We start from the raw sequence: 110533 nt of genomic DNA on the forward strand, positions 1-110533 counted from the left end.
TACGGGCTGTGGTTCTCCAAACCGGGCAACGGGGTCTCGCACCCGACCCACATGCAGCGGTTCGGCGTGCCCGGCAAGACCCTGGCCGGTTCGGACTCGCACACCTGCGCCGCCGGATGCCTCGGCATGCTCGCCATCGGCGTCGGTGGGCTGGAAGTGGCCATGGCCATCGCCGGCGAGCCGCTCCACCTGCGGATGCCCGAGATCTGGGGGATCCGGCTGACCGGCGCGCTTCCGGCATGGGTCTCGGCGAAGGACGTGATCCTGGAGATGCTGCGCCGGCACGGGGTGTCGGGCGCGGTGAACCGGGTGCTGGAGTACCACGGTCCAGGGGTGGCGGCGCTCTCGGCGATGGACCGGCACGTGATCGCCAACATGGGCGCCGAGCTCGGGGCGACCACCACCGTGTTCCCCGCCGACGACGCCGTGCGGGAGTTCCTGCGCGCCGAGGGCCGCGAGCACGACCTCGCGGAGTGGGCGCCAGAACCGGACGCCAGCTACCACCACACCGACGAGATCGACCTGTCGACGCTCGAGCCGTTGATCGCCAGGCCGTCCTCTCCGGACAACGTCGTGCCGGTGCGGGAGGTCGCGGGTGAGCCGGTCGGCCAGGTGGTGATCGGCTCCTCGGCCAACCCGGGGCTGCGTGACTTCGCGGTGGTCGCGGCGATGCTCGAGGGACGCCAGACGAAGGACTCGGTCAGCGTCGATGTCAACCCGTCGTCTCGGGAGATCTTCGAGGACCTCACGCGGATGGGGGCGACCTTCACGCTCCTGGCCGCCGGAGCCCGCCTCCACCAGACGGGATGCCTGGGGTGCATCGGGATGGGACAGGCCCCCGCGGTGGGCCACAACTCGCTGCGCACGGTTCCCCGCAACTTCCCCGGCCGGTCGGGAACCCGCGAGGACCGGGTGTGGCTGTGCTCGCCGGAGACGGCGGCGGCGGCCGCGTTGACCGGTGAGATCGCCGATCCGCGTGACCTCGCCGCCGAGCTGGGGCTCGACCCGCCGATCCTCGACCTGCCGGCGCAGGCCGCCGTGAACACCTCGATGCTCGTCCCACCGCTTCCGCCGGAGGAGGCCGCGCGCGAGCCGTTGGTCCGCGGGCCCAACATCTCCCGGCTCCCCGACAGCGAGCCGTTGCCGGACTCGCTCGAGCTGCCCGTGCTGTTGCGCATGGGCGACAACGTCTCGACCGACGAGATCTCGCCCGCCGGTGCGCGCGCGTTGCCGTACCGCTCCAACATCCCGAAGCTGGCCGAGTTCACCTTCAACGGAGTGGACGAGAGCTACCCGCAGCGGGCCCGGGACACCGGACGGCACGCCGTGGTCGCCGGCGACAACTACGGTCAGGGGTCCTCCCGGGAGCACGCGGCTATCACGCCCCGCTTCCTCGGTCTCGCGGTCGTCATCGCGCGCTCCTACGCCCGGATCCATTGGCAGAACCTGGCGAACTTCGGCGTGCTGGCGCTGGAGTTCACCGATCCGGCCGATCTGGACCGGATCGAACCGGGGCACGTGGTCCGCCTCGACGGCCTGCGCGACGCACTACCGGTCGCCTCCGAACTCACCGTCACCAACACCAGCCGCGGCGAGAAGTACGTCGTGCGCCACCGGCTCTCCCCCCGGCAGGTGGAGGCGGTGCTCGCCGGAGGGCGCATCCCGGCCGCCTCGCGTGCGCGGCATCAGCCGAGCCGCTGATCCAGAAGTGACGGAGCCGTCGATGACGAACGATGTCGCCTCGCACCACAACCAGCCCTCGGTCGACCAGACCGACCGACTCGTGCCGATCAACCTGCGGCAGACCGGGCCCACCCCCGTCGAGTTGCTGATCTCCACGAGAATCCGCAAGTCGCCGTACTGGCACCTGTCGATGGCCGCCGGGTGCTGGCGGGCCGAGGTGTACAACCGGGTGTACCACCCCCGGGGGTACGTCCGGCCCGCTGACGGCGGCGCGATGGCCGAGTACGAGGCGCTCGTCAACGACGTCACCCTGTGGAATGTCGCGGTCGAACGGCAGATACGGGTGAACGGCCCGGACGCCGCGGCGTTCGTGAACTTCGTGATCACCCGGGACGCCATGAAGATCCCGGTGATGCGCGCCCGGTACGTGATCCTGTGCAACGAGAAGGGCGGGATCCTGAACGACCCCGTGCTGTTGCGGATCGCCGATGACGAGTTCTGGTTCAGCATCTCCGACTCGGACCTGGCCCTGTGGCTGCAGGGGGTCAAGGTCGGGCAGCCGTTCGACGTCGACATCGCCGAGATCGACGTCGCGCCGGTGCAGATCCAGGGCCCGCGGTCGGTGGACCTCATGGTCGACCTCATCGGCCCCGAGCTCGCCGACCTGCCCTCGTACGGGTTGCTGGAGGCCACCGTCGCCGGGCTGCCGGTGGTCGTCTCGCAGACCGGGTTCACCGGCGAGAAGGGCTACGAGATCTACCTCCGCGATGCCACGCTGCACGCCGAGGAGCTGTGGCACGCGGTGCTGGAGGCGGGGCGCCCGCACCACCTCGCGGTCATCGCGCCCGCCCACCACAGGCGGGTGGCTGCCGGGATCCTGTCGTGGGGCCAGGACATGGACGCCGAGACGCTGCCGTTCCAGGTGAACCTCGGATACCAGGTGCCACGCACGAAGGAGGCCGGCTACATCGGGAAGGCCGCCCTCGAACGCGCCCGTGCGCTGGTCGAGGCCGGCACGCCGCCGTTCAGCACGATCATGGTCGGGATGCAGGTCGGGGGCCGGCCCATCGACGACTACGCACCCGACTTCTGGCTCGTCCGGCAGCGCGCGGACGGCGACCCGATCGGGTATCTCACCTCGCCGTGGTGGTCGCCCGAGCTCGGTACGAACATCGCGCTCGGGTACGTGCCGGTGGAGCTGTCGGCGGTGGGCACCGTGCTTGCGGTCGACCTACCCGACCGGTTCGCCGACGTGCCGGGGCGGCCGGTCGGGGCGGAGGTGGTCGAGGTCCCGTTCCGGCCGTCGGTGAACCCGAACACCCGCGAGCGGCTGAAGCAGCGGGGGCTCGACAGCGCCGTCTGACCACACGCTCAGGCGATGGAACGTTCGAGCGCGTCGACGAGCCAGGCCTGAGCGCCTCCGACCGTCACGGGCTCGCCGGTGACCTCTCCGACGAGGCGCCAGTAGCGGAGCAGCCGGGGGTCGCGGTCGACGGTGGCGGTGGTGAGCAGGTAACGCCGGAACCGCGTGGTGTCCCGGCTCCGCTGCACCGTGGCGTACGCCGCCACGTACCGGTCGAGCGCCGGCCCGGGCGCGGGCGCTCGGCCGGCGAGCAGCAGCGGCCGGGCCAGCTCGCACGCTTCGCCGATGCCCATGAGCAGTTCGGCCTCGTCGGATATCCGCACGAGGTTGACCCGCGCCCGTGCCTGCATTCGGCGCACCAGCGTCCGGTCGCGGGTCAGCGCGACCATCTCGGCGTACGCCACCACCTGGCGCGGTGTCGGGTCGACGGGCGGGGCCGGGACGCTGACCTCGAGGAACATGCCGACCAGGTCGGCCGGTAGCGGGGCGATGAAGAGGTGGTGCCAGAAGTCGACGAGGACGGACCGGGCCGTCCCGTGGTCCTGCACGGCGCCGAGCAGCTCCAGACAGGCCGCCCGCTCGAGCGGGCCCACCTCCTCCACGGCACGCAGCGACGCCCGTCGCCACGCCAGCGCCGCGAGCTCGACGTCGAGCGCGGCGCGCTCTGCCGCGACGACCTCGCCGATCGAGCGCTCTCCGGTGAGGACGGCCGCGATCGCGGGCAGGCCCAGCCCGAGCCCGCGCAGCCGCCGCACGAGGTCCAGCCGCTCCACCGCCGACGGCGCGAACCGGCGGTGCCCTCCCGCGCTCCGGCGGGAGTCGAGCAGGCCCTCGTCGCAGTAGAAGCGGATGGTGCGCACGGGGACCCGGGTCAGGGCCGCGAGATCGCCGATGCCCAGCTCGGCCGTGTTCTGCGTCACAATCGGTCGAACCTCCAGCTGGGTGGAGTTCCTACGGTACGTCCCGTGGATCAGATGCAGAGCCTCGAGTTGGACCTCGACCGCCTGGTCAGCGGCTTGCAGGAGGTGGCATCGGGGTTCGCGGGCACGGTCGCGGACCTCGACCCGCAGGCCACGGTGCCGACGTGCCCGGACTGGCGCGTGCGGGATCTCGTCGGGCACATCGGGCAGGCCTACCGCTGGAGTGCCGGGCTGGTGCGCAGCCGGGCCGCCGCTCCCCCACCGGATCCCCGGGACGCGGAGCCCGGCGGCCCGCAGGAGTGGCCCACGTGGCTGCGCGACAGCGCCGCCGACCTCGTCGGCGCGATCACCGACACCGGCCCGGAGACCGATGTCTGGACGTTCGTCGGCGAGCAGCCGGCGAGGTTCTGGCTGCGCCGCATGCTGGCCGACTCGGCGGTGCATCTCGCGGATGCGGCGATCGCCGCGGGACGGCCGTTCACGATCTCCCCTGACCTCGCCGCCGACACGCTCAGCGAGGGGCTCGGCCTGATCTCCGCCGCCGGGGCGGCCGGCCTGAAGCCCGAGCTGGGCGAGCTGCGCGGCGACGGCCAGACGCTCCAGCTCCGGCCCACCGACGTCGAGCCCGGCTGGTTGATCACGCGCGAACCGGGCGGCGTGACGTGGGAGCGCCGGACGGCCGACGCCGACGTGGTGGTCGACGCGCCGGTGCGCGACCTGCTGCTGGTGTTCTCCCGGCGGATCACGCCCGACGACACCCGGCTCACGATCACGGGTGATCGGGCGCTCGTCGACCACTGGTGGGCCCACACAGCGTTCTGACGGCGCGCCTAGGTGCGACCCAGGTCACATCCGCGGCCGTCACACCGGCCCCTCGCCCCGGGTCAGGACAGTGAACCCGATCGCGAAGGAGAACGAATCATGGAAGCCCGCATCGACTACTACGCCAACCCCGTCGCCGCGAAGTTCGCCCGCTACATCAACTCGGCCGGGAAGGTCGTCTCCGACTCCACACTGCCGCCCGCCGTGCAGGAGCTGGTGAAGATCCGTGCCAGCCAGATCAACGGCTGCGCCCTCTGCCTCGACATGCACACCAAGGACGCCGCCCACGCCGGGGAGACGCCGGTGCGGCTCGGCCTGATCGCCGCATGGCGCGAGGCGACCGTGTTCACCGACGCCGAGCGGGCAGCGCTCGCCCTCACCGAGGAGGGCACCCGGGTCGCCGACGGTGCGGGCGGGGTGAGCGACGAGACATGGGAGCTGGCTCGCGGGCACTTCGACGAGGACCAGCTCGCCGCCCTCGTCTCCCTCGTCGCGCTCATCAACGCCTACAACCGCATGAACGCGATCGCGCGGATCCCCGCGGGGGACTACGAGCCCGGCAAGTGGGGCTGAGGCCGCGCTGATGCCGGTGGTGTCAGCGGCGGGGTAGGCCCCAGCGGCGGCGGGTCGCCTCCAGCAGTTCGGCCGCCCGCGCCTCCACCTCGGCGTCCAGCTCGTCGATGGCCGCCGGGTCGGCGCGCCTGTCGGGGCGGGGGCGGGGGCGCAGCTTCATCCACGACTCCACCCAGAGGGCCTCGAGCGCGGCCTCCCAGTGCAGCTCGACGCCGAGGCGGGTGAGGCCGGCCCGCTCCTCCGCGTGTGCCATGGCCTCGCCGAGCCCCACCAGCTCGCGGTTCAGCGCCGCGGCCCGCTCCCGGTCGCGCTCACGCAGGGCTTCGGCCGCCGCCACGATCCCGGCGACGACCTCCTTGTACTCCCGCGCCGCGCTCATCGCTCCTCCAGCGACGGCACGATGACGACCTCCGGCTGGGTGTGCTGCGCCCGGTCGAACAGCAGCCCTCGCCCCGGACGCGGCGACCACGTGACGAACATGCCGGGCACGAGCGGCTGCACCTCGGAGCCCTGTACGTCGAGGGCCACCCACGCCCCCAGGTCGTCGGGCGAGGCACCCATCATGAGCAGCGCCTTCAACCGCGCCGGGCTGCGCCACCAGCCGAGCACGTGCACCCCGGTCTCCGGGCCGAAGTGCAGGATCTTGCGCAGCGCCTCGGTGCCGGCCCGGTCCAGCGCCGTCTCGGCGGCGTCGGCGGCGTAGAGCACGAGCGCAACGGGATGGCGCGACGCGGTGCCGGCCAGGCGCTCGGACACCTCCTGCGCCAGCGCCTCGACGCGGGCCCGGAAGCCGTCCAGCCGGACCGTCTCGACGCGCTGCCCCGCGCCGGCCACCCGCATGGCGAGCCGCTCCGCGGGTGCCAACGCCTCCGCGATCAGCGGAGCGAGCACAACGTCGATCGTGTCCCGCGCGTGCTGCCCGGCCAGCGACGCGGCGGCCGCGCCCAGCACCTGGACCGCCTCCCGCACACCGGAGGCGAGCACGCCCAGGTTGCGCCCCGGCGCGTCCGGCAGCCCGATCGCCGCCGCGCTGCCGGCGACGTCGATGCACTGCCCCACCAGAGCGCGCGGTTCGTCGCCCGCCGACAGCACGGCGAGCAGCTCGGCAAGGCGCGGTGAGCGGGTCCCGTCGAACAGGCGCGGCTCGGGGCGCCCCTGCGCATACGTCTCGTGCAGCACGTGCTGCACCTCGTCGACCGAACCCTTGCCGGTGGCGTCCGGGATGCGCACCACCTCGTTGCCGTGCGTGATACCCGACTCGTGGTTGATCACCGCGTGCCACCGCGGCAGGCCGAGCGTGGCATCGTTCAGCTCGGCGAGCACCCGCCGCGCGCGGGGCAGCGCGATCCGCAGCACGAACTGCTCGAAGATCGCCGGCCGCCCCCAGAACGCCTCGATACCGGACACGTCCTGGCTAGCCAGCACCAGGTGGATGCCCTGGGATCGGCCGCGCCGCGCAACGTCCTCGAGCAGGAGGGTGGCCTGGCGCGTGACGGCGTCGCGTTCGGCGAACAGGTACTGGAACTCGTCGATCACGGCAACGATCCGCGGCCACCGGCCCTTCGGGTCCTCGCGGCGCAGCTCCTCGAGCTTCGTCACCTCGTACGCCTTGGCCGCCTCGGCGCGGCGGCGCATCTCGTCGGAGAGGAACTGCAGGAGCGCGAGCCCGAACTCGCGGTCGGTGTTGATGTTGACGCCGATCAGCCGCGCGTGCGGCAGCCACGTCCGGTCCCGCCTGCCGGGCGCGAACTGGGCGAACGAGACGCCCTCCTTGAAGTCGAGGAGGTAGAACTCGAGCTCGTCAGGGCCGTAGCGGGCGGCCATCGAGCTGATCATGGTGAGCAGCAGGTTCGTCTTGCCGGAGCCGCTCGGGCCACCGATCAGCGCGTGCGGGGACGCGTCGGCGAGCGCGACCTCCGCCGGCAGCCCGTCGGTGAACCCGACCGGCGCGTGCAGCCCGCTGATCGACCGGGCCTCGCCCCACTTCTCCCGCGAGGGGAGCAGGTCGGCGAACGTGCCGATCCGGCTGCGCCAGCGCTCGTGCTCGTCGGCGATGGCGTGGGCGGCGCGGGTGACCTCGGCCGGCGGCAGCGGAGGGTCCGGTTCCACCGTCACGTGCGGCCCGGTCATCGACGAGGTGCCGAAGCCGCTGTCGCCGAGCCGGACAGTCTCGATCGGCGCGTTGACCGTCATCGGCACGTCCAGCAGCACCAGCTGCACACCGCAGGCGGGCCCGTCGCGCGCCACCCGCTGCAGCTGGCGGTGCTCGGCGTCCTTCAGCGCCGACCTGTTGCCCAGCAGCACCGCGACGATCCACGGCTCGGTGCGCCCGCCGCTCGTCTCGGCCATCGCGCGCAACGACGGGTGCCCGTCGACGAGGACGCGGGTGTGGACGCGCCGGATCCGGTCCGACAGCTCTTCGAGCAGCTCGTCGAGCATCGCGGGGTCGTGCACCGTGAGCAGCCCGGTGCGGGTGAGCGGGTAGAGGCCGGGCAGCGAGCCGGTGAACCGGCCGACGTCCCAGACGTGCAGCTGCACCACGCCGGGTCGGAAGCTGCTCATCACCCGCAGCAGCAGGTTCTCCACCAGAGACTCGGCCCGGCCGCGGCTGTCGTGGGTGGAGCTGATCTGCAGGTGCGACTCGTCGAGCAGGGGCACCGCGACCGGGAACCGCGGCTCCGCGCCGCCGATCCGACCGGTGCCGATCGTCCACAGTGACGGCACGGGGCCCATCCCGTCGATCTTGCCGACCTGGCCGAGCCACTCGTCGGGATCGCCGCCTGCTGCGTCCGGCGCCGCCTCCGCGAGGATCTGCGTGAGCCGCCGCGGACCGGTGGCGAGCCACTCCCGGAACGCGGTCTTGCGATCGAAATCCACCCGCTTGACCGGCCGGGCGAGCTCGGGGTTCGCAACGATCCGGCGAAGGCCCGGGTCGATCTCGGCCGCGTCGAGGCCCTCCTCGCGCAGCCACATCTCGACCATCGCCTCTGCGTGGGCGCGCACCGCGGACTCGCGCGCCCCCTCGGCGGCGCCGAGCGCCCGCGCGATCGCGGCGCACAGCGCGTCGAACGCCATCGCGATGCGCTGCTGCCGCTTGCTGGGCCCGCGTGCCATGTGCGACCTACAACCGCGCGTCGATGTCGGCCACGACGGACGCGCCGCCATTGATCAGCCCCAGGCCGCGCTCCAGCTCCTCGGCGGCCTGCAGCAGCTCCGGGGGCACCAGCGGCTCGGAGTGTTGCTCACCCAGCCCGTCGAGCACGGCGACGGCGTCGTCGATCCGGGCACGCGCGATCCCCGCCTGCTGGTAGGCGCTGCCGAGTTGCTCGGTCACCGCTGCCAGCACGGCGCGAACCTCCCCCAGGTCACTCACCCGACCTCCTCGCTGCGCTCGTCGGACGCGTTCGCGCTCGCTGGGTCGGATGGTGTGAGCTCGCTGTTCCCGCCCACCCCACCGGCTCCGCAAGCTCCGCAGGCCGCCGTCCCCCGGGCTCGCTCACAGCCTGTTGGCGACGCCTTCTGACGCCTGGATCGCGGCCTGGACCTGGTTCTGCACCTCGCCGATGCTGCCGACGGCCTGGGCGAGCAGCCCGTTCGCCTCGGAGACGTCGGCCTGCGTGCTGCCTTCCGTCACGCGCTGCAACGCCCCCTGCGCCTGTTCGAGGGAGGAATGCGCCTGTTGCAGCGCCCCGAGGCTCTCCGAGGCCTTGTCGTTGGCCAGCGCGATGCCGGCTCTGACCTCTTCGATGCTCGCCATCGTCCGCAACTCCCCGTCGTACCCGACCCAGCCGTACGGTGCGAATCTAGCCGCGATACGGCTACCCCACGCATGCGGCTCGCTACTCCCTTTCCCCTTTTTTCACACAGTCGTACGCTCGGCCCTCGTGTCGAACGGGGGGACGGCCGGGGCGAGCACGCGCGGTAGCCGAGGCGGACCGGTCCTGATCGGCGCCCTTGCCGTCGACTCGCTCGGCAACGGGCTCTTCCTCCCCCTGTCCCTCGTCTACTTCGTCGAGCTCACCGACGTGCCGTTGGCGCTGGTCGGGGTGCTGCTCACCGTCGCCAACGCGGTGACGCTCCCGATCCCGATCTGGGTGGGCACGCTCGCCGACCGGTTCGGGGCGCTTCCGCTCGTGGTCGGCGCGCAACTACTGCAGGCCGTCGGCTTCCTGGCATACGCGTGGGTGAGTGGGCCGGTCGGCATCCTCGTCTCGTCCGCGCTCGTCGCGATCGGGGTGCGGTTCTTCTGGTCGGCCGTGTTCACCGCGATCGCCGACTTCGTCGACGGCAGCACGTCGACGCTCTCCCGCGATACCTGGTACGCGCTCGCCAACGGCGCCCGCACGGCAGGGCTCGCCGCGGGTGGGCTGGTCACCGGGATCGTCGTCTCGGACGGGCGCGACGCCACCTACCGCGCGGTGGCGTACGCCGCCGCCGCGTGCTTCACCGTCGCGGCCGCGCTCATCACGGCCTTCGTCCGCACCGGGCCCGGCCACGCGCACGAGCCGCTCGAACGCTCCGGCTACGCCACGCTGCTGCGCGACCGGCCGTTCCTCGGCCTGATCGCGCTCAACGCCGTGTACGCGCTGTCCAGCATGATGCTGGGCGTCGCGCTCCCCACGGTGATCCTGATCGGCATCGAGGGGCCTGCGTGGCTCACCTCCGCGCTGCTCGCGGGCAACGCGGTGCTGATCGCGGTGCTGTCCGCGCCGGTCGTCGCGCGGCTCACCGGGTTCCGCCGCACGCGCAGCATCATCGTGGCCGCCGCGCTGTGGGCGGCCTGGTGCGTCTCGCTCGCGGTGCTGGTGCCGGGGCAGCAGGGCTGGGTGCTGCCGGTGCTCATCGCCGGCACGTTGCTCTTCACCGCGGCCGAGCTCGTGCACGCCCCGGTGTCGATGGGGCTGGCCGCCGCGGCTGCGCCACCCGCGGCGCGGGGCCGCTACCTCGCCACGTTCCAGTACTCGTTCACGATCTCCTCGATCATCGCGCCCGCGTTCTTCGCCACGCTGTTCGAGCTGGCCACGGCCGCACCGTGGATCGCGCTGGCTCTCCTGAACATCGCGAGCATCGGAGGCATGCTCCTCCTGGAGCGGAAGCTCCCGGCGACGGCCCTGCGCGACCCGGCCCTCGACTGACCGACGTTGCAGCGCCCGTCAGACCATCCCGAGCAGCATGACCGCCATCGCCGCGGCCGTCACCAGCTGCGCGGCCGCCACGACGTGAGGGGCCTCCAGCGTGCGGGTACGCACGACGACCGCTCCGGCGGCGGGCTCTGGGCGGCGGCATCCGTCGGCGCACCGCAGGGCATGCCAGCCGAAGTAGCCGGTGAGCCCGAGCGCCACCACGGACGCGATGCCGAGCGTGCCCGCCGCCCCGTGGCCGTTGGCGCTGTGGCCCGCGGCCAGCATCAGCAGCATGGCGCCGCTGCCGACGACGTGGTGGCCCGCGTCGCCGCCGAACGTCCCGCTGCGCACCACCGCACCGCCGAACCAGACGATGCCGACCGCGAACACGACCGTCCACACCGCGCCGGACACCGGGTTGCCGAGCGGCGAGAACATGGCGGCCATGCCGAGGGCCATCGCGGCGTGCGAGAGCTCGCCTGCGACGTCCTGGCGCAGAACGACCATGCGGACCATGTGCAGCAGGCCGATCGCGAGGCAGAGGAGCGCGAGGCCTCCCGATACCCACCCCATGAGCGACATCCCGCCCCCGATCCGTGCAGCTCGGGCCCGACCCTAGTGAGATAAAGACAGGTCATCCGTGTCCGCTGTGACACGACTGCGTGACGGGCTGCTCACCGCCCCGAATTGGGTCTTGCGAGCGAGCCCGTCGGCGTTCGAAGGTGTCCCCTTCTGAGCGAGAACGTCGGAGGTCTGACGATGGCGGGAGAGTCCCGGGTGGTACGCGCGGCACTCGTGCAGGCGAAGTGGACGGGCGACACCGAGTCGATGATCAAGGTCCACGAGTCCTACGCCCGGTCGGCCGCCGAACAGGGCGCGCAGGTCATGGGCTTCCAGGAGGTCTTCAACGCGCCGTACTTCTGCCAGGTGCAGGAGGCCGAGCACTACCGGTGGGCCGAGCCGGTGCCGGACGGGCCGACCGTCCAGCGGATGCAGGCGCTGGCCAAGGAGACCGGCATGGTGCTCGTCGTGCCGGTGTTCGAGATCGAGAGCTCCGGCAACTACTACAACACCGCCGCCGTGATCGACGCCGACGGCAGCTACCTCGGCAAGTACCGCAAGCACCACATCCCGCAGGTCAAGGGATTCTGGGAGAAGTTCTACTTCCGCCCCGGCAACCTCGGGTGGCCGGTCTTCGACACGGCGGTGGGCCGCGTCGGCGTCTACATCTGCTACGACCGCCACTTCCCGGAGGGCTGGCGCGCGCTGGGCCTTGCGGGGGCGCAGATCGTCTACAACCCGAGCGCCACCAGCCGCAGCCTGTCGTCGTACCTGTGGAAGCTGGAGCAGCCGGCCGCCGCAGTGGCCAACGAGTACTTCATCGCCGCGATCAACCGGGTGGGCGTGGAGGAGTACGGCGACAACGACTTCTACGGCACCAGCTACTTCGTCGACCCGCGAGGACAGTTCGTCGGCGAGCCGGCCTCCGACCGCGACGAGGAACTCGTGGTGCGCGACCTGGACCTCGCGTTGATCGACGAGGTACGCCAGAACTGGGCGTTCTACCGCGACCGCCGTCCCGACGCCTACGGACCGCTGGTGGAGTCGTGACCGACAATCTGCTGGCCAGAACGCGGGCCGTACTCCCTTCCTGGCTGGCGATCTACTACGAGCAGCCGATCGAGATCGAGCGCGGCGAGGGCCGCTACGTCTGGGACGCCGACGGCAACCGCTACCTGGACTTCTTCGGCGGCATCCTCACGACGATGACCGCGCACGCGCTGCCGGAGGTGACGAAGGCCGTCAGCGACCAGGCCGGACGGATCATCCACAGCTCCACGCTCTACCTGAACCGGCCGATGGTGGAGCTGGCCGAGCAGATCGCGGCCGTCTCCGACATCCCCGACGCCAAGGTCTTCCTCACGACGTCGGGTACCGAGGCGAACGACACCGCCCTGCTGATCGCCAGCTCGCTGCGCAGGTCCAACCAGATCCTGGCGATGCGCAACAGCTACCACGGACGGTCGTTCTCGACGGTGGCGATCACGGGCAACCGGACGTGGTCTCCCACCTCGCTCTCGCCGTTCCAGGTCTACTACGTACACGGGAGCCAGCGGTACCGCTCGCCGTTCGCCGGTCTGTCGGACGGGGAGTTCATCGCCGCGTGCGTCGCCGACCTCAAGGAGGTGCTCGACCAGGCGGGCGGCGACGTCGCCGCGCTGATCGCCGAGCCGATCCAGGGCGTCGGCGGTTTCACCTCAGGCCCGGACGGGCTGCTCGGCGCGTTCGCCGAGGTGCTGCGCGAGCGGGGGATCCTGTGGATCTCCGACGAGGTGCAGACCGGCTGGGGCCGCACCGGCGAGCACTTCTGGGGATGGCAGTCGCATGGCGCCACCCCGGACATCGTCACGTTCGCCAAGGGCGTCGGGAACGGCCTTTCGATGGGCGGGGTGATCGCTCGGGCCGAGGTGATGGACTGCCTCACCGCGAACTCCATCTCGACGTTCGGCGGCTCGCCGCTGACGTCCGCCGGTGCGCTTGCCAACCTGCGCTACGTGCTCGACCACGACCTGCAAGCCAACGCCGCGCGGCACGGCCCGACGCTCCTGGAGGGCCTGCGCGCGCTCGGCTCGCCGATCGTCGGCGACGTCCGAGGGAAGGGCCTGATGATCGGGGTCGAACTGGTCCGTCCGGGTACGGGTTCCCCCGGCGAGCCGGCCCCGGAGCTCGCGACCGCGGTGCTCGAGTCGTGCAAGCGGCGCGGGATGCTCATCGGCAAGGGCGGGCTCCACGGCAACGCGCTGCGCATCGCCCCGCTGCTCACCCTCACCGCCGAGGAGGCGGCAGAAGGCCTTTCCATCCTGGTGGCCGCGATCGAGGAGGTCACACCATGACCCGCACGCTGATCCGGAACGGCCTCGTGATCACCGCGTCCGACGAGAGCTCGGTGGACGTCCTGATCGAGGACGAGAAGGTGGTGGCGCTTGCCGACCCGGCGTTCGCGCAGAGCTGGACGGCCGACACCATCATCGACGCCACCGGCAAGTACGTGATCCCGGGCGGCGTCGACGCGCACACGCACATGGAGTTGCCGTTCGGCGGCACTTTCGCCTCCGACACGTTCGAGACCGGCACCCGGGCCGCGGCGTGGGGTGGCACCACCACGATCGTCGACTTCGCGGTGCAGTCGATGGGCAAGTCGCTGCGCGACGGCCTGGACGCGTGGCACGCGAAAGCCGAGGGCAACTGCGCGATCGACTACGCGTTCCACATGATCATGGCGGACGTCAACGAGGGCTCCCTCAAGGAGATGGAGGGCCTCGTCGGCGAGGGCATCACCAGCTTCAAGCTGTTCATGGCCTACCCCGGCGTCTTCTACTCCGACGACGGCAAGGTCCTGCGCGCGTTCCAGAAGGGCGCCGAGACCGGCGGCCTGATCATGATGCACGCCGAGAACGGCATCGCGATCGACGTGCTCGTGGCGCAGGCGCTCGAACGCGGCAACACCGACCCGAAGTACCACGGCGTGGTGCGGCATGCGCTGCTGGAGGCCGAGGCGACGCACCGCGCGATCCGGCTGGCGCAGGTGGCGGGCGCGCCCGTCTACATCGTCCACCTGTCGGCCACCGAGGCCCTCGCCGAGGTGAGCCGGGCCCGCGACGAGGGCTACAACGCGTTCGCCGAGACCTGCCCGCAGTACCTGTTCCTCGACGTCGACGACCTCGCACGGCCGGGCTTCGAGGGCGCGAAGTACGTCTGCTCCACGCCGCTGCGGCCCGCCGAGCACCAGGCGGCGCTGTGGCGAGGGCTGCGCACCGACGACCTGTCGGTGGTCTCCACCGACCACTGCCCGTTCTGCTTCAAGGACCAGAAGGAGCTCGGCGTCGGGGACTTCTCGAAGATCCCGAACGGGCTACCCGGCGTCGAGACCCGGATGGACCTGCTGCACCAGGCCGTCCTGGACGGGCACATCGGCAGGCGGCGCTGGATCGAGATCGCCTGCGCCACCCCGGCGAAGATGTTCGGGCTCTACCCGCGCAAGGGCACGATCGCCCCCGGCGCGGACGCCGACATCGTCGTCTACGACCCCAACGCGCAGCAGGTGCTGTCGGCCGAGACGCACCACATGAACGTCGACTACTCCTGCTACGAGGGCCGCGCTATCACCGGGAAGGCCGAGACGGTGCTGTCGCGGGGCCGTGTGGTCGTCGACAAGGGTGAGTACCTGGGCAGCGCAGGCCACGGGCGGTTCCTGCGCCGCGACACCTGCCAGTACCTCCGATGACCGGCATGGACGTCGGGTTGGTCCTACAGACCGACCCGCCTGCGCAGACCGTCGTCGACCTCATGGTGCGGGCCGAGGAGCTCGGGTTCAGCCACGGCTGGACGTTCGACTCGCACGTGCTCTGGCAGGAGCCCTACGTCATCTATCCGCGGATCCTGGAGCGGACCTCCCGGATGATGGTCGGGCCGATGGTGACCAACCCGGCCACCCGTGACTGGACGGTCATCGCGTCGCTGCACGCCACGCTGAACGAGCAGTTCGGCAACCGCACGATCTGCGGCATCGGCCGCGGCGACTCCGCGGTGCGCGTGCAGGGCCGCCCGCCCACCACCCTGGCGCGGCTGGAGGAGTCGATCCACGTCATCCGCGAGCTCGCGGAGGGCCGGTCCGTCGAGCTGCACGGCACGACGGTGCAGATCCCATGGGTGGCCGACGGCACGAAACTGCCGGTCTGGATGGCCGGGTACGGGCCGAAGGCGCTCGACCTCGTCGGCCGCGCGGCCGACGGGTTCATCCTGCAGCTCGCCGACCCCTACCTCGTGGAGTGGACGGTCAAGACCGTGCGCGCCGCCGCCGAGGCGGCCGGGCGGGACCCGGCGACGATCACGATCTGCGTGGCCGCCCCGGCGTACGTCGGCGACGACCTCGGGCATGCGCGCGACCAGTGCCGCTGGTTCGGCGGGATGGTCGGCAACCACGTCGCCGACCTCGTCACGCGCTACGGCGAGACGTCGGCCGCCGTGCCCGCTGCGCTCACCGGCTACATCAAGGGCCGCGACGGCTACGACTACAGCCACCACGGCCGCGCCGACAACCGGTCCACCGACTTCGTGCCCGACGAGGTGGTCGAGCGGTTCTGCCTGCTCGGCCCGCCGTCCGCGCAGCTGGAACGGCTCGCCGAGCTGAGGGAGCTGGGTGTGGACCAGTTCGCGATCTACGCCATGCACGACGCCCGCGAAGCGACGATCGAGGCATACGGAGCGGCGGTCATCCCCGCCCTCCCCTGACAGCTGGAGGTTTTCTTGCCCGGCTACCTCATCCTGCACGGCGAGGTGACGGACCCCGAAGGCTACGAGGAGTACAAGGCGAAGGCCCAGGTCATCCTCGCCGAGCACGGCGCGCGCTACCTCGCGCGGGGCGGCGAGGCCACGCGGGTCGAGGGCGAGTGGCTGCCCCGGTTCGTCGTGGTGGAGTTCCCGAGCTACGAGGCCGCGCTCGCCTTCTACCACTCGCCGGAGTACCAGGAGGTGGCCGAGATCCGGAAACGGTGCAGCAAGTCGGCCGTGGCGATCGTGGAGGGCCTCCCCAGCCCGACTCCGTGAGCCCAGTTGCCGGCCGGTGAACCGGTACAGCAACCACACGCAAAACCGGTCCATGTCGATGGGCCGGTTCGCATTTACCGTCGCTCTCGTGCAGTCCTCGAACTCCATCTTCACCTCCCTCGCGCACCAGCCCCTGCCCGCGATCCCCGACGACGCCCAGGTCATGACGGCCACCGTGGAGGTACCGCCCGGCGACCCTGGCACTCCGCCCCACCGCCACTCCGGCCCCGTGTACGGCTACGTCACCGAGGGCGCGATCGTCTGGGAGCTGGAAGGCGAGCCGGAGCGTGTGATCCGGGCCGGCGAGGCGTTCTGGGAGCCCGGTGGCGACGTGATCCACTACCAGGCCGGCAACGCGCTGGCCGATGCGTGGAGCCGCTTCGTGGTGGTGATGGTCCACGCGCCGGGCGCGCCCATGCTCACCCTCGTCGACGAGGGTGAGCTCGCCGAGCGCCGCCACCTGCGGGCCCCGCGCCCGGTCACGGCATGACGCGCATCCTGCTGGCCGGATCCACCGGGGTCGTCGGTACGCGGCTCGTCCCGCTGCTGGTGGCGGAGGGCCACCACATCACCGCGCTCACCCGCAGCCCCGAACGCGTTCCCGCGCTGCGTGCGGCCGGGGCGCACCCCGCCGTCGTCGACGTGCGGGACACCGCCGCGCTCGCGGCGACGGTCCGGGACACCGCGCCCGACGTGGTGGTGCACCAGCTCACCGACCTCGGCGCGGCCGACCTCACTGCCAACGCGGAGCTGCGGGTGACCGGCACCCGCCACCTCGTCGACGCCGCGCTCTCCTCGGGTGCCCGCCGGATCATCGCGCAGAGCATCTCCTGGGCCTACGCAGGCGGGGACGGTCCGGCCGACGAGGACACCCCGCTGGACCTCGACGCCCCCGAGCCGCGTGCCACGTCAGTGCGCGGGGTCGCCGCGCTCGAGGCGGCGGTGCGCGAGGCGCCGGAGTGGGTGCTGCTGCGCTACGGGATGTTCTACGGCCCGGACACCTGGTTCGCGCCGGCCGGTCTGCGCGCCGCCGACGCGAAGGCAGGCAAGCTCGTGGCCGACGGCGACATCACGAGCTTCCTGCACGTGGACGACGCGGCCGCGGCGGCGACGGCCGCGCTGGAGTGGCCGTCCGGCGCCGTGAACGTCTGCGATGACGACCCGGCGGCGGCCCGCGACTGGGTACCGGCCTTCTGCGCATCCGTCGGAGCACCGCCGCCGCCGGTCTCGGACGCCCCGCGGCGGGCGTGGGCCCGCGGCGCGGACAACCGGCGCGCCCGCGACCAGCTCGGCTGGAGGCCGCGGCACCCGTCGTGGCGTCACGGCTTCGAACTCAGCGCAGCAGCTCGGTGAGCGCGTCGAGCGCACCGCGCCACGCGTGCCCGGCCGGCGTGGCGTAGCCGATCACCAACGCCCCTGGCCGGTCCGGGGCAGGCCGGTGCCAGTAGTGGCCGGTGTGCAGGCCGTGCAGGCGCACACCGGCCCGCTGCGCGGCCTTCACGGTCTGCCGTTCCTCCTCCGCCGAGGTGAGCGGGAGCAGCGCGTGCAGGCCCGCCGCCACTCCCGCGGGCGGCGGCGCGCCGATCGCCGCGAGCCGGGCACCGAGCTCCTGCCGCCGCGCCCGGTAGACCAGGCGCATCCGCCGCACGTGCCGGTCGTACTCGCCTCGGGAGAGCAGGTCGGCGAGGGCGAGCTGGTCGACGGCCGGGACCCCGGCGCCGAACGCCGTCATCTCGGCTTCCAGCGGCGCGCGCAGCGCCCGCGGGACCACCAGCCAGCCCAGCCGCATGCCGGGGGCGAGGGTCTTGCTCACACTGCCGGCGAACACGATGCGCTCGGGATCCAGCGGCTGCATCGCCCCGACGGGCTGGCGGTCGTAGCGGAACTCGCCGTCGTAGTCGTCCTCCACGACGAAGCCGTCGCAGCGACGGGCCCATTCGACCGTCGCGGCCCGCCGTGCCGGTGCCAGCACCACGCCGTACGGATGCTGGTGAGCCGGCGTGAGCAGCGTGAGCGCCGGCTCGTCCGGCAGCGCGCCCGGGTCGGCACCCGCATCGTCCACGGGCAGGGGAACCGGGTTCAGCCCGCCGGCACCGAGCACCTCGCGGTGGCGGGCGAAGCCCGGATCCTCGACCCCGGCTTGCCGCATCCCGAGCCGCTGCGCGACCCGGGCCAGCAGCGCAAGCGCCTGCGTGAACCCGGCCGTCACGACCACGGCGTCCGGGCTCGCCCGAACCCCGCGCGTGCGCCCGACGTGCTCGGCGACAGCGGCACGCAGCACCGGAAGGCCGGCGGGCTCGACGTAGTCCAGCGAGGCGGCGCTCCCCGCGAGCGCCCTCCGGACGGCACGGGCCCACGGTGTGCGGGGGAACGCGCTGAGATCGGGCCGTCCCGGGCGGAGGTCGATCCCGGGACCGCTGACGGTCGGGGCCGGCCGGCCCTCCGGCTCGGGCAGCGGGGAACCGGCCGAGACCGGGCCAACCACCGTGCCCGAGCCCGCCACCCCGACGAGCCAGCCCTCCGCCACGAGCTGGCCGAACACCTGCACGACCGTCCCGCGAGACAGGCCGAGATCGACGGCGAGGCTGCGTGAGCCCGGCAACCGGGCGCCAGGGGCGAGGCGGCCCGATCGCACCGCCTCGCGCAGCGCGGCCTCCAGCGCGCGCCCGCGCCCCCGGCCCTCGCCGACGTCCAGGTGCAGGTCGAGCCCGCGGACGAATCCCGCGGTCACCGGGCGCGGGCCGGTGGGATCCGGGCCTCGATCCCGGCCAGGAAGTTCGGGCATTCGATGAAGTCGGGCGCCGGGCATCTCAGCCCGTGGGCGATCAGCTCTCGCGCGGCGGTCGCCGACGCGATGCGGCGCTCCAGCTCGGCGTCGTGCCGGGCGAGCACCTCCTTGCGCGCGGCTGGGTCGGTGGTGTCGAGCATCGCTCGCACCTGCTCCAACCCGAACCCGAGCTCCTTGCACTGCTGGATGAACGCCACCCGCGCCAGCGCGTCCCGGCCGTACCGGCGTCGCCTGCTCACGCGGCGCGAGGGCGTGAGAAGGCCGACCGCCTCCCAGTGCCGCAGGACGTGGGTGGCGAGACCGAACCGGTCCGCCAACTCGCCGATCGTCATCTCGACCTGCTCGGAGCTTGACTTCACGTCAACATGAAAAGGCAGGGTCGGGTCCATGGACAAGGCCTTTCTCGAAGCCCTGATCGCCTTCGACCGCCGACCGGAGTCCGTGCGGCTACGACGCCGGACCTACGAGCTGCTGCAGGTCGAGCCGGGCAGCCGGGTGGTGGATGTCGGCTGCGGCGGCGGCACGGCCGTGGCGGAGCTGGCCGACCTCGGAGCCGACGCCGTCGGTATCGACGCCGCCGCGGAGGCCGTCGCCTTCGCCCGCGGGCAGCACCCGCGCTGCCGGTTCGAGGTGGGCGACGCGCAGCGGCTGCCGTTCGCCGACGGGAGCCTCGACGGCTACCGGGCCGAGAAGCTCTACCACGCCCTCGCCGACCCGGACAAAGCCTGCGCCGAGGCCCATCGGGTGCTCGCTCCGGGCGGGCGGATCGTCCTCGTCGGTCAGGACTGGGACGTCTTCGCGATCGATTCCGACGACCCCGTGGTCACCAGGACGATCGTGACGAGCAGCGCCGACGAGATCGCCAACGGCCGGGTGGCCCGCCGCTACCGGAACCTACTGCTGGACACCGGCCTCGACGACGTCTCCTGCGAGGTGCACACGACCGTCCTCACCGATCCGGAACTGGCACTCTTCACCATCACCCGCCTGGCCGATGGCGCGGTGCGGGCCGGCGCGGTGAGCGAGGCGCAGGCCGAAACGTGGCTCGACGAGCAGCGCAGTCGGGCCGACCGCGATCGGCTGTTCGTCGCGATGCCACAGTTCCTCGTGGCCGGGCGCCGGCCGGTCACACCGTCCTGATCGTCGCCATCATCGCCATGTCCTCGTGCTCGAGGTTGTGGCAGTGGAAGACGAACCGGCCGGCGTGGTCGGAGAACCGCACCGCCACGTCGACGACCTCGGCCGGGCGCACGTCCACGGTGTCCTTCCAGCCGATGTCGTAGCGCCCCGGCCCTTCGCTGCCGCGGCGCAGCACCTGGAAGGGGTCCAGGTGCAGGTGGACCGGGTGGTGCACGTCCGTGACGAAGCGCCACACCTCTGTCTCGCCCAATGGGACGTCGGCGAGCGAGGTGTTCGGGTCGAAGGACGTGCCGTTGATCGTCCAGCCCTTGTGGTCGCCGACGGCGCCGCGGCTGAACCGGAAGGTGCGCTGTGGCGCCCCGTCGGGCGGGACGAGGGGCTCGACCTCGGCGAGGCGGTCCGGCACCCGGCTGTCGTCCCGGGCGGCGCGCACCACCCGGAACCGCATCACCTGGCCCGCTGGACCACTGTCCAAGCCGTTCACGACCGTCACCTCGGTGCCGACCGGCAGCACCGAGAAGTCCACGACCACGTCGTACCGCTCCCCCGAGGCGATGTCGATCGCCACGTGCTCCACCGGCTCCGCGAGCAGCCCACCGTCCGATCCGATCTGGACGAACGGCAGGTCGGGCCCGCCGGGCACGGTGAGCGCGAGCCGGTAGCGGCGGGCATTGGAGACGTTCAGCAGCCGCAGCCGGTAGCGCGCCGCGTCGACCTCGTGCACCGGCCACGGCGCCCCGTTCACCAGCACGACGTCGCCGAGCACGCCCTCCATCCAGTCGTCCTCCACCCCCGGCAGCGACCGCATCCCCTGGTCCAGCCCCGGGTAGGCGAACGACCCGTCGGCCGCGAACGCCCTGTCGCAGATCATGAGCGGCAGCTCCCGCTCGCCGCGGGGCAGCGGCAGCGCGTCCTCGACGTCGTCACGCACGATGTGGAACCCGGACAGCCCGCGGTAGACCGCCGGGCCGGTGAAGTCCATCCGGTGGTCGTGGTACCAGAGCGTGGCGGCGCGCTGGTCGTTCGGATACCGGTGCTCGCGCTCACCCACGGCGACGTCGCCGACCATGCCGTGGTGCCCGCTCCAGTCGCCGGTGCCGCCCACCGGCAGCACGAGATCGAGGGGCCACCCGTCGTGCGCCGCGGGGGTGTGCCCACCGTGCAGGTGGACCACCGTCGGCACCGGCAGTTCGTTGCGATAGCGCACCACCACCGGCTGCCCGCGGCGGGTCTCGAACGTCGGGCCGGGGAAGATCCCGTCGTAGCCGAGGATCGACGTCCGGACACCGGGCAGGATCTCCGCATCGGCCACCCGCTGCGTCACCCGGTACACCTGCGCACCCGCATCGTCGACGCCGATGGGCCGGGCGACCGGCGGCACCGGCAACGGCACCCGGAACGGCTCCGGCAACGGCACCGCGGTCGTGAGCACCTCCCCGGTGGAACCGGCGGTCGCGCCCGACCCGCAGGCCGGGAGCGCGGCGAGTGCGGCCGCCCCTCCCAGTAGCCCGAGGAACCCGCGCCGCGACAGGTTCATCGCCGGCCCCGTGGGCGAGCGGCCGCCGGCGTCCAGACCCATGCGGCGAGCAGCACCGCGGCGACCGCGATCGCGACGCCGAGCGGGATGTGCAGCTCCAGCTGCCGGGAGTAGCCCATCCCGATCTGGAAGCCCTCGGCGAGGAACACCAGCGCGGTGGCCGGCAGCACCCACAACGGCCCGCGGCCACCGACCACGTACGCGAGGGCGCCGACCATCAGCGCCATGGCCACCAGCGCCAGCAGCGATCCGATGAGGCCGTGCGCCGTGATCGCGTCGACGTCGCCGGTGAGGTAACGGCCGGCGAGCACCGGCTGGGCGAGCACGGCGATCAGGTGCCCGGTGAGCAGGAACCGCAGCGTCCAGAGCGAGAACCGTGGCCCCGTCGGGGCGGCCGCCGGGCGTGCAAGGGTGTCCACGCCGAGGGACTCTATAGGTAGACAGCCTACTTATGTATCAGGGATTTCCCTGATCAGCACCTGATGTGCCCGCACGCGGGATAGGTAGCATCCCTGTACATGAAGCCCGACGCCGTCCGCGGCCACCTCGACGGGCTGATCCTCGCGGTGCTCGAGGACGGCCCCCGGCACGGCTACGCGATCATCGAGGCGCTGCAGGCCCGCAGCGGCGGCCGGCTCGACCTGCCCACCGGCACCGTCTATCCCGCGCTGCGCCGCCTGGAGCGGGCGGGGCTGCTGTCGGGCACGTGGAGCACGGTGGGCGGCCGCGAGCGGCGCACGTACACCCTCACCAGGGCCGGCCGGCACGCACTCGCCGGCCAGCGTGCCGACTGGAGCGAGTTCAGCGCCGTGGTCAACGCCGTCCTCCGGCCCGTGGCAGGCACGTCATGACCGCCGCGGCCGATCCGATCAGCGCCCACGTCGCCGAGCTCGACCGCATGCTCCGCGGGCCCGCCGCCGCGAAGCGGAGCATGATCGCCGAAGTGCGCGACGGGCTCACCGACGCGGTCGCGGGCCATTGTGATCGTGGGCTCGACCCCCGCCGGGCCGCCGTCGCGGCCGTCCGCGAGTTCGGCACCGTGCGCGACGTGGCCCCGCTGCTTCAGGAGGAGCTCACCGCCCGGCAGGGGCGGCGCACGGCCCAGCTGCTCGTCGTGACGTTTCCCGCCACGCTCATCGCATGGGATGCGCTGTGGATGCTGGGAGACGGGTGGTCGACCCCGCCGACCGTCTTGGTCGCGGGCCTGGCCCGCGCCATTGACGTCATCACCATCCTGATCACCATGACCGCCGCCGTCCTTCTGCTGGCCACGTTCCGCGACGGCCCACTGCCCCGGCGGGTCACGCGACTGACCGGCATCGTGGCCGCCCTCGGCGTCGTCGGCACCACCGGTACATCCCTCGCCATGAACCTGATGACACCCCACCTGGCCGGCCAGATGTATGCCACCAATCCGGCGACCGCCGTCGTCCTCACGGGCACGGCGGTGAGCGCGGCGCTGATCTTGCGTTCCGCTGCCCGTTCGCTGCGGTTCGCGCGGGCGTCCCGCCCGTCAGACGAGGGAGCGGACTCGCAGGTCGGGTAGCGCCGCGGCGAGCACGTCGAAGTCGCGGTCGCGGTGCACGAGCGTGGCACCGGTGCGCACGGCGACCGCGGCAATCAGACAGTCCATCGTCTTGCGGACGGTCTTCCCACCGTTGCGAACGGCGCGGTACGCCATCGCGGCGTCGCGGTAGTCGACCGCTGCATCGACGGGCAACAGTTGAAGCGCGCCCGTGAGCTTCTCGATCTGCCGGAACGCCCGGCCACCTGGCGCGCCGGCCAGCAATTCCAGCATCACCGGCTCGGTGATGGCGACGTCACCGGGCCGCTTCTGCATCATCTCGCGGACGGCGACATTGGCGCGAGAGCCGGTGCGCCGGAAGAACTCGATCCAGGCCGACGAGTCGATCAGCTCCACTCGCGGACCTCGGCCTGAGCCCAGTCCTGGATCTTCGAGCGACGCATCTCGTCGAGATCGCCCTCCCAGCCGATCCCTTCGAGGCTCTCGATGAACTCCGGAGACAGTCGTGGACCGACGAGCCGCCGCAGGGCGAGATCGACGGCTTCCTTTTTGGTCTTCAGGCCGTACTTTCGCATTGCCTCGGCGACCAGCTCGTCGTCAATGTCGATGTTGGTGCGACCCATACACCAATCATACACCTCCGCTACACCGACATTGCCTGTCAGGGTTGGGGTCGACGATCACCTCATGACTGGAACGGAACGGCCGCTCGCGGGGCGGGTGGCGTTGGTCGCGGGTGCGACGCGGGGTGCCGGCCGCGGAATCGCGGTGGAGTTGGGCGCCGCGGGCGCCACGGTGTACGTCACGGGCCGCACCACGCGGGACCGGCGCAGCGAGTACGACCGGCCGGAGACCATCGAGGACACCGCCGACCTGGTGACGGCGGCGGGCGGGACCGGGATCGCAGTGCCCACCGATCACCTCGTCCCGGAGCAGGTCGAGCGGCTGGTCGCACGCATGGACGCCGAGCAGGGCCACCTGGACGTGCTGGTCAACGACATCTGGGGCGGCGAGTACCTCACCGAGTGGGACAAGCCGGTGTGGGAGTACTCCCTCACCGACGGGCTGCGGATGCTGCGCCTCGCGATCGACACCCACCTCGTGACGGCCCACTACGCGTTCCCGCTGCTGATCAAGCGGCCGGGCGGGCTCGTCGTCGAGGTCACCGACGGCACCGCCGAGTACAACGCCGACCACTACCGGCTCAACGCCTACTACGACCTCGCCAAGATCTCGCCCATCCGGCTCGCGCGCAGCTGGGCCCACGAACTCGGCCCGCACGGCGCCACCGCCGTCGCGATCACCCCCGGCTGGCTGCGCTCGGAGATCATGCTGCACGAGTACGGCGTGACCGAGGAGAACTGGCGCGACGCGTGCGTGAAGGAACCGCACTTCGCGATCTCGGAGACCCCCCGTTTCGTCGGCCGCGCCGTGGCCGCGCTCGCCGCCGACGAGCAACGCGACCGCTGGCAGGGCCAGAGCCTCTCCAGCGGCGGCCTCGCGAAGGAGTACGGCTTCACCGATCTCGACGGCTCCCGCCCCGACGCCTGGCGCTACGTGGTGGAGGTCCAGGACGCAGGCAAGCCTGCGGACGTGACGGGCTACCGCTGACGATGGGACGAGGGGCGCTGTCGTCCGGCTCTATTGGACGAGAGTGCCGCTCGCCCAGTACGCGAGGAAGAACTCTTCCTTCATCGATGGGGACCTTGGCTGCGACCGTCCTGCCCTGACCACGAATTTCACGTCCACCAGGGGAACAGCATGATCAGAAGCCGCCTCGCACGGGGCGCAGCCGCGGTCGCCAGCGCTGTCATCACGCTCTTCACGAGCACCGGCATCGCCGCCGCGCAATCACCCGACCCGTGCGCACCGAGCAATGAAGCTTTGCCGAGCTACGAAGTGACGAACGTGCGGCACTCCGGCACGTATGACAACTTCGACCATGGCCCGGACTGGACCGTGGAAGGTCGTGGTCCAGCGAAGTTGTCTTTGTCGAGGACTGTCGAAGCATCCAATAGCTTCTCGGTCTCGATGCAGGTCCCAACGGGCCCGCTCTCCGCCGCCGTGGGGTTCGACGTCACCGAAGGGGTCTCGTACACAGCCAGCTACGAGTACGAGATCCCCGCGGAACCTCGCAATCATCGATGGTTCATCGAGGCGGGCACCCGAGACGCCGTATACACGTACGACGTGCAGAGATACTGCCTCGGCTTTCCCGACGGACCGGCCGTGAGGGGGCGGGCCGAAAGATCGGGGCACCTGATCTACCAGGTGTTCAGCAGGGCTCCCGGCACTCCTCGCAGTTGACCCCGATCGGCGATCGGTGATGGCTGGCCGCTGTCAACCGAGGTTGTTCGCGGTCAGCCAATTCTTCGCCACATCCGGCATCGTGTTCTCCGCAGCATTGGCAACCTCTCGGTTGAGCTGCAGGAGCGCGTCGGTCGTGAGCGCGGCCGAGATCGCGTTCAGCGTCTGGCGCACCTGGTCGTTCACCTTCGACTCGTTCACCAGCGGCACGACGTTCTGGGCCGCGAAGTTGTTCTGCGGGTCCTCCAGCGCCACCCAGCCGCGGTCGGCGATCGTGGGGTCGGTGGTGAACAGGTCGGCTGCCTGGATGGTGCCGTCTGTGAGCGCGGCGACGGTGAGGGGCCCACCCGCGTCGAGGGAGCGGAAGTCGGCGAACGTGCAGTTGTAGAGCCGCTCGATCCCGGGCAGGCCGTACGGCCGCTCGGCGAACTCCGGCGGGCCGCCGAACACGATCTCGCCGCAGTGTGGGGCGAGATCAGCGATCGAGCGGGCGTTGTACCGCTGAGCCGTCTCCTGTGTGATGACCACCGCGTCCTTGTCCTCCGCCGCGGACTGGTCGAGCACGATGAGCGGATCGGGGAGCTTCGCGGTGAGCTCCTGGTACACCTGGTCGGACGCGGTGACCGTGGCCTGCGGGTCGATCTCCTGCAGGAGGTTGCCCGTGTACTCCGGGATCAGGTCGATCGAGCCGTCCTGCAGCGCCGGGAAGTAGACCTCCCGGCTGCCGATCCCGAACGAGCGCTCGACCTTGACGCCCTTCGCCTCGAGGGCCTGCGAGTAGATCTCCGCCAGCAGCCGGCTCTCGGTGAAGTTCGCCGACCCGACCTTGATGACGTCGGCGGCCGCGGGGGGCCCGGCCGCAGGTGCGCCGGACTGGCCGCCGGCGAGCGGGTCGCCACCGCCTCCACAGGCGGTGAGACCGAGGGCGAGCAGGCCGGTCAGCGCGACGAGCGTGCGTTTCATGATGCGATTCCTCCGGCGACGACGGGGGCCTGTCGGGGTGCCCTTCGGCGGGCCTGCGCTGTGCGCAGACCCGGTGAGACGATCAATCGCTGCAGTGCGCCGAGCAGCCCCTCGACGACCAGTGCGAGGACTGCCACCAGTACGGCGCCCGCGGCCATCTCCGTGTAGTCGTTGCGGGCGAGGCCGTCGATCAGGAAGCGCCCCAGGCCGCTGAGGCCGATGTAGGCGCCGATCGTGGCGGTGGCGATCACCTGCAAGGTGGCGGTGCGCAGACCGCCGAGGATCAGTGGAACGGCGATCGGCAGCTCGACCTTGGCGAGCACCTCATGCTCCCGCATGCCCATGCCGCGCGCGGCGTCGATCACGGCGGGGTCGGTGTTGCGCACCCCGGCGTAGGTGCCCGCGAGCAGCGGCGGAACGGCCAGGATGACCAGCGCGATGGTGAGCGGCAGCACTCCGATCCCGACGACCATCACCAGCAGCGTGAGCAGGCCGAGCTCGGGGAGCGCACGCAGCCCGTTGGCCGTGCCGACGACGAAGAAGCCGCCCCGCCCGGTGTGCCCGATCACGGCGCCGATCGGGACGGCGATCACCGCGGCGATGAGGAGGGCCTGCACCGTGTAGGCGAGGTGGTCGGCCAGCCGGGAGGGCACGCCCCTCGTGCCCGACCAGTTGGACGCGTCGCCGAACCACTGCACGACCTCGACGAAGAGGTTCACGTCGCGCCTCCTGCCGCGTGCCGGTTCCAGGGCGTGAGGATCCGGCCGATCACGAGCAGCACCGCATCGCCCGCCAGCGCGAGGAGCACGGTGAGCGCGACGCCGACGATGATCTCGGTTGGGAACTGCAGCTGGAAACCCTCGGTGAAGAACTCGCCCAGCCCTCCGACTCCGATGAGCGCGCCGACGCTGACCAGGCTGATGCTCGACACCGTCGCGACGCGCAGGCCGGCGATGAGCACCGGGATGGCAAGGGGTAGCTCGATGTCGAGGAACCGGCGCGCCTGCCGGTAGCCCATCGCGGTGGCCGCGGCGATCACGAGACCGGGCACGGCGGCGAGCGCGTCGGCGATGGTGCGCACGAGCAGCGCGACGGTGTAGATGGTGAGCGCGACGATGATGTTGATCTCGGACAGGATCCTGGTGCCCAGGATGCCGGGCAGCACGACGAACAGCGTGAGCGACGGGATCGTGTAGAGCACACCCGCGGCCGGCACGAGCACGGCCCGGGCGAGCGGGTACCGGTTGGCCAGCCAGCCGAGCGGAACGGACAGCACCAGCCCCACCAGCACCGGGATGAGCGCCAACCGCAGGTGCTCGACCGTGAGCGAGAGGATCCGGTCGGCGTTGCCTGGGATCCAGCTCCAGATCACGCGGCCGCCTCGTGCTCCCGGGCCGCGTCCACGACCGCGAGTACGTCGTTCGCGGTGACGGAGCCCACCACCGCGCCGTTGCCGTCGATGGCGACCCCGACCCCCGACGGCGAGGACAACGCCGCGTCCAGCGCGCTGCGCAGCGACCCGCTCCCGATGTCGTAGAGCGACCCACCGGGCACCAGGTGCTCGGCCTCGACGACGGTGGCCCCGTTGCGCTCCGCGCCGTTGAGCCATCCCTGGGGGTGCTGCTCGGCGTCGACGACGAGCACCCAGGAGTCCTCGTCGGGCACCGGTGCCCCGATGGCGACGGTGGGCAGCTCGCCGAGCGGGATGGCGTCGGACGACAGGAAGCCGAGACCGCGGTAGCCGCGGTCGCGGCCGACGAAGTTGTCGACGAAGTCGTCGACCGGGCGGGCGAGGATCTGGCCCGGCGCGTCGTACTGGGCCAGGACGCCGCCGACGCGCAGCACGGCGACCTTGTCGCCCAGCTTGATGGCCTCGTCGATGTCGTGGGTGACGAACACGATGGTCTTGCCCAGCTCGGACTGCAGGCGCAGGAGCTCGTCCTGCAGGCTCTCGCGCACCACCGGGTCGACGGCGCTGAAAGGCTCGTCCATCAGCAGGATCGGCGGGTCGGCGGCCAGCGCGCGGGCCACGCCGACACGCTGCTGCTGCCCGCCCGACAGCTGCGCCGGGTAGCGCCCGGCCATCTCCGACGCGAGCCCGACGATCTCCATCAGCTCCGCGGCGCGCGAGCGGGCCTTCGCCTTGCTCCAGCCGAGCAGCAGCGGGACCGTGGCGATGTTGTCGAGGATGGTGCGGTGCGGGAAGAGCCCTGCCTGCTGGATGACGTAGCCGATGCCGCGGCGCAGCTCGGCGGCGTCGGTGGCGGCAATGTCGCGCCCGTCGACGAGGATCGTGCCCCCCGTGGGCTCGATCATGCGGTTGATCATGCGCAGGGACGTGGTCTTGCCACAGCCGGACGGCCCGACGAAGACCGTGATCCCACCGGCCTCGACGACGAGGTCGAGGTTGTCGACCGCAACGGTGCCGTCGGGGAAGCGCTTGGTCACGCCCCGGAACTCGATCATCCGAGGGACCTCCGTGTTCGCCGACGACCCCTTGCCGGTCGCCGCATCGCAGGGAGGCTATCCCGAGCGACCGACAACCGCGAACCGTTCGTGAGCTCGCCGTGATCAAGCCTGGATCAAGCGCCCCGCGGATGCGGGCGTGGCGAGCCTCCCGCGGGCGAGGATGTCCCGCACCCCGGCGGACCGCAGCGGCCGCGAGAAGAGCCAGCCCTGGTACGCGTCCACGCCGATGCCACGCAGCACGTGGAACTGCTCCGCGGTCTCCACGCCCTCGGCCACCGTGGTGCGGCCCATGGCCCGCGCCATGTCCACGACGGCGCGCGCGACGGCGAAGTCGGCCGGGTCGTCTGCGATGCCCGTGACGAAGGCGCGGTCGACCTTCACGGTCTGCGCGGGGAGCTCCTTGAGCCGGGCGAGCGAGGAGTAGCCGGTGCCGAAGTCGTCCACCGCGAACCGGACGCCGCGCTCGGTGAGCTCGGCCATGGCGGCCAGCGCGTGCGGCGGGAGGGCGACGAGGCTGGTCTCGACGAGCTCGAGCACGAGCCGGTCCCACTCGAGCCCCGCCTCCGAGACGGCGTCGGTCACCGCGGAGAGGAACCCGGCGTCGCCTGGCAGCAGCCCGGCCAGGTTCACCGCGACCGCGCTGCGGCGGCCGCGGTGAGCGGGCCATGCGGCCGCCTCCCGGGTGGCGGCGCGCAGCACCCAGAGGTCCAGCTCGCGCAGGAGCCCGCTGCGCTGCGCGACCGGCAGGAAGTCGTTGGGCGGGATCAACCCGCGTTCCGGGTGCGGCCAGCGGACGAGCGCCTCTGCCGACACCACGGTGCCGTCCGGGCCCACCACCGGCTGGTAGTCGAGCACGAGGCCGTCGGTGGCGATCGCCGCGCGCAGCTCCGCCTCCAGCTCCAGCGCCTTGGTGGCGGAGCTGACCACCCCGTCGGTGGCGATCCCGATGCCGCCCCGCGCCTGCCGGCGCTTGGCGTCGTGCATGGCGGCCTCCGCGAAACGCAGCAGGTCAGCAGCGCGCACCTCGCCGGTCGGCACCGGCGTGGCGAGCCCGACCGTCGCCGTCATCTGCACCGGGCGGCCGCACACGGTGATCGTGGTGCGCAGCAGGTCCGCGACGGTCCGCGCGAGCAGGTCGGGGCCGCCGACCTCGGCGTGGTCGGCGCAGATCACGACGAACTCGTCGGCGCCCAGCCGCGCCGCCGTGCAGCCGAACGGCAGCTCGCGCTGCAGGCGGGCGGCGAGCGACACGAGCAGGTCGTCGCCCGCGTCGTGGCCGAGCGAGGAGTTGACGCGCGCGAAGTCGTCGAGGTCGCCGCACACGACGGCGACGCGGTCGCGGCCGGGCCCGGCCAGCAGGCGATCGACGAGCTCGAGCCCAGCGGCCCGGTTGGGAAGGCGGGTGAGCTCGTCCACCGTGCCCGCGCTGCGCAGCAGCTCGGCGGCCAGCCGGCGGTCGGAGACGTCGGCGCAGGTCACCAGCCACAGGAAGCCGCCGTCGTCGGCCGCGGTCGCGGAGACTGCCAGCTCGCACCACACCGTCGTGCCGTCCGCGCGGCGCAGCGGGGCGCTGTCGACGCGGTAGCCGTGACGCGCGCCAGTGGGCACCGCGCGCAGCCACTCCGGGAGCGTCGCGCCGTCGAGCGACGCATCGTCGGCGGACAGTGCGGTGGCCGCCGTGCCCCGCAACCGTTCGAGCGGGACGCCCAGCAGCGTGCACATGCCCTCGTTGGCGTCCACGACGCGGCCCGCCGGGTCGAGCAGCGCGACCCCGCCGGGCACGAGTGCCATGAGGTCGGCGAACCGGCGGCCGGAGCGCTCCACCCGGAACCGGGCGACCCGCTCCGCGCTCAGGTCGTGCACGACGCCGATCAGCCGCAGCGGTGTGCCGTCATGGCCGCGCTCCACCTGGGCCCGGCAGCTCAGCATCCGGTCGCCCGGCAGCTGGAGCTCGACGTGGTGATCGGCGGCGGGGTTGCCGGCGCGCAGCTCCTCGCACAATGCGGCCACCTGCTCCCCCTCGATGGGCTGGCAGCCGCCACCGTCCGGATCCACCCCGACCGACCGGTACAGCTCGTCCAGGGTGCCGCTGCGTTCCAGGGCTGACGTCGCCAGGTCGAAGGACCACGTCCCGATGCGGGCCAGCCGCTCCAGCTCGACGGCCCAGACCGGATCGACCACCACCTCGGGACGCTCGACGATCACGACGGCGGTCAGGTCGATGCCGGGCAGCGGCCAGCGCACCACGCGGACGGGCAGCCTGCTCCCGTCCGCGCGCACCAGCTGCGCGTCCGGCTCGGCGCCGACGAGCAGCCGGTGCATGCGGGCACCGACGAGGGCCCTCGGATCCGCGGCCCCTGCCATGGCCGCGAGCGCGTCGTTGGCACGGACGACCCTGCCGTCGCCGTCGTGGAGGAGCGCAGGCTCCGCGGGGAGCGGGACCGAGCCCGCCACACCCGACACCCGGTCCCGATCGGGAGCCTCCGCGACCGCACGCGCCAGCCGGGAGGCGAACAGCGCCGCCTCCGGATGCACCTCGGCACCGAGCACGGCACGCTGCTCGCGGTGCAGATCCGCCCGTAGGACGGCCTCGGACGCACCGTGCGGCTCGGTCGGCGGCTCGACCACCGGGCCGTCGCCGAGGCGGTGTCCGAGCTCTCTCACGTGCGTCTCCCAGCGTCGCTGCGTCGATACCCTTCGCTACAACGACGCCGGCGGCCACACGATTTGGCCGAACTGCTCGATCCGGCTACACCACCCCGAGTGAGTGAACGGCCCGGCCTGCACGCAGAGTGACGGCCATGATCACCAACGGAGCAAACGTGCAGGCCGAAGGGCGATCAGGGCGTAACGGCCGAGTCGGACGAAGCGGCGGCGACAGCTGACGAAACGGCTAGGGCGACACGCGGGTCGAACGGGCTCGGCACGATCGCATCGGCCGAGAGCTCGTCGCTCGCAACCGAGAAGATGGCCTCCGCAGCCGCGAGCTTCATCTCCTCCGTGATACGCCGTGCCCCCGCGTCGAGCGCCCCGCGGAACACGCCGGGGAACGCGAGCACGTTGTTGATCTGGTTCGGGAAGTCGCTGCGACCGGTGGCCACGATGGCCGCGTGGCGCCTCGCGACGTCCGGGTGGATCTCGGGGTCGGGGTTGGAGAGCGCGAAGACGATCGCCTCGTGTGCCATCCGGGCCAGCATCTCCTCGGGCAGCTTCGCGCTCGACAGACCCACGAACACGTCGGCGCCCTCGAGCGCCGCAGCGAGGCCACCGGTCACACCGCGCGGGTTGGTGACGGCCGCCAGTGCGGCCTTCTCCCCGCCGCGCGCTGCGTCGAGCACGCCGCGCGAGTCGAGGACGACGACGTCACGCACCCCCGCGGCGAGCAGGATCCGGGCGCAGGCGACGCCCGCCGCCCCCGCTCCCGAGATGACGACGCGCAGCCCGTCGAGCGGGCGGCCCTGCACCGCGCAGGCGCCGCGCAGCGCGGCGAGCAGCACGATCGCGGTGCCGTGCTGGTCGTCGTGCATGACGGGGCAGTCGAGCGCCTCGACGAGCCGCCGCTCCAGCTCGAAGCACCGCGGCGCCGCGACGTCCTCGAGGTTCACCGCGCCGAAGCTCGGACGCAACCGCACGAGCGTCTCGACGATCTCCTCGACGTCGGTGGTGTCGAGCACGAGCGGGATCGAGTCGAGGTCCGCGAACGCCTTGAACAGCGCGGACTTGCCCTCCATGACGGGCAGCGCGGCGCGCGGGCCGATGTCGCCGAGCCCGAGGACGGCCGTGCCGTCGCTCACGACGGCGACGAGGCGGTTGGTCCAGGTGTAGCGGGCGGCGAGGCCCGGGTCGGCTGCGATGGCGCGGCTGACCTCGGCGACGCCGGGCGTGTAGGCGACGGCGAGGTCGCGCGCGTTCTCCAGCGGGGCGGTGAGCGCGGTGCCGAGTTTGCCGCCACCGTGCGCGGCGAAGATCTCCTCGCGGGTGGGCATGGTCCGTTCGGGAACGATCGTCACAGGTCTACTTCCTCGTGGTGCTCAGGGGGCGCCGACAGGGGCGCGCTCTCGCCGTGCACCGGGGGTCGCGGGTCCGCGACCGCTGCCGGACGGCCGAGCGCCGAGCAGCCGCGGGATGTCGCGGCGAGCCCGGCGAATGGGCAGTCGGGTATTGCCGCGATCTTACGGGAGGCGCTCACCCTCCGGGCGGCGCACGTCTCACGCCCTTTTTCCGACGAACGGCGCGTTCGTCGGATAGGTACCGACGAACGCGCCGCTCGTCGGAAAGGCGTGGGTCAGGTGCGGCCGCGGAACCGCCGGGGGCGGGGCCACAGCCGGCACAGCACGACGGCCAGCACCATGGCGGGACCAAGCGTGCGGGAGTCGGTCGAGCCGTGGTCGTTGTCGCCGAGCACCCACCAGCCGTCCTCCGCTGGCCGCGCGGCCCGCTTCACCGAGAGCTGCTCCGGCCGCGCCGCCCAGCGCACCAGCACGACGTCCCCCGCCCGCACCCGCGCCCCGAACCGCACGAGCACCACGTCCCCGTCCCGCACCGTCGGCGACATCGACGGCCCCCTCACGGCCACCCTTCGCCAGCGCACGACCACCCCCTCATCACGCTGCTGTGCCCCGACGCCGGGAGTAGTGTCGGACACGCCAGAACGATCACCATCCAGGGAGGACCCATGCGGCTGCTCGCCCGCATTCTCCGCCCGCGGCTGGAGGCCACCGCGCACTGCGACCTCCCCTGCGGCGTGTACGACCCGGCGCAGGCCCGGATCGAGGCCGAGTCGGTGAAGGCGATCCAGGAGAAGTACCAGGCCAACGAGGACCCGGAGTTCCGCTCGCGGGCGCTCGAGATCAAGGAGCAGCGCGCGGACCTGGTCAAGCATCACCTCTGGGTGCTGTGGACCGACTACTTCAAGCCGCCGCACTTCGAGAAGTACCCGGAGCTGCACGAGCTGTTCAACAAGGCAACCAAGAAGGCAGGTGGCGGCCCCGGCGGCGCCAAGGCGTCCACGGACCCGGCCACCGGCCAGGAGCTGCTCGACTACATCTCCCAGATCGACAAGATCTTCTGGGAGACCAAGGCTGCGGCCTGATCCAGGCCTCGAAAGCGGCGCTGACCAGCGGGAACGACCTCCCGTTGGTCAGCGCCGTTTCTCGTTGCCGACCCGGGACATGATCACCACTCGGGTGCACGGGCGGTCGCATACGGCCGGCGATGCACCGGCACGACGATCATGCGCGGGGACACTGACTAGGGTCGTTGCCATGACCGGCCGCGTGTTCCTGCTGCGCCACGGCGAGACCGAGTGGTCGCTCTCCGGCAAACACACCGGCCGCACCGATGTCCCGCTCACGGAGCGGGGCCGGGAGCTCGCGGCCGCGGCGGGGCGGCTCGTCGCGGGCCTGCAGGCCGAGCCACCCGCGCTCGTGCTCACCAGCCCGCGCGGCCGCGCCCGCGACACCGCGCGGCTCGCCGGGTTCCGCGTCGACGACGTCGACGAGCGGCTCGCCGAGTGGGACTACGGCGAGTACGAGGGCCGCACCACCGCCGAGATCCGCGAGACCGTGCCCGGCTGGACGGTCTGGACGCATCCGTGCCCGGGCGGGGAGACCGCCGACGAGGTCGCAAGGCGGGCCGACGGCGTGATCGCGCGCACCGCGGAGGCCCTCGAGCGCGGCGACGTCGTGCTCGTCGGGCACGGCCACTTCAGCCGCGTCCTCGTGGCCCGCTGGATCGGGCTGGCTGCCACCGAGGGCGTCCGGTTCGCCATGGAGGCGCCCTCGTGGGCGGTGCTCGGTCACGAGCGCGGTGTGCCACGCCTCGACCACGTCAACCTGACCCCGAAGGGACGGCAGTGACGATCCGGGAAGCACGCGCGGACGACGTTCCGGCCGTCGTCGGCCTCGTCCACGAACTCGCCGAGTACGAGCGCAGCCCCGAGCTGTGCACGCTCACCGAGGACCAGCTGCACGCCGCCCTGTTCGGACCGGAAGCCGTGGCGCGCTGTCACGTCGCCGAGGTTGCGGGCGAGGTCGTCGGCTGCGCGATCTGGTTCCGGAACTTCTCGACATGGCGCGGCGTGCCCGGGATCTACCTCGAGGACCTGTTCGTCCGGCCGTCCCACCGCGGCAGCGGGCTGGGCAGGGCGCTGCTGGCCGAGCTCGCCGCCGTCTGCGCCGAGCGGGGCTACGCCCGCCTCGAGTGGCAGGTACTGGACTGGAACGAGCCGTCGATCGGCTTCTACCGGGCGCTGGGCGCCGTGCCGATGGACGAGTGGACGACCTTCCGGCTCGACGGCGAAGCGCTCACGGCGTTCGCGAAGACCGCGGAAGGCTGAGGCGGGGCGCCTCGACGCAGTCGACCGCGACGCCCTGCTCTATCCCTGAGGCCGGAGCTCGTCGAGCCCCATCGACCAGTTGCGCGATGCCTCGCTGATCAGCAGCAGGAAGGTGGCAACGACGTACACCCCTGCCACGATGCCGAGCAGCAGCTGCTGGGACGGCCCGATCAGCGTGTAGACGACGGGAAGAAGCAGCAACTGCGTGACGATGGCCGGGGTACGGGCCCAGCGACGACCGGCCACCAACCCGAGCCCGACGGCGGCGAGCGCGGCCCCGATGACGACGAAGTAGCCGGCCTCGCCGACGATGTCGCGTACCAGGAGACCCGCGCCATCGACGGTCGACGCGCGCACGACGAGCGCGACCGCGAAGCCCAGCGCCAGCAGGCCCTGTATCCCGACGAGCACGCCGGCCAGCCGCACCTGGCGGGGCGCTTGCTCCGAGCTCACGGTCCCGAGGATAGGCCGGGAATGCCCGGGACCTCCGCGCGGTTGGGTAACGCGGCGTCTGCGAATTGCGACTCCTGGCCGTGTCCGGCGCGCTACGCGTCGTCGTGCGAGGAACGCAGCTCGCCGCAGCGAAGCCCGCCGATCACCCGCTCGAGTGACGATCGAGGGCCACTCACCGATGCTCGCGGACCGTCGAGCCGATAAGGGCTCGCACCTGGGGAAACGTTGGCCCATGGTAGTCACGGACAAGCGAGTGATCGCGAGTGGGACTTCTCGCATGGTCTGGCCGAGCTCGGGTAACCGGGCCCGGTGGGCGGTTCGAGGTTGATCGCTCAGCGCGGCAACACAGGGCAGGCAGTACAGGCGCAGTAACCGTCAGTGCCGGTGCTCGTTGCGTTGAGTGGGTGAGAGTGCTCACCCGGGTGGACCTTGACCCTTGAAGATCGAGCGCGCTCGTGAAATCCTTCACAAGCGCGTCCACAAGACCGTGACAGACGATCGGCGCGACCCCGATCGCGCAAGCACAAGGAGCCGAAGACCAATGGATTGGCGTCACCGCGCAATCTGCCGCGACGAGGACCCCGAGCTGTTCTTCCCCGTGGGGACCAGCGGTCCTGCGCTGCTGCAGATTGCCGAGGCCAAGACCGTCTGCCGGCGCTGCCCCGTGGTCACCGAGTGCCTCACCTGGGCCCTCGAGAGCGGCCAGGATGCAGGCGTCTGGGGCGGCATGAGCGAGGACGAGCGGCGGGCGCTGAAGCGGCGCAACGCGCGCACGCGGGCACGTACTGCCTGAAACCCTCCTTCCCCACCGCGGGCCCGAAGCCGGACTGCACCCGGCTCCGGGCCCGCGGTCGTTACCACCGGGCGCACGCGGGGGCTGCTCCGGAGGGGGCCGACGGTCCGGGCGGCGCGACCACGCCCGCAGGACCAGCGACCTCCCGCAGAAGGCTAGCGCCCCCTCAACGAGAGCTTGATGACGGCCTCCGTTCCGCCTCCCGGGCGGGGCCGCACCTCCAGCGCAGAACCGAGTTCCGAGTCGACGAGGGTGCGCACGATCTGCAGGCCCAGGCCGGTGGATCGCTCCAGATCCATTCCCTCGGGGAGCCCGCGCCCGTCGTCGCCGACCACGACCTCCAGCTCGCCGCCCTCCCGGTTCGCCGACACCACGACCTCGCCCGTCCGGCCGGGGGCGAAGGCGTGGGCGAGTGCGTTGTGCACCAGCTCGGTGAGCACCAGCACCAGCGGGGTGGCCAGCGCGGCCGGGAGCGTGCCGAAGCTGCCCTCCCGGCGCACCTTGGCCCGTGACTCAGCCGTGGCGCCGTCGCCGATCGCCGGGAGCACCTTGTCGACGAGCTCGTCGAGATCCACCCGCTCGGCGACCGATACCGACAGCGCCTCGTGCACCAGCGCGATCGAGTTCACCCGCCGCACGCTCTCGGCGAGCGCGATACGGGCCTCGGGGATTGCCGTGCGGCGGGCCTGCAGGCGCAGCAGCGCCGCCACCGTCTGCAGGTTGTTCTTGACCCGGTGGTGGATCTCCCGGATCGTCGCGTCCTTCGACAGCAGAGCCATGTCCCGGCGGCGCAGGTCGGTGACGTCGCGCACCAGCACCAGCGCGCCCGCGGCGTCGCCACGCGGCCGCAGCGGCATCGCGCGCACCAACATGACCGCTCCCCGCGCGCGGACCTCCATCCGCAAGGAGTGCTTGCCGTCGAGCGCGCCGTCGATCCGGGCGGCCACCTCGGCCGCGTCGAACGGGTCGTGCACCAGCTCCCGCATGGTGTCCGCGAGCACGACGCCGACGAGGTCGCTCGCGTGGCCCATGCGGTGGTACGCCGAGAGCGCGTTGGGGCTGACGTACGCCACGAGCCCGTGCGCGTCCAGCCGGATCAGGCCGTCGCCCGCCCGCGGGCTGCTGACGGCACCCACGACCTCCGCGGTGGGAGGGAAGGTGCCGTCGGCCACCATCTGGCAGAGGTCGGACGCGCTGCCGAGGTAGGCGATCTCCAGGGGGCTGGGCACCCGCGGCATGGCGAGGTTGGTGTCGCGGGAGAGCACGGCGATCACCGAGCGGCCGTACCGCACCGGGATCGTCTCGCGCCGCACCGGCACCTCCAGGTGCCAGCGGGGATTCTCCTCGCGGCAGATGCGCCCCTCGACGACCGCGCGCCGCAGCTGCGGGCTGTCGGCGGCCGGGATCCGGGCCGCCACGATGTCCTCGGGGTGCGCGGTGGGCGCCGTGGTGGGCCTGGCCTGCGCCACGCAGAGGAACTCGGCGGTGCCTGCGAGGGGGATCCACAGCAGGAAGTCGGCGAACGACATGTCCGCCAGCAGCTGCCACTCGGCGACGACGCGTTGGAGGTGCTCGACCGCGTCGCCGCGCATCTCGGTGTGCTCGGCGAGCAGCTCAGAAAGGGTCGACACCCGACGCAGCCTCCCGGTCAGTACTCGGCTCCATGAAACCACGTGGGAGGATCGAGGCATTCCCCGGACGAAGCTGAGGAGGGTCGACCATGTCCAAGCGTGCACGCAAGCGCCGCGACCGCAACAAGAAGGGCGCGAACCACGGCAAGAAGCCGAACACCTGACACCTCGGCCGCGGGGGCGGCGCGCCGCGCGTCGTCCCCGCGGGCTAGCGGTCCGACCGCTAGCCGCGCTGCTCGACGCGCGTGCTGCGCACCTCGACGGTGGTCGTCCTGGTGCCTTCGGGGCCCTCTTCCACCGTGACCTCGGCCTGCTCCAGCACCGCCACCCGGATCTGCTGCCGGAGCCGGTCCTTCAGCTCCGGCGGAGCGTGCTCGCCACCACACTTCGCGGCCAGCAGCCGCTTCAACTTCTCGTCGATGCCGTACTCCGACAGGCACGGCTCGCACTCGTCCAGGTGCTGCGCGAGCAACCTGCGCCGGCCGTCGTCGCACTCGTGGTCGAGGAAGAGCCACACCTCCGCGAGCACCTCGGAGCAGTCGGTGTCGTGATGGTTACCGCAACTCATGAGGAGACCCCCTCCTCCTGCCGTCCCCGCAGGAACCCACGTTCACGGGCGGTGCCGGTGAGCATGTCCCGCAGCTGCCGCCTGCCCCGGTGCAGCCGGGACATCACGGTGCCGATGGGGGTGCCCATGATGTCAGCGATCTCCTTGTAGGCGAAGCCCTCGACGTCGGCGAGGTACACCGCCATCCGGAAGTCGTCGGGAAGCTGCTGCAACGCGGCCTTCACGTCGTTGTCCGGGAGCCGGTCGAGCGCCTCCATCTCGGCCGACGGGAGACCCTGGGAGGTGTGCTCCCCCGCCTGGGCGATCTGCCAGTCGGTGATCTCCTCGGTGGGAGACTGCACCGGCTGGCGCTGCCGCTTCCGGTAGCCGTTGATGTAGGTGTTGGTGAGGATCCGGTACAGCCAGGCCTTCAGGTTGGTGCCCGCTCGGAAGGTCCGGAACGCGGAGTACGCCTTGAGGTACGTCTCCTGTACCAGATCCTCGGCGTCGGACGGGTTTCGCGTCATCCGCAGCGCAGCGCCGTACAGCTGGTCGATCAGCGGCATGGCGTCGCGCTCGAAGCGAGCCGCGCGCTCCTCGGCGGTCTCGTCGAACCCGCCCGCCTGCTGACCATCGCCTGCGTTCTCATCGGCCGTGCTGTCGTCGAGCTGGGTCTCGACGGCATCGGCCGTTTGCTCGGTGCCGGGCACCGCGCTCCTCTCGCGCCGGGTCGCCCACACGGCGACCTCGGGAACGGTCACCCCCGTGGCGACCGCGTGACGCTTCGAGGGTACGCCGCCTGGCCGAGCCGAGCCCGCCCGACGCACGCGGCCGGTGCGCGGACCGTCCATCACTGCCTGTGTCACGGCTGCGTCAACACCCGGCAGTGGCCGGTGATTCCCGGTGCAACCACTGTTCTAAGGTCGGCGCGTGGCAGGCAAGGGCACCCCGGCGACGGCACTGCTGGCGAAGCAGCAGATCACCCACCAGGTGCACACCTACGACCACGGCGCGGGGCAGGCGTACGGCCCCGAGGCCGCCGAGCGGCTGGGGCTCGACCCGGAGCGGGTGTTCAAGACGCTCGTCGCCGAGGTCGACGGCGCGCTCACCGTCAGCGTCGTGCCGGTCTCCGCCACGCTCGATCTGAAGGCACTCGCCGGAGCCGTGGGCGGGAAGCGGGCCCGCATGGCCGACGTGGCGGCGGCCGAGCGCGCCACCGGCTACGTGGCAGGCGGTATCTCTCCCTTGGGCCAGCGCAAGCGCCTCACCACCGTCGTCGACGCCTCGGCGCAGCGCTGGGAGACGGTGTTCTGCAGCGGCGGCCGTCGCGGGCTGGAGATCGAGCTGGCACCCACCGACCTGGTCCGCCTGTGCGGAGCGACAGTGGCCCCGATCGCCACATGAGCGTCGGCGGGGTGGCACCGAGGACCCGGCAGGCGGTGCACACCGTGCCGTGACCGTGCACACGGCCGAACGCGTGCACCGTGACACGGCGGTCTGCACGGCGGCCAGCCTCTAGGGCCGCGGCAGCAGCTCCCCCAGCCAGGACGTCACCGCCTGCCGTAGGCCGGGCGCGTCGGATTTCAGGCTGTGGTCGCCTTTCAGCAGCACCACGTCGCGGCCCGGCGCAGGCTCGGGCCGGCCGAACGGGTCGGTCAGCCCCTGCACCACGAGGATCGGCACGGTCGGTTGGGCCAGCTCGGGCAGCCGGTCCTTCTCCGGCTTGCCAGGCGGGTGCACCGGGAACGCGAGGCACAGCACGCCAGCGGCGTCCGCCGCCGTGGCCGTGCGACAGGCCACCCGTGCGCCGGAGCTGCGCCCACCGACCACGAGCGGCAGGCCGTCGTTGACGTGCTCCACCACCGCGAGCCAGGCCGCGTCGAGCTGTGCTGCGGGCGCAGGGGCTCGCCTGCCCGCCACCCGGTACGGCTGCTCGACGAGCACGACGTGCACGCCGAGCGCGAGAGCGGCCCCAGCGGCGACGAGCAGGTCGGGTGCGCCCACCCCGCCTCCGGCGCCGTGGCCGAGCAGCAGCCGACCCCGCGCGGCCGCCTCGGCGTCGCGGCGGGTGATGCGGGCCGGGCCGTGCGGGGTGGGGACCTCGGTGATGGCGCCCTCGTTCACTTCGGGTTCGGCCCCGACAGCAGGTCCAGCTGGATCGGCTCCCGCACCTCCTCGGGCGGAAGGGCCTCGAGCAGCTGCGGGCCGTTGTTGCGGACGCTGTTGACGAGCGCCGACACCGGCCGCAGCTCCAACCGCTCGACGAGCTCGAGCGAGGGCGGCGTGACCAGCGACGCGACCGCGTCGTCGTCGGCGCGCCGGTCCGGATCGAGCCATGCGTCCCATGCCTCGCGAGGCAGCACCAGCGGCATGCGGTCGTGGATCTGCGCGAGCGGACCGACGGCGTCCGTGGTGAGCACGGTGGCCGTGACCAGCCCGTCCGGGTACTCGTTGTCCGGGTCGTCCTTGGGCTTCCAGTACTCCCACAGCCCCGCCATGGCGAGCGAGCCGCCGTCGGCGTAGTGCGTGTAGTAGGGCTGCTTGTGCTCGGGGCCCCGCTGCCACTCGAACCATCCGTCGGCCGGGATCAGGCAGCGGCGGGCGTTGAACGCGCGGCGGAACGCGGGCTTCGTGGCCACCGACTCCGACCGCGCGTTGATCATGCGGCCACCACCTTTCGGGTCCTTCGCCCAGTACGGAACCAGGCCCCAGCGCACCATCCGCAGCGTGCGCTCGGTGCGATCCGGGTCGGGGGTGCCCTCCTCGTCGCGCGGGTGCCGCTCGACCACCGTGATGATCTGTTTGGTGGGCGCGACGTTGTAGTCCGCCTGCGCCGCGCCGTCGGTTGCGTCGACGGCGCGGAACTCGTCGGCGAGGTCCGCGGGAGCCTTGATCGAGGCGTATCGGCCGCACATGCCTCCATCGTGCCCCCGTTGCCACGATCCGGCGTCCGCTGGTCTCCGGATCCGTCGCGGTCATCGCGAAATGGGCCCGCGAGCCGGGGTCCGCCGGATACCCTCGACGCATGCCCGATCCGGCCAACGGCGATCTCGAAGCCCGCGTCAGAGATCTCGAGCACGAGGTCCTGCGGCTGAAGGACGGCGTGGAGATCTCCCGCGCCGACGCCGCTGCCGCCCGCGTGCTCGCCGGTGGGGCCGACCGCGACGTGTCGGATGTGAAGACGCTGCTGCGCGCACACACCCAGACCCTGAACGCGCTCCGCGAGACCCAGCTGGAGCAGCAGGACGAGATCAGGGCACTCCGGTCGGAACAGCAGGACGAGATCGGGGCGCTCCGCTCCGAGATGCAGCGGGGCTTCGGAATGCTGCGCACCGGAATGGCGCAGCTCCTCGCCGTGCTCCCGGACCAGAACAACAAGGACGACCAGGGCTGACCCCCACTCAGCGCGCCAGCCGCGCGTGCCGCTCCAGGAACCGGGCGATGTCGTCGGGATCCTCGAGCGGGAGCGGGTAGACCAGCAGCCGGTCCGCGCCGAGTTCGGCGAACCGGTCGGCGATCGCCTCGTCGACGGGCTGCAGCTGCATCGCCGTGATCTCCAGGCGCCCGAGCCGGGCGGGCCGCTCGACGTCGCCTGCCACCCGCTCGAGGCGGGCGAGGTTCGCCGCCAGCTCGTCGGGCGTGCCGACGCCGAACCAGCCGTGTGCACGGGTGAGCGCGCGGCGGAACGCGGCATCGCTGTGCCCGCCGACGACGATCCGCGGCCCGCCGTCGCGCACCGGCCGGGGATGGGCGTCGACGTCGACGAACCGCACGTACCGGCCGTCCATGTGCGGCCGCTCCGCGGTCCACAGCTGGACCATCGCGTCGATGTGCTCGTCGGTGCGCCTGCCTCGGTCCGCGAACGGCACACCGACCGCGGTCATCTCCGGCTCGAGATAGCCCGCTCCGACGCCGAGTAGCAGCCGACCGCCGCTCAGCACGTCCAGGCTCGCGGCCTGCTTGGCGAGGACGAGCGGGTTGCGCTGCGGCAGGATCACGATCCCGGTGCCCAGTTCGACGCGGCGGGTCAACGCGGCGACGTAGGTCAGGTGCACGAGCGGGTCGAGGATCGGGTCCCGCGGGTCCATCGGGGTGTCCGGCGTGCGCGGGCTGGGCAGCACGACGTGGTCGCCCGCCCACCACGACGTGTACCCGAGGTCCTCGACGAGCGCGGCGAGCCGCGCGGTCACCGCCGGCGCGAGCGCCGCCTTCGCGCCCAATCCGTTCACACCCAGCTGCATGATCCCCACCCTGCGACGGCGTACCGGGCGGCGTCCAAGACCCGCTTCCATAACCTGTGGGCATGAACGTGCGCGTGCAGGACGTGCGCTACTTCCTCGCCGTCGCCGAGGAGCTCAGCTTCACGCGAGCCGCGGAGCGGTTGTTCGTCTCCCAGCCCGCGCTCTCCAAGCAGGTCCGGCAGCTGGAGGCGCAGCTGCGCGCCGAGCTGTTCACCCGCGGCCACCGCATGGTGGGACTCACCGCGGCGGGCGCCGCGTTCCTGCCGAGGGCACGCGCCATCGTCGCGGAGTGGGAGGCCGCCGCCGAGGACGTCCGGCTGGCGGGCCGCACGCTCACGGTGGGCTTCCACTCCCGGATCGGGCGCGGGCTGGTCCCCACGATCACGGCGACGATGCAGCAGCGGCTGCCGGGATGGCGGCTGCAGTTCCGGCAGATCCCGTGGGGCGACCCGGCGGTCGGGCTGACCGCGGGCACCGTCGACGCCGCGCTCGCATGGCTCCCGGTGCCGTCCGGCCTCTCGACAAGGCCGATCGCCACCGAGGACCGCGGCGTTGCCCTCCCGGCAGGCCATCGGCTTGCCGGGCGGTCGAGCCTGCGGTTCGCCGACATCGCCGACGAGCCCTTCGTCGCGCTGCCGGCGTCGGCAGGGCCGATGCGCGACTTCTGGCTCGCACTGGACCACCGCACGTCCTCGCCGTCGATCGCGGCCGAGGCCACCACGTCCGACGAGGCGTACGAGATCGTCGCCGCCGGGGAGGGCGTGCTCCTGCAGCCAGCCGGCAGCTGCTCGATCCATCAGCGCGAGGACGTGGTGCACCGCCCGGTCATCGACCTGCCGCCCGCACGGCTCGCCGTCGTGTGGCGGTCCGGCGACCACAGAGCCGCCGTGCGGGTCGTCACCGACGCGTGTTTCCACTGCGCGAGCCCGCCACTGGCGCCATGCGGAATCATGGCGGGGTGACCACGACCCCGGCCTGGCCCGCCCCGCACGCCGCCGCGCCCGTTCGCGGCCGGGTGAGCGTGCCGGGCTCCAAGTCCGTGACCAACCGCGCGCTGCTGCTCGCCGCGCTCTCCGGGGGACGGGCCACCGTCTCAGGGGCCCCCGCGTCCCGCGACACCGCACTGATGGTGGGGGCGCTGCGGGCCCTCGGCGTGCCGATCGATGTCGACGGCGAGCGCGTCGAGTTCGCGGGCCACGAGGGCCCGCTTGGCGGCGGCAGCGTCGACTGCGGCCTCGCCGGCACCGTGATGCGGTTCGTGCCGCCCGCGGCTGCGCTCGCCGACGGCCCGGTCACGTTCGACGGCGACCCGCGAGCCCGCGAGCGCCCGATGGACACCGTGCTGGACGCGCTGCGCGCGCTCGGCGCCCGGATCGACGGCTCGCAGTTGCCGTTCGTGCTGCACGGCACCGGTGGGCTGACCGGTGGCGACGTCGTGATCGACGCGTCGGCGTCGTCGCAGTTCGTGTCCGGGCTGCTGCTCTCCGGTGCCCGCTACGAGAAGGGCGTCACCGTCCATCACGACGGCAAGCCGGTGCCGTCGCTGCCGCACATCGAGATGACGGTGGCGATGCTCAGGGAGGCCGGGGTCGACATCGACGACGCGGAGCCGAACACGTGGCGCGTGTCTCCCGGCCCGATCGCGGCCCGCGACTGGGTGGTGGAGCCGGACCTGTCCAACGCCGCGGTGTTCCTCGCCGCCGCGGCCATGACCGCTGGCGAGGTCACGGTCGCCGGCTGGCCAACCGGTTCCACACAGCCGGGTACCGAGATCCTCTCCGTGCTCGAGCAGGCGGGCTGCACGGTCACGCCCGGCCCCGACGGGATGACCGTGCGCGGGCCCGCGCAGCTCACGGGCGTTGACATCGACCTGCACGACGCCAGCGAGCTCACACCCACGGTCGCCGCGGTGGCCGCAGTCGCGGCCGGGCCGTCGCGGATCCGCGGCGTCGCCCACATCCGTGGCCACGAGACCGACCGGCTGGCCGCCCTCGCCACCGAGCTGGCCGCGCTCGGCGGTGACATCACCGAGACCCCGGACGGCCTGGAGATCCGGCCCGCCCCGCTCACGGCGGGCGACCGCCCGTGGGGCGCCTACGCCGACCACCGCATGGCCACGGCCGGCGCGCTGGTCGGACTCGTCGTGCCGGGCGTCGCGATCGACGACATCGGCTGCACGGACAAGACCATCCCCGACTTCCCGGCCCGGTGGGCGGCACTGCTGGCGTGAAGGCCCGCGAGTACGACGAGTCCGACGTCCGGGTCCGGCCGGGGCGCCGGGGCTCGCGGCCGCGCAGCAAGCGCCGCCCCGAGCACGCCGACGCGATGGAGGCGATGGTCACCACCGTCGACCGCGGGCGCTGGACCTGCGCGCTCGACGGCGACGCGGCGCGGCCCCCCGTCGTCGCGATGCGGGCCCGCGAGCTCGGCCGCACTCCCATCGTCGTCGGCGACCGCGTGGGCCTGGTCGGCGACGTCTCCGGGGCCGTCGACAGGATCGCCCGGATCGTGCGTGTCGAGGAGCGGCGCACGGTGCTGCGACGCACCGCCGACGACACCGACCCGTACGAGCGGATGGTCGTGGCCAACGCCGAGCAGCTGGTGATCGTCACGTCGATCGCGGACCCGCCGCCGCGCACCGGCTTCGTCGACCGCTGCCTCGTGGCCGCGTACGCGGGCGGGCTCGCACCCGTGCTCTGCCTGACCAAGGCCGACCTCGCCGATCCGGAGCCGTTCGCCGCGCAGTACCGGGAACTGGACCTCCCGGTCGTCGTCACCCGTCGCGACCACGAGCCCACCGCGCTCGCGGAGGTGCTCGGCGGCCGCGTCTCGGCGCTCGTCGGCCATTCGGGGGTCGGCAAGTCGACGCTGGTCAACGTGCTCGTCCCGGACGCCGCACGGGCCGTAGGAGCGGTGTCGGCCGTGGGCAAGGGCCGGCACACCACCACAGCAGCGCTCGCGCTCCCCTTGCCCGCTGAGCTCGGCGCCGGCTGGGTGGTCGACACCCCGGGAGTGCGCTCGTTCGGGCTCGCCCACGTCACCCCGGACGACGTACCGGCCGCGTTCGACGACCTAGCGGAGGCGATCGAGGACTGCCCCCGCGGGTGCGGCCACTTCGGCCCGCCCGCCGACCCGGAGTGCGCCCTCGACACGCTCGTCGAGGAGGGCAAGCTGCGCCCCGGACGGCTCGCCGCGCTGCGCAGGGTCCTCGTGGCCCTCCGCTGACCTTCCCGGTCTCAGGCCTGGCCCTCCACGAGGAACGCGACCTCAGAGGGGTCGTACCAGGCCAGGTCGTGGTCCTCCGCCTCGCCGACGAGGAACTCGGCGTCGAGATCACCGAGGTCGGCGGCGTCGACCGCACCCGAGGCCTCGCGTACCGCGTACTCTGCCTCCTCGGTGTCGACGTGGACGGCCGCGATCGCCTCGAACGGCACGGCGCCCGAGATCCGCACGGCGCCGTCGTCGAGGTCGGGGCGCAGCGTCACGTCGACGTCGGCGGACACCACCACCCGCCGGGCGGGTGTGGCGTCCTCGCCGAGCCCGAACTCGATCGAGAGCAGCCGCAGCGAGGCCCGAGCCGCATGGCTCATGGCCGCGTACTCGAGCTCCTCGTCGTCGCCGCTCGTGTAGGCCTCACGCAGGGCGGGTGTGAGGGCGAACGCGGTGCCACCGATCGGGTCGAGCACCCCGGTCTTCACCAGTGTCCGCAGCATCGGCCACGTGGCCGGGACGTATACCCTCATGATCAGGCCACCGTCGTCAGGAGCTCGTCGAGCGACTCGTGCACCAGGCCTGCGAGCACGTCGAGATCGTGCATGGCGTCGCGGTCGCCGTTGAACCCGTAGTAGACCCCGCCGTCGTACGACGTGAGCCCGATCGCGAGGGCCTGGCCCTTCGCGAGCGGGACGACGGGGAACATCTCGAGCATCCGGGCGCCGGCGGCGTAGAGCGGGAACTGCGGTCCCGGCACGTTCGTCACCACCAAGTTGAAGATCCGCTTCGAGAACCCGCTGGCTGCGCGCGCCCCCAGAGCGTGCAGAGTAGGCGGCGCGAACCCGCCGATCCGGACCAGGGTGTCGGCACCGACCGACTGGCCGTTCGACGTGTGCTCGCGCATCGCGTGCGTGACGTGGTGCAACCGCACCACCGGGCTCGGCTCGCCGACCGGCAGCTCCACCAGGAACGACGAGACCCGGTTGCCGAGCGACCCCGCCGTGGCGGAGCTGGGCACGTCGGCCTCGCCGCGGACCGACAGCGGCACCATCGCCCGCACCGTGGACGATGGCGTGACCGGCTCGCCGCGGGAGAGCAGCCAGTTGCGCAGCGCGCCCGAGATCACGCTGAGCACGACGTCGTTCACCGTGCACCCGTGTGCCGCGCGCACCCGGCGGTAGTCGTCCAGCTCGGCGCGGGCGACCGCGAACCGGCGCTGGGTGGAGATGTCCACGTTGAGCGGGGTGCCCGGGGCTGGTCTGCTCGCCGTCCACGCCATCGAGAACAGCTTGCCGGCCGCCCCCGCGACCTTGCTGACGGTGGCCATCGCATCGCCCGCGGCCACCCGCACGTTGTCGACGATCTCGCCGGGCCGGGCGACGGCCTCCGCGACGGCGCCGAGCACCAGCTCGGCGCTGGACGGCTCGGGGCGGGGCATCCACAGCTCCTCGGGCACCACCCGCGGCTCCGGCGAGACGTCGAGGATCACCTGTCCGATGTCGATCGCGCTGATGCCGTCGACCATCGCCTGGTGCGTCTTGGTGACCACCGCGATGCGGCCCTGCGCCAGCCCTTCCACCAGGTACATCTCCCAGAGTGGGCGCGTGTGGTCCAGCGGGCGCGACATCAGGCGCGCGACGAGCTCGGTGAGCTGATCCTCCGAACCCGGCTTGGGCAGCGCGGAGCGGCGGACGTGGTAGGCCACGTCGAACTCGGGATCGTCGATCCACACCGGCCGCGCGAGGTTGCCCGGCACGTACCGGACCTTCTGCCGGTACCGCGGAACGAGCGCGATCCGCTGCTCGACGAGATCCACGAGCCGGTCGTAGTCGAATCCGCCCCGCGGACGCCGGAATACCGATACGGCGCCGACGTGCATCGGAGTAGTGGGCTGCTCCAGATACAGGAATGAGGCGTCGAGGGGCGAGAGCCGGGGCGGCATTCTCTGATCGTAGGCCGCGCCCTGCGGATCCCGGTCGATGAGATTCGTGATCCAGACGGCTCCTGGCAAGGCGGAGGCACGAGCCGTCGTATCCGGCATACCCGGTCGTGCCTCCAACGCAGCCAGGGGCCGTCTGGGCGCGGAGCTCGCGATCGGGGTTCGCAGGGCGCGGCCTACGCTCGCTCCATGGCTGGCGAGCGGTCTCCGAAGGACACCTTCATCACGGTGTACGGACGCAAGCCCGTGCTCGAGGCGCTCGGCGACCCCGCGCTGCGGGTCGACAAGGTGGTGCTCGCCGAGGAGGCACGCGGCGAGCCGGTGCGGGCCATCCTCGACGCCGCCCGCGGTCGCGGCGTTCCGGTGCAGCGGGCATCGGCGCACCGGGTCAAGGTGCTGGCCGGCAACGGGCGGCACGACCAGGGCGTCCTCGCCGACGTCATCGCCCCGCGGATGGCGCCCGTCGCCGAGTTCACGGCCACGCTGCGGCCCGGCGCACCCGCCGCCGTGCTGGTGCTCGACCGGCTCACCAACCCCGCCAACGTCGGGATGATCCTGCGCAGCGCCACCGCAGCGGGCCTGGACGGCGTGCTGCTGGCGCGGCGCGGGCTGCCCGCCATCGACCCGCTGGTCGTCAAGGCGTCGGCGGGGATCGCGTTCCGGTCGCCGGTGCTGCGCTCCGGCACCGTCGAGGAGGGGTGCGCGGCGCTGGCCGAGGCCGGGTTCGGGCTGTTCGGCCTGGACGCCCGCGGTGACTCGCTGCTCGGCGCCGCCCTGCCCGATCGGGTCGCGCTGGTGCTGGGCAACGAGACCGACGGCCTATCGGCCTCGGTCCGCCCCCTGCTCGACGGGTTGCTCGCCATCCCCATGCACGGCGGTGTCGAGTCGCTCGGCGTCGCCAGCGCGGGGGCCGTCGCGGCGTTCGAGCTCTCCCGTCGCCGTTTCGCGTCGCCCTGACACTCACTGCACGACGACCACGGCCTTGCCCCGGGCGTGGCCCTGCTCCACGTGGCGCACGCCCTCGGCCGCGTCGGAAAGGGTGTAGGTCCGGTCGACGACCGGGGCGAGCTTGCCGGCCTCGATCAGCGCGGTGACCGCCACCAGGTCGTCGTGGGTCGGCCCCGCAGGTGCGGCCGGGAGGATCACCCGGAGCTGCTGGCGGACGAACGCGTTGACCACCAGCACCGCCAGCAAGGCGCCCATCGCGCCGAACACCTTGCCGGGCGAGCCACCGCCGTTGGCCACCAACGTCCCTTCCGGCGTGAGCACCCGGCGCAGCCGCCCGAGCGGCCGGTTGCCCACGTTGTCCAGAACCAGGTCGTAGCGCCCGCGCCGGTCCGGCTCGGTGAAGTCCTCCCGCGTGTAGTCGACGGCCCGCGCGGCGCCCAGTGATCGCACCAGCTCCACATTGCGGGTGCTGCACACCCCGGTGACCTCCGCGCCCAGCGCGGCAGCGATCTGCACGGCGAACGTGCCCACCCCGCCGCCTGCGCCGTTGACCAGCACCCGCTGCCCCGACCGGACGCGCCCGACCGTCCTGATGCCGCGCAGGGCGGTGACAGCAGCCATCGGCACGGCCGCGGCCTGCTCGAAGGTCAGGTCGGCCGGCTTGGGTACCAGCAGGTCCGGGGTGGTGCGCGCGTACTCGGCGCAGGAGCCATGGCAGAAGCCAAGTACCTCGTCGCCGGGGCGCAGACCACGTACGTCCGCGCCGACGGCCTCGACCACGCCGGCTGCGTCGATGCCGAGCACCGGGCACTTCGGCCGGGTCAGCCCGACGTCGACGGTCAGGCGCGCGGCGAGCGGGTCGCCGCGCAACATGTGCCAGTCGTAGGGGTTCAACGCGGCAGCGTGCATCCGGACCATGACGTCGCCGGGGCCGATCCGGGGCGGGTCGACGTCGGCAAGCCGCAGGACGTCCGGCGGACCGAACCGCTCTTGGACGATCGCCTTCATCCGGTCTCCCCACCCTCGGCGGTGTACGGCGTACACCAGCGAGAAGCAGGCTACGGTGTACGCCGTACACCAGTCAAGGCGGATCGTCAGGCGGTGTCGTGCAGCCGCTGGAGACCGTCCAACGTCAGGTCGAGGGCGAACTCGAACTCGAACTGGTCGTCGCAGCCGGAGCCGACGACGGACTCCTCGTCGTGGGCGACCGCCATGGCCAGCTCGGCGATGTACGGGAAGCGCTCGGCGATCTCCTCGGGCGGCGGCATGTCCGGCTCCGGGGCGCGGTCCGAGCTGTCCTCGAACAGCTCCTGGGAGAAGCCCAGCAGGCGGCTGCCCATGACGTGCATCGCGTGGTGGGTCAGGTCGATCGAGAACCCGCCTGCCCGGAAGATCCCGATCATCGAGTCCAGGTACTCCAGCACCACGAGGGTCGGGGTGGCCCGCTCCTTCATCCGCGACTCGATCACCCCCGGCGCCCACGGGTGCCGCAGCAGCATGCGGCGGGCCGACAACACCCGCTCACGGATGGCCGACTTCCAGTCGGCCCCGGCGGCGGGCGGGTCGATCTCGCCGACGACGACGTCGATCATGCCGTCCAGCAGCTCGTTCTTGTTGGCCACGTGCTTGTACAGGGCCATGGGAACGACGCCGAGCGCCTGCGCGATCTTGCGCATGCTGAGCGCGTCGACGCCGCCTTCGTCGGCCAGGGCGACGGCGGTCTCCAGGACCCGCGTCTTGCTCAAGGGCGTGCGGGGCTGCGCGGCCGCGCCGGCCTGGGTGGTGATCTCGACCATCCCCTCTCGCGTGTTCTCCGGCCCAGCGTACGAGCGCCGACCTCGACGACCTCGCGCTCAGCGGTGCGCGACATAGGGTGGCGGCATGGTCCAGCGCCGGCTGCCCCGCCCGTCCGAACTGCGCCCGCTGCTTCGGCCCGCCCCGTTCGTACGGGACGCGGACGCGCGGCGGTTGCGGCGTGCGGCCAGCATCGCGGACCTGCGGACGATCGCGCGCAGGCGCACGCCCCGCGCAGTGTTCGACTACGTCGACGGCGCAGCCGACGGGGAGCTGTCGCTGCACCGCGCGCGGCGCGCCTTCGCCCGCGTCGAGTTCACCCCGAGCGTCCTGCGCGACGTCTCCGAGGTGGACACCGGACGGGAGATCCTCGGGCGCAGGGCGAGCCTGCCGTTCGCGTTCGCCCCCACCGGCTTCACCCGGATGATGCACCACACCGGTGAGCCCGCCGTGGCGTCCGTTGCCCAGCGGTTCGACATCCCGTACACGCTCTCCACGATGGGCACCACCACCATCGAGGACGTCGCGGTGGCGGCACCCCAGGCGCGCAGGTGGTTCCAGCTCTACCTGTGGCGCGACCGCGCCCCCGCCAAGGACCTCGTGCAACGCGCGGCAGCGGCCGGTTACGACACCCTGATGCTCACCGTCGACACCCCGGTCGGCGGGGCCCGGCTGCGCGACGTCCGGAACGGGCTCACGATCCCGCCCGCGCTGTCGCTGCGCACGTTCCTGGACGGCGCCCGCCACCCCCACTGGTGGTTCAACCTGCTCACCACCGAGCCGCTGAACTTCGCCAGCCTCGACGCCACCTACGGCTCCGTCGAGGAGATGATCAACCGGGTCTTCGACCCCGCGCTCACCATGGACGACGTCGCGTGGCTACGCGACACGTGGCCGGGCAAGCTCGTGATCAAGGGCATCCAGAGCGTCGACGACGCCGTGCGCGTCGTCGACGCCGGGGCCGACGCCGTGCTGCTGTCCAACCACGGCGGCCGCCAGCTCGACCGCGCCCCCGTACCCCTGGATCTGGTCGAACCCACCGTCCAGGCCGTCGGCGACCGCGCCGAGATCCTCATCGACACCGGCGTCACACACGGCGCCGACATCCTCGCGGCCGTCGCGCTCGGGGCCCGTGCCGCCCTGATCGGACGTGCGTACCTCTACGGGCTGATGGCGGGCGGACGGCTCGGCGTCGAGAAGGCCGTCACGATCCTGGCGGCCGAGATCGTGCGCACCCTGCAGCTGATCGGGGTCAACAGCGTCGACGAGCTGCGCCCGTCACACGTACGGCTACGCCCTAACGAGTGAGACATGCTGCAGGGGCGCCGTAGCAGGGCCATGGTGCAGGAATGGGTTTCATGGACAAGGCCAAGGAACTGCTGAACCAGCACGACGACAAGGTCGACCAGGGCCTGGACAAAGCAGGCGAAGCGGCGAAGGAGCGTTTCGCGGGCCACGACGAGCAGATCGACCAGGGCGTCGACAAGCTGCAGGAGATGACGGGCGCGGGTGACACCGCCGAGGCCCCCCGCGAGGAGCCTCCGCCCCCGCCGCAGTGACCCACCGCTGATCAGGCCGTTTGGGGCCGGGCCACTCCGGTGACCCCTCTCGCATGGGAGACGAGCGCGAGGAACGGTCCGGCCCCGGACAGGAAGGCCTCCTCGAGAACATCCTGCGCGACGCCACGACCACGGGCGCCGAGGGCGAATCGCGCCCACCGGACCAGCCGCAGGCGGCGGCCGCCATGCCCCGCAGTACCGCCGAACCGGACGAGGACGAGGACTCACGCCGGTAGGTCGAACAGGGCCTCCACCTCGGCGATCGTGACCGCTTCGTCGTGATGGTGCACCACCACCGCGCCCGCAGCGCGGGCGCCCCGCACGTTGCCCACGTGGTCGTCGACCACGACGCAGCCGTCGACCGCCACACCGAGCCGCGCGGCCACCCTCCGGTACAGCTCCGGATCCGGCTTGCGGACCCCCAGCGCGGCCCCCAGCACCACCATGTCGAACGCATCGGCACAGGTGTCGGGCACGGCGTCCGCGTCGGTCACGAGCGCGGACGACACCCCCGCTGAACGCACGCGGTGGACCAGCTCCAGCAACCGCGGCCCGTCGGTGAGCACCCCCGCGTAGTCCATCACCAGCGCCTGCAGTGCCATGTTCGCAAGCTAGTGCTGTGACCACATTCGTTCGTGGGCCTGGTCGGGCGGGGTGGTTTTGGGGCCTTCGGTGGCGCCGCGCCCTCTTCAGGCCGAGGCCACAGGGCCTCCGGTGGCGCCGCGCAGTGTGCGGGGTCGCCCCTCACGACTCAAGGGCGCTGCGCGTCGCTTCGCGATCGCTGCGCGACCCTTGATTCGCGAGCCTCTGCGACCCCTGGGGCATGCAGCGCGGGCAGGCCAGGGGCCTGCCCCTCAGGGCGCGCGGCGCCACCGGAGGCGGTTCTGGCGCGCATGATCGAGGCTTCGGCGCGGAAACGGGCGCAAACAACCCGGGAACGCGCCGAACTGCTGATCAAGCCGGCATTCCGGAGTCAAATGCGGCGATCAAGGTGAAATGGTCGCTAGATGATCTCCGACCGCCACCATCAGCCCTTGATCGCTGCGCTGACCTGCCGGTATCCGATGCAGACGGTCGTTGTCGCTACGGCGCTTCGCGCTCGATCGCGTCCAGCAGGTCGAGCAGGTGCACGCGGATCAGTTCGGCCTGGTCGGAGGGCGGGGCGGGCAGCCCGGCGACGGCGGCCGCGACGCCCGTCGCGGCCGCGGCGTACCGCTCCCGTCCCCGTGGAGTGATCGAGATCCGGACGACCCTGCGGTCGGTCTCGTCTCGCACGCGGGTGAGTGCTCCCGCTCCTTCGAGCGCGTCGATGACCGGGGTGAGCGTGGCCGGCGCGAGCCGTAGGTGGCCGGCAAGGTCGCGGTGGGACACCTCGTCGAGCGCAACGAGCGCGCCGAGCACGTCCAGCGCCGTGGCGCTCAGCCCGTAGGAGTCGGCGACCCTGCGGGTGAACCGCTGCAAGGCGAGGCCGGCGCGTACGAGCAGCCGGTCGAGCGGCTCGGTCGCGGGGCCGGGATCCACGCGCCGACGGTACGACGGCAACGCTGCGCGCGCGTACGGTACGGCTGCGAAGCAACTCGTTCGGCCCCCGGGGACAGCGGTGGGTCGCGACGATCGCGCCGTGACGATCGCCCCGCCCGACCCGGCCGCCGATCCGGCCCGGCCCCGCCTACGCACCGTCCACTACGAGCCGGGGCCGCGGGAGGCCCCGGCACGAGTGGCGCCGTCCCCTCCACCGCGACACGAGCACCCGTCGAGCGCGGCGCGCGAGTTCGTGGATGCGCACCACGGCGCCACCCGGATCCTGCGCCTCGCGCTCGAGGTGCTCGCCGGCAGGCGCTCGCACATCCAGCTCGCGCCGCACTTCGCCCCCGAGCCGCTGCGCTACTGGCGGGCGCTCCTCGGGCAGCGCCTCTCCAGGACGCCGGTCCGGCGGGGCCGGATGCACCTGTGCATGCCCCGTTCGGGGGTCGCCGAGATCGCCGTGCCGTGCGAGATCGACGGTGCGGTGCGCGCACTCGCCGCCCGCTTCGAGCGCACCGACGGCCACTGGCAATGCACCGCGGTGCGGCTGCTCCGCGGTGGCACCCTGCCACGCCCGTCCTGATCGAGACTGACGGTCGACGGTCAGGGACGGGCCGCGGTGGGCGAGCCGTGGCACTGCTTGTACTTGCGTCCCGAACCACACGGGCACGGCCGATTGCGCGACGGCTGGCCGCTGCCGGACACCGTGGCCTCGCCGCGGCTGCCGTCGCGCCCGCCACCACCTGCGCCCGAGCGGCTGCGGGTGGTGGTGCCGCCGTCCTCGGCCGGGCCGCTGTAGCGCAGGTCCGTGGGCCGGGAACCGCGGAACGCCGCCGGGAGCACGCTGCCCGCGCCGGTCGGGTCGGCGCCACCGGGCGTCGCGTGCCGAGCGGCCGGAGGCTGCGCGGGCGCCCGCCGCACGGGCGGTGCCTCCTGGACAGGTGCGGCACCCGCCGGCTGGGCGGCCGGCGGCTGGGCCGCGGCCGGAGCGGGCTGCGCCGGCTGTACCGGCTGCACGGTGGCGTTGAACAGGTAGCCGACCGTCTCCTCCTTGATGCCCTCCGACATCGCCTGGAACATGTCGTAGCCCTCGCGCTGGTACTCGATCAGCGGGTCGCGCTGGGCCATCGCGCGCAGGCCGATGCCGTCCTTGAGGTAGTCCATCTCGTAGAGGTGCTCACGCCACTTGCGGTCGATCACGGTGAGCAGGACCTGACGCTCCAGCTCGCGCATCCCGCCCAGCGGGGCGATGAGCTCGTCGACCTCGGCCTCGCGCGCGGCGTACGCATCACGGGCGTCGGCCAGGATCGCCTCGTAGAGGGTCTCCTTGCTGAGGTCCTCGACGGAGTCCGCGTCCTCGCCCGCGAGGTCCTGCCAGCGGATGCCGACGGGGTAGATGGTGCGCAGGGCGGTCCAGAGCTTCTCGAAGTCCCAGTCCTCGGCGTACCCCTCAGCGGTGGCGCCGTCGACGTACGCCCGGATGACGTCCTCGATCATGTGCTCGATCTGGGACTGGATGTTCTCGCCGGCCAGGACGCGGCGGCGCTCCTCGTAGATGACGGTGCGCTGCTTGTTGAGCACCTCGTCGTACTTGAGGACGTTCTTGCGGATCTCGAAGTTCTGCTGCTCGACCTGCGTCTGCGCGCTGCGGATGGCCTTCGTGACCATGCCCGCCTCGATCGGGACGTCGTCGGGGAGGTTGAACCGGTTCATGATCGACTCGACCAGCTGGCCGTTGAAGCGGCGCATCAGCTCGTCGCCAAGCGAGAGGTAGAACCGCGACTCACCCGGGTCGCCCTGGCGGCCCGACCGGCCGCGCAGCTGGTTGTCGATGCGCCGCGACTCGTGGCGCTCGGTGCCGAGCACGTAGAGCCCGCCTGCCGCCTTGACCTCCTCGGCCTCCTCGGCGACCTGCTCCTGCATCTTCGCGACGGTCTCGTCCCAGGCCGCCTCGTACTCCTCGCGGGTCTCCACCGGGTCGAGCCCGCGGCGGCGCAGCTCGAGGTCGGCGAGGAACTCCGGGTTGCCGCCGAGCATGATGTCGGTGCCGCGACCGGCCATGTTGGTGGCCACCGTGACCGCGCCCGCGTGCCCGGCCTGGGCGACGATCTGCGCTTCCTTCTCGTGGTGCTTGGCATTCAGCACGTTGTGCGGTACCTGCAGCCGCCGGAGCAACTGCGACAGGTACTCCGACTTCTCCACGCTCGTGGTGCCGACCAGCACCGGCTGGCCTGCGCGGTACTTCTCCGCGATGTCGGCGGCGACGGCGGCGAACTTCGACTCCTCCGTCTTGTAGATCAGGTCCGGCTGGTCCTTGCGGACCATCGGCCGGTTGGTGGGGATCGACACCACGCCCAGCTTGTAGATCTGGTGCAGCTCGGCCGCCTCGGTCTGGGCGGTACCGGTCATCCCGGAGAGCTTCGTGTAGAGCCGGAAGTAGTTCTGCAGCGTGATGGTGGCGAGCGTCTGGTTCTCGTTCTGGACCTGCACCTGCTCCTTGGCCTCGATGGCCTGGTGCATGCCCTCGTTGTAGCGCCGGCCGGCCAGCACGCGGCCGGTGAACTCGTCGACGATGAGGACCTGGCCGTCGCGGACGATGTAGTCCTTATCCTTCTTGAACAGTTCCTTGGCCTTGAGGGCGTTGTTCAGGTACCCGACGAGCGGGGTGTTCGCGGCCTCGTAGAGGTTGTCGATCCCGAGCTGGTCCTCGACGTGCCGCACACCCTTGTCGGTGACGCCGATCGTGCGCTTCTTCAGGTCGTACTCGTAGTCGCAGCCCTGGATCTCGGCGCTCCGCCGAAGCAGCTCCTGCGGGGAGAGCCCGGTGACGTCGTAGCCGCGCATGGCCACCCGCGCCGTGCCACGGCCGTTGGCCATGTCGGCGAAGGCCTGGTACCAGCGCGAGCTGGCCTCCGCGGGGCCGGAGATGATCAGCGGCGTACGGGCCTCGTCGATCAGGATCGAGTCGGCCTCGTCGACGATGGCGAAGTTGTGCCCGCGCTGCACCATGTCGGCCTTCTTCCAGGCCATGTTGTCGCGCAGGTAGTCGAAGCCGAACTCGTTGTTGGTGCCGTAGGTGATGTCGGCCGCGTACTGCTCGCGCCGGACCGCGGGCGGCATCTCCGAGAGGATCACCCCGACGGTGAGCCCGAGGAAGCGGTGGATGCGCCCCATCTTCTCGGAGTCGCGCTTGGCCAGGTAGTCGTTGGTGGTGACGACGTGGACGCCGTCGCCGGAGAGCGCGTTCAGATAGACCGGGAACACCGACGTGAGGGTCTTGCCCTCACCGGTCTTCATCTCGGCGATGTTGCCCAGGTGCAGCGCCCCGCCGCCCATGAGCTGAACGAGGTACGCCCGCTGCCCGAGGGTGCGTACCGCCGCCTCGCGTACCACGGCGAACGCCTCGTACATCATGTCGTTGAGCGACTCGCCGTCGCGGTACCGCTCGCGGAACTCGTCGGTCTTCGCCCGCAGCTCCGCGTCGGTGAGGTCCTGCATCTCCGGCTCGAGGTCATCGATCTCCTGGGCGTACTTGGCGAGCCGCTTCACCAGCTTGGTCTCGCCGGCGCGGAGCAGACGGTTCAACAGCGGCACGGATCGACCTCATTCGACTTCGCGGTTCATGTGGCAGCCCCGACCAGGGTAGCGAAGCGGCGGGCCGCCACCGGAACAACGCCGGAGGGGCGGCTCGCGTTCCTCCCGGATGCGAGCCGCCCCTCTCGAGCGAGCAGGTGACCCTCTGCTACTGCTCCAGGCGGATCATGCCGTAGTCGTAGCCCTTGCGCCGGTAGACGACGCACGGCTGGCCGCTGTCGGCATCGGAGAACAGGTAGAAGTCGTGCCCGACGAGCTCCATCCGCGACAGCGCGTCGTCGACGCTCATCGGCTTGGCCGGGTGCACCTTCTCCCGGACGATGCGGCCCGGGACGGCGTCGGCCATGTCCTCGTCGTGGACGCGCGGACCGGGTATGTCGATGGTGTCGTCGGCGCGGATGTCGGCCTCGTCGTCCATGCCGTCGTCGCCTGCGACGCTCACGTCGTCGAGCACGGCGGTGGCCGAGCCGCGGCCGGCCATCACGCGCGTGCGCTTGCCCGTGACCCGGCGACGGTCGTGCGATCGACGCAGTCGTGCCTCGAGCTTGGCGATGGCGCCGTCCAGTGCGGCGTAGAAGTCCTGCGCGCAGGCCTCCGCTCTTGCGGCGGGCCCGCACCCCCTGCCGGTGATCTCGACGCGCTGGCAGTTCTTGAGCTGGCGGCGGTTGCGCTCGTGGAAGAGCTCGACCTCCATGCCCACGATCTTGTGGTCATACCGCTCAAGTCGACCGATCTTCTCGGCCACGTGGACCCGAAAATGGTCTGGGACCTCGACATTTCGGCCGGTGACAACGATCTCCACGCAGACTTCCCTCGCTCTCAGCATCGCTTGGGCGTCGGGTTGACGTTTGCTGGGTCGCCGGGGGGAGTGCCCACCCCCGGCGCTCGATCGGATCCTCCTGATGGGTGCCTCGGTGGGATGCCGAGCACGGTAACGCGCATCACGGTTCGACAACAGCCCCCTGAACATTCTGTGCCCGAGCCGAGTGGATCCACGGCTCGAGAGGTTCCGTGACCTGGGTCGCAGCGGTACGATTGGCCACCTTCATGATCAAGTTCTTCGCCCAGCGCCGGTGGCGTCGCAGAGCACGATCGCCGCCTGCACCTCCGCGCCGGCTCCGGCGAGCGCGGCGGCGCAGGTCTGCAGCGTGGCCCCCGTCGTCACGACGTCGTCGACCAGCAGCACCGTGCCGCGCGAGGGCATCGCGGTGAGCCGTACGCGTACGCGGCCCGCCAGGTTGGCGGCGCGCTGCTCGGCGTCGAGCCCCACCGAGTCGCGCACGTGGCGGGCCAGCCGCAGCGCCCGTGCGATCCGCACCTCGGGCCGCCGGGCCGCAACCGCACGGCACAGGCGCGCGACGTGGTCGCCGCCACGCGCCCGCGCGGCCGCCGGGCGCGATGGAGCGGGCACGAGCCACACGGGCGCCGGCCCGACCGCGTCGTCGAGCGCCGCCGCGAGCACCGCGCCGAGCGGCGCAGCGAGGTCCCGCCTCCCGCGTTCCTTGTAGCGCAGCAGCGCCGAACGCAGCGGCCCCGTGTACCGCCCGACGGCGAGCACGTCCGGCCCGCCCGGCAGGTGCGGCCGCGTGGGCGGGCCGACCTCCGCGCGGCACCGCGGGCACCACGGGTGCTCGGGCGCCCCGCACCCCGCGCAGTCGCCGGGCAGCACGAGATCGATGAGTGCCGCCCCGATCCCCCGCACGCCCACGGGACCAGCTTCCCCCGCACCCCCGCCACCCGGCCCCGCCCGCACCCGAGTTGTCCACAACCGCGGGCGGGGCGAAGCCCTATCTCCGCAAGTCGCGGTCTGGATGTGCGCGAGTCGCGGTCAGCCGGGGTAGAGCGGGACGGCGTCGGGGGCACCGGCGAGCACCTGGCGCCATGCGACCTGGTCGCCACCGCCGAAGCTCCAGACGCCGGTCTGGTCGGTGACCCACAGGGGGCGGTTGGCCGCGGCCGCGATCGCGGTGAGGGGGGCCGTGAGGTTGTTGCTCACGATCTGCTGGACGACGAGGCCGTCGACGGTGACCTGCCCGACCAACATCTCGGAGTTGCGGGTGATCGCGACGATCGACTCCGTGGAACGCCAGTCCGCCGCCACGACGGCGCCGAGGTCGTCCGGCCGCAGCCTGCGGACGTTGCGGATCGCGACCTCTCCGTCGATGGTGCGGGCGACCGCGCCGGTGTAGAGGCCACCACCGACGACCGCGACGACGCGCATGCCGTCCCGGGACAGGCGCAGGTCCTGAATCGGCCCGCGGGCGGCGAGCTCGTCGGCGTTGACCCGGCCGGTGCGGGGTGGCGCCGTGTTGTCGACGAGCACGCGGGCGACCACAGCGGAGTCCAGCACGGTCCACGCCTCGCCGCCGGTCGGCGACCAGGACGGCCTGGTCATGGTGCCGGCCGTGAGCGGAACGGGCACGACGCCGCCCGCGGCCCCGTTCCCGACGAGCAGCGTGCGCTGCGCGCCGAGCTGGGCCACGGCGGCGAGTCGCCTGCCGTCCACGGTGGATGCCGCGGACTCCACGTCGTAGCTGCCGTCGCCCAACGAGCCGGGCAGCGGGGCGCTCGGTTCGGGACCGCTCAGCTGGCGCACCCGCCCACCGGCCACGACGAGCCCCGGCACGTCGGCGCCCGGCTCGACCTCCGCCGACAGCGCGGCGACGTCCTCGCGGGTGAGGTCCTCCCGGTCGGGCAGGAGCGGCTCGCCGTCGGCCAGCAGCCGGACGCGCCCGACGTTCACCTCGGACAGCGACAGCACCACCTGGGCGGCGAGCAGCATCCGGGAGGACTCGTCGAGGTCGCCGAGGCGGGTGAGGTCGACGACAACGGCGCCGTCGTCGCTCGTCGTCAGGTTCGAACGCAGCTGTGCCCCCGGCGGGAACAGCGAGACGGCCGCACCGGTCAGCGCCCCGGACGGCCCGGCGAGCAGCAGCTCCATCACGCGCGCGGCCTGGGCCCGTGCCGGCACGCTCGGAACGTGACGCACGTCGGCGACGGCGAGCCGCCGAACCGGGTCGACGAACCAGGTGCGGACCGGCTTGTAGTTGTCCCGGAAGACCGACAGCGGCACGACGACCCCCGGCGGGAGGTCGGAGATCCGCCACTGGCCGTCGCGACGAACGACGGTGACGTCCTGCTGGAACATGCTCTGCCCCGGCTCGAACGATCCCGACGACGTGAGGCGGCCGATCGCCGTGCCGCGGATCCGGATCGTGGTGGTGTCGGTGCTCGGGCCGGCCGCGCCGGGCGCCGGGACCGTGTCGAACTGCCCGTCGAGCACGGTGAGGCCCGCGGAGTCGTCCCAGCCCTCAGCGTCGGCGGAGAGGAAGCGGCGGGCGGCCCCGTGCCGCTCGGTGCTGCTGCCGGAGGCGAACACGAAGTCGCGCACGAGGTCGAGCGGGTTGCTGCCGGCGACCGGGCCGGGCGGGACGAGCGCGTCCTCGCTGCCACCGACCTGGCGCAGCACCTGGACCGGGGAACTCTCGGGCACGCTCGCGCACCCGGCCAGCGCGGCGAGTGCGAGCAGCAGAGCCGGCACCAGCCCGGCCCTGCGGCTCACGACCCCTCCTGCAGGAACGCGTCGGACCGCGTGCTGGTGCGGGCCGGGGTGGGCACCGAGGCCGGTTCGGCGGTCGGGGCAGGGGGTTCCTCGGGTCCGAGCGGCAGCGGGCTCGACTCGACGACGTCGCCGACGGTGCGCGGCAGCGTCAGCCGGAACGCGGCGCCCTTCCCGATCTCGCCCCACGCCTGCAGCCACCCGCCGTGCAGGCGGGCGTCCTCGATGGCGATCGACAGCCCGAGGCCGCTGCCGCCGCTGCGCCGCGCCCTGGACTCCTCGGCGCGCCAGAACCGGTTGAACACCAGGCCCGCCTCACCGGGGCGCAGGCCGACGCCGTGGTCCCGCACCAGCACGGCGACGGCCCGTTCGTCGGCACGGAGCACGACGCGGACGGGCTTGCCCTCACTGTGGTCGATCGCGTTGGCGACGAGGTTACGGACGATGCGCTCGACGCGGCGTGGGTCGACCTCGGCGGGAACGCCGACCGGGAGCTGCAGCTCGAGCGGGGTGCCGGTCTCGTCGGCGATGCCGCGGACCGCCTCGACGGCCCTGGTGACGACGACGTGCATGTCGACGCGCTCGGCCCCCAGCTCCGCGACGCCCGCGTCCAGCCTGCTGATCTCGAGCAGGTCGGCGAGCAGCGCCTCGAACCGGTCGAGCTCCGCGACGAGCAGCTCCGAGCTGCGCCGCAGCGCCGGGAGCAGCTCCTCACGTGACGCGTAGAGCACGTCGGCTGCCATGCGCACGGTCGTGAGCGGGGTCCGCAGCTCGTGGCTGACGTCGGAGGTGAACCGCCGCTGCAGCGCGCCGAACTCCTCCAGCTGCCGGATCTGGCTCTGGATGCTGCTCGCCATCTCGTTGTAGGACTCCCCGAGGCGCGCCACCTCGTCCTCGCCCTGCACGGGCATCCGCTCGTCGAGGTGGCCGTCGGCGAACCGTTCCGCGATCTCGGCGGCCTGCCGCACCGGCCGCACGACCTGCCGCGTGACGATGCCGGCGATCCCGGCGAGCAGCAGCAGGAGCACGAGGCCACCGACGATCAGCGTGCTCTGCACCGTGCCGAGCGTGCGTTGCTCGGCGGTGAGCGGGAACAGCAGGTAGAACTCCAGCTCGCCGACCGCCGTGCGCACCGGCTGCCCGACGATGAGCGTCGGGACCTCGACGCTCTGCTCGGTGCGGGTGGTCGTGTACTGGTTGGAGAGCGTGCCCGCGGCCACTGCCTCACGCAGCATGGGCGGGACGTCCTCGACGGGGCCCGCGGAGACCTGGGCACCCGCGTCCCCGACGCTCGTGGTGAGCACCGCCCGGAACTCGCCCGCGGTGGCGGGCTGGTTCTCGGCGGAGCTCGCGTTGGTCAGCCGGTCGAGGGCGTTGTTGAGCTCGCCCTGCGCGCCCTCGCGGTCCGGGTCGACGCCCGCGAGGTCGCGTTCCAGGAGCACGGCGCCGGTCTCCGTGCGGACCCGGGCGTCGGCCTCCTTGGCCTGCAACAGCCGCTGCGCGATCTGCGTCTGCAGCACGAGGCCGAGCACCAGCACGACGGCGGCCGACAGCGCGAGGGTGCTGATCACCACCCGCAGCTGCAGCGAGCGGCGCCACGCCAGGTTCCACGCCTCGTTCAGCTCCGCGATCAGCTGGCGGGCCGGCACCATGGCCCGACGCACCCGCTCACTGATCATGGCCGGATGGTCACGGTGGTCCCGCCTTGTAACCCACACCGCGCACGGTCAGCACGACCTCGGGGTGCTCCGGATCGCGCTCGACCTTCGAACGCAGGCGCTGCACGTGGACGTTCACCAACCGCGTGTCGGCCGCGTGCCGGTAGCCCCACACCTGTTCGAGCAGGACCTCGCGGGTGAACACCTGCCGCGGCTTGCGGGCGAGTGCGACGAGCAGGTCGAACTCCAGCGGGGTGAGCGCGATCTGCTCGCCGTCGCGCACGACCTGATGGGCAGGCACGTCGATCGTGACGTCACCGATCGAGAGCTGCTCGGCGGGTTCGGCCTCGGTGCGCCGGACCCGGGCCCGGATTCGCGCCACGAGCTCCTTGGGCTTGAACGGCTTCACCACGTAGTCGTCCGCGCCCGACTCGAGGCCGAGGACGATGTCGACGGTGTCGCTCTTGGCGGTCAGCATCACGATCGGCACGCCGGACTCGGACCGGATGGCGCGGCACACGTCGATGCCGTTCATGCCGGGGAGCATCAGATCGAGCAGCACGACGTCGGGCCGCAGCTCGCGGACGGCTGGGAGGGCCCGCGTGCCGTCGGCGACGACGGCGGTGTCGAACCCCTCGCCCCGCAGCACGATCGTCAACATCTCGGCAAGCGCCGGATCGTCGTCGACCACCAGAACGCGCGACTTCATGAGCGCAGCATCCCATCTCACGCCGCGAGCCCGCCTCGGACCCGCGGGTTCACAGCCCCGAGGCACACCTTGGAGCCATCCGGCGGGACTCAGGGGCGACGAACAGCGGCTACTGCAGGAGCACGGCTGCCAGCGCATCGGCGTCGATAGGGGCGCTGCCGTCGAGCACCGTCCACGCCGACAGCCATGACGCGGCCGCGAGCTGCGCGTACGCATCGGCCGTGCGCTCCTGCAGGTCAGCGTCGAACTCGTATGCGTCCCGCTCCCGGCCGGCCTCGGTGCGCTCCCGGTACGCTGCCCGCTCCGCCGCGATGGTGCGCGGCACGGCGAGCAGCAGCTGGTGATCCGGCACGGGCACGCCGAACCGCTCGACCTCGAGCTCCCGCAGCCATGCGGCGAGCTCGCCGTCGGCGCGCTGGTGCGCTCGCGCCGCGTGGTAGGCCACGTTCGACGCGATGTACCGGTCCACGAGCACGACGTCGTGCGACTCACGAGCGGCCCGCAGCTCAGGAGCGGCCGCGCGGCGGTCCAGCGCGAACAACAGCGCCATCCCGTGGACGGACGCCGCCAGGTCACCGTGCCGCCCATAGAGGGCCTCGCGGGCGAGCTCGGCGTGCACGTCCGCGTCGTAGCGGGGGAACGCGAAGCGGGCGACGCGCGCCCCCTTGGCGGCGAGCGCCGTGCACAGCGCGTCGGACAGGGTGCGCTTACCCGCCCCGTCCAGCCCTTCCACGACGATCAGCCGCCCCATGCGCGCATCATGCCGGGCGCAGGTCCACGGTCCACGGGCGCGGTACGCTCCGCGCCGCACCTTGGGGGGACCTGTGATCCAACGCGCCATCGTCCCGGTCGTTCTCGCGGCCCTCGCCGCTCTCGTCGGGACGCCTGCCGCGGCGGCGCCCGCGTGCGACGACGAGTGCCGGATCGACGCGGCGCGCGCCTACGTCGAGGCTCTCGCGACCCACGACGCCTCGGCCGTGCCATTGCACCCGGAGGCGACCCGCGTCGAGGCCGGGATCCAGACCGGATTCTCCGGCGAGCAGATCCGACGCGACCTCGAGCACGGTCCCCAGTACCGGGTGATCGAGGCGGTGCGGGACGCGCGCTTCGTCGCCGACGGGGAGACCGTTGTCGCCGAATTCGCCCTCGACCTCGTCGTGCCGGTCGTCGGCTCGCGCGTCCACGAGGTGTTCACGTTCGAGGACGGCCGGATCCGCACGATCGTCGCCGACATCGCGCTCACGGCTCGGTTGTCGCCAGCAGCGTGAGACCGATCGCCGCGGCGTACGCGGCGATGGTCACCGCCATCGGGACGACGAGCGACATCCCTGAGCCGACCACCAGCAGGCTGCCGAGTACCGCGGCGCCCAGCGCGCCACCTGCCTGCCGCGCGGTGTTGAGCACGCCGCTACCCAGACCGGCGCGGGCGGCGCCGATCCCCGACATGACGACCGATGTCATCGCCGGCATGGCGAAGGAGCAGAAGCCGAGCACCGAGGCGCCGGTGACGATCAGCGGCAGCGGCGCCGACGGGCCCGTGGCCAGCAGCAGGGACGCGCCGGCCGCGCCGGCACCGAGCCCGACGAGCATCGGGACGCGAGGGCCGAAGCGTCCGGTGAGCCGGCCGCTCAGCGCGGCGCCGATGCAAATCGCGACCGTGAGCGGGAAGATCTGCATCCCGGCCGCGAACGCGGACTGCCCGAGCGGGCCCTGCAGGTAGACGGACAGGCACAGCAGGTTGCCGTAGAGGCAGAAGTTGAACAGGAACCCCACCCCGGTGCCCGCTGAGAACGGCCGGGACGTGAAGAGCGACAAGGGCAGCATCGGCTCGCGGGCGTGGCGCTCGCCCCGGACGAAGATCGGGACGAGGAGCAGACCGCCCAGCATCAGCGTCAACGGGAGTGGGTGCGTCCAGCCACGGTGCCCGGCTTCGATGAGACCACCGGCGATGCCCGCGAGCGCCGTCGTTCCCACAACGAGCCCGGGGAGGTCGAGGGGGCCGGCCTGCCGCGGGGGCGACTCGGCGGCGAAGCGGCGGATCAGCACGAGAGCGGCCACGCAGACCGGCACGTTCACCAGGAAGATCGCGGGCCAGCCGGCAACGGCGACCAGCAGACCGCCGAGAACGGGACCCGACGCCATGCCGACGCCGGAGACCCCGCCCCAGACGCCGAGGGCGTGGGCCCGATCGCGTGGGTCCGGGAACTGCTGGACGATCAGGGCAAGCGAGCACGGCAGCAGCGCGGCGGCGCCGATGCCCTGCAGCGTGCGCGCCGCGATCAGCGCAGGCACGTCGGGCGCGGCCGCGCATGCCACGGACGCGAGCGCGAACACCGCCAGCCCCAGCAGGCAGACGCGTCGCGAGCCGAACCGGTCGCCCATCGAACCCGCCGTGAGCATGCCGGCGGCGAGCGCCACCGTGTAGCTCGCGACGATCCACTGCTGGTCGGCGAGCTCACCACCGAGGTCGGCGCGGATCGCATCGAGCGCGACGTTCACAACGGTTGCGTCGAGCTGGATGACGAAGAAGCCGAGGCACGCCGCGACCAGCGCCAGCCGCGGCGCAGCGGAGGTACTGCGGATCATGTTCCGAGGGTGGCTCGGAAACGGTTCGACGTGCATCGAATCGTCAGCGGCCTACCGTCAGTGGCGTGGTCGCAGGAGACGTGGAGATCAGCGAGGTCGCGGCCCTGCTCGCCGACCCCGCACGCTGCCGGGTGCTCCTCGCGCTGAACGACGGGCGCGCGCTGCCGGCGAGCGTGCTCGCCGACGAGGCGGGCGTCACGAAGGCCACGGCCAGCAGCCACCTGAGCAAGCTGACCGACGCGGGGCTGCTGCGGGTGGAGCCGCAGGGCCGGCACCGCTACTACCGGCTGGCCGGTCCCCAGGTCGGGGAGCTGCTGGAGAAACTGATGGAGATCGCTCCGGCGCGGCCGGTCCGGTCGCTGCGCGAGAGCACGAGGGCGGGGCAGTTGCGCGCCGCACGCACGTGCTACGACCACCTGGCCGGGCGGCTCGGTGTCGAGATCATGGCCTCGATGATCGACCGGGGCTACCTGGACGGCGGGGACGGCCGGCACCACCCGGAGCTCAGCCGCCACGACCGGGTCAGTGGCTACGGGCGCGACGTCGACTACGCCCTGACCCCGGCGGGCCGGCGCTGGCTGGCCGACATGGACGTCGTCGTCCCGGAGCGGAGGCGCACGCTCGTCCGCTACTGCATCGACTGGAGCGAGCAGCGCCACCACCTGGCCGGCCTGCTCGGACGCTCGATCCTCGACCGCTTCCTGTCCGCGGGCTGGGTCATGCGGCGGGATCGCGGGCGCAGCGTGCGGGTCACTCCGGCTGGCGCGGCGGTGCTCGCCGAGAGCCTTGGCATCGAGGAGTGACCGACGAGGCCTGGGCTATGGTCCGTTTCCGTGACCGACCCGCAACCCCCCGAGATCCGCTTCGACGTACCGCACGGTGCGCGGATCTGGAACTACTGGCTCGGCGGCAAGGACAACTACCCGGCCGACCGCGCCGTCGGCGACGCCGTGCAGGCGGCATGGCCCGACATCGCCGACGCCGCCAAGAAGTCGCGGCAGTTCCTGATCCGCGCGGTGCGCTACCTCGCGGGTGAAGCCGGGATCCGCCAGTTCCTCGACATCGGCACCGGCCTGCCGACGATGCAGAACACCCACGAGGTCGCCCAGTCGGTCACCCCCGATGCCCGGATCGTCTACGTGGACAACGACCCACTCGTGCTGACCCACGCCCGGTCACTGCTGGTCAACACCACCGCAGAGGGCGTCACCACGTACGTCGACGCCGACTACCGCGACACCGAGCGGATCATCCGGCGCGCCGGTGAGGTGCTCGACTTCGAGCGACCGGTCGGCGTGATGTTCATGGGCGTGCTCGGCTACGTCCGCGACCCGGACGAAGCCGGCGCGATCATCGCGCGGGTGCTCGACTCCGTCCCGTCGGGCAGCTATCTGGCGCTGTGGGACGGCACCGACACCAGCGAGCGCGCCCGGGCGGGCGCGAGAGCCCAGGCCGAGGCAGGCTCGCCCTAGTACCAGCGCAGCGTCCCCCAGATCGAGCGGTGGTTCGACGCGCTGGAGCTGGTCGAGCCCGGCGTCGTATCGATCACCCAGTGGCGGCCGGACCCGATGGAGGTCGGCCGGATCGAGCCGATCGACGGATACGGCGGGGTGGCGCGCAAACCGTAGGGCGCACGGGCCTGCTACGCGATCGCGCGCACCGTCTCCCATGTCGCCGCGAAGCCGGGGTGCAGGGGCAGGTCGTGGACCGATGCGGCACGCACCCAGCGCACTTCGAGGGTCTCGGCCGTAAGGCCCGTGGGCAGGACCGCCGACCGAGCCTGCGCCACCACGGTGGTGTACGACCAGCCGCCGTGGTCGTCGACGTAGGTGCCGGTGATCTCGTAGCCGTCCGCGGCGAGCCCCGCCTCCTCGGCGGCCTCCCGCCGGGCGGCCTGCTCCGCCGACTCTGCGCGGTTGCGGGCCCCGCCGAGCAGGCCCCACGTGCCGCCGTAGTGGCTCCAGAGAGCGCGGTGCTGCAGCAGGACGCACTCGCGGTGCCACAGCAGGAGCCCGGCCGCGCCGAAGATCCCCCAGTGCTTGTGGCCGAGGGCGCAGCGCGTCCAGCCGTCACCGTCGCCACGGGGGAGCACCACAGGTCCACGATATGTCGTGGCGCTCCCCCGGGCGAGGTGCCCAGAAACGAGTGCGCTCAGTACCGGTAGTGCTCCGGCTTGAACGGGCCCTCGACGTCCACGCCGATGTACTCGGCCTGGTCCTTCGTGAGCTTGGTCAGCTCACCGCCCAGCGCCTCCACGTGGATCTTGGCGACCTTCTCGTCCAGGACCTTCGGCAGCCGGTAGACGTCCTTGTTGTACTCCTCGTACTTGGTGAACAGCTCGACCTGCGCGATCACCTGGTTGGAGAAGCTGTTGGACATCACGAACGACGGGTGCCCGGTGGCGTTGCCCAGGTTCAGCAGCCTGCCCTCGGACAGCACGATGATCGAGTGCCCGTCCGGGAAGACCCACTCGTCGACCTGCGGCTTGATGTTGATCCGCTGGATCCCCTGGTAGCGGGCCAGCCCGGCCATGTCGATCTCGTTGTCGAAGTGGCCGACGTTGCCGATGATCGCCTGGTGCTTCGTGCGAGCCATCAGGTCCGCCGAGACGATGTCCTTGTTGCCGGTGGTGGTGATGACGAGGTCGGCCTGGCCGATCACGTCCTCCAGCCGCGCCACCTGGAAGCCCTCCAGCAGCGCCTGCAGCGCGCAGATCGGGTCGACCTCGGTGACGATCACGCGGGCGCCCTGCCCGGCCAGTGCCTCGGCCGAGCCCTTGCCCACGTCGCCGAAGCCGCAGACGACGGCGACCTTGCCGCCGATCAGCACGTCGGTGGCCCGGTTGATGCCATCGACCAGCGAGTGGCGGATGCCGTACTTGTTGTCGAACTTGCTCTTGGTGACCGAGTCGTTCACGTTGATCGCCGGGAACAGCAGCAGACCCTGCTCGGCCAGCTGGTAGAGCCGGTGCACCCCGGTGGTGGTCTCCTCGGTGACACCGCGGATGTCCGAGGCCACCGTGGTCCAGCGCTTCGGGTCCTCGGCCAGCGAGCGGCGCAGCGTGTCCAGGATGATCCGGTACTCGTCGGAGACGGTCAGGTCCTCGTCGTGCACGGTCGGGACGACGCCGGTCTTCTCGAACTCGACGCCCTTGTGCACCAGCAGGGTGGCGTCACCGCCGTCGTCGAGGATCATGTTCGGGCCGACCACGTTCCCGGCGTCGTCGGTGAACTTGAACAGCTGCTCGGTGCACCACCAGTACTCGTCGAGCGTCTCGCCCTTCCAGGCGAACACCGGAACGCCCTTCGGCTCCTCCTCGGTGCCGTGCGGGCCCACGACGATCGCGGCGGCCGCGTGGTCCTGGGTGGAGAAGATGTTGCAGGACACCCAGCGCACATCGGCCCCGAGCGAGACGAGCGTCTCGATCAGCACCGCGGTCTGCACCGTCATGTGCAGCGAACCCGCGACCCTGGCGCCGTGCAGCGGGCGCGCCTCGGCGTACTCGCGCCGCAGCGCCATCAGGCCGGGCATCTCGTGCTCCGCGAGCCGGATCTCCTTGCGGCCGAACTCCGCAAGTCCCAGATCGGCCACGGCGAAGTCGATGCCGTTGCGGTTCTGCAGCCTGCTGCTGATGTCGGCAGTGGCGGTCATGGGGTACTAACGCCTCCTCGTAGGGCTGGTGCGGCCGGCCACGTTACTGGTGGCCGACCGTGTGGAACGTCGAGGACGGCGAAACGACGAATCATGCGCCCGCCCTCCTCGTGTGAGTGCAGGCGCCCTTGTTCCGTGTGCAATGGCCAGGTGGTCGAGCGTGGCGGGCTCTGGCCCGTCGCAGCGCCTCTCGACACCGACTTCGCGATTGCGCCTCCAGCATCCGAGCTCCCGCCGGTGCTGTCAACTGCGCAGGTCATAGGGTGATGGCGTGAGGATCGCGCTGTTCCTGACGTGTCTGGGGGACGCGCTGTACCCCGAGGTCGGCCGGGCCACCGTCGCGCTGCTGGAGCGGCTGGGACACGAGGTCGTGTTCCCCGCCGACCAGACATGCTGCGGCCAGATGCACGTCAACACGGGGTACCAGCGCGAGGCGGTGCCGCTGGTGCGCCACCACGTGGCGACGTTCGAGCCGTACGACGTGATCGTGGCGCCGTCCGGGTCGTGCGTGGGCTGCGTGCGCCACCAGCACGCGATGGTCGCGCGCGGCGCGCAGGACGACCGGCTCGCCGAGCGCGCCGAGGCCGTGGCCGCCCGCACCTACGAGCTGTCCGAGCTGCTGGTGGACGTCCTCGGCGTCGAGGACGTCGGCGCCTACTACCCGCACCGGGTCACCTACCACCCCACGTGCCACTCGCTGCGGATGCTGCGGGTGGCCGACAAGCCGCTGCGGCTGCTGCGCCACGTGCGCGGCATGACGCTGCTCGAGCTGCCAGAGGCCGACCAGTGCTGCGGCTTCGGCGGCACGTTCGCGCTGAAGAACGCCGACACGTCCACCGCGATGCTGGCCGACAAGATGCGCAACGTCCTGTCCACCGGCGCGGAGGTCGCCACGGCGGGCGACGCGTCGTGCCTCATGCACATCGGCGGCGGCCTGTCCCGGCTGCGCAGCGGCACCCGAACCATCCACCTGGCCGAGATACTGGCGAGCACCTCATGACGACCTTCCTCGGGATCCCCGCCCCACGCGGCGTCGGGCACTTGCGCGGCGAGCAGTCCTTCCCCGACGCCGCCCGCGGTGCCCTCGCCGACTCCCAGCTGCGACGCAACCTCGGCCACGCCACCCGCACCATCCGCAACAAACGCCTGAGCGTCGTCGGCGAGCTGGACGACTGGGAGCAGCTGCGGCTGGCCGGCGAGGCGCTCAAGACCGCCGCGATGGCGCGGCTGGACGAGCACCTGGAGCGCCTCGAACGCGAGGTCACCGCACGCGGCGGCACGGTGCACTGGGCCCGCGACGCGAACGAGGCGAACGCGATCGTCACCGGACTGGTCCGCGACACCGGGACGTCCGAGGTCGTCAAGGTCAAGTCGATGGCCACCCAGGAGATCGGCCTCAACGAGGCGCTCGAGGCCGCCGGGATCGAGGCGCACGAGACCGACCTCGCGGAGCTGATCGTCCAGCTGGGCGGTGACCTGCCCAGCCACATCCTGGTGCCGGCCATCCACCGCAACCGCGCCGAGATCCGCGAGATCTTCCTGCGTGAGATGCGAGGAGTCGACCCGGAGCTGACGGCCGAGCCACGCAGGCTCGCCATGGCCGCCCGCGCCCACCTGCGGGAACGCTTCCTGCGGGCGAAGGTCGCGATCTCCGGGGCCAACTTCGGTGTGGCCGACACCGGCACCCTGCTGGTCGTCGAGTCCGAGGGCAACGGGCGGATGTGCCTGACGCTGCCGGAGACGCTGATCACCGTCATGGGGATCGAGAAGGTCGTGCCGACCTGGCAGGACCTGGAGGTCTTCCTGCAGCTGCTGCCCCGCTCGTCGACGGGTGAACGGATGAACCCGTACACGTCCGCGTGGACCGGCGTGACGGACGGCGACGGGCCGCAGGCGTTCCACCTCGTGCTGCTCGACAACGGGCGCACCGCGGCGCTCGGCGACGAGCTGGGCCGCACCGCCTTGCACTGCATCAAGTGCTCGGCGTGCCTCAACGTCTGCCCGGTCTACGAGCGCACCGGCGGGCACGCGTACGGATCGGTCTACCCCGGGCCGATCGGCGCGGTGCTCTCGCCGCAGCTCACGGGAGTGGAGGACAACGCGTCGCTGCCGTACGCCTCCAGCCTGTGCGGGGCCTGCTTCGACGCGTGCCCCGTCCGGATCGATATCCCGTCGTTGCTGGTGAAGCTGCGGGCCCGGCACGTCGACGAGCAGCGGAAGCGCCCGGTGCCGAGCGCGGAGGCAATCGCGATGGCGGCGGCGTCCTGGGTGATGTCATCGCCGCGCCGCTTCGCGGCCGCCGAGAAGGGGTCGCGGGCGGGCCGGCTGCTGGGCAGGCGCGCAGGCCGGATCCGCACGCTGCCGCCGCCGCTGTCGGCCTGGACGGCCAGCCGCGACGCCCCGCGCCCGCCTGCCGAGACGTTCCGCGAGTGGTGGGCGCGCGAGCGCGGAGCACAGCAGTGACCGCCCGGGAGGAGGTGCTCGGCCGCATCCGCGCCGCCAACGCCGCGGCCGGGCACCCGGCGCCGCCGACCGTGCCGCGCGACTACCACCGCACCGGCGCCCACCCGGCTGGTGCCATCGAGCTGCTCGAGCTGTTCCGCGACCGGCTGGTCGACTACAAGGCGACGGTGCTGGACACCCCGGCGGACGGCGTCGCGGAGGCGGTCCGGATCGCGCTGGCCGACACCACGGGGCGGGTGGTCGTGCCGCCCGGCCTGCCGGACGGCTGGTGGCCCGACGGGCTCGCGGCGACCCGTGTCACGGACGATGGGCTCTCCCCCGCCGACCTGGACACCACTGCCGCCGTGCTCACCGGTTGCGCCGCCGCCTGCGCCACCACCGGGACGATCGCCCTCGACGGCTCTCCCGACCAGGGCAGGCGCGCGATCACGCTGGTGCCCGACGTGCACGTCTGCGTCGTGCGCGCCGAGCAGGTCGTGCATACCGTGCCCGAGATGCTCGCCGCCCTCGAGCCGACCCGGCCGATCACGTTCGTCAGCGGCCCGTCGGCAACGAGCGACATCGAGCTGGAGCGCGTGGAGGGCGTTCACGGCCCCCGCACGCTGATCGTGGTGCTGGCGGGCTGACGCACGAAGCGCCGTGCGCCGGAACGTGTCGAGAACCCCTACCGACGTCGCCTCCGGGCCCTCAATTCGGGGCCGCGGCCTTGTCGCCGTCCGGAGCGATGGCGAACCACTTCCCCTCCGCGCCGTGCCCGTGTGTGGCTCCGGGGGTATCGCCTTCGTGGCGGTAGACGGGCCAGCCGCCGATCGTCAGCTGCGCCTGACCGTCCGGGCGCTGGACGGCACCGATCGCCTTCTCGGCGAGGCCCTCGATCGTGATCGGGTCGGCGGCGAGCACGGGATCCCAGGTCGCGGTGCAGGGACCGGCGCACGTGGCCGCGGGCGGCTGGGCGCTGTCCCCGTCGAACCTGTACAGGGTGAACCCGAATCCGTCGACGACCACCGTGCCGAGCGTGGCCGTGCTGTTCGCGCTCACGATCGTCCCGGGCGGGCGCTCGAGCTCGGTGACCGGCGCTGCCGGGACCTGTGGGGCGATGACGGGGATCTCGGTGCCGCTGCTGCAGGCGGAGAGGGCGACCGCGGCGATCGCGACGAGGGCAGCCAGCGCAGGGGTGCGGGACATGCGAAACCTCCGAGTCGGGGTGACCGGCCTTCGACCGACACACGGCTGCGTGGCGGCGGCCGTCTCGGCACCCGAGCCCGGCGCGCGACGACATGGCCGGTGCCGTCGACGAGCGGCGGCGCGTCCCGCTCAGCCGAGCAGGTGGTCGCGCAGCAACGACTCCGCGGCCTCCGTGCGGCCGCGGGCGGCGAGCAGCCCCGCGGGCACCACCGCGAAGTCGGAGTCGACGACGACCGGCGCGGCCGCGAGCACAGGGGCGAGCACGGGGTCGGTACGCAGGGTGGCCACCACGGCCGCGAGGCCGCCCGCCAGGTTCCGCTGGCGGAACACGCCACCCGCGAGCACGACGAGCCCGACGTCGCGCCCCGCGTCGGAGTGCACGCGCAGGTGTCTGCGGACCGCCACCACGGCGGCCAGCGCGGCGATCCGGCGATCCTCGGCGGCGCTTCCCCGGTCGCGCGGGACGTAGCCGGTCTCGCTGGCCATCCGGGCAACCGTGGGGCCGAGCAGGTCGGCCTCCACCGGGTCGACGATGCCCTCGCTCTGGCTCTCCACGAGCACCCCGCCCGCGGCCGCGCGCACGCCGAGGTCACCCTCGACGGTGCGGACCGGCTCGGCCCGGTCGGCGGAGTGGACATCGGTCGTCGCGCAGCCGACGTCGACGACGAGCACCCGGGCGTCGCAGATCGCGGCGAGCCGGGTGGCCGCATGGCCGACGGCCTCCGGCGTGACCACCCGCACGAGCCTGCGGAACCGGGGCGCGACGGCCGGACCGCGGCCGCCGATCGCGTGGCGCCGGTACAGGTCCGCTAGCGCGGCACGCGCGGGACCGGGCACCACCTCGCCGCGGCGGGGAAGCACGTTGTCGCACGCCACCACGCTGCGGCCGGTGGCACGCAGAAGGGCGAGCGCGTCGTCGCGCGCCACGGAGTTGCCGGCGAGCACGATCGGATGGCGGATCCTGGCCCTGGCCAAACGGCTGGCATTGTGCAGCAGGCCGGCCGGGTCGTCGCCGTCGGCACCGCCCACGAGCAGCACGACGCCGGGCCGGGCACTGCGCAGCAGCCGGACGTCCGGCGGTTCCAGCGGCCCGGCGTGCACGTGGACGACGTGCGCCCCCGCCGACACGGCGACCCGGTGCCCCGCCTCCACCGCCGACAGCCGGTCGGACCCCACCACGGCCATGCGCAGCCCGCCACCCGCCGACGAACAGGCCAGCAGCTCGGGCTCCGCACCGCGGCCTGCCGCCGACACCGCCCGCACCGCGGCGTCCATGCCCGCGAGGACGTCGCCCGTGGTGGTCGGGTGCTCCGCGAAACCGGCGAGGGATCCGTCGGCGTGCACCAGCACCGCCTTGGTCCACGTCGACCCCACGTCGAGGCAGACCGATGCGGCCTGGTCGGGGGGCGTCACGGCGCACGAGCCTAACCGCTGGTGAGCCGGATGGCGCTGGATGACGCCAATGGTGAAGCCACTCGTCGGGAGGTAACTTTCGGTGACGCACACCACAGCCGTCCCAGGAGGCCCCCGATGCTCGGTCTTATGCAGGATCGGCCGCTCGCCCTGCCGCACGTCTTCCACCGGGCCGAGGAGTACTTCGGGCACAAGACGATCGTCACCGCCGACGCCACCGGCGAGACCCGCACCACCGTGGCCGAGTGGGCGCGGCGCGTGCGGCGGCTGGCCACCGTGCTCGACACGCTCGACCTCAGCGCCGACGGGCGGGTCGGCACGTTCTGCTGGAACACGGCCCGCCACCTGGAGCTGTACCTGGCCGTCCCGTGCACCGGGCGGGTGCTGCACACGCTGAACCTCCGGCTCTTCCCCGAGCAGCTCGTCTACGTCGCGAACCACGCAGAGGACGAGGTGGTGTTCGTCGACCGCTCGTTGCTGCCGCTGTTCTGGCCGCTGGTCGACAAGCTCGAGAGCGTGCGGCACGTCGTCGTGCTCGACGACGGCGCCGACGTCGAGATCCCCGTCGACCCGCGGGTGCACGACTACGAGGAGCTGCTCGCCGCGGCCGCCCCGTTCGAGGGCCGGTTCGAGATCGCGGACGAGAACACCGCCGCAGCAATGTGCTACACGTCCGGCACCACCGGCAACCCCAAGGGCGTGGTCTACAGCCACCGCTCCAGCGTGCTGCACTCCTTGATCACGCTGATCGCCGACGGCGCGGCACTCTCCGAGCGCGACGTGCTGCTCCCGGTGGTCCCGATGTTCCACGCCAACGCGTGGGGCCTGCCCTACGGAGCGCTGCTGGCCGGCTCGGACCTGGTGCTCCCCGGCCCGAACATGACTCCGCAGGCGATCGCCGGCCTGCTGGAGAGGCACCGGGTCACCGTCACCGGCGGAGTGCCGACCATCTGGATGGGGATGCAGCCGCTGCTCGCCCAGCACGACCTGAGCGCGCTCCGGACGATCCTGTGCGGCGGGTCGGCCGTGCCCAAGGCACTCTCGGAGGCCTACCGGGAGGCGCTCGGCGTGCCGATCCTGCATGCGTGGGGCATGACCGAGACCAGCCCGGTCGCCACCATGTGCACGCTGCGCACCCAGCACGCGTCGCTCACCGAGGACGAGCGCGCCGACGTCCGCGCGCGGCAGGGCCAGGCCGTACCGTTCGTCGACATCCGGTTGGTCGACCCGGCCACGGGCGAGCCGCAGCCGTGGGACGACGTCGCCACCGGCGAGATCCAGGCCGCCGGGCCGTGGATCGCCGCCGAGTACTACCGCGGCGAGGGCGGAGGGGCCCAGTTCACCGACGACGGCTGGTTGCGCACCGGCGACGTCGCGGCAGTCGACCGGTACGGTTTCCTCCGGATCGTGGACCGCACCAAGGACCTCATCAAGTCCGGCGGGGAGTGGATCGGCTCCGTCGAACTGGAGAACGAGATCATGGCGCATCCGAAGGTCGCCGAGGCCGCCGTGATCGCCATCCCACACCCGAAATGGGTCGAGCGGCCGCTCGCGTGCGTCGTCGTCAAGCCCGGGGAGACGCTCACCGCGGAGGAGGTCATCGCCCACCTCGAACCCCGCGTGGCGAAGTGGTGGCTCCCCGATGCGGTGGAGTTCATCGATGAGGTGCCCAAGACCAGCGTGGGGAAGTTCTCCAAGAAGACGCTTCGTGAGAAGTTCGGTGGCTACCAGGTAGCCGCGCCCGCAGCGCCCAGCACGACCGACGACGGCAGGACATGACGACCGCACGACTCGTTCCAACCCGCACGCCGACCACCCACTCGAACGGGGGCCTGCCACCGACACTGAGCGGAGCTCCGCGGAGCGATCAGACGACGCTGAGCAGTGTTTCGCGCAGCGATCCGGCGCGAACGAAACCGATACCGAGCCCGGAGCTCACCGCGCTGCGGATCGCCTATTCCGACATCTCGACGATCGCCTCGTCGCTGGAGGAGGAGGATTCCTGGCTGCCCACCCGCTGCCTGGGGTGGACCGTGCGCGACCTGCTCGTGCACCTGCTCAGCGACGTCCAGCGGGCGCTGGTGGCGCTGGCCACCCCGGCCGCGGGGCCGGCCGACCGCGACGCCGTGACGTGGTGGACGGCGGACGAGCCGACCGACGACCCCGGATTCCGCGAGCTGCGCAACCTGCGCACGATCGCCGGGGCGTGGGAGCTCGAGGACCTCGTGCGGACCCTCATGGAGACCACGCGCGCCGTCATCGCGCTCGCCGGGCGCACGCCGCCCGAGGCGCTGGTCGCGACGCGCGGGCACGTCCTGCAGGCCGTGGACCTCGTCACGACGCTCGCGGTGAAGACGGCGGTCCACCACCTCGATCTCGTGATGGAGCTGCGCCGCCCGGGGCCCCGCCCAGAGCCGCTCGCGCTGGTTCGCTGCACGCTGGACGCACTGATGGGCCACCCGGCGCCCGCCGACTGGCCCGACGAGCGCTGGGCGTTGCTCGGGACCGGCCGCGTCCCACCAGGCGGCGGCGAAAGGCGGGCGCTGGGCGCAGCTGCGGCACGCCTCCCCCTGCTCTGTTGAGCACGTGCCGTGGAAGTGCCGTGGAGGACTGCCCCCGTAGCCTGCCCGTGTGGGGGACGTCGTGGAGATCGCCGCGCTTGCCGAGCGGGTACGCGCGGCGCCACCACGGTGCGGCACGACCAGGCTGGTCTGCATCGACGGCCCGTCCGGCTCCGGCAAGACCACGCTGGCCGCCCGGCTCGCCACGGCACTGGGCGAGCCGCCGGTGCTGCACATGGACGACATCTACCCCGGCTGGGACGGCCTGGCCGCCTCCGTCCCGCTGCTGTACGAGCAGGTCGTGGCGCCGCTGGCGGAGGGCAGGCCGGCCTGCTACCGCCGTTACGACTGGCACCGCGGCGAGTTCGCCGAGGCGCACGACCTCGGGTTACCGGAGCTGCTCGTCGTCGAGGGCGCGGGGTGCGGGGCGCGGGTCATCGCGGAGCGGACCGTGCTCATGGTCTGGATAGAGGCGCCGCGCGACGAGCGGTTCCGCCGCGGGATCGCGCGCGACGGCGAGACCTACCGCCCGCACTGGGAACGCTGGGCCCGCCAGGAGGCGGTCCACTTCGCGGCCGAGGGGACGGCGCGCCGGGCCGACATCCGGGTGGACGGCGCGCCGTCCGCGCGCCACGACCCGGCCCGGGAGCTGGTCCTGTTGCCCGGGCAGCCGGCACTGCGCGCCTGACCCCGGCGAGTGCGGCATCCCGCCCAGCGGGTTGGGGATCCGTGCACGGTGCGCGTTCGCACGACTCGCCGGTGCGGGGTTCAGCGGCCCGTCGGGACCGCTTCCAGACGGTCCAGCAGCCGCGCGATCCGTTCCCGGTCGGCCGCGAGCGCGGCCCGCGGGTCGCCCCCGGTGCCGGTGTGGGTGAGCACCAGCCGGGCGCCGTGCCCGGTGCCGGCCACGAGCTCCCAGCGAACCCGGCCGCCCTCGTCCGCGTCGTGTTCCAGGGTGTGCTCGTGCGCAGGGGCTCCCGGCGGGGCGAGCTCGGTGAGCGCGCCCCACACCCCGTCGGCCGGGCGGGTGAGCTGGCGCTCGTACCGGACCCGCCAGCCGTCGGCGCCCGTCTCGACGGTGCCGGCGTCCAGCCCGAACTGCTCGACGAACCGCTCGTGCAGCGCGATGTCGTCCACACCGGGATCGGTGCCGGGCCGGCCGTCGAGCGCGAGGTCGAGGGCGGCGATGCAGGTGTGCCAGCCGGCTCCGTAGCTCGCCGCGCCGGCACGGTCGTCGAACGTGTGCAGCAGGACGAGCCGGGTGCCCTCACCGTCCGGGTACAGCTCCCAGCGCAGGTGGTCCGCACCCCAGGTGTAGGCGATCAGCCGCGGCGGGTCGAGGTCGGTGATGGTTCCCGTCTCGCCCTCACCGTCGAGCTCGAAGGTGAGGGCACCGCCCGCCCGCAGGTCGAGCGCGACGCTCCCGGGAAACCAGTCGGCGAGCCGCTCCGGCTCGGTCATCGCCTTCCACACCTTCTCCTGCGGGTGCTTCAGCCTCCGCTCCATCCGCAGCACCGAACGGCCGTCCCGCGCCTGCAGGCTTTCGGTCATGTCTCCTCCGTGTCGGCATCGAGGTGCCGCTCGAGGGCGTCGAACCGGTCGGCCCACATCCAGCGGTAGGGCGCGAGCCACTCGTCGACCTCGGCTAGGGGCGCCGGGTCGAGCTCGTACCACCGCCGCTGCGCGTCGGCCCGCACCTTCACCAGCCCGGCCTCGCGCAGCACCCGCAGGTGCTTGGACGTGCCCGGCTGGCTGAGGCCGAGCTCCGCGGTGAGCTCCCCGACCAACCGCGGGCGTTCCCGCAGCAGGTCGAGGATCCGGCGGCGGACCGGCTCGGCGAGCACCTCGAACGTCACGAGCCGAACATACCAAGTAAGGTATATAGCCGCAAGAGAATGCTCAGCTCCGGGCGCGCCGACCGACCATGGAGTGCGACCGGCCGTAGGCGAAGTAGATGACGATGCCGAGCACCATCCAGATGACGAAGCGCAGCCAGGTCTCGACCGACAGGTTGATCATCAGCCACAGGCACGCCAGCACGGCGAGGATCGGCACGAGCGGCACCAGCGGCGTGCGGAATCCCCGCGGCAGGTCCGGTCGCGCGCGCCGCAGGATGACGACACCGATCGACACCAGCACGAACGCGAACAGCGTGCCGATGTTGACCATCTCCTCCAGCGCCCCGATCGGGAAGAACACCGCGACGAACGCCACGATCGCACCGATGATCACGCTGACCCGGTACGGCGTGCCGTGCACGCCGGTGTGCGCGAGCCACCGCGGCAGCAGCCCGTCGCGCGCCATCGCGAAGGCCACCCGGATCTGCCCGAGCAACAGCACCATGACCACGGTGGTGAGGCCGGCGAGCGCGCCGATCGCGATGATGGTGGCCGCCCAGTCCACCCCGACCGTCGCGAACGCGGTGGAGAGCGTGGCGCGGGTGCCGTCCGGCTGGGTCGCGAGGTCGGTGTAGGGCACCATGCCGGTGAGCACCAGCGCGACGGCCACGTACAGCACCGTGACGATGGCCAGCGACCCCAGGATGCCGCGGGGCAGGGACCGCTGCGGGTTCTTGGTCTCCTCGGCCGTCGTCGCGACGACGTCGAAGCCGATGAACGCGAAGAACACCAGTGACGCCGCGGCGAGCAGTCCGTACACCCCGAAGGTGCTGTTGGCCTCGCCGCCGAACAGCGAGAGCAGCGACTGCGTCATCATGCCGCCCGTCTCCGACTCGGCCGGTGCGGGCGGCGGGATGAACGGGGTGTAGTTCGCGGCGTTGATGTAGAAGAACCCGAGGATGATCACGAAGAGCACGATCCCGACCTTGATCGACGTGATCACCAAGCTGACCCGGCTGGAGAGCTTCGTCCCGAGCACGAGCAGGGTCGTGAGCACCGCGATGAGCAGCAGCACGCCCCAGTCGACGTCGATCCCCCCGATCGTCACGGTGGTCGGCACGTCGAGCCCGAACTGGCTGAAGACCGTCTCCAGGTACACCGACCAACCCTTGCCCACGACGGCGGCCGCCACGGAGAACTCGAGCACGAGGTCCCAGCCGATGATCCAGGCGATGAACTCGCCGAAGGTCGCGTAGGAGAACGTGTATGCGCTGCCTGCCACCGGCACCGTGGAAGCGAACTCGGCGTAGCAGAGCGCGGCGAGGGCACACGCGATCGCGGCGAGCACGAACGCGAGCGAGACCGACGGCCCCGCCACATCGCCCGCGGTGCTCGCCGCCAGGGTGAAGATGCCGGCTCCGATCACCACCGCGACGCCGAAGACGATCAGGTCCCAGGTCGTGAGGTCCTTCCGGAGCTTGCTGTCCGGTTCATCGGTATCCGCGATGGACTGCTCGACCGACTTGGTTCGCATGATCCCGTTGCGGGTTTCGCCGAGGGCCATCCGCGAAACCTAACCTTCACACGGCGCACCGGCCACCCGGCGGAGGGGCGGTCAGCCCGTGAGAGCTGCCCGGTCGAGATCGGGTTCCAGGTAGATGATCCGCGCGTCCGGAACCCGCTCGCGGACCCTCGCCTCGGCCGCGTCGATCTCCGAGGCGACGCCTTCGAGCGGCAGGCCGGGCGCGAGCGCGATCTTCGCGGCCACCAGCATCTCCTCCGGCCCGAGGTACTGGGTCTTGATGTGGATGACGCGCTGCACGTCGCCCGACTCGAGAGCCGAGACGATGTCGGAGAGCACCTGCGGCGCGGCGCCCTCGCCGATGAGCAGGCTCTTCATCTCGATGATCAGGATGATCGCGATGACGCCCAGCAGCACGCCGATGCAGATGGTGCCGATCGCGTCCCACACCGCGTCGCCGGTGAGCACCGTGAGCCCCACGCCGAACAGGGCGAGGATCAGCCCGACGAGCGCGCCGAGATCCTCGAGCAGCACGACCGGAAGCTCCGGGACCTTCGCCTGCCGGATGAACTGCCACCAGGTGCCGTCGCCCTTCAGCGGGCGGGACTCGACGATGGCAGTGCGGAAGGAGAACGTCTCCAGCCCGATCGCGACGACGAGGATCACCACGGCGACGATCGGCGATGTGAGCGGCTCGTGGGACTCCAGCTTGTGGATTCCCTCGTACAGCGCGAACACCGAGCCCAGCGTGAACAGCAGGAGCGCCACGACGAACGAGTAGAAGTAGCGGTCCCGGCCGTAGCCGAACGGATGCACCGCGGTGGCCGCTCGCCGGGCGGTGCGGCCACCGAGCAACAGCAGGCCCTGGTTGGACGTGTCGGCGACCGAGTGCACGGCCTCGGCCAGCATCGACGACGACCCCGTGATCAGCCACCCGATGAACTTCGCGATCGCGATCCCAGCGTTGGCGAGCAGCGCCGCCACGATCGCCCGCGTTCCCCCACTCGCAGCCATAGCCGCAGAGCCTAGCCGGGGCGGATTCCCACCGCGGGCAGGATGGCCTGGTCGACGATCTCCGCCAGCCGCTCCGTCGACGGCTCCTCACCCGTGTCGAACGCGATCTTGAACACCAGCGCCTCGCCGATGTCCTCGACCACGGGCGTGACCAGGGCGGGATCGAGGTGACCCAGCCGGGCGTAGTGCTGGAGGACGGTGGCGGTGAACCGCCTGCCGGCGCGATCGAACACGCGGTACAGCCTCGTGACGAGCTCGGGATGGCGGTGCCGTTCGATCATGATCGACCGCACGGCGCGGGCGGTGGGGTGCCGTGACCACTCGAGCATCAGGCGCAGCGCGGCGATGAGATCACCGCGCAGGTCGTCTGCCGCCGGCGACGGCTGCTCGACGGGATAGGCCGCCGCGATCGCGTCGAGCAGCACCTCCTCGGGCGCGGACCAGCGCCGGTACAGCGTGGTCTTCGGCGTGCCTGCCCGACGGGCGATGCCCTCCATCGTCAACCGCCCGAGGCCCACCTCGTCGAGCTCGGCGAGCACCGCTTCGTGCAGAGCGGCCATGAGCTCCTCGCCCCGGCGCCGCGATCGCCCTGCCATCGTCCTCCTTGCTGAGATACGCCGACGTATCTTAACCTAACCTAGCTACGTTCCCGTATCTTACGAGAGGCCTGGTGTGTCCTCGCTCCGCTCCGAACCCCCGGTCGCGCCAAGGGTGCGCGCCCTCGCCCCCGACCTGGCGAGGGGCACGATGCTCGCCGTCATCGCGCTGGCCCACTCCCAGGTGCTCGCGCGCCCGTTCATGGGCCCGATCCCCGGGCCGGGGCCCGCCGTGGACACCGCGGTGCAGACCCTGCTGACGCTGTTCGTCGACAGCCGCGGCTACCCGATGTTCGCCGCCCTCTTCGGCTACGGGATGGTGCAGATCCTGCGGAGCCGCGAGCCCGCGCTCGGCTGGGACGGCGTACGCCGGGTGCTCCGCCGCCGCGGCGGCTGGCTCGTCGTGTTCGGGTTCGTCCACGTCCTGCTGCTCTTCCCCGGCGACATCCTCGCCTCCTACGGCGTACTCGCCCTCCTGTTCGTCGGCGCGCTGCGCTGGCCGGCCGCTCGCCTGTTGGCCGTCGCGTGCGGGCTCGCCGTCATCGGCGCGCTCGGGTACGGCTCCGTGCTCGCCCTTCCCGCGCCGGGCGGCCTTGCGGATGTGGTGGACCCGCTGATCTCGGCTCTCTACCGGGTCGCGACGGTCCCCCTGACCATGCCGATGAACGCCGTGATGGCCGCGGCGCCGCTCCTCGTCGGGATCTGGGCCGGGCGCCGCAGGCTGCTCGAGGAGCCCGAGCGGCACCGCCGCCTGCTCCGCCGGGTCGCCGGAGCCGGGATCACGATCGCCGCGGTGGGCGCCGTCCCCTACGCGTTCGTCACGACCGGGCTGTGGCACCCCGGCACCGGCGGCATGGTCGCCACGGGGACGCTGCACACCATCACGGGGTACGCGGGCGGTCTCGGCTACGCGGCTCTGGTCGGGCTCGTCGCGGTGCGGCTGTCCGGCCGGGCGGCGCCGGGTCCGGTCACGAACGCCCTCGCCGCCTGCGGCCGGCGCTCCATGAGTTGCTACCTGGCCCAGTCGGTGGCGTGGCTGCTGCTGCTCGAGCCGTACCTGGCCGACCTCGCAGGCGCCATGGGGGTGGCCGCCGCGGCCGCGGTGGGGCTCGGGGTCTGGCTGGTCACCGTGGCGGCCGCCGACCTGCTGCGCCGCGCCGGCCGCCAGGGCCCAACCGAGGCACTCCTGCGCCGGCTGGCCTACCGCACCTGAGGTCGTGAGTGGATACGCGTGCTATAGCTCTCGTATCCACTCACGAGTCAGACCACGAGGCCGTCGCTCGCCAGGAACAGCTGGGTGCCCTCGGCGCGCGGCTCGATCGTGACGTCGACGTCGGTGGCACTCAGCCACAGGGAGGCCCCGCGCCCGACCTCCAGCTCGCCGCGGAGGGCGCGGACGCACGCTGCGCCTGCCGTGCACAGCAGGATGCGCGGCCCGCCGTCGGGCACGGCCACCGATGTGCCCGGCGCGCCGTCGAAGCGGCGGAGCAGGAACTCCTCGGCAGGCGTGTCGTAGCGCATCCAGTCGCCGTCCGGCTTGCCGGCGACGATCGGGGGCGGGGTCGAGTGGAAGTCGAGCACGCGCAGCAGCTCCGGCACGTCCACGTGCTTGGGGGTGAGCCCACCGCGCAACACGTTGTCGGAGTTGGCCATGATCTCGATGCCGGCCCCGGACAGGTATGCGTGCAGGTTGCCGGCCGGCAGGTACAGCGCCTCGCCCGGCTCGATCGTGACCCGGTTGAGCAGCAGCGCGGCCAGCACGCCCGCGTCGCCCGGGTAGCGCTCCGACAGCTCGAGCGTCGTGCGCGCCTCGGTGGAGAACTCCCCGTCGTCGCCCGCAAGCTTCACACAGCCGTCCTGCAACGCGGGCACGAGCGTGTCGAGCACCGCCTGCGGCAGCGTGATCCACGTGGTGAACAGGGCGCGCAGCCCGTCGGCGTCCGGCTGGGCGGCCAGCAGCTCACCGTGGCTCGCCAGCTCGGGCACCTCGAGGGCGCGCAGCAGCCGCACCGTGGCCGCCGGGTCGCGGAAGCCGACCAGCGCGTGGAACTCGGTCAGCGCGCAGATCAGCTCGGGCTTGTGGTTGGCGTCCTTGTAGTTGCGGTTCGAGGCGTCGCGGGCGAGCGCGGCCGCCTCCTCGCGGGCGAACCCCACTTTCGCCTGTTCGAGGCTCGGGTGCGCCTGCAGCGACAGCGGCTCGTCGGCGGCCAGCACCTTGAGCAGGTACGGCAGCGTCGACGCCCAGCGCTCGCTGCGCTCCGGCCCGAGCAGCTGCTTCGGGTCGGCGCCCAGCGCGTCGAGCAGCGAGGTCCTGCCCCCGTCCGCGTGGACGAGGTGCGACGAGTCGGCCGGGTGGGCCCCGAGCCACATCTCCGCCTGCGGGTGCGGCGAGGGCACCTCACGGCCCAGCAAGTCGGGAATCACCGTGCGCGAGCCCCACGCGTAGGCACGCACGGGGTTGTCCAGCAGCTCCACGTCCGGTCAGCTCTCCTCAGGCAGGCTCGATCGTGCGGGTGGCCAATCCCAGGTACACCGAGGCCACGTCCAGCCGGGACGCGAGCAGCGCGGCCCGCAGCAGGGCTGCATGGCGGGTGCCGCGTGCCACCTCGTCCACCGGGTGCTGCACGTCGGCCGACGGCCACCCACGCCCGGCACGCCGCAGCGTCACCTGGCCGGGGTCATCCTCCCCGGTGGCCAGTAGGACGAGACGCACGGGGGGTGCCGCGGCGGTTTCGTCCGGGTCGGCGAACGGGTCGCGGAAGATGTCGGCGCCGGACGCCCCGCGGTCGAGCGCCCGCACAAGGGCGGTGGCCCCGGCCCCGTCGATGACCTCTCCCGCGTGGGCGACGACACCGGCATGCGTCGCGAGCGCGGTGGCACCGTGCGCCGCCACGGCGGCCGCGAGCCGGTCGGTGCCCCACAGCAGCGGGGTGTGGTCGGCGAGGCGCAGCGCGAGGGACTTCGCCGGATTCATGAACGGCTCGTGGCCGGGCTGGTTGCGTTCGGCCTCGGCGTCGAGGGCGTCGGCCAGCGCGTCCATCGCCGGATCGAGCGGGGCGTCGAGCAGGCCGAGCGCGCGCAAGGCGGCGAGACCGACGGCCAGCGCCCGCGGCAGGTCCAGCCCTGGCGGCACCGGGATGCGCGGTTCGACCAGCCGGGCCCGGCCTGCGCCCGCCGAGGCGACCGGCCCCTCCCCTGGCGCGGACAGCACCACCTCGGCACCGCGGCGCACCGCGAGCACGACGCTGTCGGCGAGCTCGGCGTCGGTGGCCTCCGCGGTGTGGGCCACCATCACGTCGAGCGGTCCGATCCACGACGGCGTGGCATCCGCGACCACAACCGGCACCGGCGCCGACGGGCCCAGCAGCGCCGCGAGGATGCCAACCGCCGTGGCGGACGCCCCCGGCCTGCGCAGCAGCACGAGCGCCCGGGGGCGGTGCCCGGCCAGATCGGGGACGTCGGCCTCGGCCGCGCCCTGCGCGGCCGACCGCACCTGGGCGCCCGCCGTGGCGGCGGAACGCAGTACGCCGCCGGTGTCGAGCGCGGCGAGGGCCCGCGGGTCGGCGAGCAGGGTGTCGTCGAGCACGGTCAGTCGCCGGCTGGGGCGGAGGTGGGTGGGGTCGCCTCGTCGAGCAGCAGCACCGGGATCCCGTCGACGATCGGGAACCCGCGCCCGCACGCCGTGCAGGTGAGCACGTCGGCGTCGGGATCGGCCGGCGTGCCCGCCCGCAGCGGGGCGTGGTCGTCGGACGGGCAGGCCAGGATTTCCATCAGTTGAGGGTCGAGCTGTACGGCCACGAGCCTCCTCCTTCGCAAGGGCACGCGGAACTGACCGCGATGTTGCCAGTGCGCGGCGCGGTCCGCCCGGTCCGGTTGCCGGGCAATCCGGGCACGGCTATGCGCGGACCACCGCGAGCACCTCGTCGCGCAGGGCCGCCATCGCGGCGGCGTCGGCTGCCTCGACGTTCAGCCGCAGCAGCGGCTCGGTGTTGGACGGGCGCAGGTTGAACCACGATCCGTCCGGCAGGTTCACCGTGAGCCCGTCGAGCTCGTCGAACTCGACGCCCTCGCGCGCGCCGTACGTCTCCTTGACCGCTGCGATCCGATCGGCCTGGTCGGCCACCGTCGAGTTGATCTCGCCGGAGGCGGAGTAGCGCTCGTAGACGGCCATCAGCTGCGACAGCGGCGCGTTCTGCTCGGCGAGCGCCGCGAGCGCGTGCAACGCGGCGAGCATGCCGGAGTCGGCCTTCCAGAAGTCGCGGAAGTAGTAGTGCGCCGAGTGCTCGCCGCCGAACACCGCGCCGGTCTCGGCCATCGTCTGCTTGATGAAGGAGTGGCCGACGCGCGTGCGCACCGGCGTGCCGCCGTGCTCGACGACGATCTCGGGCACCGCCTTCGACGTGATCAGGTTGTGGATCACGCTGGCGCCCGGGTCCTTGGCCAGCTCGCGGACGGCGACGAGGGCCGTGATCGCGCTCGGGCTCACCGGCTCGCCGCGCTCGTCGACGACGAAGCAGCGGTCCGCGTCGCCGTCGAACGCGAGGCCGAGGTCGGCGCCCTCGGCGACGACCCGCTTCTGCAGGTCGACGAGGTTGGCCGGGTCGAGCGGGTTGGCCTCGTGGTTGGGGAACGAGCCGTCGAGCTCGAAGTACATGGGAACGACCTCGAACGGCAGCGGCTCGAACACCGCGGGGACCGTGTGCCCGCCCATACCGTTGCCGGCGTCCACCACAACGCGCAGCCGCCGCGACGAGCTGAGGTCGACGAGCTTGCGCAGGTAGGCCGCGTACTCCGAGAGCAGCTCGCGGTGGCTGACGGTGCCGCCACCCGGCCCGGCGGGCACGCCCGCCTCGACGGCCGCCCTGATGGCGGCGAGCCCGGTGTCCTGGCCGATGGGCGTGGCGCCCGCGCGGCAGAGCTTGATGCCGTTGTACTTGGCCGGGTTGTGGCTCGCGGTGAACATCGCGCCGGGCAGGCCGAGCGTGCCGGAGGCGAAGTACAGCATGTCGGTGCTCGCCAGCCCGATCGAGACGACGTCGAGGCCCTGCCCGTTGACGCCCTCCGCGAACGCCGCGGAGAGCGCCGGCGAGCTGTCGCGCATGTCGTGGCCGATCACGACACCCGTCGCGCCCTCGCCCCGCACGAGCGCGGCCATCGCCGCACCGATGTCACGGACGGTGGGTACGTCGAGCTGCTCGCCGACAACACCACGGATGTCATAGGCCTTCACGATCGCGCCGAGATCTGCCACAGGACAGACACTAGCGAGGCGTCTTGTCAGTCCTCCGCGGACCCGGGGAGGACGCGCAGATGCCCGCGCCGTCCGGTGCCCGTGGCCGGCACGGGATCGACGGGACGGTCGGCCCGACCTGCCTCCCGCACGGCCTCGGCGAGCGCGGTGAGGTCGTCGCTGTTGTGCTGCGGCGGGGCGAACTCGCCCTCGAACCGCACGACCTCCCAGCCCCGCGGCGCTGTGAGGCGGTGGGCGTGCCGGGTGCACAAGTCGTAGGAATGGGGCTCGGCCTGGGTGGCCAGCGGGCCGACGACCGCCGTGGAATCGGCGTAGACGTAGGTGAGCGTGGCCACCGCGGGCTCGGTGCACCCGGTCCGTGAACACCGCCGCACACTCAGCACGTCCCGGACGATACCTCGTCCCACCGCCACTACCGCGCCGCGACGCGCGGCCATCCGTCGAACGTCGCATCTCGGCACGTGAGGGTGGCGAGCGGGACACCGGAGGAGGAAAGCGCGTCGCCGGTGCGGGTGGTGTCGGGGAGTCGACCCGGTGTCGGGGAGTGGGGCGGGGGCCCGCGGGGCCGTAGCATTCACGGTGTGACGACCGCGCGCCGCACGCTGCGCCGCTCTCCCCGGAGGCGGGACCGCCGGGGCCGTGGCCTGCGCGGGCTGATGTACCCCGCCAGCACGCCCGCATCTCGCACCCGCGCCGAGAAGTTCGACGCGATGGTCCTGGAAGCGCTCGAGCCCATCGAGCTGCGCTGGGGATCCGAGCTCTCCGACCTCGATCTCGCCGTCGACGAGGTCCCGGAGGTCGAAGAGACCTCCCCCGACGACGTCGCGTGGGGCCAGGGTGTGCTCGCCGACGTCGGCGTGCCGCTCGCCCAGCTCGTGCCCGCCGGCGTCGACCCGGAAGGCCTGCCGTCGCGGGCCCGCATCGTGATCTACCGCAGGCCGCTCGAAGCGCGCGCCCGCGACGGTGCCGACCTCGCCGACCTGCTGCACGAGGTGCTCGTCGAGCAGGTGGCGGAGTACCTCAACATCGAGCCCGACGCCGTGGACGGCGGCGAGAGCTAGCTAGCCCGGCCCCTCAGGAGGCGGCGCGGCGCAGCCTGCGCCGCTCACGCTCGGACAGCCCGCCCCAGATGCCGAAGCGCTCGTCGTGCGCCAGCGCGTACTCGAGGCACTCCGCGCGCACCTCGCAGCCCTGGCAGATGCGCTTGGCCTCCCGCGTGGAGCCGCCCTTCTCCGGGAAGAACGCCTCCGGGTCGGTCTGCGCACACAGTGCGCGCTCCTGCCAGTCCTGCTCCTCGCCGTCCTCCTCGGCGATGGCAACGATGGCTTCGCCGAACGGGTCCGCGGTCGGATACGGAACTCCCGCAGAGGTTTCGACCAGCCCCATCGTGGCTGTGATCACGTTCACATTGCCCACCTCCCCGCGCGCCCCCGGCGTGGCTGCCACCAACCCTACGGGCTGGGAATGACAGCAATGTAAGTACAGCGCTGTCAGTTCTCGGTTGGCAAGCTGAAGCTGCCGACTGGGTGATGCAGTCCACCCGGTCGGTCGCCCGATCAGCACAATGATCCGGTGAGTATCGAGTCTCATCGGGTCAGCCCGTGGTTCCTCCTCCTCGTGGCGATCACCGTCGCCGGGGCCCTACTCACGGTGACAGGGACGCCCACCGCGATCGCCGAGGGCTCTTCCGTGCAGCTCACGGCGGGGGTCGTGCTGCTCGTCCTCGGCGGGTGGGCGGTGTCGCTGTGCCTGCACGAGTTCGGGCACGCCGCCGTGGCGTACCGCGGGGGCGACCGGGAGGTGCGCGACAAGGGCTACCTCACGCTCGACATCCGCCGCTACGCCGATCTCGGACTGTCGATCGTGCTTCCGATCGTGATCCTCCTCGTGGGCGGGATCCCGCTCCCCGGTGGCGCGGTGTGGATCAACCACGCCGCGATCCGGTCCCGAGGCATGCGGAGCCTGGTGTCGCTCGCCGGTCCCGCCACGAATCTGGTGATCGGTGGACTGCTCACGGCGGCCGTCGTGCTGGTGCCGGACATGCCGATCGGGCTCGCTGTCGGGCTGTCGTGCCTCGCGTTCATCCAGGTGCTCGCGTTCGTCCTCAACATCATCCCGATCCCCGGCCTCGACGGGTTCGGCGTGATCGAACCGTTCCTGTCCCTCAACACCCGCCGGATGGCGGCGCGGGTGCGGCCGTGGGCGCCGCTCGTGCTGCTCGGGCTGCTCATCGCCGTTCCCGGCGTCAGCTCCGCCTTCTTCCAGGTGGGCGCCACGGTGTTCGCCGCGGTCGGGGGCGACGCCAGCCTCGCGTTCGCGGGCTACTCGGAACTCCTCTTCTGGCGCTGAGTGCGCTAGGGAGCACTAAGCACCAGCCGGGGTCAGGAGAGGCGGCGGCGGGCGGCGGCGACCATCGCCGGCACGGTGTCGGTGTCGTAGGGGAGGGCGTCGAGCGGCCACCAGCGCAGGTCGTCGGACTCCTCGCTGATCCGCGGCACGGCGCCCGCGGGCGCCCGCACGAGGAACCGGACGTCGAGGTGGCGGGTCGGCAGGCCGAGGGAGCAGGTGATCGGGTGGACGTCGACGTGCAGCGGTTCCGGGTCGATCACCAGCCCGTCCATGCCCGACTCCTCGGCGGCCTCCCGCAGGGCGGCGTCGGCGAGCGACCGGTCACCGGGCTCGCAGTGCCCCCCGAGCTGGAGCCAGCGCCCCACACGCGGGTGCAGGGTGAGCAGCGTGCGCTCCGCCGCCGCGTCGACCACGAGCGCGGACGCGGTGAGGTGGCCGGGCACGCACGAGCGCGAGCACGCGTCCTCGGGCCGGGCATCGAGGAAGGCGAGCAGCGCGTGCCGCAGGCCCTGCTGCCAATGGTCCGGCGGGTCCCACGCACGCAGCTCGGCGGCCGCCGTGGCCGGCGCTACCACTCGACGAGCCCGATGGCCGGGTCGCCGGGCGCACGCGGCTGCGGCGGTTCGGCCGGAACCCCGATCCCGACGGCGCCGCGCAGCCGCCACCCGGGCGGGACGTCGACGAAGCCGCGGACGACGTCCGGCGCGATCGACGCCGTCCAGTGCGAGCCGAGCCCCTCCGCCGCAAGCGCCACGAGGAACGACTGCACGGCCGCGCCTGCGGCCACCGGGTCGTCCGCATCCGCGTCGGCGCTGAAGGCGAGCACGAGCTCGGGAGCGCGCCGCAGCCGCTCGTCGAGCTGCGCGGACCGGCGGTCGCGGTCGCGCAGCCATGCGAACCTCATCGTCGGCGCGGCGGCGAGCGCGACGCCCACCGCACGCCGCACCGCGGACTCGTCCACCGGCTCGTCGGTGAAGTCGGCGGTGTCGCGCCGCAGCAGACCGGCCTCGCGCCTGCCGCGGGCGATGGCCTCGTCGGTGCCGAGCCAGAACATGTCCTCGTCGACGGGGCGGACGAGGTCGCGGGCCGTGGACCCGTCGTCGACGGGGTTCAGCCCGCGTACCACCGCAACCGGCAGCCCGCCGAGCTTCCCCTTGACCAGGTCGGCGGCCGCCGCCAGCTCGTCGGCCAGCGCGACCTCGGTGACCAGCAGCTCGTTGCCCTCCGCGTCGTGCATGCCCTCGTAGCGGTGCAGCACCGGCAGCCCCGCCGAGCCGATCGCCACGTCGGTCTGCCCCACCCGCCAGGTGCGCCCCATGGTGTCGGTGACGACCACGGCCACCTCGACACCCCGCAGCCGCCGCAGGTCGGCGCGCAGCCGCGCGGCGCTCGCGTCCGGGTCGGCGGGGAGCAGCGCGAGCTCGTCGCGCCGCACGTTGGAGCCGTCGACCCCGGCGGCGGCCTGCACGATGCCGAGCTTCCCCGCGACGATCAGCGTGCGCCCGCGGCGGGCGAGCACGCGCTCGGTCTCGGCGTCGACGAGCTCGCGGCGCAGCGCGTCGCGTTCGTCGGGATCGGTCGGCGCGGGGACGAGCCGGCCCTCCACCTTGGAGAACACCTTGGACGTGACGACCACTACGTCGCCGTCCTCCAACCACGGGGCCGACGCGGCCAGTGCACCGGCGAGGTCGTCGCCGGGGCGGAACTCGGGCAGCCCGCGGACGGGCAGGACGGTGAGGCCATCGGGCGCGGCGTGGTCAGGCAACGGTGGCCCCGGCCAGCTCGAGCGCGCGGCGGGCCATCTCCGCGGTGGCCTCGACGTCGGTCATCAGCAGCGGCACCGACCGCACGTCGACCCCCGGCACGTCGGCGGTGTCGCCGCTGTGCACGAGCCAGCCGTCGAGCACGCCCCCGTCCGTGCGCGCCCCGAGATGCCGCCCGACGGCCTCGGCAGTGGTCTCCACGCCGATCGCGGTGAGGCAGGCGTCGGCCATCCCACGCACCGGCTTGCCGCCGACGATCGGTGAGAGCCCCACGACCCTCGCCTTCGTCTCCCGCAGCGCGTCGCGCACGCCGGGGACGGCGAGGATCGTGCCGATGCTCACCACCGGGTTGGACGGCGCGAGCAGCACGGCGTCGGCGTTCGCGATCGCGTCACGCGCGGCCGGCAGCACGCTCGCCTGCTCCGCACCGACGGAGACGATCTCGTGGGCGGTGGGCTCCGCGTGGTAGCGCACCCACCACTCCTGGAAGTGGATCGCCTTGCGCGCCTGCGGACCGGTTTCCGGGTCGTCCACGACCACGTGCGTCTCCACCCGGTCGTCGGTGGCCGGCAGCAGCCGGACGCCGGGGCGCCAGCGGTCGCACAGCGCCGTGATGACATCGGAGAGGGAGTAACCCGCCCGCAGCATCCGGCTGCGGACGAGGTGGGTGGCGAGGTCGCGGTCGCCGAGGCCGAACCAGCTCGGTTCCGCGCCGTAGGCGGCGAGCTCGTCGCGCACGGTCCACGTCTCGCCGACCCGGCCCCAGCCGCGTTCGGTGTCGATGCCGCCGCCGAGCGTGTACATGCAGGTGTCGAGGTCCGGGCAGATCCGCACACCGTGCATCCACACGTCGTCCCCGACGTTCACGACGGCGGTGATCTCGTGCTCCGAATCGCCTTCACCGGTGGCCGGCAGCCCGAGTGCCGCCTTCACCCCGAGCAGGAACCGGGCCCCACCGACACCGCCGACCAGCACCGTGACTCTCACGCGCGCGAGCCTACGCGCGCGTGATCGTCCATTCCCCGCTCCGGTTCCGAGGCGCAGGACACGAAGCCGTCTAGATGGCCCGGTAGTCCTTCGCGGAGAAGCGCGGGCCGAAGCGGGGGCGGCGGTACCCGGAGGCCTCGATGTAGCGCACCGCGCGGTGGCGCTGGGGTGTGTACGGCGCGAGCTCGGCGAGCATCCCCGCGTCGTCGAGGGGTCGGCCGAGCAGCGCCCAGCCGACGACCGACGGGATGTGGAAGTCGCCGACGCTCACCGCGTCCGGATCACCCCACGCGCGCTGCGCGATCTCGGCGGCGGTCCACACCCCGATCCCGGGCACCTTCCGCAGGAGCTCCCGCCCGCTGCTCCCGCCCAGCTCGCAGGCCGCCTCCAGGCGGTGCGCCACCACGGCCGAGGCGAGGATGGCGCGCCTGCGGGCCAGGTCGACGCCTGCCCGGTGCCACTCCCAGTCCGGGATCGCGCGGATCTGCGCGGGTGACGGGGGCATCCGCATGCCGTCCGGGGCGGGACCCGGTGCCGGGTCGCCGAAGCGGCGGCACAGCTCCCGCCACGAGCGGCGGGCCTCGGTGCCGGTGACCTTCTGCTCCAGCACCGAGGGCACCAGCACGTCCCACACCCGCATCGACGCGCCGAGTCGCAGGCCCGGCATGCGCTTCGCGGTGTCCGCGATGAGGGGGTGGTGCGCGACGAACTCCTCGGGGCGATCGTTGGCGCCGAGCAGCGCCGGGATCCCGTGGAGTGTCCATGCGGTGCCGGGCCCCCACGCCTGCGCGACCACGGTGCCGTCTGAGCGGCGGCGCAGCGCCACGGTGGCCGGCCCGTCCGGGGTGGTGCCGGTCCGCCAGATCGCCGCGCCGTCGGCATGCCACGTGGGGTCGCCGCGGCCGCGGCGCAGCGGGGCGAGCACGCCGGCGACGTCGAGGCGGAAGTCCGGCCGCCACTCGCGCGTGCTCGCCCCGATCACGATCAGACGTCCGGGGAGAAGCGCAGCCCGTGCGGGGGCAGCACGACGTCGGGCCAGATCCGCATGCCGTGCCGCAGCTCGCAGTGGGCGCCCACGACGGCCCGGTCACCGATCACGGCGTCGTACACGGCGGCGCTCGCCTCGACGCGCGCCCCGTTGCCGACGACCGAGTTCACGACGCGGGCGTTGTCCCCGACCACGGCGCCATCGAACAGCATCGAGCCGTCGACCCGGGCGCCCTTGCCGATCTTCACGCCACGCCCGACGATCGTGCCGCCGAACACACGCGCGGAGTCGTCGACGTTCGCGCCCTCCAGCAGCATCGACTCACCGGTCGGCCCGGGGAGCGCCGCGGAAGGAGCCACTCCGCGGACGAGGTCGGCGGAGCCCTTGACCAGGTCGAGCGGGGTGCCCAGGTCACGCCAGTACGCGGCGTCGACGTGCCCGGAGACGCGGGCACCGGCCTCCAGCATCCCGGGGAACGTCTCGCGCTCCACCGAGACCGGCCGGCCCTCCGGGATGGCCTCGATCGCCTCGCGGCGGAACACGTAGCAGCCCGCGTTGATCTGGTCGGTCGGCGGGTCCTCGGTCTTCTCGAGGAACGCGGTGACCCGGCCGTCCTCGTCGGTGGGCACGCAGCCGAACGCGCGCGGGTCCTGCACGCGCACCAGGTGCAGCGTGGCGTCCGCCTTGGTGCGGCGGTGGGTGTCCACTACCGCTGTCAGGTCCGTGCCGCACAGCACGTCACCGTTGAAGACGAGCACGTCCGGCGCGGAGAGGTACTTGTAGACGTTGCGGATGCCACCGCCGGTGCCCATCGGCTCGTCCTCGACGACGTACTCGATCTCCAGACCGAGCGGCTTGCCGTCACCGAAGTACTCGGAGAAGGTCTCCGCGAGGTACGAGGTGCCGAGCACGACCCGGCGCACACCAGCCGCCCGGATGCGGGAGAGCAGGTGCGCCAGGAACGGCACGCCGGCCGTCGGCAGCATGGGCTTGGGGGCCGACAGCGTGAGCGGCCGCAGCCGGGTTCCCTTCCCGCCGACCAGCACCACGGCTTCGACGTCGTCCAGCACGCGCTCTCCTCCTACGTTCTCGGGTCAGGGGTGCGACGCGCGAGCGCCGCAAGCGCCCGCGCCGGTCCACGAGCGCGGTCGCGCACGTACCGGTCCAACCGGCCGCGTGCGGCTCCAGGATGCCGTGCCCGTTCCCGAACGTGTCACCGGGATCGACATCGGCGGCGCTATCCGGGACGAACCCGACAAGTTCAGGAAGGCCACGTTGCTGTCCTGCAGGTTCAGGAACGTGGCGTTCCTGAACGTCCCACGGCCTTGGCCAGCCGCGCGATCTCCCGCGGCCCCACCCGGCAGCAGCCACCGACGATCCGGGCGCCGTTGGCGACCCATCGGCGGGCTTCCTCCGCGCCGAAACAGGACGGGCCGGTCCACGCCCGCGCCGTGGCGTCCCAGCCCTCCCCGCTGTTCGGGTAGGCGATCACGGGCTTGCCGGTGATCTCGCGCGCCAGCGCGACGGCGGCCGGCACGTCCGCGGGTGCGCAGCAGTTGACCCCGACGGCGACGATCTCCGGGGTCCCCGCGGCCACGGCGAACGCGTCGGTGAGTGGCTGGCCGGCACGCGTGCGATCGCCGTCGATGCTGTAGCTCAGCCACGCCGGCACCCCGAGCGCGGTGACGGCGTCGGCGAGCGCCTCGGCCTCGTCGGCGTCGGGCACGGTCTCGAGCGCGAGCAGGTCGGGGCCCGCCGACGCGAGCACCTCCATCCGCGGCCGGTGCCAGTCCCGCAGGGCGGCGACGGAGAGCCCGTACCGGCCTCGGTACTCCGACCCGTCGGCCAGCACGGCGCCGTACGGGCCCACCGATGCCGCGACCCATCGCCGGCCGCCTGCGGACGCGGCCGCGTCCCGTGCCAGCTCGACACTGCGGCGCAGCAGCCGCTCCGCGGCGGCCCTGTCGACGCCGCGGGCGGCGAGCCCGTCGAAGGAGGCCTGGTAGCTCGCGGTGATCGCGATGTCGGCACCCGCGCCGAAGAAGGCCAGGTGGATGGCCGCGATCTCCGCGGGCGCGTCCATCAGGAGCCGGGCCGACCACAGCGCGTCGGAGAGGTCGTGCCCGCGGGCCTCGAGCGCGGTGGCCATGCCGCCGTCGGTGACGAGCACGGTGTCGTGCAGCGGCAGCCCCCGACCCGTCGGCAACTCAGTACTCGTCGACCTCCACCCCGTCCACTTCCGCCAGCGCCTCGAGCGCTGCCTGGTCGCCCTCGTCGACCGCCATCTGCAGGTACGGGCGCGCCTCTTCGAACCTACCGTCGTCCAGCAGGAAGCGGCCGAACGCGAACGCCCAGCCTGGCTCGGCGATCCGCCCGGCCTCCCGGAACTCCCGATCAGCGGCCGCCGGGTCACCGCTGGCAGCCAGGAACTGCCCGTACACGGTGTGGGCGCGTAGCGCGCCGAGCTCCCCCGCACGCCGGTACAGCGCGTCGGCGTCGGCGTAGCGGCCCTGCTGCGCGCGCACGTCGGCGAGCGCGAGGATGGTGTCGGGACGGCGCTCCGTCGCGTGCTGCTCAGCGGCCGCCGCGGCCGCTGCCAGGTCGCCCGCCTCGAGCTGCAGCTCCACCAGGTTGGCCGCGGCGAGCTGGTCGCCGGCGGCTGCCGCGTCGACGAGCAGGTGCACCGCTTCGACCAGCCGCCCCTCGTCGCGCAGCAGGATCGCCAGGTCGTTCGCGGCCGGCACGTCCCCCGACTCGACGGCGAGCCGCAGAGCGCTCTCGGCCCGCTCCCGCTCGCCGAGCTGCACCAGCGCGACGCCCAGCCGGCCGGCGAACCGCGCATCCCCCTGCTCGACGTGCGGCTCGAGCACGTCGACCGCCGACCGCCAGCTCCCGCTGTCGAAGTAGGCCCGCACGAGCAGGTCGAGCGCGGACGGCTCGCCGCCCGCGACGGCCTGGCGCAGCACCTCCGCGGCCTCTTCCGGGCGGCCGTCGGCCAGCAGCGCGGCTCCCCGTACCGCGAGATCCTCGGGCGACCGATCCATCGAACCCCCCTCGATCGGGTGGCGCGATGTTGTCACTACCCCCGAGGAATGTCACCGTCGGTATGGGGCGATCACCCTCCGATACGCCGAACGGCGGAGACCCTCTGGGACCATCCGGTAGCCACCGCGTACGACGAGGTTGCGGACGAACTGCCCGCGCGTGGTGAACCCGAGCTCGCGGAACCGGCGCTGGACGGCGATCTCCGCGCGCAGCAGCTCGAGCCCACCGCGACGGGCGTAGGCCCCCGCGCCGACGCGGTACTTCACGAGCGGTTCCGCGACGTTGGCCACCCGAGCGTCGGCGAGGATCAGCTTCGCCCAGAGCAGGTAGTCCTCCATCTTCGCGAAGTCGGTGTAGCCGCCCACGCCGGTGACGAGGGGCCGCCGGTACACGACCGTCGGATGGTTGAACGGGGTCGCGAACCGGGCCCTGCGCCGGATCTCGGCCGGATCGGTCGGCACGGCCCTCGTCGCGACGATCTCGTCCGCGTCGTCGGCGAACTCGACCAGGCCGGAGCCCACGATGTCCACGCCGGACTCGATGATCGGCATCTGGACGGCGAACCGATGCGGGAGGGAGATGTCGTCGGCGTCCATGCGGGCCACCACGTCGTGGTGGCAGGCCGCGAGCCCGGCGTCGAGCGCCGGACCGAGACCGGCGTTGCGCTCCAGCTCCACGACGTCGACCGGGACCGGGCTGTCCTTCGCGAGCTCCGCGATCGTCTCGGCGAGCGGCTCGGGCACCGGCCCGTCACGCACGATGACGACCTGGTCGGGACGGCGGGTCTGCGCATCCACGGAGGACCGGAACGCCTCGGTGAGGAAGTCTGGCCGGTCACCCGCCCAGACGGGCAGCAGAAGCGACAGCTGCTCCGACAACGAGAGCTCCCTCCGCTCCGGCCACGTCCACCGGAGTAACGGTGCGTAACTGGCAGATCCGCGACGGCGGTCACCCGCGACACGCCCCACGGCGTCCTGGACGAGCGCGCCCCGTGTTGCACCCTAGGAGACAGGGAGATCGCGACGAGCGGAGGTGCACCGATGGATGGACGGAGCACCACGTACACCCGGCCGGTCAGCTGGGACCGCGCGCCCTCCGTTCCGCAACGGCGCAGGCCGCCCGACGCCCCTCCCCCGGGCAACAGGACGCGTCCGCCGCGCGCCGCGCCGCACGAGCCCGGCTTCCGCAAGCGCCTGCGCACCGCGTTGGTGGTGACGTCGGCGCTTGTAATGGCGCTCACCGGCACGGCATGGGGCCTGTACCGCGACGTGACGGCCAGGATCACCACCACCGACGTCATCGCGGGCGGCGGGGACGGCGGCCACCTCAACATCCTGCTCGTCGGCGTGGACAGCCGCACCGACGCGCACGGCAGGCCGCTGCCGCCCGAGGTGCAGCGGATGCTCTCGAGCGGTCCCGACACGGGCGTGCTGAACTCCGACACGATCATCCTGCTGCACGTCCCAGAGGGCGGCGGGGCCGCCACCGCGTTCTCCATCCCCCGCGACGCCTACGTGAACATCCCCGGCTACCGCCGCGACAAGATCAACGCCGCATACCCCGCGACCAAGGCGCTCGCGGCCGAGCGGCTGGTCTCCGAGGGGGTGAAGGAACCGGAGCAGGTCGAGGCCGAGTCCGCCAAGGAGGGCCGCAGCACCCTGATCCGCACCGTCGAGGACCTGACGGGGCAGACCATCGACCACTACGCCGAGGTCAACCTCCTCGGGTTCTACAACCTCACCACCGCGATCGGCGGCGTGGACGTCTGCCTGCGCAAGCCCGTCGACGACCCCCTTTCCGGCGCCCACTTCCCGGCCGGCCCGCAGACGATCTCCGGGACGGACGCGCTCGCGTTCGTCCGCCAGCGCCACGGTCTGCCCGACGGCGACCTGTCCCGCATCCGCCGCCAGCAGGTGTTCCTCGCCGCGGTCGCCGACAAGATCCTCGCCGGCGGCACCTTCTCCGACCCGACCCGGCTCATGGCGCTCACCGGCGTTGCGGAGCAGTCGCTCGTCATCGACGAGCATTGGAACCTGCTCGGGTTCGCCCAGCAGGCCGCCGACCTCGCGGCCGGGAACCTGCAGTTCGTCACGATCCCCACCAACGGCCGCGACTCCAACGCACGCGGCGACGTCGTGCTCGTCGACCCTCGGACCGTCGAGGAGTTCATCGAGCAGCGGATCGGCGAGCAGGCCGCGGCCGCGGAAGCCGCCGCACAGGCCGCGGACGCGCAGGCCGCGGTGCCACCCCCGCCTGCCGACCTCATCGCATCGCGCTACGTCGTGGACGTGCGCAACGGCTCCGAGCTGGGCGGGATGGCCGCCTCGGTGGCCGACCACCTGCGCGGCCTCGGCTTCGGGCGGGGGATCGTGGACAACACCGAGGCCACCGACACCTCCGTGGTGCGCTACACCGGCGCCGACGCCGACGCCGCACGGGCGGTGGCCCAGCAGCTCGGCGACATCGGCACCGAGAGCGACGGATCAGTGGCCAGAGGGCACCTGAACGTGGTGCTCGGCGCCGACTTCGATCCCGCGGTCGTGCCGGAGAAGGAAGCGTCGGCCCCCACCACGAAGGCCGAACCGGAGCCGACCGAGCCGATCACGGCCTCGGGTGTGCCCTGCATCGACTGAGCATCGCCATAGGGTGATGGCGTGACGCTCACCGCCGCTCTGCTCGGTCCGCTGCGCACCGGCTCCGCCGCCGCGCGCCCGCTGATCACGTTCTACGACGACGCCACCGGCGAGCGCGTGGAGCTGTCGGGCACCACCACGGCGAACTGGGCCGCGAAGGCGGCCAACCTGCTGCGCGAGGAGTGCGACGTCGAGCCCGGCACGCGGGTCGCACTGCTGCTGCCCGCCCATTGGCAGACGGCCGCCGTGCTGCTCGCGGCCTGGTGGTGCGGGGCCGAGGTCGTCAGCGAGCCCGGCGACGCCGAATGGGTGCTGTGTGACGCCGACCGCGTCGACATCGCGCTGGCGTCCGCCCCGAGCGGCGGCGTGGTGGCGCTGTCGCTCGACGCCTTCGGCAAGGGCATCTCCGGCCTGCCACCGGGCGTGGTCGACTTCGCCACCGAGGTCCGGCTGCAGGGCGACGACTTCGTGCCGTGGGAGCAGGTTCCCGCCAGCGCCCCCGCACTCGACGGCGCGACGGTCAGCGAGGTCATGGCCGGCGCCAGTACCCGCGCGGCCGAGCTGGGCCTTTCGCGCACCGACCGCGTGCTCTCCACCCTGGACTGGAACACGGCCACCGGACTGCGGGACGGCTTGCTCGCAGTGCTGGCCGTGGAGGCGTCGCTGGTGCAGGTCCGCAACCCGGACGAGGCGGCGCTTGCGCGCCGCGCCACCGCGGAGCGGACCACGGTCCGGCTCGGCTAGTGCGGTGACCACCAACGTTCACCGGTTCCTGACGCGAGCCCGGCCCGCAGGTCAGCGCGGCGATCAAGGGCTAATGGTCGTCATCGGAGATCATCTAGCGACCATTTCGCCTTGATCGCCGGATTGTCCCCGGAATGGCGGCTCGATCAGCAGTTCGGCGCGTTCCCGGGTCGCTTTCGCCCTTTTCCGCCCGCGGCGCCACCGGAGGCCCCCACAACCACCCCGCCCGACCAGACCCGGCGAGCGAATGCGGTCACCGCACCGGCCGGCTCTATCGGGCATTGCGGGAGGCGTGGAGCCGCGTCATCCCGCGAACGCCAGCCGCCGCGGGAGCGCGAAGAGCCACGAGGCGCTCGCCGCCACGAGCACGCGGTGCGTCAGGAGCGACAGCACGGTGCACAGAACTGCGATCGCAACGGGAAGCGCGTACCCCGCCACGGGCGGGACACCGAGGTGCAGCAACCCGACCATGACCACGGCGATCCAGAAGATGTGGATCAGGTAGACCGGCAGCGTCTGCGCGCCGAGTGCGACGAGCGGACGACCCACCCGGTACCGGGAGACCCACGCGGCGAACAGCACTCCGAACGTGACGGCGAGGATGTTGAGCCCGAGCGCGACGCCCGGGATCCAACGGATGCCGAGCACGACGGCGGTGGCCGCGCAGCCGACGCACACCGCGGCCACAACGGCCACCCGCAACGCCGTGGCGGCCCGTGCCACGCCTTCGACGAGCGTTCGGGCGTGCCAGCCGAGCAGGAAGAAGAACAGGTGGCGGGCCATGCGCGTCCACACCTCGGCCTCGAACTGCAGGATCTCCGCCCCGACGAACGCGGACAGCAGGCCGGCCGCCCCCAGCTGGAACCACACCGGGAGGCCCTTGATCAGCTTCGCGATCACGGCGAACAGGGCGAGCGCGTAGATGAACCACACACCGGAGCCGGGGATCAACGGTGCCATGGCCAACGAGACAGGGTCCGTGTCGTCGACGTACGGATCGACAGCCGCTACGGCGGGGATGTGGAAGAAGGCGAAGCGGAGCAGGGTCCACACCGCGAAGAGGTAGACGAAGAACGCGACCCGCTTATGTAGCAACGTCCGCCACGGCGCCGCGAGCGGTCCCGCGACGAAGAGCCCGGAGACGAGGAAGAACAGCGGCATGCGCATCGACGCGAGCGCGGTGTTGGCGGCCACGACGGCGGGCGGCGCCAACCCCGACGTGTACAGGAACGACACGGCGTGGTGGGCCACCACGAGCAGGATCGACAGGCCCTTGGCCGCGTCGACCCATGCCAACCGTGCCGAGTCGTGCATCGGGAGCAAGGACAGTGGGGAGCTGTGTTGCGCCGACATCGGTGGCGGAGGATTCCATCCTTCGGCGGATTGCACAACCGGTGACACTGCGATTACGCCTTGATCAACCCGACCGGGCGAAGTACCCGCGCACCATCTCGACCAGCGCGTCGACGTCGGCGTCGACCATCGGCTCGCCGGTCATCCCCATGCGGTGGAGCAGGATCCCGACGACGGCGTCGATCAAGAACAGGACCCGGTTCTCCGGCTCGCCCAGCGCATCCTGGAGCGCGCGCCGGTACGGGTCCTGCAACCGCGTGGACAGGATCTCGCGCAGGGCCGGGTCGCTGACGGCGTCACTGAACACGCCCGCGAACGCCGCACCCACCCCCGGCTCGCCGATCTTCGCCGCCGCCCAGCGGATGGCCGAAGAGATGATCTCGGCCTTGCCGACCCCTTCCAGCGGCGCCGGACCGAACGCGTCGACGAGGCAGTCCGCGATCAACGCACCCTTCGACGGCCATCGGCGGTAGACCGTCGTCTTCGCGACGCCCGCCGCAGCGGCGATGCGGTCGACGGTGGCGTGCGCGTAGCCGAGCTCGTGGACCGTGCGGAGAGTCGCGGCGAAGACCACGGCGTCGAGGCTCTCGCGCGGGCGACCGGGTGGTCGGGCGGGTGTCGTCGCTCGGGGCATGGCCACACGATAGCCACTTACGCTACTCTCAGTATCGCTACTAGAGGTAGCGAAACCCTCGAGGAGGAGACATGGTCGACGTCACCACCGCCACGGAACGGCCACCGCTGGGCTTCCGGCTGCTGCAGGCGCTGCGCCGAGAGCCGGACTGGTCGGCGATGCCGGCTGAGGAGCTGCTCGCCTTCCGCGAGGCGGAGAACCGCAAGCGGGCCTCCCGGCTGCTACGGGTGATCACCGGGCTCCCAGCCCGCGGCGCGGCCATCCGCTGGCAGGAGGTGACACTCCCCGACCGCAGGCTCCGGGTCCGGGTGCACCGGCCGCCGGCCGGCGGCCGCCAACTGCCGCTCGTGCTCCACGTGCACGGCGGCGCGTTCGTGGGCACGGCAGCGCAGAGCGACTGGATCAACAGCCACCTCGCCGCGCAGCTGCCCGCCCTCGTCGTCTCGGTCGAGCACCGGCTCCTCGACGCGCAGACCCCGCTCGCCGCGGCCGTCGACGACGGCTGGGACGTGCTCCGGCACGTGCTGCAGCACGGCGCCGAGTGGGGCATCGACCCGGCGCGGACGGCCGTGTTCGGCGAGAGCTGCGGCGCGTTGATCAGCGCCTTGGCAGCGATTCGAGCCAGGGATGCCGACCTGCACCTCCAGGCGCAGGTGCTGGTCAACCCGGCCGTCGATGCGACCGACACGATGCTCGATTACGCCTCGGTCGCCGAGTACGCCCGCACCCCGACCCTCGCCGTGCCGCAGCTGCAACTGTTCCAGCGGCTCGCCGTTCCGCCGGGCACGGATCCTCGAGCGATCTCGCCGCTCCATGCCGACAACCTGAACGGGCTGCCCCCCGCGCTCGTCGTGGTGCCGACCGTCGACGCCTTGGCCGACCACGGCCGCCGCTACGCCGAGCGGCTCCTTGAGTCCGGGACTCCCACGCGGCTCACCGAGCACCGCGGGGCACCACACGGGTTCCTCAGCCTGCCGGGCGTGGTCCCGCAGGCGAAGGCGGCGCGGGCGGAGATCGTCGAATTCCTCCGGGGCCACCTGGTTGCCTGACGAGGCAGGCATGATCGCCGGAAGTGGCGCCGGCGTGTCAGAAATGTCGCACGGACACCATTGTCGGCGACGTACGGTGGGCGGGTAGCGTCCGACCGTGCCCAATGCGGTGATCGTGGATTACGAATCGAGCTGGCCCGAACGTGCACAGCAAGTCCTCGCCGAGGTGCAGACAGCACTCGCCCCTCTCTCCGATTCCGCTCGCTTCACCTACGAGCACATCGGGTCGACAGCCGTACCAGGGCTAGCCGCGAAGCCGATCATCGACCTGCAAGTGCGAATGCCTTCTCTGCCATCGCTGGACCAGCTCGCGGGGCTGTTGGCTCCCACCGGATTCGTTTCTGCGCAGGGAGCTCGGCCTGACTCCCCCGGCGTCTATCGAGATACGCCACGCCCGGCTGACCCGACCGATCCGACCCTGTACGAGAAGCGCCTCTTCCACGACCCCGCACGTGCGGCCATCCTGCACATCCGCCGTGCGGACTCGCCCTTTGCGCAGTTCGTCGTAGTCTTCCGCGACTGGCTCCGCAGCAACCCGGTACAGGCGGGCATCTACGAAGAGGCTAAACGCCGCCTGGCCACACAACACGCCAGCGACCGTGACTACGACGACTACACGCGATCCAAGTCTGCGTTCTTCGACGAGACGAATGACGAAATGCGATCCTGGGCGCGGAGGCAGTCGTCCCGGCCGCACCTCACCTGAGCAGGGCCCGCGCCATCACCATCCGCTGGATCTGGTTGGTGCCCTCGTAGATCTGCGTGATCTTCGCGTCGCGCATCATGCGCTCCACCGGGAAGTCCTTGGTGTATCCGTAGCCGCCCAGCAGTTGCACCGCGTCGGTCGTGACGCTCATCGCCGTGTCGGAGGCGAAGCACTTCGCCGCGCTGGAGATGAAGCCGAGGTTCGGCTCGCCCCGCTCCGCACGCGACGTGGCGACATAGACGAGCTGGCGGGCCGCCTCCACCTTCATCGCCATGTCGGCGAGCATGAACTGGATGCCCTGGAACTCGCCGATGGCCTTGCCGAACTGCTTGCGCTCCTTCACGTACGCCGTGGCGACGTCGAGCGCGCCCTGCGCGATGCCGACCGCCTGCGCGCCGATCGTCGGGCGGGTGTGGTCGAGCGTGGCGAGGGCGGTCTTGAACCCGGTGCCCTCGGCGCCGATGATCCTCATCGCCGGGATCCGGCAGTCCTGGAAGTAGATCTCGCGCGTCGGCGAGCCGTTGATGCCGAGCTTGCGCTCCTTCGGTCCGACCTCGAAGCCCGGGTCGTCGCGGTGCACGACGAACGCGGAGATCCCCCTGGCCCCCTTTCCGGGGTCGGTCACCGCCATCACCGTGTACCAGGTCGACTCGCCCGCGTTGGTGATCCAGCACTTGGTGCCGTTCAGCACCCATGAGTCGCCGTCGCGGCGCGCGCGGGTCTTCATCGCCGCGGCGTCCGAGCCGGCCTCGCGTTCCGACAGCGCGTAGCTGATCATCGCGTCGCCCGCCGCGACGGACGGCAGCACATGGCGCTTCAGCTCGTCGGACGCCGAGAGCAGGATCGGCGTGAGCCCCAGCCCGTTGACGGCGGGGATCAGTGAGGACGACGCGCAGATCCGCGCCACCTCCTCGATCACGATGCAGCCGGCGAGCTCGTCGGCACCCTGGCCGCCGTACTCCTCCGGGATCGTGACCGCATTGAACCCCGCCTTCACCAGAGCGGTCTGCGCCTCGACCGGGAAGCGGCTCTGCTCGTCGACCGCCGCGGCGTGCGGGGCGATCTCTTTCTCCGCGAGCGCCCGCACCGCCTCGCGCAGCGCCTCGTGCTCGTCGCTGAGCCGGTAGGTGTCGAAGTCGGGGTTCATGGCACCAGCGTAACGGCACTCGGTGCCATCCGTACACCACTCCTGTTACCCTGCGTGCCATGACTGGCACCACTCGTCGCGGCCGCTCCCCCGAGGGCCGGGCGGAGGTGCGGCGCGAGCTGGTCGCGGCCGCTGTGCGGTTGTTCCGCATCCAGGGCTACGAGGAGACGACCGTCGACGACATCGCGGCCGCCGCGGGCGTCGGGCGGCGGACGTTCTTCCGCTACTTCCCGAGCAAGGAGGACGCGATCTCGCCCGACCACGAGGTCGGCCTCGCGCGGATCGCGGAGGTGTTCGCCACGGCGCACCCCACGGAACCCACCGCGGCCCTCGTGGTGCGAGCGGGCGAAACGGTCTTCGACCTGTATGCCGACGACCCAGGGCTCTCCGTCGAGCGCTTCCGGCTCACCCACGAGGTACCGGCCCTGCGCGACCGCGAGTCGGCGCGGGTGGACCACTACCGCCGCCTGTTCACCCGGCAGCTGCGGGAGCGCTTCGCGGGTGAGCCGGACGGCGACCTGCGCGCCGCGGTGACCGGCGCCGCCGTCGTGGCCGCCCACAACCTCGCGCTGCGCGGCTGGCTCGCCGACGGCGGCCGGCCCGACCAGCTGGACGAATACCGGGCCCGGTTCCGGAAGGTCGTCGACATGTTGCCGGGAGAACCGGCCCTGCACGGTGTGACCGAACGGCTCGAGGCCGCCGTCGCCCGCCTCGAACGCCAGGCGTGACGGCTACCACACCTCGTGTCCGCCGTCCACTTGGGACCTGGGGGACAGCCCCCATCGTGAAGGTGGCGCTGGCAGCAGTGCGACGGGAGGGCAGCGGGGTGGTAGCGATCTCGGCGCGTGCCGGATCCTTCTTCTTGCCGCAGACAGCGATCTGGCGGAAGGGAGAATCGACGATGAGCACGCCGGCGCCCCCCTCAGCCACCGTGAACTCGCCATTCTCCGCCACGCCGATCGTTGAGGGATCCCCTGCGGCACGACCGGCGTACTGGTCGCGGACGGCAGGCACCTCCGCGACCAGTCCGCTGTCGTCCGTCGCGGCGCGCGGCGCGTAGCGGGAGGCCGCCGTGTTCACAGCCGACTCGGTCCCCGTTCTCACCCGCCAGGATCGCTGTGACCGCTGTCGGGCCGTTGCCCACGTGCGGGCAGTGCTCCCGGCCGGCAACGACCTCCTGTTCTGCGAGCACCACGCCCGCCAGCACGCACCCCGGCTCCGCGAGATCGGCGCGCTGCTGTCACCAGAGCCCTGAGCTCCCCGGCACCCGCCGCGAGCCCGGCCGCGATTCGCGACCGGGCTCGCGGTGGTTTCTGGGGCCGGACATGCGTGATCCCCGGGCCGCAGCGGGTGCTGCGCAAGCCGAGCTGGACGGGCTCGGGCCCGGGGATCACGGGTGACTGCCTGGAATTCGCCGGCACCACACCGGCTTCCACTTGGCCGTCGGAACGAGTCCCGTGGTGCTAGCGGACAGCCACCTCACGAGTCCTGTAGCTATTCAACGCTGGACCACCTCCTCTCACGTGTACTGCCACCCTACGCACGGCGGAGGCGGGCTCGCCACGGGAATTCCGCAGATCACTTCCCAGCGGCAGCACGCAGCGCGGCATCCTTCTCGAGCACGGAGTCGGCGAGGTCGGCCTGGAAGCGCACCATCCGGTCCCGCAGGGCGGCGTCACCAGTCGCGAGGATTCGGACGGCGAGCAGTCCCGCGTTGCGCGCGCCGCCGACGGCCACGGTGGCCACCGGAACGCCCGCCGGCATCTGGACGATCGAGAGCAGCGAGTCGAGGCCGTCGAGCTGGGCAAGTGGCACCGGCACGCCGACGACCGGCAGCGGCGTGGCGGCCGCGACCATCCCCGGCAGGTGCGCCGCTCCGCCGGCGCCGGCGATCACCACGCGCAGGCCCCGCTCCGCCGCGCTCGCGGCGTAGTCGAGCATGCGCTGTGGTGTGCGGTGCGCGGAGTACACGCCCACCTCGTAGGGCACGTCGAACTCGGCGAGCGCCTCACCGGCGGCCTGCATGACGCGCCAGTCCGAGTCACTGCCCATGATCACGCCGACAAGCGACTCAGGCACGCTGCACCTCCTGCTCGCGGCTGCCCGAATGCGGGGACCAGCCGTCCGGCCACTCGGCCGTGGACAGCCACGCCGCGGCGAGCGCCGCCCGTGCCCGCACCGCCGCCATGTCGTCGCCGAGCACGGTGACGTGCCCGACCTTGCGGGCCGGCCGTTCGGCCTTCCCGTAGAGGTGCACCTTCACGTCGGGGAACCGCGCGAAGAGGTGGTGCACCCGCTCGTCCATCGACATCACGGGCGACCGCGCCGCACCGAGCACGTTGGCCATGACCACGGCGTGCGCCGTCGGTGCCGTGGCGCCGAGCGGGTAGTCGAGCACCGCGCGCAGGTGCTGTTCGAACTGCGACGTGCGGGATCCCTCGATGGTCCAGTGGCCGGAGTTGTGCGGCCGCATGGCCAGTTCGTTGACGACGAGCACCCCGTCGGTCCGCTCGAACAGCTCAACGGCCAGCAGGCCGGTGACGCCCAGCTCGGCGGCGATCCGCAGCGCCATCTCCTGCGCCCCCGCGGCCACGTCCGGATCCAGGCCGGGTGCGGGGGCGAGGACCTGCACGCACTGGCCGTCCTCCTGCACGGTCTCCACCACCGGCCACGCGGCCGCCTGCCCGAACGGGGAGCGCGCGACGAGCGCCGCCAGCTCTCTGCGCATCGACACGGCCTCCTCGACGAGCAGGGGCGTGCCGGCCGCCAGCAGCTCGGTGACGAGCTGCGCCTCATCCGCGTTGCGCAGCAGCCAGACGCCGCGCCCGTCGTACCCGCCACGCGCCGCCTTGAGTACCACCGGCCACCCGTGCTCGGCAGCGAACCCTGCGACGTCGCCCGGCTCGCGGACCTCGGTGAACGCCGGCCCGGCCAGGCCGAGTCCGGCGAGCCTGCGGCGCATCACGAGCTTGTCCTGCGCGTGCAGCAGCGCGTCCGGCCCGGGGTGGACGCGCACCCCCGCGTCCACGAGGGCCCGCAGGTTCTCCTGAGGCACCTGCTCGTGGTCGAACGTGACGGCCGAGCAGCCACGGGCGAACGCCCGCAGGGCGGGCAGGTCGGATGGCGTGCCGGGGTGCACGTCGGGGCACACGAGCGCGGCGGGATCGGCAGGGTCGGCGGCCAGCACGCGCAGCGACTGGCCGAGCGCGATGGCCGCCTGGTGCGTCATGCGGGCGAGTTGCCCGGCACCGACCATCCCGACGATCGGTTGACGCGCGGCTGGGGAGGCGTCCACGGTGGAGGAAGCCTACCGGCGGGCGATGCGACGCCGGCGTCTGGCACGATCGACCAGGTGTCCGTTGTCGAGTCGGCGCTCGCGATCATCCCGCAGCCCTACCGCGACATCGCCATCAAGCACCGTGAGCTGGTGAAGTTCGCCTTCGTCGGTGGCACCACGTGGGTGATCGATACCGTGGTGTTCCTGCTGCTCAAGTCCACGGTGCTGGCTGAGAAGCCGCTGACGGCGAAGATCATCGCTGTGCTGGTCGCGACGATCGTGTCGTACGTGCTGAACCGGGAGTGGTCCTTCCGCACCCGCGGCGGCCGGGAACGCCACCACGAGGCGGCGCTGTTCTTCCTCGTCAGCGGCATCGGCGTGGTCGTCTACTCGGCGCCGCTCGCGATCTCGCGCTACGTGTTCCACCTCTCGGTGCCCGAGGTGAGCCTCCTCACCCAGGAGGTCGCCGACTTCGTCAGCGGCCAGATCATCGGTGTGCTCGTCGGCATGGCGTTCCGCTGGTGGGCCTTTCGTCGCTTCGTCTTCCCGGACGAGGACGTCCGCCGGAGGGTCCCCGCCGCCTGACGCGGGCTCCTGACGCGCAGGTCGAGTAGCGCCGGCGCTACTCGACCGCAGGGCGATCAGCGGGGGGTTGACGAGCGGCGGGGCGCTGCTGCCGCCACCACGTCGTCCGCTCGTGCCGCCGGCAGGAAGATCGTGAAGATCGGGGGGCGGGCCCTCGACAGCTCCAGCCGGCCGCCGTCGGCCTCCACCAATGCGCGGGCGAGCGCGAGCCCGATCCCGGTCGACGAGCCGACCGATACCCCGCGGTCGAACACGTGCGGCACGAGCTCCTCCGGCACGCCCGCGCCCGCGTCCGCGACCTCCACCACCAGGCTCGTCTCGGCCGCGCGGGCGCTGAGGGTCACCGTGCCGGAGCCGTGCTGGATCGCGTTGTCGAGCAGCGCACCGATCGCCTCGCGGATTCGGGTGGGCGTCACCCGGGCGAGCAGGCCCTCGGGCACGCGGACCTTGAGCGAGCGGCCCTTCGCCTTGAGATTCGGGCGCCACTCCTCCGCCACGGCGCCGAGCGTCTCCCGCAGGTCCCGCGGCTCCGCGCCCGCCGCCCGCGCCACCCGGGCCGCCTCCAGCAGCTCGTCGAGCACCTCGGCAAGTCGCTCGGCCTGCTCCAGCGCGGCGAGCGCCTCGCTGCGCGCCGTCGGGTCGGGATGGGCGGCCAGCTCGTCGAGCCGCAGCTGCAGTGCGGTGAGGCGGCTGCGCAGCTGGTGCGACACGTCGCCGACGAGCGCCCGCTCCCGCTGCAGCAGGTCGGCGAGCGCGACGGCCGAGGTGTCGAGCACGTCCGACACGCGATCCAGCTCGGGGATCCCGTGCCGGCCAGGTACGGCGCGGAAGTCGCCGGCACCGAGCCGGGCCGCCCGGTCGGCCACCCCGCGCAGCGGTTCGGCCAGCCGCCGCGCCGTGACGGTGGCGACCACCGCTCCGGTGCCGACCGAAAGCACGACCAGCAGCAGCACCACGAGCGTGACCTGTATCTGCTCGGTACGCATCGACCGCAGCGGCTCCTGCATCACGAGCACATCACCGGGCGCGAACGGCAGGGACTCCGAGACCGGGTCGTCCCCGACCTCCGCTCCGATCACCTGATCAGGCTGGCCGGCTCTCTGCAGCACCAGCCGCCCGCCCGTCGGCACGGCGAGCTCGATGGACTCGCGGTCGATCGCCGCGTCCGCGGTGTCCAACCGCGCCGCCACCTGCTCGAGGCGGGACAGGAGGTCGGCGCGGTGGAGGTCCTCCACCAGCCGCCACGTGGTGATCGCGAGCGGGCCACCGAGCACCAGCGCCGTGATCGCGACCACGAGCAACGTCGACTGCAGGATCCGGCGGCGCATCTAATCGTGGTTGAAGCGGAATCCGACGCCGCGCACCGTGGCGATCCGGCGCTCGCCGCCGATCTTGCGGCGCAGCCAAGACATGTGCATGTCCAGCGTCTTGGACGTCTTCATGTCCGGGTCGTTCCACACCTCGCGCAGGATCTCCTCCCGCGTGACAACCTGGCCCGCACGCAGGAGCAGCACCCGGAGCAGCTCGAACTCCTTGTTGGCGAGGCCCACCTCGACCCCGTCGACCAGCACGCGGCGACCGGAGAGCTCCATCCGCACGCCACCCACCTCGACGGCCTCGGGGGTGAGCCTGCGCAGCAGGGCCCGCACGCGGGCGAGCAGCTCGGCCAGCCGGAACGGCTTGCCGACGTAGTCGTCGGCGCCCGCGTCCAGCCCGACGACGAAGTCGACCTCGTCCGTGCGGGCGGTGAGCATCAGCACCGGCAGATCGGGGTCGTCCAACCGCACGCGCCGGCAGACCTCGAGGCCGTCCATGCCGGGCAGGCCGAGGTCGAGCACGAGCAGGTCCACATGGCCGCGCCGCACGCGCTCGAG

At 72.3% G+C, this 110533-nt stretch carries 119 protein-coding genes and 1 pseudogene (2 of these 120 running past the window's edge); 50 read left to right on the forward strand and 70 right to left on the reverse strand.

The features are described from left to right. Positions 1-1701: the 3' portion of an aconitate hydratase gene (locus tag K1T35_RS41460; RefSeq protein WP_370645238.1), read on the forward strand. 291 nt of this gene lie to the left of the window's left edge; the window shows 1701 of its 1992 coding nt (coding positions 292-1992); the start codon falls outside the window, past its left edge; its stop codon occupies positions 1699-1701. 22 nt (positions 1702-1723) lie between these two features. Next, entirely contained in the window at positions 1724-3046 is a 1323-nt protein-coding gene (locus K1T35_RS41465) for an aminomethyltransferase family protein (RefSeq protein ID WP_220257142.1), read from the forward strand. An 8-nt stretch (positions 3047-3054) separates the two neighbouring features. Here K1T35_RS41465 and K1T35_RS41470 read toward each other — a convergent pair whose 3' ends face one another. Next, positions 3055-3966 carry a MerR family transcriptional regulator gene (locus tag K1T35_RS41470; protein ID WP_220257143.1) on the reverse strand — a complete coding sequence of 304 codons (912 nt, stop codon included), beginning with the start codon at positions 3964-3966 and terminating at the stop codon, positions 3055-3057. A 54-nt stretch (positions 3967-4020) separates the two neighbouring features. On the opposite strand from K1T35_RS41470, the gene K1T35_RS41475 reads away from it, so the two are divergent. Together K1T35_RS41475 and K1T35_RS41480 are read left to right on the forward strand one after the other, a co-directional pair. Then, positions 4021-4788, forward strand: coding sequence for a maleylpyruvate isomerase family mycothiol-dependent enzyme (locus tag K1T35_RS41475; protein ID WP_255622750.1), 768 nt, complete (start codon positions 4021-4023; stop codon positions 4786-4788). A 99-nt stretch (positions 4789-4887) separates the two neighbouring features. Continuing rightward, positions 4888-5361, forward strand: coding sequence for a carboxymuconolactone decarboxylase family protein (locus K1T35_RS41480; RefSeq protein WP_220257144.1), 474 nt, complete (start codon positions 4888-4890; stop codon positions 5359-5361). A gap of 22 nt (positions 5362-5383) precedes the next feature. Here K1T35_RS41480 and K1T35_RS41485 read toward each other — a convergent pair whose 3' ends face one another. From K1T35_RS41485 to K1T35_RS41500, 4 genes are all read right to left on the reverse strand, one after another. After that, positions 5384-5740, reverse strand: a complete 357-nt coding sequence (locus K1T35_RS41485) for a hypothetical protein (RefSeq protein WP_220257145.1) — start codon at positions 5738-5740, stop codon at positions 5384-5386. After that, positions 5737-8475 carry an FtsK/SpoIIIE domain-containing protein gene (locus K1T35_RS41490; RefSeq protein ID WP_220257146.1) on the reverse strand — a complete coding sequence of 913 codons (2739 nt, stop codon included), beginning with the start codon at positions 8473-8475 and terminating at the stop codon, positions 5737-5739. Before K1T35_RS41490 ends, K1T35_RS41485 begins: the two co-directional genes overlap by 4 nt. A gap of 7 nt (positions 8476-8482) precedes the next feature. Further along, entirely contained in the window at positions 8483-8734 is a 252-nt protein-coding gene (locus tag K1T35_RS41495) for a hypothetical protein (RefSeq protein WP_220257147.1), read from the reverse strand. 123 nt (positions 8735-8857) lie between these two features. Beyond that, positions 8858-9118, reverse strand: a complete 261-nt coding sequence (locus tag K1T35_RS41500) for a hypothetical protein (RefSeq protein ID WP_220257148.1) — start codon at positions 9116-9118, stop codon at positions 8858-8860. Positions 9119-9245: 127 nt separating this feature from the next. Between K1T35_RS41500 and K1T35_RS41505 the strand changes: the two genes are divergently transcribed. Then, positions 9246-10496 (forward strand): MFS transporter, encoded by a 1251-nt coding sequence (locus tag K1T35_RS41505; RefSeq protein WP_255621270.1) that lies wholly within the window; start codon positions 9246-9248, stop codon positions 10494-10496. A gap of 18 nt (positions 10497-10514) precedes the next feature. On the opposite strand, the gene K1T35_RS41510 is transcribed toward K1T35_RS41505, so the two are convergent. Beyond that, positions 10515-11057, reverse strand: coding sequence for a DUF5134 domain-containing protein (locus tag K1T35_RS41510; RefSeq protein WP_220257150.1), 543 nt, complete (start codon positions 11055-11057; stop codon positions 10515-10517). A gap of 186 nt (positions 11058-11243) precedes the next feature. Between K1T35_RS41510 and K1T35_RS41515 the strand changes: the two genes are divergently transcribed. The 7 genes from K1T35_RS41515 (at position 11244) to K1T35_RS41545 (ending at position 17444) form a co-directional block, all read left to right on the forward strand. Further along, on the forward strand, positions 11244-12095 hold the full coding sequence (locus K1T35_RS41515; protein WP_220257151.1) for a nitrilase-related carbon-nitrogen hydrolase: 852 nt from the start codon (positions 11244-11246) through the stop codon (positions 12093-12095). Next, positions 12092-13378 (forward strand): aspartate aminotransferase family protein, encoded by a 1287-nt coding sequence (locus tag K1T35_RS41520; RefSeq protein WP_220257152.1) that lies wholly within the window; start codon positions 12092-12094, stop codon positions 13376-13378. Before K1T35_RS41515 ends, K1T35_RS41520 begins: the two co-directional genes overlap by 4 nt. Further along, the gene (gene hydA, locus K1T35_RS41525) at positions 13375-14769 is read left to right on the forward strand and encodes a dihydropyrimidinase (RefSeq protein WP_220257153.1); all 1395 of its coding nucleotides are present in this window, start codon (positions 13375-13377) and stop codon (positions 14767-14769) included. The genes K1T35_RS41520 and hydA overlap by 4 nt, the downstream gene beginning before the upstream one ends. Before the next feature lie 5 nt (positions 14770-14774). After that, on the forward strand, positions 14775-15776 hold the full coding sequence (locus K1T35_RS41530; RefSeq protein WP_220257154.1) for a TIGR03842 family LLM class F420-dependent oxidoreductase: 1002 nt from the start codon (positions 14775-14777) through the stop codon (positions 15774-15776). Positions 15777-15791: 15 nt separating this feature from the next. After that, positions 15792-16091: a DUF1330 domain-containing protein gene (locus K1T35_RS41535; RefSeq protein WP_220257155.1), complete on the forward strand. Its 300-nt coding sequence runs from the start codon at positions 15792-15794 to the stop codon at positions 16089-16091. 88 nt (positions 16092-16179) lie between these two features. Next, entirely contained in the window at positions 16180-16581 is a 402-nt protein-coding gene (locus tag K1T35_RS41540; RefSeq protein WP_255621271.1) for a cupin domain-containing protein, read from the forward strand. Next, positions 16578-17444, forward strand: a complete 867-nt coding sequence (locus K1T35_RS41545) for an NAD(P)-dependent oxidoreductase (protein ID WP_220257157.1) — start codon at positions 16578-16580, stop codon at positions 17442-17444. Before K1T35_RS41540 ends, K1T35_RS41545 begins: the two co-directional genes overlap by 4 nt. Here K1T35_RS41545 and K1T35_RS41550 read toward each other — a convergent pair. Both K1T35_RS41550 and K1T35_RS41555 read right to left on the reverse strand, forming a co-directional pair. Then, complete coding sequence (locus tag K1T35_RS41550; RefSeq protein ID WP_255621272.1) at positions 17425-18822, reverse strand: PLP-dependent aminotransferase family protein; 1398 nt, start codon at positions 18820-18822, stop codon at positions 17425-17427. The genes K1T35_RS41545 and K1T35_RS41550 overlap by 20 nt on opposite strands. Next, positions 18819-19238: a MerR family transcriptional regulator gene (locus K1T35_RS41555; RefSeq protein ID WP_220257159.1), complete on the reverse strand. Its 420-nt coding sequence runs from the start codon at positions 19236-19238 to the stop codon at positions 18819-18821. The genes K1T35_RS41550 and K1T35_RS41555 overlap by 4 nt, the downstream gene beginning before the upstream one ends. 28 nt (positions 19239-19266) lie before the next feature. Between K1T35_RS41555 and K1T35_RS41560 the strand changes: the two genes are divergently transcribed. Next, on the forward strand, positions 19267-20019 hold the full coding sequence (locus tag K1T35_RS41560; protein WP_220257160.1) for a methyltransferase domain-containing protein: 753 nt from the start codon (positions 19267-19269) through the stop codon (positions 20017-20019). On the opposite strand, the gene K1T35_RS41565 is transcribed toward K1T35_RS41560, so the two are convergent. Both K1T35_RS41565 and K1T35_RS41570 read right to left on the reverse strand, forming a co-directional pair. Next, positions 20006-21598 carry a multicopper oxidase family protein gene (locus K1T35_RS41565; protein WP_255621274.1) on the reverse strand — a complete coding sequence of 531 codons (1593 nt, stop codon included), beginning with the start codon at positions 21596-21598 and terminating at the stop codon, positions 20006-20008. The two genes, K1T35_RS41560 and K1T35_RS41565, sit on opposite strands and share 14 nt — an antisense overlap. After that, positions 21553-21975: a hypothetical protein gene (locus K1T35_RS41570; RefSeq protein ID WP_220257161.1), complete on the reverse strand. Its 423-nt coding sequence runs from the start codon at positions 21973-21975 to the stop codon at positions 21553-21555. The genes K1T35_RS41565 and K1T35_RS41570 overlap by 46 nt, the downstream gene beginning before the upstream one ends. Before the next feature lie 99 nt (positions 21976-22074). On the opposite strand from K1T35_RS41570, the gene K1T35_RS41575 reads away from it, so the two are divergent. Beyond that, positions 22075-22407: a PadR family transcriptional regulator gene (locus K1T35_RS41575; protein ID WP_220257162.1), complete on the forward strand. Its 333-nt coding sequence runs from the start codon at positions 22075-22077 to the stop codon at positions 22405-22407. Further along, positions 22404-23102, forward strand: coding sequence for a permease prefix domain 1-containing protein (locus K1T35_RS41580; RefSeq protein WP_220257163.1), 699 nt, complete (start codon positions 22404-22406; stop codon positions 23100-23102). Before K1T35_RS41575 ends, K1T35_RS41580 begins: the two co-directional genes overlap by 4 nt. On the opposite strand, the gene K1T35_RS41585 is transcribed toward K1T35_RS41580, so the two are convergent. Both K1T35_RS41585 and K1T35_RS41590 read right to left on the reverse strand, forming a co-directional pair. After that, complete coding sequence (locus K1T35_RS41585; protein ID WP_220257164.1) at positions 23070-23477, reverse strand: PIN domain nuclease; 408 nt, start codon at positions 23475-23477, stop codon at positions 23070-23072. The two genes, K1T35_RS41580 and K1T35_RS41585, sit on opposite strands and share 33 nt — an antisense overlap. After that, a complete protein-coding gene (locus tag K1T35_RS41590; protein WP_220257165.1) occupies positions 23468-23704 on the reverse strand; it encodes a type II toxin-antitoxin system VapB family antitoxin in 237 nt (78 codons plus the stop codon). Before K1T35_RS41590 ends, K1T35_RS41585 begins: the two co-directional genes overlap by 10 nt. Positions 23705-23768: 64 nt before the next feature. Between K1T35_RS41590 and K1T35_RS41595 the strand changes: the two genes are divergently transcribed. Together K1T35_RS41595 and K1T35_RS41600 are read left to right on the forward strand one after the other, a co-directional pair. Continuing rightward, positions 23769-24692: an SDR family oxidoreductase gene (locus K1T35_RS41595; RefSeq protein WP_220257166.1), complete on the forward strand. Its 924-nt coding sequence runs from the start codon at positions 23769-23771 to the stop codon at positions 24690-24692. A gap of 150 nt (positions 24693-24842) precedes the next feature. After that, positions 24843-25388 (forward strand): hypothetical protein, encoded by a 546-nt coding sequence (locus tag K1T35_RS41600; protein ID WP_220257167.1) that lies wholly within the window; start codon positions 24843-24845, stop codon positions 25386-25388. 33 nt (positions 25389-25421) lie between these two features. Here the strand turns inward: K1T35_RS41600 and K1T35_RS41605 are convergent, their stop codons facing one another. The 7 genes from K1T35_RS41605 to K1T35_RS41635 form a co-directional block, all read right to left on the reverse strand. Continuing rightward, complete coding sequence (locus tag K1T35_RS41605) at positions 25422-26351, reverse strand: ABC transporter substrate-binding protein (RefSeq protein ID WP_220257168.1); 930 nt, start codon at positions 26349-26351, stop codon at positions 25422-25424. Beyond that, positions 26348-27070: an ABC transporter permease gene (locus K1T35_RS41610; protein WP_220257169.1), complete on the reverse strand. Its 723-nt coding sequence runs from the start codon at positions 27068-27070 to the stop codon at positions 26348-26350. Before K1T35_RS41610 ends, K1T35_RS41605 begins: the two co-directional genes overlap by 4 nt. After that, on the reverse strand, positions 27067-27723 hold the full coding sequence (locus K1T35_RS41615) for an ABC transporter permease (RefSeq protein ID WP_220257170.1): 657 nt from the start codon (positions 27721-27723) through the stop codon (positions 27067-27069). The genes K1T35_RS41610 and K1T35_RS41615 overlap by 4 nt, the downstream gene beginning before the upstream one ends. After that, positions 27720-28817, reverse strand: coding sequence for an ABC transporter ATP-binding protein (locus K1T35_RS41620; RefSeq protein ID WP_220257171.1), 1098 nt, complete (start codon positions 28815-28817; stop codon positions 27720-27722). Before K1T35_RS41620 ends, K1T35_RS41615 begins: the two co-directional genes overlap by 4 nt. Before the next feature lie 105 nt (positions 28818-28922). Then, positions 28923-31484 (reverse strand): bifunctional diguanylate cyclase/phosphodiesterase, encoded by a 2562-nt coding sequence (locus K1T35_RS41625; RefSeq protein ID WP_255621275.1) that lies wholly within the window; start codon positions 31482-31484, stop codon positions 28923-28925. Positions 31485-31660: 176 nt separating this feature from the next. Then, entirely contained in the window at positions 31661-32806 is a 1146-nt protein-coding gene (locus K1T35_RS41630) for an NADP-dependent malic enzyme (RefSeq protein ID WP_220263183.1), read from the reverse strand. A gap of 299 nt (positions 32807-33105) precedes the next feature. Further along, positions 33106-33465 carry a S26 family signal peptidase gene (locus K1T35_RS41635; protein WP_255621276.1) on the reverse strand — a complete coding sequence of 120 codons (360 nt, stop codon included), beginning with the start codon at positions 33463-33465 and terminating at the stop codon, positions 33106-33108. Positions 33466-33501: 36 nt separating this feature from the next. On the opposite strand from K1T35_RS41635, the gene sodN reads away from it, so the two are divergent. The 3 genes from sodN (at position 33502) to K1T35_RS41650 (ending at position 35157) form a co-directional block, all read left to right on the forward strand. Beyond that, complete coding sequence (gene sodN / locus K1T35_RS41640) at positions 33502-33912, forward strand: superoxide dismutase, Ni (protein ID WP_220263185.1); 411 nt, start codon at positions 33502-33504, stop codon at positions 33910-33912. A gap of 172 nt (positions 33913-34084) precedes the next feature. Then, the gene (locus tag K1T35_RS41645; protein WP_220257172.1) at positions 34085-34678 is read left to right on the forward strand and encodes an acid phosphatase; all 594 of its coding nucleotides are present in this window, start codon (positions 34085-34087) and stop codon (positions 34676-34678) included. A 2-nt stretch (positions 34679-34680) separates the two neighbouring features. After that, on the forward strand, positions 34681-35157 hold the full coding sequence (locus K1T35_RS41650) for an N-acetyltransferase family protein (RefSeq protein WP_370645538.1): 477 nt from the start codon (positions 34681-34683) through the stop codon (positions 35155-35157). Between the two features lie 39 nt (positions 35158-35196). On the opposite strand, the gene K1T35_RS41655 is transcribed toward K1T35_RS41650, so the two are convergent. Continuing rightward, entirely contained in the window at positions 35197-35610 is a 414-nt protein-coding gene (locus K1T35_RS41655; RefSeq protein WP_255621278.1) for a hypothetical protein, read from the reverse strand. Positions 35611-36151: 541 nt separating this feature from the next. Between K1T35_RS41655 and K1T35_RS41660 the strand changes: the two genes are divergently transcribed. Then, on the forward strand, positions 36152-36403 hold the full coding sequence (locus tag K1T35_RS41660; RefSeq protein WP_075950692.1) for a WhiB family transcriptional regulator: 252 nt from the start codon (positions 36152-36154) through the stop codon (positions 36401-36403). Positions 36404-36558: 155 nt separating this feature from the next. Here K1T35_RS41660 and K1T35_RS41665 read toward each other — a convergent pair whose 3' ends face one another. Further along, positions 36559-38034: a sensor histidine kinase gene (locus K1T35_RS41665; RefSeq protein WP_220257174.1), complete on the reverse strand. Its 1476-nt coding sequence runs from the start codon at positions 38032-38034 to the stop codon at positions 36559-36561. Positions 38035-38123: 89 nt separating this feature from the next. Here K1T35_RS41665 and K1T35_RS49950 point away from each other — a divergent pair, with 89 nt between their 5' ends. After that, a complete protein-coding gene (locus tag K1T35_RS49950) occupies positions 38124-38198 on the forward strand; it encodes a 50S ribosomal protein bL37 (protein WP_369805044.1) in 75 nt (24 codons plus the stop codon). A 59-nt stretch (positions 38199-38257) separates the two neighbouring features. Here K1T35_RS49950 and rsrA read toward each other — a convergent pair whose 3' ends face one another. After that, positions 38258-38602 (reverse strand): mycothiol system anti-sigma-R factor, encoded by a 345-nt coding sequence (rsrA, locus tag K1T35_RS41670; protein ID WP_220257175.1) that lies wholly within the window; start codon positions 38600-38602, stop codon positions 38258-38260. Further along, on the reverse strand, positions 38599-39291 hold the full coding sequence (locus tag K1T35_RS41675) for a sigma-70 family RNA polymerase sigma factor (protein WP_370645539.1): 693 nt from the start codon (positions 39289-39291) through the stop codon (positions 38599-38601). Before K1T35_RS41675 ends, rsrA begins: the two co-directional genes overlap by 4 nt. Positions 39292-39511: 220 nt before the next feature. Here K1T35_RS41675 and ybaK point away from each other — a divergent pair, with 220 nt between their 5' ends. After that, positions 39512-39985, forward strand: coding sequence for a Cys-tRNA(Pro) deacylase (ybaK, locus tag K1T35_RS41680; protein ID WP_220257176.1), 474 nt, complete (start codon positions 39512-39514; stop codon positions 39983-39985). 111 nt (positions 39986-40096) lie between these two features. Here ybaK and K1T35_RS41685 read toward each other — a convergent pair whose 3' ends face one another. Both K1T35_RS41685 and K1T35_RS41690 read right to left on the reverse strand, forming a co-directional pair. Then, entirely contained in the window at positions 40097-40705 is a 609-nt protein-coding gene (locus K1T35_RS41685) for an alpha/beta family hydrolase (RefSeq protein ID WP_255621281.1), read from the reverse strand. Next, positions 40702-41496 carry an SOS response-associated peptidase gene (locus K1T35_RS41690; RefSeq protein ID WP_220257177.1) on the reverse strand — a complete coding sequence of 265 codons (795 nt, stop codon included), beginning with the start codon at positions 41494-41496 and terminating at the stop codon, positions 40702-40704. Before K1T35_RS41690 ends, K1T35_RS41685 begins: the two co-directional genes overlap by 4 nt. 110 nt (positions 41497-41606) lie before the next feature. Here K1T35_RS41690 and K1T35_RS41695 point away from each other — a divergent pair, with 110 nt between their 5' ends. Then, positions 41607-41975 carry a hypothetical protein gene (locus K1T35_RS41695; RefSeq protein ID WP_220257178.1) on the forward strand — a complete coding sequence of 123 codons (369 nt, stop codon included), beginning with the start codon at positions 41607-41609 and terminating at the stop codon, positions 41973-41975. Positions 41976-41982: 7 nt separating this feature from the next. Here K1T35_RS41695 and K1T35_RS41700 read toward each other — a convergent pair whose 3' ends face one another. Further along, entirely contained in the window at positions 41983-42822 is an 840-nt protein-coding gene (locus tag K1T35_RS41700) for a TIGR03619 family F420-dependent LLM class oxidoreductase (RefSeq protein WP_220257179.1), read from the reverse strand. Positions 42823-42884: 62 nt separating this feature from the next. Here K1T35_RS41700 and K1T35_RS41705 point away from each other — a divergent pair, with 62 nt between their 5' ends. Genes K1T35_RS41705 through rsgA form a run of 3 tightly spaced genes read left to right on the forward strand, consistent with a single transcriptional unit; the run spans position 42885 to position 46047 of the window. Further along, positions 42885-43784: a LysR family transcriptional regulator gene (locus K1T35_RS41705; protein ID WP_220257180.1), complete on the forward strand. Its 900-nt coding sequence runs from the start codon at positions 42885-42887 to the stop codon at positions 43782-43784. Next, entirely contained in the window at positions 43781-45052 is a 1272-nt protein-coding gene (gene aroA, locus K1T35_RS41710) for a 3-phosphoshikimate 1-carboxyvinyltransferase (protein ID WP_255621282.1), read from the forward strand. The genes K1T35_RS41705 and aroA overlap by 4 nt, the downstream gene beginning before the upstream one ends. Beyond that, the gene (gene rsgA, locus K1T35_RS41715; protein ID WP_220257182.1) at positions 45049-46047 is read left to right on the forward strand and encodes a ribosome small subunit-dependent GTPase A; all 999 of its coding nucleotides are present in this window, start codon (positions 45049-45051) and stop codon (positions 46045-46047) included. Before aroA ends, rsgA begins: the two co-directional genes overlap by 4 nt. Before the next feature lie 11 nt (positions 46048-46058). Here the strand turns inward: rsgA and K1T35_RS41720 are convergent, their stop codons facing one another. Further along, positions 46059-46565 (reverse strand): hypothetical protein, encoded by a 507-nt coding sequence (locus K1T35_RS41720; RefSeq protein WP_220257183.1) that lies wholly within the window; start codon positions 46563-46565, stop codon positions 46059-46061. Between the two features lie 2 nt (positions 46566-46567). After that, positions 46568-47977: a wax ester/triacylglycerol synthase family O-acyltransferase gene (locus K1T35_RS41725; RefSeq protein ID WP_220257184.1), complete on the reverse strand. Its 1410-nt coding sequence runs from the start codon at positions 47975-47977 to the stop codon at positions 46568-46570. 186 nt (positions 47978-48163) lie between these two features. Here K1T35_RS41725 and K1T35_RS41730 point away from each other — a divergent pair, with 186 nt between their 5' ends. Continuing rightward, positions 48164-48931, forward strand: coding sequence for an RNA methyltransferase (locus tag K1T35_RS41730; protein WP_220257185.1), 768 nt, complete (start codon positions 48164-48166; stop codon positions 48929-48931). A gap of 3 nt (positions 48932-48934) precedes the next feature. On the opposite strand, the gene K1T35_RS41735 is transcribed toward K1T35_RS41730, so the two are convergent. Further along, positions 48935-49930 (reverse strand): NAD(P)-dependent alcohol dehydrogenase, encoded by a 996-nt coding sequence (locus tag K1T35_RS41735; protein WP_220257186.1) that lies wholly within the window; start codon positions 49928-49930, stop codon positions 48935-48937. Between the two features lie 86 nt (positions 49931-50016). Continuing rightward, positions 50017-50718, reverse strand: a complete 702-nt coding sequence (locus K1T35_RS41740) for a TetR/AcrR family transcriptional regulator (RefSeq protein WP_220257187.1) — start codon at positions 50716-50718, stop codon at positions 50017-50019. 85 nt (positions 50719-50803) lie between these two features. Here K1T35_RS41740 and K1T35_RS41745 point away from each other — a divergent pair, with 85 nt between their 5' ends. The 3 genes from K1T35_RS41745 to K1T35_RS41755 are packed head-to-tail and all read left to right on the forward strand — an operon-like array spanning position 50804 to position 52511. Continuing rightward, positions 50804-52024: an alpha-hydroxy acid oxidase gene (locus K1T35_RS41745; RefSeq protein ID WP_220257188.1), complete on the forward strand. Its 1221-nt coding sequence runs from the start codon at positions 50804-50806 to the stop codon at positions 52022-52024. Between the two features lie 41 nt (positions 52025-52065). Further along, positions 52066-52275: an antitoxin gene (locus K1T35_RS41750; protein ID WP_220257189.1), complete on the forward strand. Its 210-nt coding sequence runs from the start codon at positions 52066-52068 to the stop codon at positions 52273-52275. A gap of 53 nt (positions 52276-52328) precedes the next feature. Then, entirely contained in the window at positions 52329-52511 is a 183-nt protein-coding gene (locus tag K1T35_RS41755) for a hypothetical protein (protein WP_220257190.1), read from the forward strand. On the opposite strand, the gene K1T35_RS41760 is transcribed toward K1T35_RS41755, so the two are convergent. Both K1T35_RS41760 and K1T35_RS41765 read right to left on the reverse strand, forming a co-directional pair. Continuing rightward, positions 52500-52877, reverse strand: coding sequence for an HAD-IA family hydrolase (locus tag K1T35_RS41760; RefSeq protein WP_220257191.1), 378 nt, complete (start codon positions 52875-52877; stop codon positions 52500-52502). The genes K1T35_RS41755 and K1T35_RS41760 overlap by 12 nt on opposite strands. Before the next feature lie 481 nt (positions 52878-53358). Further along, positions 53359-53796, reverse strand: coding sequence for a MarR family winged helix-turn-helix transcriptional regulator (locus tag K1T35_RS41765; RefSeq protein ID WP_220257192.1), 438 nt, complete (start codon positions 53794-53796; stop codon positions 53359-53361). A gap of 100 nt (positions 53797-53896) precedes the next feature. Between K1T35_RS41765 and K1T35_RS41770 the strand changes: the two genes are divergently transcribed. Beyond that, positions 53897-54382, forward strand: a complete 486-nt coding sequence (locus K1T35_RS41770) for an Rv3235 family protein (RefSeq protein WP_220257193.1) — start codon at positions 53897-53899, stop codon at positions 54380-54382. 20 nt (positions 54383-54402) lie between these two features. Here the strand turns inward: K1T35_RS41770 and secA are convergent, their stop codons facing one another. The 7 genes from secA to K1T35_RS41805 form a co-directional block, all read right to left on the reverse strand. Continuing rightward, the gene (gene secA, locus K1T35_RS41775) at positions 54403-57393 is read right to left on the reverse strand and encodes a preprotein translocase subunit SecA (protein WP_255621283.1); all 2991 of its coding nucleotides are present in this window, start codon (positions 57391-57393) and stop codon (positions 54403-54405) included. Between the two features lie 148 nt (positions 57394-57541). Continuing rightward, the gene (gene hpf / locus K1T35_RS41780; protein WP_220257194.1) at positions 57542-58195 is read right to left on the reverse strand and encodes a ribosome hibernation-promoting factor, HPF/YfiA family; all 654 of its coding nucleotides are present in this window, start codon (positions 58193-58195) and stop codon (positions 57542-57544) included. A gap of 249 nt (positions 58196-58444) precedes the next feature. Continuing rightward, the gene (locus K1T35_RS41785; RefSeq protein ID WP_255621284.1) at positions 58445-59101 is read right to left on the reverse strand and encodes a ComF family protein; all 657 of its coding nucleotides are present in this window, start codon (positions 59099-59101) and stop codon (positions 58445-58447) included. Between the two features lie 120 nt (positions 59102-59221). Further along, entirely contained in the window at positions 59222-60955 is a 1734-nt protein-coding gene (locus K1T35_RS41790; protein WP_220257195.1) for an LpqB family beta-propeller domain-containing protein, read from the reverse strand. Next, positions 60952-62631, reverse strand: a complete 1680-nt coding sequence (mtrB, locus tag K1T35_RS41795; RefSeq protein WP_220257196.1) for an MtrAB system histidine kinase MtrB — start codon at positions 62629-62631, stop codon at positions 60952-60954. Before mtrB ends, K1T35_RS41790 begins: the two co-directional genes overlap by 4 nt. A gap of 10 nt (positions 62632-62641) precedes the next feature. Then, a complete protein-coding gene (gene mtrA, locus K1T35_RS41800; RefSeq protein WP_220257197.1) occupies positions 62642-63319 on the reverse strand; it encodes an MtrAB system response regulator MtrA in 678 nt (225 codons plus the stop codon). A gap of 109 nt (positions 63320-63428) precedes the next feature. Then, entirely contained in the window at positions 63429-64070 is a 642-nt protein-coding gene (locus K1T35_RS41805; protein WP_220257198.1) for a dTMP kinase, read from the reverse strand. Positions 64071-64143: 73 nt separating this feature from the next. On the opposite strand from K1T35_RS41805, the gene K1T35_RS41810 reads away from it, so the two are divergent. Continuing rightward, a complete protein-coding gene (locus K1T35_RS41810; protein ID WP_220257199.1) occupies positions 64144-64587 on the forward strand; it encodes a nuclear transport factor 2 family protein in 444 nt (147 codons plus the stop codon). On the opposite strand, the gene K1T35_RS41815 is transcribed toward K1T35_RS41810, so the two are convergent. Next, positions 64559-65905, reverse strand: a complete 1347-nt coding sequence (locus tag K1T35_RS41815; protein ID WP_220257200.1) for an MFS transporter — start codon at positions 65903-65905, stop codon at positions 64559-64561. The genes K1T35_RS41810 and K1T35_RS41815 overlap by 29 nt on opposite strands. Positions 65906-65970: 65 nt before the next feature. Here K1T35_RS41815 and K1T35_RS41820 point away from each other — a divergent pair, with 65 nt between their 5' ends. Beyond that, the gene (locus K1T35_RS41820) at positions 65971-66708 is read left to right on the forward strand and encodes a metalloregulator ArsR/SmtB family transcription factor (protein WP_220257201.1); all 738 of its coding nucleotides are present in this window, start codon (positions 65971-65973) and stop codon (positions 66706-66708) included. 30 nt (positions 66709-66738) lie between these two features. Then, positions 66739-67533: pseudogene (locus K1T35_RS41825) on the forward strand (SAM-dependent methyltransferase). Between the two features lie 14 nt (positions 67534-67547). Here the strand turns inward: K1T35_RS41825 and K1T35_RS41835 are convergent. Together K1T35_RS41835 and ahcY are read right to left on the reverse strand one after the other, a co-directional pair. Further along, a complete protein-coding gene (locus K1T35_RS41835; protein ID WP_255621285.1) occupies positions 67548-68000 on the reverse strand; it encodes an NUDIX domain-containing protein in 453 nt (150 codons plus the stop codon). 56 nt (positions 68001-68056) lie between these two features. Further along, positions 68057-69556, reverse strand: a complete 1500-nt coding sequence (gene ahcY / locus K1T35_RS41840) for an adenosylhomocysteinase (protein WP_220257203.1) — start codon at positions 69554-69556, stop codon at positions 68057-68059. Positions 69557-69827: 271 nt separating this feature from the next. Between ahcY and K1T35_RS41845 the strand changes: the two genes are divergently transcribed. The 3 genes from K1T35_RS41845 to K1T35_RS41855 are packed head-to-tail and all read left to right on the forward strand — an operon-like array spanning position 69828 to position 72645. Continuing rightward, complete coding sequence (locus K1T35_RS41845) at positions 69828-70556, forward strand: (Fe-S)-binding protein (RefSeq protein ID WP_220257204.1); 729 nt, start codon at positions 69828-69830, stop codon at positions 70554-70556. Continuing rightward, entirely contained in the window at positions 70553-72019 is a 1467-nt protein-coding gene (locus tag K1T35_RS41850; protein WP_220257205.1) for a LutB/LldF family L-lactate oxidation iron-sulfur protein, read from the forward strand. The genes K1T35_RS41845 and K1T35_RS41850 overlap by 4 nt, the downstream gene beginning before the upstream one ends. Then, positions 72016-72645, forward strand: a complete 630-nt coding sequence (locus tag K1T35_RS41855; protein WP_255621286.1) for an LUD domain-containing protein — start codon at positions 72016-72018, stop codon at positions 72643-72645. The genes K1T35_RS41850 and K1T35_RS41855 overlap by 4 nt, the downstream gene beginning before the upstream one ends. 61 nt (positions 72646-72706) lie before the next feature. On the opposite strand, the gene K1T35_RS41860 is transcribed toward K1T35_RS41855, so the two are convergent. Together K1T35_RS41860 and K1T35_RS41865 are read right to left on the reverse strand one after the other, a co-directional pair. After that, the gene (locus K1T35_RS41860; protein ID WP_220257206.1) at positions 72707-73204 is read right to left on the reverse strand and encodes a hypothetical protein; all 498 of its coding nucleotides are present in this window, start codon (positions 73202-73204) and stop codon (positions 72707-72709) included. A 129-nt stretch (positions 73205-73333) separates the two neighbouring features. Next, complete coding sequence (locus K1T35_RS41865) at positions 73334-74617, reverse strand: glutamate mutase L (protein WP_220257207.1); 1284 nt, start codon at positions 74615-74617, stop codon at positions 73334-73336. 117 nt (positions 74618-74734) lie between these two features. On the opposite strand from K1T35_RS41865, the gene K1T35_RS41870 reads away from it, so the two are divergent. The 3 genes from K1T35_RS41870 to K1T35_RS41880 are packed head-to-tail and all read left to right on the forward strand — an operon-like array spanning position 74735 to position 77866. After that, positions 74735-76396, forward strand: coding sequence for a long-chain fatty acid--CoA ligase (locus K1T35_RS41870; protein WP_220257208.1), 1662 nt, complete (start codon positions 74735-74737; stop codon positions 76394-76396). After that, positions 76393-77199, forward strand: a complete 807-nt coding sequence (locus K1T35_RS41875) for a maleylpyruvate isomerase N-terminal domain-containing protein (RefSeq protein WP_220257209.1) — start codon at positions 76393-76395, stop codon at positions 77197-77199. The genes K1T35_RS41870 and K1T35_RS41875 overlap by 4 nt, the downstream gene beginning before the upstream one ends. Positions 77200-77248: 49 nt before the next feature. Next, positions 77249-77866: a uridine kinase gene (locus K1T35_RS41880; RefSeq protein WP_220257210.1), complete on the forward strand. Its 618-nt coding sequence runs from the start codon at positions 77249-77251 to the stop codon at positions 77864-77866. An 80-nt stretch (positions 77867-77946) separates the two neighbouring features. On the opposite strand, the gene K1T35_RS41885 is transcribed toward K1T35_RS41880, so the two are convergent. The 5 genes from K1T35_RS41885 to K1T35_RS41905 are packed head-to-tail and all read right to left on the reverse strand — an operon-like array spanning position 77947 to position 82148. After that, on the reverse strand, positions 77947-78729 hold the full coding sequence (locus K1T35_RS41885) for an SRPBCC family protein (protein WP_220257211.1): 783 nt from the start codon (positions 78727-78729) through the stop codon (positions 77947-77949). Continuing rightward, complete coding sequence (locus K1T35_RS41890) at positions 78726-79034, reverse strand: helix-turn-helix transcriptional regulator (RefSeq protein ID WP_255621287.1); 309 nt, start codon at positions 79032-79034, stop codon at positions 78726-78728. Before K1T35_RS41890 ends, K1T35_RS41885 begins: the two co-directional genes overlap by 4 nt. Before the next feature lie 43 nt (positions 79035-79077). Beyond that, positions 79078-80580, reverse strand: coding sequence for an amino acid permease (locus K1T35_RS41895; protein ID WP_220257212.1), 1503 nt, complete (start codon positions 80578-80580; stop codon positions 79078-79080). A gap of 51 nt (positions 80581-80631) precedes the next feature. Continuing rightward, positions 80632-81552 (reverse strand): cation diffusion facilitator family transporter, encoded by a 921-nt coding sequence (locus K1T35_RS41900; RefSeq protein WP_220257213.1) that lies wholly within the window; start codon positions 81550-81552, stop codon positions 80632-80634. 11 nt (positions 81553-81563) lie between these two features. Then, on the reverse strand, positions 81564-82148 hold the full coding sequence (locus K1T35_RS41905; RefSeq protein ID WP_220257214.1) for a TetR/AcrR family transcriptional regulator: 585 nt from the start codon (positions 82146-82148) through the stop codon (positions 81564-81566). A gap of 76 nt (positions 82149-82224) precedes the next feature. On the opposite strand from K1T35_RS41905, the gene K1T35_RS41910 reads away from it, so the two are divergent. Beyond that, positions 82225-83361: a DUF418 domain-containing protein gene (locus tag K1T35_RS41910; protein ID WP_220257215.1), complete on the forward strand. Its 1137-nt coding sequence runs from the start codon at positions 82225-82227 to the stop codon at positions 83359-83361. Between the two features lie 47 nt (positions 83362-83408). Here K1T35_RS41910 and manA read toward each other — a convergent pair whose 3' ends face one another. From manA to K1T35_RS41935, 5 genes are all read right to left on the reverse strand, one after another. Next, on the reverse strand, positions 83409-84623 hold the full coding sequence (manA, locus tag K1T35_RS41915) for a mannose-6-phosphate isomerase, class I (protein ID WP_220257216.1): 1215 nt from the start codon (positions 84621-84623) through the stop codon (positions 83409-83411). Between the two features lie 16 nt (positions 84624-84639). Beyond that, on the reverse strand, positions 84640-85734 hold the full coding sequence (locus K1T35_RS41920) for an SIS domain-containing protein (protein WP_220257217.1): 1095 nt from the start codon (positions 85732-85734) through the stop codon (positions 84640-84642). A gap of 2 nt (positions 85735-85736) precedes the next feature. After that, the gene (locus K1T35_RS41925) at positions 85737-85946 is read right to left on the reverse strand and encodes a Trm112 family protein (RefSeq protein WP_220257218.1); all 210 of its coding nucleotides are present in this window, start codon (positions 85944-85946) and stop codon (positions 85737-85739) included. 97 nt (positions 85947-86043) lie between these two features. Continuing rightward, complete coding sequence (locus K1T35_RS41930) at positions 86044-87399, reverse strand: phosphomannomutase/phosphoglucomutase (protein WP_220257219.1); 1356 nt, start codon at positions 87397-87399, stop codon at positions 86044-86046. 26 nt (positions 87400-87425) lie between these two features. Then, positions 87426-87782, reverse strand: coding sequence for a DUF3499 domain-containing protein (locus K1T35_RS41935; RefSeq protein WP_220257220.1), 357 nt, complete (start codon positions 87780-87782; stop codon positions 87426-87428). A gap of 198 nt (positions 87783-87980) precedes the next feature. Here K1T35_RS41935 and K1T35_RS41940 point away from each other — a divergent pair, with 198 nt between their 5' ends. After that, complete coding sequence (locus tag K1T35_RS41940; protein ID WP_220257221.1) at positions 87981-88460, forward strand: metallopeptidase family protein; 480 nt, start codon at positions 87981-87983, stop codon at positions 88458-88460. A gap of 13 nt (positions 88461-88473) precedes the next feature. Here the strand turns inward: K1T35_RS41940 and K1T35_RS41945 are convergent, their stop codons facing one another. Further along, a complete protein-coding gene (locus K1T35_RS41945; RefSeq protein ID WP_255621288.1) occupies positions 88474-88806 on the reverse strand; it encodes a WhiB family transcriptional regulator in 333 nt (110 codons plus the stop codon). Positions 88807-88971: 165 nt separating this feature from the next. Between K1T35_RS41945 and K1T35_RS41950 the strand changes: the two genes are divergently transcribed. Beyond that, positions 88972-89748, forward strand: a complete 777-nt coding sequence (locus tag K1T35_RS41950; RefSeq protein WP_220257222.1) for a site-2 protease family protein — start codon at positions 88972-88974, stop codon at positions 89746-89748. 32 nt (positions 89749-89780) lie between these two features. Here K1T35_RS41950 and K1T35_RS41955 read toward each other — a convergent pair whose 3' ends face one another. The 8 genes from K1T35_RS41955 to K1T35_RS41985 form a co-directional block, all read right to left on the reverse strand. After that, entirely contained in the window at positions 89781-90323 is a 543-nt protein-coding gene (locus K1T35_RS41955) for an NUDIX hydrolase (RefSeq protein ID WP_220257223.1), read from the reverse strand. After that, a complete protein-coding gene (locus K1T35_RS41960) occupies positions 90317-91513 on the reverse strand; it encodes a coenzyme F420-0:L-glutamate ligase (protein WP_220257224.1) in 1197 nt (398 codons plus the stop codon). The genes K1T35_RS41955 and K1T35_RS41960 overlap by 7 nt, the downstream gene beginning before the upstream one ends. Next, positions 91506-92498: a 2-phospho-L-lactate transferase gene (gene cofD, locus K1T35_RS41965; protein ID WP_220257225.1), complete on the reverse strand. Its 993-nt coding sequence runs from the start codon at positions 92496-92498 to the stop codon at positions 91506-91508. The genes K1T35_RS41960 and cofD overlap by 8 nt, the downstream gene beginning before the upstream one ends. Before the next feature lie 70 nt (positions 92499-92568). Further along, positions 92569-93477 (reverse strand): DNA-3-methyladenine glycosylase, encoded by a 909-nt coding sequence (locus K1T35_RS41970; RefSeq protein WP_220263196.1) that lies wholly within the window; start codon positions 93475-93477, stop codon positions 92569-92571. 5 nt (positions 93478-93482) lie between these two features. Then, entirely contained in the window at positions 93483-94553 is a 1071-nt protein-coding gene (locus K1T35_RS41975) for a sugar phosphate nucleotidyltransferase (RefSeq protein ID WP_255622755.1), read from the reverse strand. 224 nt (positions 94554-94777) lie between these two features. After that, a complete protein-coding gene (gene mmuM, locus K1T35_RS49505; RefSeq protein ID WP_255621289.1) occupies positions 94778-95692 on the reverse strand; it encodes a homocysteine S-methyltransferase in 915 nt (304 codons plus the stop codon). Position 95693: 1 nt separating this feature from the next. Next, the gene (locus K1T35_RS49510) at positions 95694-96530 is read right to left on the reverse strand and encodes a lipopolysaccharide assembly protein LapB (protein ID WP_255621290.1); all 837 of its coding nucleotides are present in this window, start codon (positions 96528-96530) and stop codon (positions 95694-95696) included. Positions 96531-96581: 51 nt separating this feature from the next. Then, complete coding sequence (locus tag K1T35_RS41985; protein WP_255621291.1) at positions 96582-97409, reverse strand: glycosyltransferase; 828 nt, start codon at positions 97407-97409, stop codon at positions 96582-96584. Positions 97410-97571: 162 nt separating this feature from the next. On the opposite strand from K1T35_RS41985, the gene K1T35_RS41990 reads away from it, so the two are divergent. Next, the gene (locus K1T35_RS41990) at positions 97572-99164 is read left to right on the forward strand and encodes an LCP family protein (protein WP_220257228.1); all 1593 of its coding nucleotides are present in this window, start codon (positions 97572-97574) and stop codon (positions 99162-99164) included. A 21-nt stretch (positions 99165-99185) separates the two neighbouring features. Then, complete coding sequence (locus K1T35_RS41995) at positions 99186-99908, forward strand: TIGR03089 family protein (protein ID WP_220257229.1); 723 nt, start codon at positions 99186-99188, stop codon at positions 99906-99908. Between the two features lie 303 nt (positions 99909-100211). On the opposite strand, the gene K1T35_RS42000 is transcribed toward K1T35_RS41995, so the two are convergent. Then, a complete protein-coding gene (locus K1T35_RS42000; RefSeq protein WP_220257230.1) occupies positions 100212-101222 on the reverse strand; it encodes an acyltransferase family protein in 1011 nt (336 codons plus the stop codon). A 103-nt stretch (positions 101223-101325) separates the two neighbouring features. Then, positions 101326-101895, reverse strand: a complete 570-nt coding sequence (locus K1T35_RS42005; protein WP_220257231.1) for a TetR/AcrR family transcriptional regulator — start codon at positions 101893-101895, stop codon at positions 101326-101328. A 71-nt stretch (positions 101896-101966) separates the two neighbouring features. Here K1T35_RS42005 and K1T35_RS42010 point away from each other — a divergent pair, with 71 nt between their 5' ends. Together K1T35_RS42010 and K1T35_RS42015 are read left to right on the forward strand one after the other, a co-directional pair. Further along, positions 101967-102944 carry an alpha/beta hydrolase gene (locus tag K1T35_RS42010; protein WP_220257232.1) on the forward strand — a complete coding sequence of 326 codons (978 nt, stop codon included), beginning with the start codon at positions 101967-101969 and terminating at the stop codon, positions 102942-102944. A gap of 97 nt (positions 102945-103041) precedes the next feature. Beyond that, positions 103042-103650 (forward strand): GrpB family protein, encoded by a 609-nt coding sequence (locus tag K1T35_RS42015; protein WP_220257233.1) that lies wholly within the window; start codon positions 103042-103044, stop codon positions 103648-103650. Here K1T35_RS42015 and K1T35_RS42020 read toward each other — a convergent pair. Beyond that, entirely contained in the window at positions 103643-104797 is a 1155-nt protein-coding gene (locus K1T35_RS42020; RefSeq protein WP_220257234.1) for an acyl-CoA dehydrogenase, read from the reverse strand. The two genes, K1T35_RS42015 and K1T35_RS42020, sit on opposite strands and share 8 nt — an antisense overlap. A 59-nt stretch (positions 104798-104856) precedes the next feature. On the opposite strand from K1T35_RS42020, the gene K1T35_RS42025 reads away from it, so the two are divergent. Beyond that, on the forward strand, positions 104857-105525 hold the full coding sequence (locus K1T35_RS42025) for a TetR family transcriptional regulator (protein WP_220257235.1): 669 nt from the start codon (positions 104857-104859) through the stop codon (positions 105523-105525). Between the two features lie 850 nt (positions 105526-106375). Here the strand turns inward: K1T35_RS42025 and purE are convergent. Both purE and K1T35_RS42040 read right to left on the reverse strand, forming a co-directional pair. Continuing rightward, a complete protein-coding gene (purE, locus tag K1T35_RS42035) occupies positions 106376-106849 on the reverse strand; it encodes a 5-(carboxyamino)imidazole ribonucleotide mutase (protein WP_220263198.1) in 474 nt (157 codons plus the stop codon). A 19-nt stretch (positions 106850-106868) separates the two neighbouring features. Further along, positions 106869-108092 carry a 5-(carboxyamino)imidazole ribonucleotide synthase gene (locus K1T35_RS42040; protein ID WP_255621292.1) on the reverse strand — a complete coding sequence of 408 codons (1224 nt, stop codon included), beginning with the start codon at positions 108090-108092 and terminating at the stop codon, positions 106869-106871. A 57-nt stretch (positions 108093-108149) separates the two neighbouring features. Between K1T35_RS42040 and K1T35_RS42045 the strand changes: the two genes are divergently transcribed. After that, positions 108150-108659, forward strand: a complete 510-nt coding sequence (locus tag K1T35_RS42045; protein WP_220257237.1) for a GtrA family protein — start codon at positions 108150-108152, stop codon at positions 108657-108659. A gap of 56 nt (positions 108660-108715) precedes the next feature. On the opposite strand, the gene K1T35_RS42050 is transcribed toward K1T35_RS42045, so the two are convergent. Together K1T35_RS42050 and K1T35_RS42055 are read right to left on the reverse strand one after the other, a co-directional pair. Continuing rightward, on the reverse strand, positions 108716-109987 hold the full coding sequence (locus K1T35_RS42050; protein ID WP_220257238.1) for an ATP-binding protein: 1272 nt from the start codon (positions 109985-109987) through the stop codon (positions 108716-108718). Next, a protein-coding gene (locus K1T35_RS42055; RefSeq protein WP_220257239.1) for a response regulator transcription factor crosses the window boundary here: on the reverse strand, positions 109988-110533 show its 3' portion. The gene runs 111 nt beyond the window's last position; 546 of the gene's 657 nt are visible here — the last part of the coding sequence; its start codon lies beyond the right edge, outside the window; it ends in the stop codon at positions 109988-109990. It lies immediately after the preceding gene.

Origin of the sequence: Pseudonocardia sp. DSM 110487 (assembly GCF_019468565.1) — a bacterium.
Classification (GTDB): Bacteria; Actinomycetota; Actinomycetes; order Mycobacteriales; family Pseudonocardiaceae; genus Pseudonocardia.

Bases quoted from the DNA above. Each gene is read 5' to 3' on its own strand.
- K1T35_RS41465 (WP_220257142.1), top strand. From the start codon at position 1,724: ATGACGAACGATGTCGCCTCGCACCACAACCAGCCCTCGGTCGACCAG.
- K1T35_RS41475 (WP_255622750.1), top strand. From the start codon at position 4,021: ATGCAGAGCCTCGAGTTGGACCTCGACCGCCTGGTCAGCGGCTTGCAG.
- K1T35_RS41480 (WP_220257144.1), top strand. From the start codon at position 4,888: ATGGAAGCCCGCATCGACTACTACGCCAACCCCGTCGCCGCGAAGTTC.
- K1T35_RS41485 (WP_220257145.1), bottom strand. From the start codon at position 5,740: ATGAGCGCGGCGCGGGAGTACAAGGAGGTCGTCGCCGGGATCGTGGCG.
- K1T35_RS41490 (WP_220257146.1), bottom strand. From the start codon at position 8,475: ATGGCACGCGGGCCCAGCAAGCGGCAGCAGCGCATCGCGATGGCGTTC.
- K1T35_RS41500 (WP_220257148.1), bottom strand. From the start codon at position 9,118: ATGGCGAGCATCGAAGAGGTCAGAGCCGGCATCGCGCTGGCCAACGAC.
- K1T35_RS41510 (WP_220257150.1), bottom strand. From the start codon at position 11,057: ATGGGGTGGGTATCGGGAGGCCTCGCGCTCCTCTGCCTCGCGATCGGC.
- K1T35_RS41515 (WP_220257151.1), top strand. From the start codon at position 11,244: ATGGCGGGAGAGTCCCGGGTGGTACGCGCGGCACTCGTGCAGGCGAAG.
- hydA (WP_220257153.1), top strand. From the start codon at position 13,375: ATGACCCGCACGCTGATCCGGAACGGCCTCGTGATCACCGCGTCCGAC.
- K1T35_RS41530 (WP_220257154.1), top strand. From the start codon at position 14,775: ATGGACGTCGGGTTGGTCCTACAGACCGACCCGCCTGCGCAGACCGTC.
- K1T35_RS41545 (WP_220257157.1), top strand. From the start codon at position 16,578: ATGACGCGCATCCTGCTGGCCGGATCCACCGGGGTCGTCGGTACGCGG.
- K1T35_RS41560 (WP_220257160.1), top strand. From the start codon at position 19,267: ATGGACAAGGCCTTTCTCGAAGCCCTGATCGCCTTCGACCGCCGACCG.
- K1T35_RS41565 (WP_255621274.1), bottom strand. From the start codon at position 21,598: ATGGGTCTGGACGCCGGCGGCCGCTCGCCCACGGGGCCGGCGATGAAC.
- K1T35_RS41575 (WP_220257162.1), top strand. From the start codon at position 22,075: ATGAAGCCCGACGCCGTCCGCGGCCACCTCGACGGGCTGATCCTCGCG.
- K1T35_RS41580 (WP_220257163.1), top strand. From the start codon at position 22,404: ATGACCGCCGCGGCCGATCCGATCAGCGCCCACGTCGCCGAGCTCGAC.
- K1T35_RS41590 (WP_220257165.1), bottom strand. From the start codon at position 23,704: ATGGGTCGCACCAACATCGACATTGACGACGAGCTGGTCGCCGAGGCA.
- K1T35_RS41595 (WP_220257166.1), top strand. From the start codon at position 23,769: ATGACTGGAACGGAACGGCCGCTCGCGGGGCGGGTGGCGTTGGTCGCG.
- K1T35_RS41600 (WP_220257167.1), top strand. From the start codon at position 24,843: ATGATCAGAAGCCGCCTCGCACGGGGCGCAGCCGCGGTCGCCAGCGCT.
- K1T35_RS41605 (WP_220257168.1), bottom strand. From the start codon at position 26,351: ATGAAACGCACGCTCGTCGCGCTGACCGGCCTGCTCGCCCTCGGTCTC.
- K1T35_RS41620 (WP_220257171.1), bottom strand. From the start codon at position 28,817: ATGATCGAGTTCCGGGGCGTGACCAAGCGCTTCCCCGACGGCACCGTT.
- K1T35_RS41630 (WP_220263183.1), bottom strand. From the start codon at position 32,806: ATGCCCACCCGCGAGGAGATCTTCGCCGCGCACGGTGGCGGCAAACTC.
- K1T35_RS41645 (WP_220257172.1), top strand. From the start codon at position 34,085: ATGACCGGCCGCGTGTTCCTGCTGCGCCACGGCGAGACCGAGTGGTCG.
- K1T35_RS41660 (WP_075950692.1), top strand. From the start codon at position 36,152: ATGGATTGGCGTCACCGCGCAATCTGCCGCGACGAGGACCCCGAGCTG.
- rsrA (WP_220257175.1), bottom strand. From the start codon at position 38,602: ATGAGTTGCGGTAACCATCACGACACCGACTGCTCCGAGGTGCTCGCG.
- K1T35_RS41690 (WP_220257177.1), bottom strand. From the start codon at position 41,496: ATGTGCGGCCGATACGCCTCGATCAAGGCTCCCGCGGACCTCGCCGAC.
- K1T35_RS41695 (WP_220257178.1), top strand. From the start codon at position 41,607: ATGCCCGATCCGGCCAACGGCGATCTCGAAGCCCGCGTCAGAGATCTC.
- K1T35_RS41700 (WP_220257179.1), bottom strand. From the start codon at position 42,822: ATGCAGCTGGGTGTGAACGGATTGGGCGCGAAGGCGGCGCTCGCGCCG.
- K1T35_RS41705 (WP_220257180.1), top strand. From the start codon at position 42,885: ATGAACGTGCGCGTGCAGGACGTGCGCTACTTCCTCGCCGTCGCCGAG.
- K1T35_RS41720 (WP_220257183.1), bottom strand. From the start codon at position 46,565: ATGAGGGTATACGTCCCGGCCACGTGGCCGATGCTGCGGACACTGGTG.
- K1T35_RS41725 (WP_220257184.1), bottom strand. From the start codon at position 47,977: ATGCCGCCCCGGCTCTCGCCCCTCGACGCCTCATTCCTGTATCTGGAG.
- K1T35_RS41730 (WP_220257185.1), top strand. From the start codon at position 48,164: ATGGCTGGCGAGCGGTCTCCGAAGGACACCTTCATCACGGTGTACGGA.
- K1T35_RS41735 (WP_220257186.1), bottom strand. From the start codon at position 49,930: ATGAAGGCGATCGTCCAAGAGCGGTTCGGTCCGCCGGACGTCCTGCGG.
- K1T35_RS41740 (WP_220257187.1), bottom strand. From the start codon at position 50,718: ATGGTCGAGATCACCACCCAGGCCGGCGCGGCCGCGCAGCCCCGCACG.
- K1T35_RS41745 (WP_220257188.1), top strand. From the start codon at position 50,804: ATGGTCCAGCGCCGGCTGCCCCGCCCGTCCGAACTGCGCCCGCTGCTT.
- K1T35_RS41750 (WP_220257189.1), top strand. From the start codon at position 52,066: ATGGGTTTCATGGACAAGGCCAAGGAACTGCTGAACCAGCACGACGAC.
- K1T35_RS41755 (WP_220257190.1), top strand. From the start codon at position 52,329: ATGGGAGACGAGCGCGAGGAACGGTCCGGCCCCGGACAGGAAGGCCTC.
- K1T35_RS41760 (WP_220257191.1), bottom strand. From the start codon at position 52,877: ATGGCACTGCAGGCGCTGGTGATGGACTACGCGGGGGTGCTCACCGAC.
- mtrB (WP_220257196.1), bottom strand. From the start codon at position 62,631: ATGATCAGTGAGCGGGTGCGTCGGGCCATGGTGCCGGCCCGCCAGCTG.
- mtrA (WP_220257197.1), bottom strand. From the start codon at position 63,319: ATGAAGTCGCGCGTTCTGGTGGTCGACGACGATCCGGCGCTTGCCGAG.
- K1T35_RS41805 (WP_220257198.1), bottom strand. From the start codon at position 64,070: ATGGGGCGGCTGATCGTCGTGGAAGGGCTGGACGGGGCGGGTAAGCGC.
- K1T35_RS41815 (WP_220257200.1), bottom strand. From the start codon at position 65,905: ATGATCCGCAGTACCTCCGCTGCGCCGCGGCTGGCGCTGGTCGCGGCG.
- ahcY (WP_220257203.1), bottom strand. From the start codon at position 69,556: ATGACCGCCACTGCCGACATCAGCAGCAGGCTGCAGAACCGCAACGGC.
- K1T35_RS41850 (WP_220257205.1), top strand. From the start codon at position 70,553: ATGACGACCTTCCTCGGGATCCCCGCCCCACGCGGCGTCGGGCACTTG.
- K1T35_RS41860 (WP_220257206.1), bottom strand. From the start codon at position 73,204: ATGTCCCGCACCCCTGCGCTGGCTGCCCTCGTCGCGATCGCCGCGGTC.
- K1T35_RS41870 (WP_220257208.1), top strand. From the start codon at position 74,735: ATGCTCGGTCTTATGCAGGATCGGCCGCTCGCCCTGCCGCACGTCTTC.
- K1T35_RS41875 (WP_220257209.1), top strand. From the start codon at position 76,393: ATGACGACCGCACGACTCGTTCCAACCCGCACGCCGACCACCCACTCG.
- K1T35_RS41885 (WP_220257211.1), bottom strand. From the start codon at position 78,729: ATGACCGAAAGCCTGCAGGCGCGGGACGGCCGTTCGGTGCTGCGGATG.
- K1T35_RS41895 (WP_220257212.1), bottom strand. From the start codon at position 80,580: ATGGCCCTCGGCGAAACCCGCAACGGGATCATGCGAACCAAGTCGGTC.
- K1T35_RS41900 (WP_220257213.1), bottom strand. From the start codon at position 81,552: ATGGCTGCGAGTGGGGGAACGCGGGCGATCGTGGCGGCGCTGCTCGCC.
- K1T35_RS41905 (WP_220257214.1), bottom strand. From the start codon at position 82,148: ATGGCAGGGCGATCGCGGCGCCGGGGCGAGGAGCTCATGGCCGCTCTG.
- K1T35_RS49510 (WP_255621290.1), bottom strand. From the start codon at position 96,530: ATGGATCGGTCGCCCGAGGATCTCGCGGTACGGGGAGCCGCGCTGCTG.
- K1T35_RS41990 (WP_220257228.1), top strand. From the start codon at position 97,572: ATGGATGGACGGAGCACCACGTACACCCGGCCGGTCAGCTGGGACCGC.
- K1T35_RS42000 (WP_220257230.1), bottom strand. From the start codon at position 101,222: ATGCACGACTCGGCACGGTTGGCATGGGTCGACGCGGCCAAGGGCCTG.
- K1T35_RS42005 (WP_220257231.1), bottom strand. From the start codon at position 101,895: ATGCCCCGAGCGACGACACCCGCCCGACCACCCGGTCGCCCGCGCGAG.
- K1T35_RS42010 (WP_220257232.1), top strand. From the start codon at position 101,967: ATGGTCGACGTCACCACCGCCACGGAACGGCCACCGCTGGGCTTCCGG.
- K1T35_RS42020 (WP_220257234.1), bottom strand. From the start codon at position 104,797: ATGAACCCCGACTTCGACACCTACCGGCTCAGCGACGAGCACGAGGCG.
- K1T35_RS42025 (WP_220257235.1), top strand. From the start codon at position 104,857: ATGACTGGCACCACTCGTCGCGGCCGCTCCCCCGAGGGCCGGGCGGAG.
- purE (WP_220263198.1), bottom strand. From the start codon at position 106,849: ATGGGCAGTGACTCGGACTGGCGCGTCATGCAGGCCGCCGGTGAGGCG.
- K1T35_RS42050 (WP_220257238.1), bottom strand. From the start codon at position 109,987: ATGCGCCGCCGGATCCTGCAGTCGACGTTGCTCGTGGTCGCGATCACG.